Genomic DNA, 115343 nt, shown 5'->3' on the forward strand with positions numbered 1-115343 from the left:
GCGGATCCGTGAACGTGGGCACGACCAGCTCGACGGTCGTGGACACCTGGGCGCTGCCGAGCAGCAGGTCGAGGAAGGCGTCCGCCCGGGCCTGGTCGATCGAACGGGCAGGATCAGCGCGCACGTACTCGTGAGCCAGCTCGTCGACGGCACCCCACGCCTGCATCGAGTCCCGCGCCGGCAGCGAGGCCTTCCACCACGTGGTACCCGGGTCGAGGCCCGGCTCCACCCGGACGAAGCGGTCACACAGACCGTGCTCCGATCGGCGATGAACGGCGGCCGGGTCGACCGCCGTGGCGGCACGCTCGCACTCGCGTCGGAGCCGAGCGGGTGTCAGGGACTCCACCCCGCCTCTCTCCATGACGACGGCTTCGAAGGCCGGGCGAGCATCGACCGCGACGAGTCCGGCCTGGTTCACCATGACGCTGGTCTGCCGCTGGGTGAGGCGCCCGTCGAGTGCGGACGCCAGCGTGCGCGGGAGGTCCTCGACCAAGCAGAGAGCATCGGAGACCCGCGACTCGGCGCCACGTGGGGTCGAGCGCAGGATGGGCGCGACGCTGGAGGCGACGATCTTCACCGACGACGGGCGGTACTCGGACCCGTCGGACCAGTCCCCGTCGAGGTCAGCGAGATCGAGCTCCTCACGGCGGACGCAGGCGGCCAGAGCCAGGTCCTGGACGGCGCTGAGGACGTTCATCGCGCGCTGTGCGACCGCAAGGACCGCCTCGGCGCTTGCCGTGTCGAGGGTGCGCAGCCGCTCTGGCACCACGCGACCCACGACGGCCGCCTGCGCGACCGGCGCCAGTGCATCGAAGACATCCGCCGGGATCTGGGTGACGAACGCCAGCACGCCACCGGCAGCGACCTCGCTGCTCTTGGTGGCGCTCCCCGACTCCATGTTCGAACGCTAGTACGAGCCACCGACACTCCCCTGCGAGGTGGATCCGTCGAGGAGACGCGCTTCCCGTCGCGAGCTCAGGCGCTCGTGGACTCGCCTCGTGGCTCCAGCACGGCGATGCACTCGACGTGGTGGGTCATCGGGAAGGCGTCCCAGGCCTCGAGCGAGACGAGGTCGTAGCCGTGCGTCCCGGCGGCCCTGACGTCGCGGGCCAGGGCTGCGGGGTCGCACGCGACGTAGACGATCCGTCGGGGTCCCATCCGGGCCAGCAGTGCCATGACGTCCTTGCCGGCGCCCGTGCGTGGCGGGTCGAGCACGGCCAGGTCGGCCGTCACGTCCTGGCCGACGAGCGATCGCAGCTCGCGGTCGACGCGGTTGGCGCGCCACTCGACGTTCTCGAGGTGCTCGGTGTTGGCCGACCCGTTCTCGACGGCTCGGCGGTCGCCCTCGACGCCGAGGACGAAACCGTCCGGCGCGACGAGCTCGCCGAGTCGCATCGTGAAGAGACCCGAGCCCGCGAAGAGGTCGAGGACGCGGTCCCCCACCTCCGCCCCGAGCAGGGCCGACACACGTGACAGGAAGGTCGTGGCCGCGCCCGGATGTACCTGCCAGAAGCCCCGAGCCGAGACGACGTACTCGCCCTCCCAGTCCCCGTCGCGGGCCAGCTCACCGACGAGGCCACCGCCGCCACCACTCCCACCCTCGGGCGCGGGCACCGGCACGAGCACCGGCTCCTCGGGGTGCACGGCGTCGATGACGTCGACCGACTCGAGGTCGGGCCACTCGGTGTCGAGCACGCCGGAGTCGATGACGGCCCGCGTGGCGATGAGGCAGTCCTCGACGGGCACGATCTCGCTCGACCGATGCCCGCGCAGTCCGGCGCGCCCGGCTCCGTCGACGGCGAACTCGACCCGGCTGCGCCAGCGCAGTCCTTCCTCGTCGCCCGGCACCGGCCGGACGACGACATCGACGTCGAGCCCGGCGACGCGGGCGAACTGCTCCCGCACGACGGCACCCTTGAGCGCCCGCTGTGTCTCCAGGGACGCGTGCTGGAAGTCGCAGCCACCACACAGGCCCGGGGCGGCATACGGGCAGGGCGCGGCCACACGGCCCGGCGCGGCCTCGAGCACCTCCACGGCGTCGGCGCGCACGAAGCTGTCACCGACGCGGCCCTCCGTGACGCGGGCGACGACGCGCTCACCGGGCAGCGTGTGGCGCACGAAGACGACCTGACCCTCGTGGCGGGCCACGCAGTGGCCGCCGTGGGCGACGGGTCCGACCTCGACGCTCCACTCCCTCCCGACGAGGGACTCGCCGCCGGCGGCCCGCTCGCGGTTCTGGCGACCGCTCACAGCGCTCCACCGCGCACCGAGCCGCTGATGGGCGGCTCGTCGATCCAGTCGCGCTCGGCGCCCTCGGACGACTGGAGCTGCCACGGGACGCTGACGACCATGACACCGGGGGTGAAGAGCAGCCGGGCCTTGAGGCGCAACGCGCTCTGGTTGTGCAGCACCTGCTCCCACCACTTCCCGAGGACGTACTCCGGCAGGTAGACCGTGACGATGTCACGGGGGTTGCCGCTGCGGATCGACCGGACGTAGTCGAGGATCGGCTTGGTGATCTGGCGGTAGGGCGAGGACAGCACCTTGAGCGGCACCGGGATCTCGCGCTTGTCCCACTCGTCGAGGAGCGCCTGCGTCTCGTCGGGGTCGACGTCGACCGTCACGGCCTCGAGGTACGACGGTCGGCTCGCCCGGGCGTACGCCAGCGCGCGCATCGTCGGCTTGTGCACCTTGGAGATGCAGACGATGGCGTGCACGTGGCTCGGCAGCATCGGCCGCTCGACGGCCCAGTCGATGGCCAGCTCGTCGCGCACCCGGTCGTAGTGCTTCTTGATCCCGAGCATGACGACGAAGAGGACGATCATCGCGAGGATCGCGTACTTCGCGCCCGCCTGGAACTTCGTGATGAGCACGACGACGAGCACGGTCGCCGACATGGCGGCACCGACGGCGTTGATGACGCGCGAGCGCTGCATCCGGGCCCGTTCCTTGGGGTTGCGCTCGAGCCTGAGGTGGCGCGTCCAGTGCCGCACCATGCCGACCTGGGAGGTGGTGAACGAGACGAACACCCCGACGATGTAGAGCTGGATCAGCGCGGTGACCTCGGCCTTGAAGACGATCACGAGGACGATGGCTGCCCCGGCCAGGATGAGGATGCCGTTGCTGAACGCGAGGCGGTCGCCGCGCGTGTGCATCTGCCGCGGCAGGTAGCCGTCACGGGCGAGGATCGAGCCGAGCACCGGGAAGCCGTTGAACGCCGTGTTGGCGGCGAGGACGAGGATCAGGCCGGTGACGATCGAGACGAAGACGACGCCGATCGGGACGTTCGCGAAGACCGACTCGGCGAGCTGGCCGATGGCCGTGTGCTGCACGTAGGAGTCGCCGACCGGCTGCCCGTCGCGCAGCAGCTGGGCGCCTGGGTCGTCGGCGATCTTGACGCCGGTCCACTGGCTGAGCGCGATGATCGAGCCGAGCATGACGACCGACAGCGTGCCCATGAGGAGCAGGGTCGTGGCGGCGTTGGTGCTCTTCGGCTTCTTGAAGGCCGGCACGCCGTTGCTGATGGCCTCGACGCCGGTGAGGGCCGCGCAGCCGGACGAGAAGGCCCGGAGCAGCAGGAAGGCTGCGGCGAGCCCGGTGAGGCCCTGGCCCTCCTCGGGCTTGAGCGTCAGGCCCGCGCTCTCGGCCGGGGTGAGGGTCCCCGTGAAGTGCTGGATGAAGCCGTAGATGCCCATGCCGATGATGGCGAGCATGAAGGCGTAGACCGGCACGGCGAAGGCCTTGCCCGACTCGCGCACCCCACGCAGGTTCATCGCCGTGAGGAAGGCGATGAGGGCCACCGCGACGATGACCTCGTGCCCGCGCACGAACCCGAGCACCGTGGCGGCGTTCTGCACACCGGACGAGATCGACACGGCGACGGTCAGGACGTAGTCGACGAGGAGGGCGCTGGCGACGGTGAGTCCCGCCCGCGGTCCGAGGTTGACGGTCGCGACCTCGTAGTCGCCGCCGCCCGAGGGGTAGGCGTGGACGTTCTGCCGGTACGAGGCCACGACGACGACCATGACGAGGACCACCGCGATCGTGACCTGCCAGCTGTGCGTCGCGACGAAGGTGCCACCGGCGAGGCCCAGCATGAGCAGGATCTCGTCGGGCGCGTAGGCCACCGAGGAGAGCGCGTCGCTCGCGAAGATCGGCAGCGCGAGCCGCTTGGGCAGGAGGGTCTCCCCGAGCTTGTCGCTGCGCATCGCGCGACCGAGGAGGAGGCGCTTGAACAGCGAACCGGTACCGGGCACGACGCAACTGTATGACGGATCGTCCCCCCGCACTGACCCACTCCGGACGTCGCCGACACGGCCCCGAGAACGTATGCCGTCCCGGCCGTTTCGCTCCCCCGTCCGGCCCGCGCGGCCGGCAGGGTGAGCGACGGCGTCACGGTGTAGCGTCGCGTCCGTGCACTTCGTCATCATGGGATGCGGCCGCGTCGGGTCGACCCTCGCCCGCACCCTGGGCCGCAACGGCCACGACGTCGCCATCATCGACGCGGACGCCTCCGCGTTCCGCCGGCTGGGCACCTCCTTCGAGGGCCAGACCGTCACGGGCATCGGTTTCGACCGTGACACCCTCGTCGCCGCCGGCATCCGTGACGCGTATGCCTTCGCGGCCGTGAGCAGCGGCGACAACTCCAACATCCTCGCCGCCCGTGTGGCCCGCGAGACGTTCGGGGTCGAGCACGTCGCGGCCCGCATCTACGACCCCCAGCGCGCCATGGTCTACCAGCGCCTCGGCATCCCGACCGTCGCGACGGTGCGCTGGACGGCCGACCAGATGATCCAGCGGCTGCTGCCGCAGGGCGCCGTGCCCGAGCTGACCGACCCGAGCGGCAAGATCGTCATCGCCGAGGTCCCCCTCGCAGAGGGCTGGGTCGGCCGACACCTCACCGACCTCGAGGAGCAGACCGGCGCCCGCGTCGCCTACGTCACCCGGCTCGGCGAGGGCACGCTCCCCCGGCCCGACATGGTCGTCCAGCAGGGCGACCTCGTGCACCTCACCGTCCCGCGCGACGACCTCGCTCGCGTCGAGCGACTCTGCGACCAGGCCCCGGCCGCCCACTGACCGGCACAGGAGAAAACAACCCCATGCGCGTCGTCATCGCCGGAGCCGGGAGCGTCGGCCGCTCCATCGCCCGTGAGCTGCTCGGCAACGGGCACCAGGTGCTGCTCATCGACAAGGACGCCGACGACGTCCAGGCCTCGCGCGTGCCCGAGGCCTCCTGGCTGCTCGCCGACGCGTGCGAGCTCGCCGCCCTCGAGGAGGCCCGGCTCGAGGAGTCCGACGTCTGCGTCGCCGCCACCGGCGACGACAAGGCCAACCTCGTGCTCTCGCTCCTCGCCAAGACCGAGTTCGGCGTCCCGCGCACCGTTGCGCGCGTCAACAACCCCAAGAACGAGTGGATGTTCGACGAGTCGTGGGGCGTCGACGTCGCGGTCTCGACCCCACGCCTGATGACGGCGCTCATCGAGGAGGCGGTCAGCATCGGCGACCTCGTGCGCATCTTCGAGTTCCAGCAGGGGCGGGCCTCGATGGTCGAGATCACCCTTCCCGAGGGCAGCCCCTTCGCGGGGCGCCGCGTCGGTGACGTCGACTGGCCGACCGACACCGTGCTCGTCGCCATCATCCGCGAGGAGCGTCCGCTCGCTCCGACGCCCGACGACGCGATCGAGGCCGGCGACGAGCTGCTCTTCATCACGACGACGGAGCAGGAGGACCGGCTCCAGGACCTCGTCGCGCCGGGTGACCGCCACCACACGACCCTCGAGGACTGACCCCGGGTCGCCGAGGCGTGGCGTCAGGCGAGCCGCGCGGGGTCGATCGGGGTGCGCCCACGGAGCAGGATGGCGCCCATCGCCGTGATGGCGAGCAGGTAGGCAGGCCAGCCGAGGACCACCTTGGCCACCCCCAGCGCGGCCACCTGCTCGGCGAGGTAGAGCGGCACCATGATCGAGAGCCGCACGACGTTGAGCGCGATGAGCACCCAGGCGAGCCGTGCCGCGACGGTGACGATGCCGGAGTGGCGACGCCACCACGTCGGGTCCTCGGCGAACGCCTCGGGCTCGGCGACGCCGACGACGAAGCCGAAGAGCGGCCACCGCGTCAGGTTCGTCACGAGCAGCAGGACGAGCAGACCGGCGTTCTGGAGCATGCCCGGCAGGAAGGCGTCCTCCGCGCGACCCGACCGCAGCGCGAAGAAGGCCGAGATCCCGACGCCGGCGGCGGCATACGCGATGAAGCGGGGGTCCTGCCGCTGGACGAGACGGACGAGCAGGAGGAGGCCCACGAGGACACCGGCGACCACGAGCGAGGTGCGGAGGTTCTCGGTGCGCGCCCACACGAGGGCGAACGCCAGGGTCGGGACGGCCGACTCGACGGCGCCGCGCCAACCGCCGATGGCATCGGACAGCTTGTCGCGGAGCAGCTCCTCGACCGTGTCGTAGCGGCGCAGGTCGGCCTCCGACCGGACGACCCCGTCGCCCTCCTTCGTGCGTTCCCCGCCCGGGCCCACGGCCCTGCCGTCGGCGTCAGCCATGCGCCTGCCCCGCCCGGCCGATGAGCTCGTACGCCGGGTTGAACATCGTCTTGACCTTCCGACGGGTGGTGATGCGGCCCGTGGCCTGGATCTTGACGCCGGGGATGATGCCGGCGATGCGTCGCCGGCCGAGCCACACGAGGTGCAGAGACTCGGTGCCGTCCCAGACCTCGACGTCGAGGGCGGGGGTCTCCTCGCGCGGGCGCAGCGTCACGGAACGCACCTCGCCGCAGACGGTGACGGTGATGCGCTGGGGCGCGTCGCCGATGTGCACGACGCCGTCGAGGTCCGAGGACTCACGGCGCAGCTCGGCCGCCTCGATCTCGTGCGACGAGCGCGTGAGGCGGTCGGTGAGCCGGCGCAGGGCGCCGGGCTGGCCCGTGGTCACGGGTGCGTCCGGCTGGGACGCGGTTCGAGACACGGGCGGGCCATCAACGGACCTCGGTGATCTCGGGTCCGCGCTCGAACGGGCTGAGGTCGGGGCCGCCCTCGGCTGCGCCCTCCTCGGCCTGGACGGCGCCGTCTGCGTCGGGCAGGCGCAGCGGGAGCAGCTCGCGAGGAGGCATGGCCTCGTCGCCGCGGTCGATGACCGTCGTCCGGATGACGTCGTGCACCGCCTCGGCCGCGGCCGGCTCGATCGCGGCGCGGCCGGACACGACGGCGCGGAGGAACCAGCGGGGGCCGTCGACGCCGACGAAGCGGGCCGGCATGAAGACGGTGCGGCCGTCCGGTCCGGCCTGCGGCATCCGGGTCAGGAGCTCCTCGCCGAACTCGCCGGTGAGCACCTCGGCGGTGCCGCCGGCATCGACGATGCTCGCGGCGATCTCGTTGCGGATGTCGATCCAGACGCCCTCGGTGCGCGGGGCCGCGAAGGCCTGCAGCTGCACCGCCGACTCACCGATGACGGCGGTCACGCCCGTGATCTGCTGCTCCTGCTCGTTGACCTCGAGGCGCAGCTCCATACCCTGCTGTCCACGCAGCCAGATGGCGCCGAGGTTGAGGTAGTCGGAGTCGTCCTCGACCTCGCTGCGGTCGAGCGGGCGGGACGTTGCCGGAGCGGTCGTGTCACCGTCTGCCTCGCCGTCGAACGCGCCGTCCTCGGCGAGCTCGTCCTGCTCGAGGTCGTCGTCACGGTCCACCGCATCGGTGTCCGGGCGGTCCTTCGACTTGCCCCGGCTGAAGAGTCCCACGTCATTCCGTCCTTTGAGTCCTGCTGCACGGTGGGCACGATGCCCGGCCGCGGTCGTCGGCGCTGACGCAGCGCCCGGCGAACCGTATCCGATGATCACGCCCCGGTGGGCGTCTCCCCCGGTGTCGGCGAGGCGACGCCGCCGGTGGCGAACCCACCGGTGGATCCGTGTCCAGTGTCCCCCCGACTGGTCTCGTCGAGCGAATCCACCTCGACGAAGTGCACGCGCTCGACCCGCTGGACGATCAGCTGGGCGATGCGGTCGCCGCGCCGGACCGTGAACGGCTCGCGCGGGTCGAGGTTGACGAGGTTGACGAGGATCTCGCCCCGGTACCCCTCGTCGACCGTCCCGGGGGCGTTGACGATGGAGATGCCGTGGCGTGCCGCGAGGCCGGAGCGCGGGTGCACGAAGCCCGCGTGGCCGGCGGGAAGCGCCAGCGCCACCCCGGTCGGGACGAGGACGCGCTCCCCCGGCTGGATCGTCACGTCGACACGGGAGCAGAGGTCGGCGCCGGCGTCACCGGGGTGCGCGTAGCCGGGCAGGGCCAGGTCGGGGTCGAGCCTCCGGACCGGGACAGCACAAGGGTCGGTCACGAGGACCGACCCTACTTGCTCCTGACCGTGCTGCTGCCCGGTGTGGAATGCGCTCAGGCGGCGCACTCCGTGCAGATCATCATGCCGTTGCTCTCCTTGGCGAGCTGGCTGCGGTGGTGGACGAGGAAACAACGCCCACAGGTGAACTCGTCGGCCTGCTTGGGCAGGACGCGCACCGACAGCTCCTCACCGGAGAGGTCGGCACCCGGAAGCTCGAAGCCCTCGGCCTGCTCGGTCTCGTCGACGTCCACGCTGGACGACGTCTTGTCGACCCGACGGGACTTCAGCTCCTCGATGGAGTCTTCGCTCAGATCGTCGTCAGTCTTGCGTGGCGCGTCGTAATCGGTTGCCATCTCGTTGTCTCACTTCTACTCGTCTGCGCCTTGCGGTCTGTGACGCGGAGAACGCTCGTGGGCCCGTGCTTGTTCCCGAGAACCCGCGCGGTCAACGACGTTGTCAACAGCGACGAAACATGTCCGCGTGCGCGTATGGTGCCCGATCCCCACTGCGTTGTCACGTTGTCCGAGCCAAGGCCTGAGACGCGGGCCCGCCTGCACCACTCACGCCTGCCCTTTTCGGACGAACAGTTCACCTGGGCTTTGCCATTCGTCGACCATCGCGGGTGCACATTGGTGGTCCTACGGCGCGGTAGGGTCTCCGGACTCGACCGATCGACAACCCAGGCCCGGAGGTGGCACCCATGACCGAGTTCGTCGACCAGATCAGGCAACGTGTCCACGACGCGCTGGGCGACCTCGCCGACGCGCGACAGGCGGGTGACGACTACCGCGTGCAGGTGTACACCGGCGAACTGGAGTCGTTCGCCCGTCTCGCCACGGAGAACGGCATCCGCGTCCCCGGGCTCGAGCCGTTCCAGGCTGCCTGAACGGCGTCCCAGCGACACACCACGACACGAGCGGGCGTATGCCGTCCGCCGCCCAGGACGACAGACGCCCCTCCCGGCACGGCCGGGTGGGGCGTCGTCGTGCGTGCTCGCGCGCACGTGCGGTGCGGTGCGGTGCGGTGCGGTGATCAGCCTGCTGCGCCCTCCGGCGCCACGAAGACGGCGCGGACCTGATCTACGAGGGCGGGCCCCGCGGCGACGGTGAGGGCGGTGCCGGGCGCAGAGCCGGGGTCCTCTCCAGCGCCGACGACGACACCCCCGGCCTCCTCGACGACGAGCCAGCCGGCCGCGAGGTCCCAGGCGTTGAGCCCGGTCTCCGCGTAGGCGTCCACGGACCCCTCGGCCACGCGCACGAGGTCGAGAGCGGCGCTGCCGATGCGTCGGATGTCGCGGACGAGGGGCAGGACCCGTAGGAGCACCTCGGCCTGCCGGGCGCGCACCTCGGGGGCGTAGCCGAAGCCGGTCGCGAGCAGGGTGCGGGCGAGGCGGTCCTCGCCCGAGACGGACAGACGGGCCGGCGCAACGGACTCGGTCGGGTCCTCGGGGCTCGTCCAGGCGCCGGTGCCCCGACCCGCGTGGTGCACGAGGCGCCGGCACGAGTCGGCGACCGCACCCGCGACAGGGGTCCACCCGCCCTGGGAGTGGGCGTCGCCGACGACGACGGCCACGGACACGGCATACGCAGGGATCTCGTAGAGGTAGTTCACGGTGCCGTCGATGGGGTCGACGACCCACGTCAGGCCGGACGTCCCAGTGACGTCGACACCCTCCTCGCCGAGGATGCCGTCGTCGGGGCGGGCGGCCCGGATGAGCCGGTGCAGCAGCTCCTCGGAGCGTCGGTCCATGACGGTCACGATGTCGGTCTCGGTCGACTTCGTCGCGGCGACACCCATCCGGGGCGGCCGCTCGTCACGGATGAAGCGCGAGGCCTCGACGGCGACCTCGACGCAGAGCCGCTCGAGCTCCTCGACCGTGACGCCGTCGGGCAGCGCAGGAACGGGAGGTGTGGTGGTCATCGCGTCGCCCTCAGTCACTGCCGCACAGTGCCGGACGGGCCTGGCGCAGGTTGGGGCAGCAGCCGGGCGCGCACACCGACGGCATCCGCCCCTCGAACTGCGGCACGTCCTCGCCGCGGGCCTCCGCCGCGCGTTCGAGCAGGGCGTCGACGAGGTCGCGCACGAAGACCGCGTCGGTGCCGACCGTCGGGACGCGCACGTGGGTGAGGCCGAGCTCGTCGGCCGTCTCCTGCGCCTCCGTGTCGAGGTCGTAGACGACCTCCATGTGGTCGCTCACGAAGCCGATCGGGGCCGTGACGACCGTGCGGACACCCGCGGCCGCGAGCTCCCGCATCCGGTCGTTGACGTCGGGCTCGAGCCACGGCTGGGTCGGCGGACCCGAGCGCGAGCAGAACACGAGCTCGCCCGTCAGGTCGCGGCCGAGGACGCGGTTGGCCTCCTCGGTCAGCTGCGACGCGAGCGCCAGGTGCTGGCGCTGGTAGAGGTTGCCCTCACCGTCGCCCGGTCCGGACGTGTCATCCATCGCGTCGGGGATCGAGTGCGTGACGAAGAGCAGCGCGATCTCCGCGTCCGGCGTTCCGTCGAGCGCCCGCAGCGAGCGGACGAGCTCGCCCGCGTTGGCGGCCGCGAACCCGGGACGCCGGGCGTACTGCGACACCTTGTCGATCTGCAGCTCGATGCCGTCCTCGGCCACCGCGGCCGCGGCGTCCGCGAGGTTCTCCCGGTACTGGCGACAGGAGGAGTAGCACGAGTAGGCGCTCGTCGTCAGGGCGACGACACGACGATGTCCGGCCGCGTGGCTCGCGCGCAGGGCGTCGTCGATGAAGGGCTCGCTGTTGCGGTTGCCCCAGACGATGGGCGTGCTGATGTCGCGCGCGTCGAGCTCGGCGCGCAGGGCTGCGATGAGCGCGCGGTTCTGGTCGTTGATCGGGCTGCGGCCACCGAAGTGGTGGTAGTGCTCGCCGACGGCCTCGAGACGCTCGTCGGGGATGCCGCGTCCGGCCGTGACCCGCCGCAGGAAGGGCATCACCTCATCGGGGCCCTCGGGACCACCGAAGCCGAGGAGGAGCACGGCGTCGTACGGTTCGAGCGGCGAGGGCTGGGGCTCGTCGGGCGTTGGTGCTGCGTCAGGTGTCATGTCTCCGCCATCGGTGGGTGAAAGGGCACGTGGGACGGTCGGCGGCGGTGCGTCGTCGTCAGGTCGGGTTGGAGCGCAAGGGGGTCGGGGCGTTGAGGTCGAGGCGGACGGCGAGGATCCGGAGGGCGAAGACCAGCCCCGCGGCGGTCCAGAGCACCCAGTCCTGGAGGGAGCCGAGCTGGGCGGCGACGACGACGAGGATCGACCCGAGCATGGCCGGGACGGCATACAGCTCGCGGCGCAGCACCTCGGGGACCTGGCCCGCGAGCAGGTCGCGCACGACCCCGCCCCCGACCGCCGTGATGACGCCGACGAGGACGGCCGCGATCGGCGAGACCCCGACGGTCGTCACGGCCTTGAGGCTGCCCGCGACCGCGAAGGCCGCGAGGCCGGCGGCGTCGAGGACCCGGACGAACCCGGTGATGCGTTCGACGCCAGGGTGGAAGAGGAACGTGACGAGACCGCCGAGCGCCGCAGCGGTCAGCAGCCGCCAGTCGCTGATGCCGACGGGCGGGATGTCGCCGATGAGCAGGTCGCGCACGATGCCGCCGCCGAGGGCCGCGGCACAGGCCAGCACGAGCACCCCGAAGAGGTCGAAGCGCTTCTTGACGGCCACGAGGCCGCCGGACAGCGCGAAGACGAACACGCCGACGAGGTCGAGGGCGAGCTGCGCGGACGCGAAAGAGGTAGGCATGCCAGAGCAAACGGTACCCGTGCGGCGTGGTCGCTTTGGTGGGCACCCGGGCCGGTGGCATGCTCGACAGCACGGCGCACGGCCGGCCCCCGCGACGCGGCATCACCTCACGACGCGAGCCACCGGGCACCATCACGGCAGGACCACGCAGACTCGGTACCGGGAGACCCACCCATGCAGCACCTCAGGCTCGTCGGCGTCCACGAGGACGGATTGCACCTGCTGCTGGCCGACGACGAGGGCCACCACTTCTCCGTCCCCCTCGACGACTCGCTCCGTGCCGCGGTGCGGCGGGACCGACCGCGGCTCGGCCAGCTCCAGATCGAGATCTCGGGCGGCCTGCGGCCCAAGGACGTCCAGGCGATGATCCGGGCCGGCCACTCCGCCGAGGAGGTCGCCGAGCGGGCCGGCTGGCCCGTCGAGAAGGTGCACCGCTACGAAGGGCCGATCCTGGCCGAGCGCGAGCACGTGGCCGGCCTCGCCCGTCAGGTCCGGCTGCGCCCGCGCGGCGGCTCGCACGGTGCTGCACCCACCCTCGAGGCGCGCGTCAGCGAGCGGCTGCGCACCCGCGAGATCGACACCGTCACGGCGCGTTGGGACTCCCGTCGCACCGACAAGGGCGCCTGGACCGTCCTGCTTCTCTTCACCGCCGGCGGGCGCGAACGCGAGGCCGCTTGGCAGTTCGACCCGCTCGCCCGGACCGTGTCGGCCGTCGACGACGAGGCCCGCTGGCTCAGCGAGGACGAGGACCAGCAGGCTCCCGGTCCGATCCCGGCGCCACACCTCAGCGCCTCGAGCCGTCCGAGCCGCGTCTACGACGTCGAGGCCGAGGGTGGTGTCGGCGCCTCGACGATGCGTCGCCGCGAGGGCGAGACCGTCGACCTCATGGCGGCCATGCGCGAGCGCAGCGCCCAGCGCGGTCGTCGCCGCCGACCCAAGTCCACCGAGGTTCCCGGACTCGACGAGGCACCCGAGGAGGCCCTGCCGCTGGAGGAGCTCGCCGGCGACCCCCGCGACGAGCTGCCTCCCCCCGCGCACACGCACCCGGAGGACGACCCCGAGGTCGTCAAGACCGGATCCGTCGAGCAGCGCGTCGGGGTCGACGCCGCCCGCCGCAAGGCACGCCGTACCGAGCCCACCCAGCCGGTGCGACAGGCGCCCGAGCCGACGGCGACGGACCAGGACGGGTCCCAGGAGGCGGACCCGGCGCCGGCAGAGCCCGAGTCCGTCGGCACCCGCGAGCCCGAGCGCGCGCCGGCAGCCGAGCCGGAGTCGGGGGCCGAGCGCCACGGCAGCCACGAGGTCGACCTCGACGATGACGGGGCAGACATCGCAGACGACGTCGCGGACGAGGCGCCGGCGGAGCCTCTCCCCGCAGAGCAGCCGCTGCGTCCCGCCACGCGCCGACGCGAGGACTCCCGACGGCTGTCACGCGTCCCTGCGGCGCAGTCCGATCTCTCCTCCGAGGCCGACGACCGCGACGAGTCCGCAGAGCTCGAGGACGAGGGCTACGACGTCGTGGAGCAGCGGGCCGCGGCCCCGGCGGCCAAACCGGCCCCCCGACCCGCCCCTCCGGCACGCAAGTCGGGACGGCCGAGCGTGCCGAGCTGGGACGACATCATGTTCGGCCGCAAGAACGACTGACGGCGCCCCACCTCGCGCGCCCGGCTGCGTCCACCAGTTCAGGGGCCGCAGCGCCCGGGTGAGCGCTCGTCGGAAGCCCGCTGGACGGCATACGCCATCGGTCGGCGTCGGCAGGTTCCGCTCAGTCGGCCTGGGTGATCGGCAGCGGCGGCAGGGGGCACACGTCGAGGTCGAAGGGCAGCACCTCGGGTGAGATCGCGGCGGCCCGCGCGGCGTGCGAGGTCATCCGGCGCATGTAGTGCCGCCTGCACAGCACCTCGTACTCGACGAGGCCGGTCGTGCCCGGCTTCGTGTCGCCGACGACGACCTGCTCGCCCTCGACGACCATGACGCCGTCCATGACGCGGGCGTTGGTCGTGGCCCGACGGCCGCACCAGCACAGCGCCTCCACCTGGAGCACCTGCACCTTGTCGGCGAGCTCGATGAGCCGCTTGCTGCCCGGGAAGAGCTCGGTGCGGAAGTCTGCGGTGATGCCGAAGGCGAAGACGTCGACGTCCATCTCGTCGACGATCCGCGCCAGCTGCTCCACCTGGTCGCTGGTGTAGAACTGGGCCTCGTCGCAGATGAGGTAGTCGATGCGGGTGCCCGCCGTGGCCCGTTCGACGATCGCCTCCCAGAAGTCCAGGTCGTCGCGGACCTCGAGCGCCCCGGTCGAGAGACCCAGCCGCGAGCTGAGGACGTTGGTGCCGGCGCGGTCCATCTTGGTGAAGATGAGACCGACGCGACCCCGTGCACCGTGGTTGTGGTCCATCTGGAGGGCGAGGGTCGACTTGCCGCAGTCCATGGTCCCGGAGAAGAAGACGAGCTCAGCCACGAGGCACCACCCTAGGCGCCGCGGCGGGGTGGCACCACGACCACCGGCACCGCGAGTTCCGCGTCGCTCGTTGAGCCGTGCAGCCCGAGCAGCGCGACCACCTCGCGGCGCATGAGCCCCGAGTGCACGACCGCGAAAGACCCCTCCGTCACGACGAGCAGGTCGCCGATGCGGCCCTCGACCCCCGCTCGGACCGGGCCGAACCACCCCTCGTCGACAGCGCGCTCACGGGTGAGGATCCGGGCGCGGCCAGCGAGACGCGCCGCCCACGCCTGCTCGACATCCGCGGCGGCGCCCGGCTCGGCATACAGCTGGAGGTTGCGCGGCTCACCGCCGAGGTGGCGCACGCCCGCCATCAGACCGGGCTCGTGCACGAGGTCGATGCGGTCGTGGAAGGGCACGTCGACCATGCCGTGGTCCGCCGTGACGACGATCGAGGTGTCGTCCGGCACGCGCGCGGCGAGCTGTCGCAGGGCGGCGTCGACCGACTCGACCTCGTCACCCCACTGCCACGACTGGCAGCCGTGGACGTGGCCGATCTTGTCGACGTCGCCCCAGTAGAGGTAGACGAGGGCTCGTGGGGTGGCCCGCACCGCTGACGCAGCAGCGGACACGCGGTCGTCGAGCGTGCGTCCGGCGCGGAAGCGCCCGCCGCGCAGCGCCGCGATGGTCAGCCCCGACCCGTCGAAGTAGTGCGGACCCACCATCGTCACAGCGACGCCGGCGTTCTCGGCGGCCTCGAAGACGGTCTCGTTCGGCTGCCAGGCCCGCGGGTCGGGACCGTCCTCCCAGGACAGCTCGTTGAGCAGCCGGTCGGTGGCCGGATCGAGCACCTGCATGCCGACGAGCCCGTGCGAACCGGGAGGCAGACCGGTGCCGAAGGTCCCCATCGAGGTCGCGGTCGTCGTCGGGAAGCCGCACGGCACGCGGTGAGCGGTGCCGAGGTGGCTGCGCAGGAAGGGTGCGTGTCCGCTGCGCTGGCGCAGCAGGTCGTGACCGAGCCCGTCGACGAGCACGACGACGGTGCGCGGGACGGTGGGGAGGTCGAAGACGTCGCGGCCGGCATACGCGGGCACCCCGAGTCGGTCGGCGACCGACGGGAGCACGGAGGCGAGGGTGCCAGACGACCAGTCGGTCGGCGTCGGCGCGTGGGCGGTCACGTCGTCGGCCACGGAGCGCTGGTCAGCGAGCCGTGCCGCCGCCGATGCTCGCGGAGAGCACCCGGGCGAAGCTCATGGCCCGGCCCACGGCGTCCTCGCCGTCGGCGGCCGAGCTGATGCGCAGCGAGATGTCGTCGGAGGCGATGGTGCCCTCGAAGCCGTGGTCGGCCGTACAGTCGGGGTCGCCACAGGCGGCGGGGATCATGTCGAGCCGGCTCACTGCGCCCCACCCGAGCGTCAGGGTGAGGTCACGGCCGTGCGTGCCCTTCGCGAACGTGTCGGGCTTCGCCACGACGTGGGTCAGCATGACGCCCCGGACGGCGGCGAGCGGCACCGTCTCGGTCGTGGCCGTCGCCATCAGCGTGTCCTCGGACTCGGCGTGGTCGTCGGCATGGGCGATGACGAGCCGCTGCGGGGTGACGACGAGCACGGTCACGTGACGGCGCACCGTCTCGTGGTCGAAGGTCGTCTCCTGGTGCACGAGGTGCGAGACGACCTCGTCGTCGGCGATCGCCGACTCGACGACGTCGCAGACGAGCGAGGGGTAGTAGCCGGCACGGGTGATCGCCTCGGTGAGGTCTTCGGGAAGGGCTCGGCCGGTGCCCGGGGTGACGCGTCGCATGCCCCCATCCTTGCACCAGCGCGGGCGTGGCCACTCCGAGCGGTCCACACCGTGCTGCGTCAGGTCATCCGGCGACGGCCCGGGTCCTTGCGCACGAGGGCCGGTCGCACGACGACCTCGGCGCCGAGCACGTCGACCCCGCCGGTCCAGGCATTGACCGGGTTGAGCTCGACCGAGGACAGCTCCGGGTGGTCGTCGGCGAGGACCGAGAGCCGGGCGATGAGGTCGGCGAGCGCCGCCCGGTGCACCGGAGCCGCGCCGCGGTGGCCGCTGAGGAGCGGCGCCGCCTTGACGCTGTCGATGAGGTCGGTGACGTCGACGTCGGTGAGCGGGGGGATCCGGTGCGCGACGTCACCGAGCAGCTCTGTGGGCGGCCCGGCGACGGAGAAGCTGACCACCGGACCGAAGAGCGGGTCCTCGCTGGCGCGGATGACGCAGGACACGCCGGGCACGGCCATCCGCTGCACGACGAACCGGTCGGCCCCGAGCGGCCCCAGACGCTGGGTCAGCGACGTGTGCGCGTCGCGGACGGCCTCGGCGTCGACGAGGTCGCCACGCACCCCGACGAGGCCGGGCTGGTGGCGCACGACGGGCGAGGTCGACTTGAGGATGACGGGGTAGGTCAGCTCGTCTGCGGCGGCGACCGCCGCATCGACGCCCGCGACCTCCACGGCGGGCCAGACGCGTATGCCGTAGGCGCCCAGCAGGTCTCGCGCCTCCTCCCGCGTCAGCGCGCGTCCGTCGGGGCTGTCCGCCAGGTAGCCGTCGAGCAGCGACTCCGCACGGAGCCGGTCGATGCCCACCGGGGCGACCTGGGTGCCGCGGTCGCGTTGGCGCCAGAGGGCGTAGCGCGTGACCGCGTTGAGCGCCCGGATGCCGTCCTCAGGCATCGAGTACGCCGGCACCGACCTCCGGATGCCGTTCTGCTCGTAGGCGAGTCCGTCACCGACGCCGCGCATGCCGAGGAACGTCGCGACACAAGGCTTCTCGTGGTCGGCGACGATGGTGCGGACGGCCATGTGCACCTCTTCGTCCTGCGTCACGAGCGGCGGGATGAAGGCGGCGACGACGCTGTCGACCTCGGGGTCGGCGAAGGCCGCGTCGAGCGCGGCGGCGAACTCCTCGGCCGAGGCCTGCGGCGGCAGCGAGACGGGGCCGTGCGTCACGCGCAGCCCCCAGCTGACGCACGCGCTCGCACTCAGCGCCCCCAGGGCGTCGGAGTTGCCGACGATCGCGACACGGTCGCCCTTCGGGAGCGGCTGGTGGAGCGTCAGCTGGGCGACGTCGAAGAGCTGGTGGACGTTCTCGACCCGGATGACGCCGGCCTGTCGCAGCAACGCGTCGAACGCCTGCGGGGGCACGTTGGTGACACGGGTGCGGTGTCCGGGTGGGGCGGCGAAGCTCGACACCCCCGAGCTCACGACGACGACGGGCTTGACCGCCGCGAGCGCGCGGGCGATGCGCGAGAACTTGCGCGGGTTGCCCATCGACTCGAGGTAGAGGCCGACGGTGTCGGTCTCCTGGTCGTCGATCCAGTACTGCATGAGGTCGTTGCCCGAGACGTCGACGCGGTTGCCGGCCGACGCGAACACCGAGATGCCGAGGCCGCGGCGGGCCGCCGAGGCGAGCACCGCGACGCCGAGCGCACCGCTCTGGGCGAAGAGGCCGAGGCGACCCGACTCGGGGATGACCGAGGCGAGCGTCGCGTTGAGGCGCACCGACGGGTCGTTGTTGACGATCCCGAAGCTGTTGGGGCCCACGATGCGCATGCCGGCGCGGCGCACTCGACGACGGAGCTTCTCCTGCAGGCGGACTCCCTCATCGCCCGCCTCGGCGAAGCCCGCCGACATGACGAGGAGCGCCTTGACCCCCGCCTTGCCGCAGTCCTTGACGACCTCGATGGCCTGCGCCGCCGGGACGACGACGATGGCGAGGTCGACGGGCTCGGGCACGTCGTGGATGCTCGGGTAGGCCCTGAGGCCCTGGATCCGGTCGGCCACCCGGTGGATCGGGTAGAGCTGCCCCCGGTAGCCGGCGGCGAGGATGTTGCGCATGACGAGCGCGCCGATCGACTCCTCGCGCCGGCTCGCGCCGATGATCGCGACCCGCTCCGGGAAGAGGATGGTGTGCATGCTGCGGGACTCGGCGCGGTGCTCGCGCGAGAGCTGGACGGCCTTGCTCTGCTCGGTCGGCGAGATGTCGAAGGAGACCTCGACGACGCCGTCCTCGATGTGGTGGGTGACCTCGTAGCCCGCCTCCTTGAAGACGGTGAGCATCTTGCGGTTCTGCGGCAGCACCTCGGCGACGAACCGGTTGATGCCCATCTCCTGCGCGATGGCGGCGAGGTGCTCGAGCATGACCGAGCCGATGCCCTTGCCCTGGTAGTGGTCCGAGATGTTGAAGGCGACCTCGGCAGACGTCTGGTCGATGCGGTCGTAGCGGCCGATGCCGATGATCTCGCCGTCGAGCGTCGCGACGAGGGCGACCCGGTCGTGGTGGTCGACGTGCGTGAAGCGGTGAAGGTCACGGGCGCTCAGCTCGCGCAGGGGCGCGAAGAAGCGCAGGTAGATCGACTCCTCCGACTGGAGGCTGTGGAAGTGGCGGATGCCGTCGGCGTCGTCGGGTGCGATCGGCCGGACGTGCGCCACGGTGCCGTCCCGGAGCACGACGTCCGCCTCCCACTCGACGGGGGCACCCGTGGCCTGCGCCGAGACCCGCTCGATCGCGCCGGTGTCGTCGCTGAGCTCGCCACCCTCCATGCCCTCATCGTGTCACGTCGGGCTGCACGGCCCCGGGAGATGGGAGGGTGGTCGCATGGAGTTCACCGACGTCGTCCGCTCCCGACGCATGGTCCGCCGCTACGACCCCGACCGGGACGTCCCGCGCGAGGTCGTGGAGCGCTGCCTGGCCAACGCGGTGCGCTCCCCGAGCGCCGGGTTCAGCCAGGGCTGGGACTTCGTCGTGCTCACCACGCGGCCCGAGCGGGACGCCTTCTGGGCCGCCACGACGGAGCCCGGCGCCGCGAGCGACCCCTGGCTCGACGGCATACGCGCCGCTCCGGTGCTCGTGCTGTGTCTCTCGCACAAGGACGCCTACCTCGACCGCTACGCGGCGCCCGACAAGGGGTGGACCGACCGGGACGAGGCGCGTTGGCCCGTGCCCTACTGGGACGTCGACACCGGCATGGCTTCGCTCCTCATCCTGCTCACCGCCACCGACGAGGGTCTCGGCAGCCTCTTCTTCGGGGTGCCGCCGGAACGCCACGGCGCCGTCCACGAGGCGTTCGACATCCCCTCGACGCGCAGCATCGTGGGCGTCGTGTCGATCGGGTATGCCGTCCCGGGACCTCGGAGCCCGAGCCTCCGACGCCATCGGCGCACGGGTCCCGACGTGGCCCACTGGGGCCGTTTCGGCGTGGCAGGTGAGAAGCCGTGATCACCCTGCGCGAAGATGGGGCGTTGACCCGCTAGCGGCAAGGAGCACCACCCGGCATGGCCCGTGGAAAGACCCCCCCGCCTCCCCCGGAGGACTTCGAGGAGAAGATCGTCGGCATCGACGTCGAGGAGGAGATGCAGAACGCCTTCCTCGAGTACTCCTACAGCGTCATCTACAGTCGGGCCCTGCCCGACGCCCGGGACGGGCTCAAGCCCGTCCAGCGACGCATCCTCTACGGGGCCAACGAGCTCGGGCTGCGTCCCGACCGGGGCCACGTCAAGAGCCAGCGCGTCGTCGGCGAGGTGATGGGCAAGTACCACCCGCACGGCGACCAGGCGATCTACGACGCGCTCGTGCGCATGGCGCAGCCGTTCACCCTGCGCCTGCCCCTGATCGACGGTCACGGCAACTTCGGCTCGCTCGACGACGGACCGGCCGCGGCCCGCTACACCGAGGCGCGCATGGCCAACGCCGCGCTGCTCATGGTCGCGGGCCTCGACGAGGACACCGTCGACTTCGTCCCGAACTACGACGACACCCAGCTCCAGCCCGGGGTCATGCCCGCGGCGTACCCCAACCTCCTCGTCAACGGCGCCGCCGGCATCGCGGTCGGCATGGCCACGAACATGCCCCCGCACAACCTCGTCGAGGTCATCGGCGCCGCGCGGCACCTCATCGCCAACCCGACCTGCTCGCTCGAGGACCTCATGAAGTTCGTCCCGGGGCCCGACCTGCCCTGTGGCGGCAAGATCGTCGGCCTCGAGGGCATCCGCGACGCCTACCTCACCGGGCGTGGCAGCTTCCGCACCCGCGCGACGGCACGCATCGAGTCGATCACGCCACGGCGCAAGGGTATCGTCGTCACCGAGCTGCCCTACCTCGTCGGACCCGAGAAGGTCATCGACAAGGTCAAGGACCTCGTCCAGGGCAAGAAGCTGCAGGGCATCGCCGACCTCAAGGACCTCTCCGACCGCCAGCACGGCCTGCGGCTCGTCATCGAGATCAAGAACGGCTTCAACCCCGACGCCGTCCTCGAGCAACTCTACAAGCTGACGCCGATGGAGGAGAACTTCGGCATCAACAACGTGGCGCTCGTCGAGGGCCAGCCGCGCACCATGGGCCTCAAGGACCTTCTCAAGGTCTACGTCGAGTTCCGCACCGACGTGGTACGCCGGCGCACCGCCCACCGCCTGGCCAAGCGGGAGGAGAGACTGCACCTCGTCGAGGGCCTGCTCATCGCCATCGTCGACATCGACGAGGTCATCCAGGTCATCCGCAGCTCCGACGACGCCGCCACGGCCCGGGCCCGCCTGATGGACGTCTTCGACCTGTCCGAGGCCCAGGCGACGTACATCCTCGACCTGCAGCTGCGCCGGCTCACGAAGTTCTCGCGCCTCGAGCTCGAGAACGAGAAGACCGAGCTCGAGCGAGCCATCGAGGAGCTGCGCGCCCTGCTCGACAACGAGAAGCTGCTGCTCAAGCTCGTGTCGACCGAGCTCGCCGACGTCGCCAAGGCGCACGGCACCCCGCGTCGCACGGTGCTCCTCGAGAGCTCGGGTGCCAGCGCGACCGCGACCGCGGCGTCGCCGCTCGAGATCGCCGACGACCCGTGCTGGGTCCTCCTGAGCTCGACCGGCCTGCTGGCCCGCACCGGCACGGCCGAGCCGGTCAGCGCCGAGGGCTCACGCTCGAAGCACGACGTCGTCATCGGTGCCGTCCGCACGACCGCACGCGGCGAGTTCGGGCTCGTGACGAGCGCCGGCCGGATGGTGCGCCTCTCGGCGCTCGACCTGCCGACGCTGCCGCCGACGAACGGCTCCCCCACCCTGTCGGGCGGTGCGCCGCTCGCGGCCTACGTCGACCTCGGCAAGGGCGAGGAGCCGGTGACGATCGTGCCGATCGGTGCCGACGCTCCGGTCTTCGCCGTGGGCACTGCGGCCGGTGTCGTCAAGCGGGTCACGTCCGAGGCGCCCAAGAGCAACGACTGGGACGTCATCAGCCTCAAGGACGGCGACCGCGTCGTCGGTGCCGGGGTTGCCGACCGTGAGGACCTCGACCTCGTCTTCGTCACGACCGACGCCCAGCTGCTGCGCTTTGCGGCGAAGTCCGTTCGCCCGCAGGGCCGCTCGGCTGGTGGCATGGCGGGCATCAAGCTCGCCGCCGGCGCCGGAGTCGCCTTCTTCGGCGTCACCGACCCCGCCCGCGAGGGTGTCGTCGTCACGTCGTCCGGCTCGTCGGGGGCGCTGCCCGGCACCGAGGGCGGGTCGCTCAAGGTGACGCCGTATGCCGAGTACCCCCCGAAGGGACGCGCGACCGGCGGCGTCCGCTGCCACCGTTTCCTCAAGGGCGAGGACACGCTCGTGCTCGCCTTCGCCGGCAACACCCCGGCCCGTGCCGCTGCTGCCAACGGTGTCGCCGTCGAGCTGCCGCCCGCCGACGGTCGCCGCGACGGCTCGGGCGTCCCGACGACCGCGGTCATCGCGCACGTCGCGGCTCCACCCGCCACGTCCCAGTCCACCGACGGGGAGTCGGAGGTCGCGGTAGCGACAGATGCCGTCGCCGATGACGACGCGCCGTCCGACGGCGGTGACGCGTGACCCCGCCTCCCGGTGGCAAGGCCGCCCGTCGTGCTGCAGCTGCCGTGGCGGCAGCCACGGCAGCCGCCTCCGCGGCGTCCGCACCGGTGACGTCGGTCGTCGACGCGATCGCCGGAACGCTGTCGTCGGAGGACGCCGAACGCGAGCACGCCGAACCCGAGCACGCCGAGCACCCCGCGACGACCGGCTACGGCACCCCGGCCTCCGACGCCTGCTCGGTCCTCTGGGACCACGACGGCACGAGCGCCTACGGCACGGCGGCCACGGCGCGCTTCTTCGTCATCGTCGAGCAGCCCGGCCCGTGGGGCCGCGACGCGGCACGCGAGTCGCACCTCGACCGGGAGCTCGGCGCCGAGCTGGAGAGCCGCACGAGCCGGGCAGGGGGGCGCTTCATGCTGATCCGGCGCCCTGGAGGGCACCCGGCGCACGACGGGCCCCGCCACGTCTTCGTCGCGCACGCCGGTGCGCGACCCGAGGACGCCTGGCTGCTCGTCGCCGAGGTCGACGAGGTCGGAGACCTGCTCGGACTCGACTGGGGCGCCCTCGCCCGCGGCAGCCGCGCCCCCGTGCAGGCCTCTCTCCTCGGCGCACGCCCCGCTGAGCCGACCCTGCTCGTGTGCACGAACGGCCGCCGCGACGTCTGCTGCGCCGTCCGAGGACGCCCGCTCGCAGCCCACGCCGCGCGCGTCGCCCCTGGCCGGGCGTGGGAGGTGTCCCACACCGGCGGTCACCGCTTCGCGCCGACTGCGGTCCTCCTGCCCTGGGGACAGACCTTCGCGCGCGTCGACGAGCGGGCGTCGGAGTGGCTCCTCGGAGCGAGCGAGTCCGGGCACCTGCCGGTCGAGCTGCTCGGCCCACTCCACGACCGGGGCCGTTCCGGCGTCCCTGGTCCGTCGCAGTGCGCCGAGTCCCACGTGCGCGCCGAGACGGGCGAGACCCGCCTCGCCGCCCTGTGGGCCGACCTCCCCGAGGCGGTCGACGACGGCTGGGACGTCACCGTCACCCACGCCGACGGGCGCCGCTGGCACGTGCGCGTGACGCGCGGGCCGGCCGGTCGCACGCGCCCCGAGTCCTGCGGCAAGAAGGCGGTCGAGGTGCTCGAGCACCGAGCCACGATCGTCGAGGCCTGGTTCTAGCCACGCACCCGGACGGGGTCGCTCACCAGGGCTTGGGGACGGTCTGCGACCCGTCGCCGGGCACGGTGTCGTCGTTGCCCTGCTGCTGTTGCTGGTTGCGCTCGATGGTGTTCTGGCGCTGCTGCTCCTGGAGGTAGTCCTGCTCCTCCTGGCTCGGGGTGTTCCCGGGGTCGGGGGTCGGTGCGGGCTGCTGACCCGGGCCGGGCTGCTGCGGGTCGTCAGGGGGTTGCTGGTCAGGCGGGGTGTCGGAGTTCTTCTGCTCCATCCGCTGCTGCGCCTGCTGGAGCTGCTCGCCGGTCTGGCCGCCTTCGGGCGCGTCGCAGAGCGGCGGGCGCTCCTTGGTGATGGTGATGCCCTTGTCGTAGTACTGCTTCCACTCGTCCGTGCGCTCGCGCGCCTTGGCAGCGTCGCCCAGGGCCTCGTAGGTCAGGCCGAGGTTGACCCGCACCCTGCAGTCGTCGATCCCGCCCTTGGGGACCTGCTCGAAGGCCTGCTCGAACCACGGACGCGCCAGCTCGAAGTGACCCGAGAGGACGTGGGCGTCACCGATCGCGAAGGGCGACCGGAACTGCTCGACGACGTTGACCCAGCCCTGCCGCTCGCCCCAGGTCAGGGTGCGGGGCTTGTCGCCGGCCTCGTACGCGTCGAGCGTCTGTGCGTGCACGAGGTTGAGCGAGATGAGCCTGAGCGCCACGAGGACGAGCAGGACGACGACCGGAGCGGACGCGAGCAGCAGGCGCCGGCGTCGCCGACGCAGGTGCGGCGGGAGGGGGCGACGGTCACGTCGGCGCACGCGGAACCGGCTGCGTACGCCCTCGGCGGGGACACTGCCCGCGCGGGCCGGTCGCTCGTCGAGGATCGTCATGGGCGCGTCCCCCTCCGGCGGCGGGTCTGGACGAGCGCCGTGACGCCGGCGCCGACCTCCCACGCGGCGATCCCGGCCACTGCGAGCAGGAGCGGCCAGTAGAGCTCGCGACGGGCGATGACCTTCTGCTTCTCGATCTGCTCGCTCGTGCCGAAGCGCTCGAGGTCGATGCCGTCCACGACCGGACCGATCGCGTCGCCCGCCTCGCGGTGCAGGTAGCTGAGGCCCAGCTGGTCGCCGATCGTGCGCAACGTGTTCTCGCTGATGACCGAGCGGGCGTCCTCACCGGTCGTGGGGTCCTTGATGTAGTCGCGTGTCGTGTCGAAACGCGACCGCGTGGCCTTCATCCGGCCGCCCTCGGTGGTCCCGTAGCCGAGGACCGCTCCACCGTTGATGAGCCGCTTGTCGATGTCGAAGGGTGCAGGAGGGTCCACTGCCGTCTGCTCGCCGTCGCCGAGGTAGAAGACGACCCGCCCGCGCTCTGGAGTGCGCGCGTCGGCCTGGTGGAGCAGCGTCTTGAGGCGGTCGTTGGCCTCGCTCACCGACGTGCCCCTGGAGACCTCGTAGGACTCGGGGAGCAACGTCTCGACGGCCGCGTCGAGGGCCGTCGTGTCGGTCGTCAGCGGTAGCCGCACCCGAGCCTCCTGGTCGAACGTCACGACGGAGTAGCGGGCGCCCGGAAGCGCCTCCGCGATGGCGGAGATGTCCGCCGCGACGCCGTCGATGCGCGGGCGTCCGTCGCCGTAGTCCTCGGCGATGATGCTGCTCGTCGTGTCGACGACGAAGTAGACGTTGAGGTTGGCGGCGGTGGTGTCGACCTGTTCGCCCGCGACCGCCGGACGCAGCGCGGCGACCCCGAGGAGCACGACCGCACCCGTGAGTCGCCAGTGCGTCGCCCGCGACTCCCCCGGCACCGAGCGCGACGACGGGTTCCACCACACGGCGGCCAGCGCCCCGACCGCGAGGACGAGCAGCACGGGCCACGGGGCGACAGGCAGGAGGGTCACGACGCCCACCTCCGGCTCGCACCGATGACGCCGATGAGCCCGATCCCGGCGAGCGTGATGGGCAACGTCGGGTTGTCGGAGTAGAGGGCGCGGGAGGCGGCGTCGATGAGCGTCGCCTCCTGGGCCTGGACCGCGTCGACGATGCCCTTGATCGCCGCCTGGTCGCTCATCGCGAAGTAGCGTCCGCCGGTGCCGGTGACGATGTCGCGCATCTCCACCGCCTCCTGGTCGGCCCCGTCCTCCTCCGGGTTGAGCCCGTAGACGCGGACCCCCTTGGCCTTGGCCAGTGCTCCGGCCTCGTCGACGTCGATGATCGGCCGCCCGGCGAGGTGGTTGTCGGTGGCGAAGACGACCGAGCGGGCGCGCTGGAGGTCGACCTTGTCGAAGCTGGAGACGCACGTGGCGAGGCCGTCGCCGATCAACGAGGTGCCGCGGCCGTTGAAGGTACCGGCGAAGAAGGAGTCGTACTCCGGGTCGCCCGTCAGCGCGCGACCCGCAGAGTCGAGCTCGCCGTTGATGAAGTCGTAGTCGTCGGTGAGCGGGAAGACCGTGGCGGCCGACGAGTTGAAGATGACGAGCCCGATCCGCTCCCCCTCGAAGCTCGAGACGAGCGTCTTGAACGTCGACACGAGCGTCGCGTCGTAGGCGGCCATCGAGCCGGAGATGTCGAGGCACAGCATGATGTCGCGACTGCGGGTCTGGGGCTTGTCGATGGTGGTGTCGAGCGGGCGGGCCGCGCCCACGAGAGCCGCCCCGCCGAGGAGCACGGCGCTGGACGCGAGCACGGCCATCCGGATCCGGTGCAGTCGCAGCGCCCGGCGGTACTCCGGCAGCTCGGTCAGCGCGCTCGAGTTGGCGACCGCCGCCGACGCACGTGCCTGCCGGCGCGACATCAGGCGGAAGACGGCATACGCGAGCAGGACGGCGAGGAGCGTCCCGAGGCCGACCACGCCCGGCCACTTGAGGTCGAGGCCGTTCAGCTCCATCGCGCCACCACCTGCTTGGCGACGGTTCCCGCCCCCACGAGGGTTGCAGTCTCCCGGGGGCCGAACTCGCCGGGATAGAGCGATCCGACGACCTCCGAGACCGGGGTCAGCCGAGACCCCGTCGCGTTGAGCTCGGTGAGCGTCATCGTCGGGGCGTGGATGCCGGACACCTCCTGGACGAAGTGGCGCACGAGGACGCTGAGCTGCTGGTGTGCTTGGCGCTGGCTGATCTCGCCCGCCGCGGCCCGGTCGAGCACGAGGTCGATCTGCCGGGTGTAGTCGGCGCGCAGCCGCGAGAGCCGGTCCGAGGTGATGCGTGGCGGGACGACGACCTTCTTCTCGCGCGTCGACCACCACACCCAGAGGTACCAGGCGGCGACGAGGACGAGCGCGCCGATGCCGATCCAGAGCCACTTCGCGGCATACGGGTCGGGGGCGTAGAAGCCCGGTGGCGGGGCGTCAGCGGCGCGCACGACGCTGCCTCTCGAGCAGCGCGAACATCGTCGCGACGACCTCGTCGGACGACCCCAGACGGGCGTGGTTGATCCCGCGGCGGTCGAGCAGCTCGGTCGTGCGCTGCACGCGGTCGGCGACCGAGGCGGCGTACGCCGCGCGCACCCGCGGGTCGAGCCGCACCAGCGTCGGCAACGTGTACGTGTCGGCGACGTCGTATGCCGTCCGGTCCCCCTCGATGGCCGTGGGGTCGGCGTCCTCGACGGTGATCCACAGGATCTCGTGCTGGACGTGGAGACGGCGCAGCAGCTCGTCGAGCCCCGGGTCGAGCTCCTTGTCGTCGGCGACGACGAGCAGCACGAGTCGGCGACGGACGTTGCGGACGATCCAGCGCAGCTGCGTCGCGAGGTTGCTCTGGTCGCCGTCGAGGACGGTCGCCGCGTCGACGGCGCGCAGCAACAGCTCGAGGTGCGCCTCGCTACCGCGCAGGTCGTGCGCGACCGTCGAGCCGGCGGTACCGCGGACCAGCCCGACGAGGTCCCCGTGACGCTGCGCGAGATAGCCGACGAGGCCGGCCGCCGCGATGGCCACCGACTTCTTCGGCTCGCCGCTGCGGGTCGTGGCCGCCATCCCGCGACCGGTGTCGATGACGAGCATGAGGTTCTGCTTGCGCGTCGCGACGTAGCGCTTGACGAGCGGAGACTGGCTGCGGGCGGTGGCACGCCAGTCGATGTCGCGGACCTCGTCGCCGGGGACGTAGTCGCGCAGGTCGTCGTAGTCGAGGCTGCGACCGTGGAACACGGAGGCGTACTCCCCCTCGAGCAGGCTGCGGGACTTGCGGCGCGCGTGGACGAAGAGCTTGCTCTTCACCTGCGTCAGCAGCGTCGTCGTCATGTCCGTCGTCCGGCTCCCCGCTCAGGGGGTGCGGATCCCGTTCACCATCGCGTCGATGATGCTCTCGACGGCGACCTCGTCGGCGGCCGCCTCGAAGCCGAGCGTGACGCGGTGCCGCAGCACCCGGTGCGTCAGCGCCTTGACGTCGTCGGGGACGACGTGGTTGCGGCCGTCGACGAGGGCGCGCGCCCGCGCCGCACTCGTGAAGGCGATGCTCGCTCGCGGGCTCGCCCCGAAGTCGACGTAGCCGGCGAGGCGAGGCTCGATGTAGTCACGCGGGTGCCGCGTGACGTAGCCGATGCCGACGACGTAGTTGACGATCGCCGGGTCGATGTAGACGCGGCCGACGAGCGCCTGCAGCCGCTTGACGTCGGCAACGGACACGACCGGCTCGGACGCCCTGAGGAAGATGCCGGAGTCGATGCGCCGCAGCACCTCGGCCTCCTCCGCCGGCGACGGGTAGTCGAGGACGTCTTTGAGCATGAAGCGATCCATCTGCGCCTCGGGCAGCGGGTAGGTGCCCTCCTGCTCGATGGGGTTCTGGGTGGCGAGGACGAGGAACGGGTCGGGCAGCGCGTAGCTACGGTCACCGATGGAGGTCTGGCGCTCCTGCATCGCCTCGAGCATCGCCGACTGCGTCTTGGCGCTGCTGCGGTTGATCTCGTCGAGGAGGACGAAGTTGGCGTGGACGGGACCGAGCTGGGTCTCGAACGTGCCTGAGTGCTGGTTGTAGACCTGCGTGCCGACGATGTCGCTCGGCAGCAGGTCCGGGGTGCACTGGATGCGGTGGAACGACCCGCCGACTGCCTGCGCGATCGTCTGCGCCGCCGTCGTCTTGGCCAGTCCGGGCACGCTCTCGAGGAGGACGTGACCGCCGGTCATCAGGGCGATGAGCAGTGTCTCCTGCAGACGTGTCTGGCCGACGACCTTCGAGGCGAAGGCCGTCGAGATGGATTCGATGGTCTCGGCGGCCCAGTGGAGCTCGTCGGGGGTGAGGTAGCGCGTCGGGGCCGGTGCGGTGCGGTCGGGGGCGACGTCGATGCCGGCCACCGCGACGTCCTCGTCCGGGGCGGCGGGCGAGCCCGAGAGCTGCTCCGGCTCGTCGGGGACCGCCGCGACGTCCGGTACGGCAGGTCTCGGGAGCGCGACGGTGAAGCTCTCTCCGTCGACCTCGTCCGACGGGGTGCCCTGATGCGTGTCGGGCTGCGCGCCCGGCTCGTCGAGCACGCCGGAGCGATCGCCCGCGACCGACTCCTCGGCGTTGACGTTGCCCACCATCGATTCCCCTTCTCGACGCGTACCGGCGGAGGGAGTCGCGCCGGCAGGGACACATCGTAAGCACGGACGGCTGTGCCGCGCCGGTGGTCCCGTCACCCCTCAGACAACCCAGGGGCCTCGAACGCTCCTGTCAGGCGTCGATCCGCTCGCGGTCGACCTCGGCTGCGGACTCGATGATGAAGTCCTTGCGCGGCGCGACCTCGTTGCCCATGAGAAGCTCGAAGACGCGCTCGGCGGCCTCGAGGTCGCGCATCGTCACCTTGCGCAGGGTGCGGTGGCGCGGGTCCATCGTCGTGTCGGCGAGCTGGTCGGCGTCCATCTCACCGAGACCCTTGTAGCGCTGCATCGGCTGCTTGATCTTCTTGCCCGACTTCTCGAGGCGGGCCAGCGTGCGCCGCATCTCCGGCTCGTTGAAGGTGTAGATCAGCTCGTTCTTCTTGGCGCCGGCGTTGATGACCTCGAGCCGGTGCAGCGGCGGCATGGCCGCGTAGACGCGACCGGCGTCGACGAGGGGGCGCATGTAGCGGAAGAAGAGCGTCAGCAGCAGCGTGCGGATGTGGGCGCCGTCGACGTCAGCGTCGGTCATGATGATGACCTTGCCGTAGCGGGCGGCGCCCAGGTCGAAGCTGCGGCCCGAGCCGGCGCCGATCACCTGGATGATCGAGGCGCACTCGGCGTTCTTGAGCATGTCAGAGACGGACGCCTTCTGGACGTTGAGGATCTTGCCCCGGATCGGCAGCAGCGCCTGGAACTCGGAGTTGCGGGCCTCCTTGGCGGTGCCCATGGCCGAGTCACCCTCGACGATGAACAGCTCGGAGCGCTCGACGTCGGTGGTGCGGCAGTCACGCAGCTTCGACGGGAGCGTCGAGCTCTCGAGGGCGTTCTTGCGCCGCTGGGTCTCCTTGTGCAGCCGGGCGCTGATGCGCGACTTCATCTCGGAGACGACCTTCTCGAGCAGCAGGGCCGCCTGCGCCTTGTCGCCGCGCTTGGTCGACGTGAGCCGGTCGGTCAGCTCCGTCTCGACGACCTTGGCCACGATGGCGCGCACGGCGTTGGTGCCGAGGACCTCCTTGGTCTGGCCCTCGAACTGCGGCTCGGCCAGGCGCACGGTGACGACGGCCGTCATCCCGGCGAGGATGTCGTCCTTCTCCGGCTTGTCGTTGCCGACCTTGAGCCGCCGCGCGTTGACCTCGAGCTGCTTGCGGAACACCTTGACGATGGACTGCTCGAAGCCGGCGACGTGGGTGCCGCCCTTGGGCGTCGTGATGATGTTGACGAAGGACTGGACCTTCGTGTCGTAGCCCTGGCCCCACCGCAGGGCGACCTCGACACCACACTCCCGCTCGAGCTCGGTCGGGGTCATGTGGCCGTTGACGTCGAGGACCGGGACGGTCTCGGTGAACGTGCCGGAGCCCTCGAGGCGCCACACGTCGGTGATCGGGGTGTCGGGCGCGAGGTACTCCACGAAGTCGGTGATGCCGCCGTGGTGCTGGAAGACCTCCTCGACGGGGCCCTCCTCGCCCGGGGTGCCCTTGAGACGCCGCTCGTCACGGATGACGAGGCGCAGGCCGGGGACGAGGAAGGAGGTCTGGCGGGCGCGACCGAGGATGGCGTCGTAGTCGAGCTCGGCGTCCTTGAGGAAGATCTGCCGGTCGGGCCAGAAGCGCACGCGCGAGCCGGTGACGCCTCGTCTGGCCTTGCCGACGACGGGCAGCGCGCTCTTCTTCTCGTAGGGGGTGAACTCCGAGTCGGGCGAGTGGATCGCCGTGCGGTCGCCGAAGGTGCCGGGCTCGCCCCGCCGGAAGCTCATGCCGTAGGTCTTGCCGCCGCGGTCGACGGCGACGTCGAGTCGCGCTGACAAGGCGTTGACGACGGACGCGCCGACGCCGTGGAGGCCACCGGTGGCGGCATACGACGCTCCGCCGAACTTGCCGCCCGCGTGCAGCTTGGTGAAGACGACCTCGACACCGGACAGGCCCGTGCGGGGCTCGATGTCGACGGGGATGCCGCGACCGTTGTCGCGCACCTCGATGGACCCGTCGCCGCTGAGGATGACCTCGATATCGGTGCAGACGCCGGCCAGGGCCTCGTCGACCGCGTTGTCGATGATCTCCCACAGGCAGTGCATCAGGCCGCGCTGGTCGGTCGAGCCGATGTACATGCCGGGGCGCTTGCGCACGGCCTCGAGGCCCTCGAGGACCTGGAGGTGGCGGGCGGTGTAGTCGCCGTTGCCGGAGGGAGCGGGTCGTGAGGCGGAGGCCACGGTGTGTCGTTCTCTTTCCGTCGGTGTGCGGCCAGCGGTCGGGCTGTGGAGGGCTGGCAGGGGAAGCCTAGCCACCGCCACCGACCGCCCCCGGGAGGCTCGCGGCTCCCCGGGCGACGGACTCCACGGACGAGCGGGGCACCAGCCCCGGTGGCCCCTCGAGCCCCCGTCCGGAGCCGCCGGCCAATCCGTATCTGGGGGGCGTGGCGAATCACTGACTCGTAACGATGTTGGTCCGGAGGTGTCTCACTGACCGAGCCTCACCATCGGGAAGGTTTCGACGTGATTCACTGTTGGAACGTCCACGAGGCGCGAGAGGTCCACCCGATGGACCGGTCGGGCGTCGTAGGTACATGGCAGGGTTTCCCTCCGGGGGACCCCCGAGGGAGGAAAGAGGCGAAATAGATGACGACAGCACTGGCACCCGAACTGACTGCTGCTGACCGCTGCGACCGATGTGGGGCTCAGGCCTACATCCGCGCCCGCCTCGTTTCCGGCGGAGAGTTGCTCTTCTGCGCGCACCACGGACGGGAGCACCTCCCGGCGCTGAAGGACAAGGCTCTCGACATCCGCGACGAGACGGAACGGCTCACCGAGGTTCCGGGGTCCGGCCCCGTGGACGAACGCTGAGCCCAGAGGCGATCTCCGACCCGGCCCCTCCTGACCCCATCCCGATCCGCACGCCGCCGACGGCTGCCCCGTGATCACTGCGACGAACGTCCTCGTTCTGCTCGCGATGCTCGTGGGTACCGTCGGCATCGTCGTCCCGGTGCTCCCGGGGCTGCTGCTGGTCTGGGGTGCGACGCTCGTCTGGGCGTTGGAGCGTCAGGACGGGCCGGGTTGGCTCGTCTTCGGCATCTCGACCCTGGTGTATGTCATGGGCCTCGTCGCGAAGTACCTCGTCCCGGGGCGACGGATGAAGACCGCGGGCGTGGACGGAGTCTTCGTCGCGGTGGCGCTGGCCGTCGCCGTGGTGGGCTTCTTCGTCGTGCCCGTCGTGGGCGGGCCCCTCGGGTTCGTCCTGACGATCTACGTCCTCGAGCGGATCAAGCACCGTTCCCACGCACCGGCCTGGCACGCGACGACCCAGGCCCTGCGGGCGGTGGCCCTCAACATCGGCATCGAGCTCGTCACGGCGTTCGCGATGATCGCGACGTGGGCCGTCGGCGTCTACGCGACGCGCCCCTGAGCTTCGGCGCTCGACCTCACGGCGGGCTGCCTCACCACCTCGACACGCGCGAAGGACCCCGACGGCTTCCGGCGGGGTCCTGTCTGCGTTCGTGCGCGGGTGCCGTCAGGGGTGCGTCACCACTGGTCGCGGCGGCGCTTCTCCCACCGCTCCTCGAGACGCTCCATGAAGCTGGCCTGCTTGGCGGAGGCGGCCTTGGCCTTGCCGGCCCGGGGCTTGGTGGTGCCGTCGCCGGCGACGGCTGCGAGCTTCGTCTTCGACGGGGTGATCGCGTAGACGATGCCCGCGACCATGATGGCGAAGCCGACCGCACCGAGCCAGATGCTGCTGCTCATCGCCGAGAAGACGACGAGGGCCAGACCGACGACCGCGGCCACCACACCGGCGACGAGGCGTCCACGGCCGAGGCCGCGCGACTTCGTCTTCTCGATGCGCGACGCGAATCGAGGGTCTTCGGCGTAGAGGGCTTCCTCCATCTGCTGGAGGAGGGCTTCCTCGTGTTCCGAGAGCGCCACCGGGCACCTCCCTGGTGCGAGATCGACTGTGCCCGAATCGTATGTCGGAAACGGCCGACGCGGACTTCTTTCCCTCAGGATAGGTCGCGCCGACCGCGTTGGGAACCCGAGGGTCGGTCAGGCATGAGTGAGGCTGGACGCACCGACCCGGCACCGAATCTGGCGCTCGCCCGGTCGACCGCGCGGTCGGCCTCGCGCCACCCGTGCTCGGGCTCGTCGAGGGTGGCCTGGATGGGGGCGACAGCCGACGGGACGAGCCCCTCGAGGCGGACCCCGACGAGCCGGATGCGGGCACGTTGGAGGCCGAGGCGGTCGTAGAGCTCGCGGGCTGTCGCGAAGATGTCGCGGGACACGTCGGTGTGGTGGCGCAGCGTCTTGGCACGGGTGATCGTCGTGAAGTCGGCGAAGCGGACCTTGATCGAGACGGTGCGCCCCGTCATGCCCGCGGACCGGGCCCGGGCCGCGGTGCGGTCGGCGAGGCGCAGCAGCTCGCGGTGGATGCGGACGGGGTCGTCGATGTCGTGGGCGAAGGTCTCGTCGGCGCCGATCGACTTCTCGCGTCGCTCCGGCACGACGGACCGGGGGTCACGCCCCCACGCGAGGTCGTGCAGGCTCCTGCCGGCGACGTCGCCGAGGGCGCGCTGGAGGGTCTCGACGGGCGTGTGCGCGAGGTCGGCCACGGTGCGCAGGCCGAGGCGGTGCAGGTGCTCCTCGGTCTTGTCGCCGACGCCCCAGATCGCGCCGACCGGCAGCTGGTGCAGGAACGAGACGACCTCCTCGCGCGGCACGACGATGAGCCCGTCGGGCTTGGCGAGGTTGGAGGCGAGCTTGGCGACGAACTTCGTCGAGGCGACGCCCACCGAGCACGTGATGCCCTGCTCGTCGGCGATCGTGTCGCGCAGCTGCTCAGCGATCTGGGTCGGACGGCCCAGGCGGCGCACGGCCCCGGAGACGTCGAGGAAGGCCTCGTCGAGCGAGAGTGGCTCGACGCTGTCGGTGATCGTCGCGAACGTCGCCATGACGGCCTCGGAGATGGCGGCGTAGCGGCGGTGGTCGGGCTCGATGATGACCGCCTGCGGGCACAGCCGCTGGGCCCGGGCCATCGGCATCGCCGAGGTGACCCCGAAGGCCCGCGCCTCGTAGGTGGCCGAGAGCACCACGGACCGCCCGCTCGCGCCGCCGATGATGACGGGTCTGCCCCGCAGCTCGGGGCGCGAGATGAGCGAGGCGGACGCGTAGAAGGCGTCCATGTCGACGTGCAGGACGGTGCAACCGGTGTCGTCGGGTGGCTCGGAGCCGGCCCGGGTCGGCGCGGTGAACTGGCGGCGACTCATCGTCGGCCCGCCCGACGGGTCGACGCGCTCACGAGGGCGCGGTCAGTCGCGGCGCGCGACGACGTGGAGGGCATTGCCGAGGGTCCGGAGGAACTCGCGCCCCGGACCGGTGACGAGCAGCTCGTCGAGCTCGGCCAGGGCGACGCGGTCGGCCTCGGAGTCGATGAGCGAGGCCGGGACGAGGTGGCCGAGGATGTTGGTGCCGCGCACCCGCACGTCGGTGAAGCCGGCGTCGGCGAGGAGCGTCTCGAGCTGCTCGACGTCGAAGCGGCGCGGCAGTGGGTCGGTGCTCCCCCAGCGACCGGAGGGGTCGACGAGAGCGGCGCGGGCCTGGCCGAACTCACCGGCGATGGCCTTGGCGAAGACGACGGACAGCCGGCCGGAGACGAGCAGGGACAGGACGCCGCCCTCGCCCAGCGCCTGCGCGACGGCGTGGAGCGTCGCCGCGGGGTCGTCGACGAACTCGAGCGTGCCGTGGCAGCAGGCGAGGTCGACGTGGCGCCCGGCCAGGACGGAGCCGAGGGAGTCGCCGTCGCCCTGGACCGCCGTGATGCGGTCGACGATGCCGGCCTCGCGGGCCCGGCGACCGAGCGAGGCGAGGGCGTCGGGGCTCGGGTCGACGACGGTGACGTGGTGACCGGCCTCGGCGAGCGGGACGGCGACGCCACCGGTGCCCCCACCGAGGTCGAGCACCTCGAGCGGCCGGCCGAGGCGCTGCGAGCACTCGTCTGCGAGGTGGCCCACGGCCGAGACGACGGCCGACGGCCGGACCCCTCCACGTCGCTGGGGGCGCTGCTCGTCGGGCACGGGATCCTCCGTCTGGGAACGTGGTACGCGTGGTGCCGCGTGTGGTTCGTGTGCGTCATCACCCTAGTGCCCCGAGCTTCCCGGACTCGCGTGCCACAGCTTGCGTGGCGGGCCGCCCACCGTCTCGGTGGGCACGAGCCCGCTCGTGCCACGCGGGCCCCGGACGTCGTCGCCCGCCGGCTTGATGTCGGCGTAGGGCGACTGCTTGAACCCGGAGGCGTGGACGAGCACCCGCCGACCGTCCGGACCCTCACCGACGCCGGACCGGGCCCCGTCGGGTCCGGCGAGCGCGGTGGCGCGCTCCCACGCCGACCGGTCGGCTGCCTCGAGCGCGTCGCGGACGGCGGTGATGCCCCCGGAGGTCCACGCGTCCTGCAGGGCGGAGAGCTCCCACGCACCGGTGGCCCGGATGGAGACGCCGCGGGGACCGGTGCGCCGCACGACCCCCCGGCAGAGCAGCAGCCACGAGTGGAAGACGGTGGCGGCATACGGGCCCTGGACGTCCTCGAAGAAGGTGAGGTCGGCCGGACCGGTGGCGTCGTCGAGCGTGAGGAAGACGACGCGGCGTCCGGTGCGGATCGGCGGGGTCTGGGTCGCGACCTTGACCCCCGCGACGAGGACCTCGCGGCCGCTGCGACCGGAGAGCAGGTCGCGCGCCCGGGTCACGCCGAGCGCGTCGAGCAGCGGGCCGTAGAAGTCGACGACGTGACCGCTCGCGTCGAGGCCGAGCACCTCGAGCTCGGCCCGGACCTGCTCGGGCCCGGTCATCTCCGGCAGTCCGCTCGTCGCGGAGAGCCGGGGCGTGTCACCGAGGTCGAGCGTCAGCTGGGTCGCGATCTGCTCGGGCGCCCCGGCAGAGCCCTGCGACTGGGCGGCGGCGAGGGCCCGGATGTCCCCCGTGGCGGAGACGGACGTGACGCGACCCCGCGAGGAGCCCGGTCCCCACGACCGGCTCGCGGCCGAGACCCGATGGGAGCGGCGCGACGACCGCTGCGAGGAGGACCAGCGGTCGAGCTCGGCGACGTGGAGCAGCAGGTCGCGTCGGGTGACCCGACCACGACGGCCGAGACCGCCCCGAGCCCGGCCCACGAGCCCGGACCCGCTCTCGTCGAGACGGGACGGGCCACCGAGGTCGATGTCGTGCAACGCGTCGAATCCCCCTGCGAGCACGAGCTTCTCGGCGATGGGGCGTGACACGTGGGCGCGCTGCCAGAAGTCGGAGAGGCTGGAGTAGGGCTGTCCGGCGACGATCTGCGCGACCTCGGCCTCGCTGATGCCGTGGACGTCGGCGAGCGAGAGCCGGATGGCCTCGCCCCCGTCGTCGGTGCGTTCGAAGCGGTAGGCGCCGGTCGAGACGTTGACGTCGAGCCCGAGGATCGCGATGCCGAAGGTGCGGGCGTCGTCGAGGATGAGGCGCTTGGGGTACATCCCGGGGTCGTGGGTGAGCACCCCGGCGAGGAAGGCTGCCGGGTGGTGCGTCTTGAGCCACGCCGACTGGTAGGTGGGCAGCGCGAAGGCCGCGGCGTGCGCCTTGCAGAAACCGAACGAGGCGAACGCCTTGAGGACCTCCCAGATCTTGTCGGCGACCTCCGGCGCGTAGCCGCGGTCGCGGGCCGCGGGTCGCCACCACGCCTCGATCCGTTTCTGCCCGTCGGGTGTGCCGAGCGTGCGGCGCACCTCGTCGGCCTGGGCGAGGGTCACCCCGGTGGTCTCGGCGACGATCATGAGCACCTGCTCGTGGAAGACGACGACGCCCTCGGTCTCCTCGAGCGCCGGGACGAGCGACGGGTGGAGGTAGGACGGGTCCTTCCATCCCTGCCTCGCGTTGAGGAACGGGATGATCATGTCGCTCTTGACCGGGCCGGGCCGGAAGAGCGAGATGTCGATGATGAGGTCGTCGAAGGTGCGCGGCCCGAACTTGCCGATGAGCTCGCGTTGTCCGGGGCTCTCGATCTGGAAGCAGCCGAGGGTCTTCGTCGAGCGGACGAGCTCGAAGGTCGGCTCGTCGTCGAAGGGCACCTGCGACTCGTCGTCGAGGTCGACGTGGTCGCCGTCGACGCGCTCGACCTCCTCGATCGCGTGCGCCATCGCAGACTGCATCCGGATGCCGAGGACGTCGAGCTTGAGCAGTCCCATCTCCTCGACGTCGTCCTTGTCGAACTGGCTCATCGGGAAGCCGAGCCAGCTCGCCTCGACGGGAGTGCGGTCGAGCAGGACGGAGTCGGACAGCACGACCCCGCACGGGTGCAGCGCGATGTGTCGGGGCAGGCCGTCGAGGCGTTCGACGATGTCGAACATCAGCTGCAGGCGCGGCACGTCGAGGCCGCTCGCGCGGAGCTCGGGCAGCTCGGCCAGGGCGTTGCGGACGTTGCGGGCGGCGATGTGCGGGAAGGCCTTGGCCATGGCGTCGACCTCGGGCGGCGGCAGTCCGAGCGCAGCCCCGGCGTCGCGGATCGCATGGCGCACCCGGTAGGTGTCCATCATCGAGACGCACGTGACCCGGTCGCCCCCGAAGTGGTCGAGGATGCGCTCGTAGATCTCGGTGCGTCGGGCCGACTCGACGTCGATGTCGATGTCGGGCAGCTCGGCCCGCAACGGCGAGCAGAAGCGCTCCATGAGCAGCCCGTGCCGCATCGGGTCGACGCCGGAGATGCCGAGGAGGTAGTTGACGAGCGACCCGGCCCCGGAACCGCGGGCGGCGACCCGCACGCCCATCTCGCGGATGAGGTCGCAGACCTGGGCGACGGTGAGGAAGTACGTCGCATAGCCGAGCGTCTCGATGACACCGAGCTCGTCCTCGAGCCGGTCGCTGACGGCGACGAGCTCGCTCTCGGTGCGGCCGGGGTAGCGGGTCGGGATGGACTCGCGGCACCGGCGCGCGAGGACGCGGTGCGGGTTGGTGCCGGGCCGGATGCCGAGGACGCCCGGCTCGGGCAGGTGGACCGAGCCGATGCCGAGGTCGGCCCGTGGGTCCTGGACGCATTCGGCGGCGAGCGCCGTCGTGCGGGCGAGCAGCTCGCGGGCCTGCTCGCGGGCCAGCGACCCGCCGCCGACGAGCCCCGGGCCGGAGACCTGGACGACGTCGAGGGCGAGCGCGTGCATGAGGGGCGTCGGCGAGAGGTGCCCGGCCGTCGTGACGCGGTCGAGGTGGCGCGCGTCGAGCGCGACGAGCCGCCGGGCGGCGTCGAGGACGTCGACGATGGCGGCGTCCTGCGGGTCGGCGTGACGCACCGCGGCCGTGATGACGCTCGGCACGCCGACCTCGCGGGCGAGCGCGAGCATGCGTCCGGCCTGGCCGAGGCTGCCGGGCAGGTGCTCGGGCCCGCCGTGGCACACGACCTCGACGACGACGGCGCCCCGCGGCAGCAGCGCGACCCAGCGCTCGAGCGCCGCCCGGGCGTGGTCGCGCCGCTTGGCGAGCACCGCGCGACCGACGTCGGAGTCGGGCCCGAGGAGCACGACGAGCGGGGACGTCCTACCGTCCACCACCGACGGGGTATGCCGTCCGCCTCGTCGATCGGGTCCTCCCCGGCCCTCGGGCCCGCCCGGCCGGTCGTCCTCCGCTGCGGACGGGACGGGCGGGGTGGGCAACAGGCGCGCGTGCTCTGCGACGAGGGCCGCGGTCGTGACCGGGTTGCCGCGCTCGCCGCGCAGGTGGGTCGCGGTGACGAGACGACAGAGCGCCGCCCACCCAGCACCCGGGGCGAGGCCGGTGCTGCTGCCCCGGGCCAGCACCGTGACACGCGGGAGCCGCGGATCGACGAGGGCGCCGCCACGGACCGGGGTGCGCACGGGACGGCTGCGCTGGCGCTCGGGGTGCTCGGGGCCGAGGGCGAGGTCGACGCCGAGGACCGGCGCGACGTCGTGCTCCATGCAGGAACGGACGAACTTCACGGCGCCGTAGAGCCCATCGCGGTCGGTCAGGGCGAGCGCCGGCTGCCCGAACGCCGCGGCGCGCTCGACGAGCTGGTGCGGCTTGGCCGTCCCGTAGCGCATGGAGTAGCCGGACGCGACGTGCAGGTGCACGAAGCTCTCGGTGTTGCCGGCCGCGCTGCTCGTGCGGCCGCTGGTGATGATGGTGGTGGTGGTGGTGGTCATGCCCGTCGTCACGCCCCGCTCGCCCGGCTCCTCGAGACCGGGGTGATCGACTGCGGCAGCGGGATCGTCGCGGGGACGCCGAGGAGGTCCTGGACGATCTCGAGGAACATCTCGGCCTGGCGCAGCAGGTCGTCGGACTCGCGGGCGCTGATGTGACCGCCGCGGTCGATGACCGACCGGTGCGCCGAGCAGGCAGCGAAGAAGGCGGCCCACTCCCCCAGCTCCGGGGCGACCCCGGGCAGCACCTGCCACACGCTGCGCGGTCGCGAACGTGGCGACGGCACGGTGCGGGCGGCGACGAGGGCCGCAGCGGCGCGCAGCGCCCCGAGGTGGGCGTCGCGGTAGCGCTCGGACGCGTCGCTCGTGCGGCACGCGGTCTCGAGGGTGGCCCGGCCCCGCTCGAGCAGGTCGAGCACGGCGACCGAGATGGGTGGGCGACGCAGGTCGTGTGCGGTGGTCATGGTGGTTCCTCTCCTCTCTCGTCTCATGGGCTCAGTCGGCCACCCGGACGAGCGACCAGTGGTCGCCGCGCGGGGACTCGTCGTGGGCGAGGTCGTAGACCCCGGGCGTGAACGACCATCCCGGGCTCGCCTCGACGCGCCAGACGTGCTGCTCGCTCGCCGCGGCGACGAGCGTCTCGCCGGGACGGACCTGCGCCTCGTCGGCCTCGAGCGCGTCGTGCCACCAGGCCCGCCGCTCGCGCCACTGGGCGAGGACGCCACGCACGACGTAGAGGCGCCCGCGCCAGATGAACGCCTCGGGTGGCGCCTCGACGGATCCGGCCTCGGAACCCGAGGGTCCCGAGGGTCCCGACGACCCGAAGTCCACTGAGGATCCCGAGTCTCGTGAGGATCCCGTGGAACCCGTGGACCCGGGCGGACGGATCGACCTTCCGGCCGGACCGCCGGACCGGCCCACGACGGACTGCTCCTGCTGCTCCTGCTGCTCCCGCTCGCGCACTCTCACCTGCACGGCGTCACTGAACCTGCGCACCACGACACGTCTCCCTCGGACACGTCGAGGCCGGACATCACGACCCAGACCACCCGCGCCCCACACGAGCGGTCCGACACCAACCGACGACTGAACTGACAACTGACTGACAACTGACTGGCTCGGACACGGGCTCGGACCCCACCTACCGGGCACCTCACCCGGAAAGACGACGTTCGAACACCTGTTCGATACTCGAAGCCTAACCCCTGGCGCCGACAGCCTGTCAAGACGGTCCGCGGGTCACGTCCACGCGATCAGGAGCCGACACGGCTGACTCTCCCCATGCGTCCGTTCCGTCCCGCTCCGGACCGATCTGAGTACCGGTGCTCAGGCCCCTGCGGCGCGCCTGGCGACAGAGTGATGGCGCGGGTTCGGTCCGCGAACGGAGGGGCACAGGGGTCCCGTCCGCTCACGGATCGGACCCGTTCCGCTACCCCCTCTCACCACGTGCAGCGCGCCCCGTTGCGCCACCCCCGGGAATACGGGAGCGTCAGGAACGTTGGACCTGGGCTCGGCCGACCGGTCGGGCCACAGCCGCACCGGCGCACCGCGACCGGCGCACGACCGAAGGGGTGTCGTGGGCGCCGAGCTCATCCCCATGGCCTTCACCACCGGGTGGGGCAGCGGCATCAACGCGTACGCCGTCGTGCTCGTCCTCGGGCTGGCCGACAAGATCTTCAACCTGAGCCAGATCCCGAACGCCCTGGCTCGCACCGACGTGCTCATCGGGGCAGGCGTCCTCTTCGTCGTCGAGATGCTCGCCGACAAGATCCCCTACGTCGACTCCGCCTGGGACTCCGTGCACACCGTCGTCAGACCGGCGGTCGGGGCGACGATCGGCTACCTCATCGGCCACGACACGGCGACCCTCGACGCCGCCGTCGGCGCGGCGACCGGTGGTGTCACGGCCCTCATCTCGCACGGGATCAAGGCCGGCCTGCGCGCCGCCGTCAACACCTCCCCCGAACCAGCGAGCAACGTCCTCGTCAGCACCACCGAGGACGTGACCGTCACCGGCGTCACCGCCCTCGCCATCGCGCACCCGTGGTGGGCCGCGGCCATCGCCCTGCTCTTCCTCGTGCTCGGCGCGTTTTTCGTCTACAAGCTGGCCGGACGCATCCGCCGCTACAAGCGCCGCTACGACGCATGGGGCGAACGCGTCGGCATCGCCGTGCCCTCCGAGCGCCGGGAGCACCGGGAGCACCGGGAGCACCGGGGGCGTCGCGGGACCGCTGCTCCACCGCCGACGTCGGCCCGGACCGACGAGCGTCTCGAGCGACCCTTCGACCAGGAGACCTGACCGGCCGTCCCGGTGGCGCCCGACCCCGGACCTGGGCCACACAGGTTCGCAGACCGCTCACAGCACCTCCCCGCCCTGACGAGGGCGTGGAGGCAGGTCATCCTCGTGCCGCCGCAGTGGCTCCGCACCCCAGTCGGCTCGCCCCCTCGGACTCCGAGGCTCCCCGCCGGTCAGAGGTTGCCGAAGACCTCGAGCGTCGCCGACGACCGGTTCATCGTGATGAAGTGGATGCCGGGGGCACCCTCGTCGAGCAGGCGGCGCGACGACTCCGTGGCGATCGCCATGCCCTCGGCGCGGACCCCTGCGGCGTCGTCGCCGTGCCGCTCGAGCCGGTCCGTGACCGCCGTTGGCATCGGCTGCCCCGCGAGCTGAGCCATGCGCACCACCTGACGAGCGTTGGTGATCGGCATGATGGCCGGGACGACGGGCAGCCGCGACCCGCGCCGGGCGAGCTCGTCGCGCAGCCGGAGGTAGTGGTCGACGTCGAAGACCATCTGGGTGATCGCGAACTCGGCGCCGGCGCGCTCCTTGCGGATCAGCGTCTCAGCGTCCTCGCTGATGTCGCCCGACTCGGGGTGGCCGTCGGGGAAGGCCGCGACCCCGACGGTGAAGTCGCCGAGCCCGCGGACCAGCGCGACGAGCTCGTCGGCGTGGTCGAGGCCCTCGGGGTGCGCGACCCACGTCTGGCCGAGGCCGCCCTGGGGGTCACCGCGCAGGGCCAGGATGTTGCGGACCCCCGCGGCGGCATACGACCCCACGATGCCGCGCAGCTCGGCGACGGAGTGCCCGACGCACGTCAGGTGCGCCATCGGCGTCAGCGAGGTCGCCTCGAGGACGCGCTGGGTGAGTCGGACGGTGCGGTCGCGGGTGCCGCCGCCGGCGCCGTAGGTGATGGAGACGAAGCTCGGTGACACCTTCTCGAGGCGTCGGATGGCGTCCCAGAGCTGCGCCTCGGACGCGTCGTCCTTGGGCGGGAAGAACTCGAAGCTGTACGTCGGGGTCTCGGCCTCGATCATCGCCGGGATGGACCGCGTGAACCGCTCCGCCCGCGCCATCGAGGATGCCGTGCCGTGTGCCATGCCGCACACCATAAGCCGCGCGCGGGCGCGGTGTCCGGGCTGTTCACGGGCGCACCCGCGCGCCGCGTAGGCTGACCTCGATTCCCGCGACTCGATGGAGGACCCCGTGCAGACCCCCACCGACCTCGATGTGCTGCGCCGTCGGGTGCAGCAGGCGATCGACGGGCAGATCGCCGGGGCCACGCAGTCGCTGGCCGCGATCGGAGAGGAGACTGCCCCGCTCGTCTCGGCCGTGTCCGGCCTGCTGACCGGCGGCAAGGGTCTGCGCGCCGGCTTCCTCTACTGGGGCTACCGCGCCGCGGGCGGCGCCGACTCCGACGCGCTCGTGCGCCTGGCCGCGAGCATGGAGTTCTTCCAGGGCGCCGCCCTGCTCCACGACGACGTCATGGACCGCAGCGACACGAGACGGGGTATGCCGTCCGCGCACCGGGCCCTCGCCTCGCTGCACCAGGCGCGTGGCTGGGCGGGTGACGCCGACCGCTTCGGCGAGGGCACCGCGATCCTCGCCGGCGACCTGTGCCTGACCTGGTGCGACGAGCTCTACGCGACGTGCGGCCTGCCCGCCGAGGAGCTGGCCCGCGGCCGGCAGCTCTTCGACTCCATGCGCACGCAGCTCATGGGCGGCCAGTTCCTCGACCTGCTCGAGTCAGCCCGCGGCTGGGACGGCCTCGACCTCGACGCCCGGATCGCCTCGGCGCGCAAGGTGATCCGCTTCAAGAGCGCCAAGTACACCATCGAGCACCCGCTGCTCATCGGGGCGCTCGTCGGCGGCGCGCCGGACGGGTCGCTGGCTCCCCTGTCGGACTACGGCCTCGCCCTCGGGGAGGCGTTCCAGCTGCGTGACGACCTGCTCGGCGTCTTCGGAGACCCCGAGGCCACCGGCAAGCCCGCAGGGGACGACCTGCGCGAGGGCAAGCGCACCGTCCTCGTGGCCCACGCCCTCGACGCGGCGTCCGACGCCGACCGCGACACGGTCGAGAGCCTCCTGGGGCGCGACGACCTCGAGCTCGCGGGCGTCGAGGCGATCCGCAGGGTGCTGCTCGACACCGGGGCGGTCGACCGGGTCGAGAGCCTCATCGCCGCCCTGGCCGACGAGGCCTGCCGAGCCGTCGACCGGGCCCGGGCGACGGGCTCCTACGACACGTCGGCGCTCGACGTCCTCGAGGCGCTCGTCGCGGTCTCGACGGCCCGCAGGTCCTGACGGCCTGCAGATCCTGACGACCCCGCGGTCCTGACGACCCGGCCGGACGGCATACGCCCTCGGCCGTCAGGCCGCGGCAGGACGCGTCAGAAGGCGAGCTCCTGCGCTCGACGCCGGATCTCGGTCTTGTGACCGGCCAGCATGGCGTCGATGGGAGCACCCTCGACGGGCAGCGTCTCGTCGGGGGTGTGCAGCCACTCGATGATCTCGTCGTCGTTCATGCCACCGTCGGCCAGCACGGTGAAGGTGCCGCGCAGCTCGGGCCGCGGGCCGGTCTCGTCGAAGAACTTCGCTGGGATCGCGACGACGCGCCGCGCACCGATGCGGGCCGCGAGGACCTCACGGTCGGCGATCAGCTGCCGCACCTGCGACAGCTGCAGACCGAGCCGCTCGGCGGCGTCGGGAACGGTCAGCCACTCCCCGACGAGCGACTCGAGGTCATGGGTGGTGGGCACGTCGGGCTGCGGTTCAGGGGTCTCGCTCACAGGACGAGAGTCTGCCACCGTCCCGACCCGTCCGCGCACACCCGCCGACCGCGATGGGCTGGAGCAGATCGGACGAATTACACGGGTGTATTTATACTTTAGTGCTCAATTATGCGCTATCGTCACAGGCGCCACTCCGCTCACAAGCGTCACAAAGCACCTGCGCAGCACCAGAGCACCCTCCAGCACCTCACCGACCCCTTCCGAACGCCCCTCCACGCTTCTCGAACTCAGCCCGGGCTCCAGGAAAGGACTCCACCCCATGCCCTTCGCCGACGTCGCCGCGCTCGCGCTGCCCGCACACGCCGCCGTGGCCCCCGTGGCCGCCACCCCGTGGCAGACCGTCACGGTTCGCCCGGGTGACACGATCTGGCACCTCGCCCTCGCCAACCACACGACCGTCCAGGCGATCGTCGAGAAGAACCGGCTCACCGCACGCGGATCGGTGATCCGCCCGGGGCAGAAGCTGCTCGTGCCCGGTCGTCCCTCGGCGACCCCGGCCCGGTCCGCTGCGGCGACGGCGGCACCCGTCCGCCCCGCGAGCACGACCGCGACCGTCATCCACGTGGTGCGCTCGGGCGAGACGATGAGCGGGATCGCCCAGCGTTACGGGGTCTCACTGACCAAGCTCCTCGCCGCGAACCGGCTCCCCAACGCAGGCCTCATCTTCGTCGGGCAGCGGATCAGCGTGCCAGGTGCGAAGGCACCGGCCACGCCGTCGGCGCCCACGCCCGCCACGCCGACGCCCGCGAAGCCGACGACGGGACCGACCACCCCGAGCGGTGCCGGCACGATCTACGTCGTCAAGGCCGGCGACAGCATGAGCGTCATCGCCCAGCGCTTCGGCGTCTCGCTGACCAAGCTGCTCGCCGCCAACAAGCTGGCCGACGCGAGTCGGATCTACGTGGGCCAGAAGATCGTCATCCCCGGCACCGTCTCAGCCCCCACGCCGACGACGCCGGCCCCCGCCCCGGCGCCTGCGCCGGGCTACCAGTACCCCAGCAAGACCGCGCAGGCCGTCGCCGAGAGCAAGGCGAAGCTCGCGGCCATGGACGTGCCCAGCCGCACCGACACTGCTGCGATGATCCGCGCGACCGCGACCCGCCAGGGCGTCGACCCGAAGCTCGCGCTCGCCATCGGCTACCTCGAGTCCGGGTGGTACCAGCGCGCTGTCTCCTACACCGACGCCGTGGGCGTCATGCAGCTCATGCCGGTGGCCCAGACGTGGGCCTCGCAGCTCGCGGGCCGGACGCTCGACCGCTACGACACGCAGGACAACATCACCGGCGGCGTCCTCATCATCCGCGCCCTGCAGGCCAGCGCCGACTCGCGCGAGCAGGCCATCGCCGGCTACTACCAGGGCCTCTACTCGGTCCGCACCAAGGGCATGTACGAGGACACGAAGCGCTACGTGGCCAACGTCATGGCCGTCTACGACCGCCTCTGACGGGGTGCCGCTCCGCGTCCCGGGAGCCCGACGGGGAGGTCGTCGGACGGCCCCCGGCGGGGAGCGCAGGCGGAGGTCTCGCGGTGCGCCTGACCCGCGCGCCCGTCAGGGCGGGGAGCGCGCCTGCACCGCGAGAGACCACGACGCGGCTGGCCTGCACCGGATGCGCGGACCCAGCCCGTAAACTGCGGGGCGTGACGTCCAGCGTGGCGGACGCCCTCGTCGGTCGGGTGATCGACGGCCGGTACCGCATCCTCTCCCACCTCGCAGACGGAGGCATGGCCTCTGTCTACGTGGCGCTGGACGGGCGGCTCGACCGGGAGGTGGCGCTCAAGATCATGCGCCCCGGACTCGCCACCGACGACGTCTTCGTCGAGCGCTTCCGCGCCGAGGCCCGGTCCGCGGCCCGGCTCAGCCACCCCAACGTCGTGGCCGTCTTCGACCAGGGCGAGGACGCCGGGGAGGTCTTCCTCGCGATGGAGCTCGTCGAGGGCAAGACGTTGCGCGACGTCATCCACGAGGAGGCACCCCTCACGGCCCGCGAGGCGCTCGCCATCCTCGAGCCCATCCTCTTGGCGCTGAGAGCGGCCCACGTGGCCGGCATGATCCACCGCGACGTCAAGCCCGAGAACGTCATCGTGCGGCGGGACGGCGAGGTCAAGGTCGCCGACTTCGGCCTCGCGCGCGCGATCACCAACCAGGCCGCGACGAGCCAGACGGGCGTCCTGCTCGGCACGGTCTCCTACCTCTCCCCCGAGCAGGTCGAGCGCGGAGTCGCCGACACCCGCAGCGACGTGTATGCCGCGGGCCTGCTCCTCTTCGAGATGCTCACCGGGCGCAAGGCCGTCACCGGCGGCACCCCGATCCAGATCGCGTACAACCACGTCCACGGATCGATCGTCACGCCGAGCTCCGTCGTCCCCGGCGTCCCCGGCGCGCTCGACGAGCTCGTCGCCCGTGCGACAGCCGTCGAGCCCGAGGACCGCTTCGAGTCGGCCGCCGCGTTCGTCGCCGCCCTGCGGGCGGTGCGTCGCGGTCTCTCGTCCGACGAGCTCGAACGGCGCGGGATCGCGCTCGCGACCGACCCTGCGGCCACCTCGGCGCTGTCGCCCGTGTCGTCGACGACGCACCTGCCCGCACCGGCTCGACCGGAGCGGTCCGACCTGCCCAGCTCCCCCGAGCGACACCGCACCCGACCCAACGAGGTCGGACGTGCGGCCCTGGCCGGGATGCCCGTCCACGACGACGGCCCCGCCCTCGAGCACACCGCAGCCATGCCGATCGACCGGCGGGCCGGCCGCCGACGGCGGTGGCCCCTGTGGGTCGCGGCCCTCCTCGTCGTCGGCGGTGTGGGGTTCGGCGGCTGGTGGTTCACGGCCGGCCCGGCAGGCTCGACCGTCGTGCCGGCCGTCGTCGGTCAGCCGGTCGCGCAGGCCGAGGGCGCGATCGAACAGGCCGCCCTGACGGCCGAGACCGTCGAGGAGTTCTCCGAGGCGAAGGCCAAGGGCGTCGTGCTCCGTGTCGAGCCCGGCGCGGGCAGCGAGCTCGGCAAGGAGTCGACCGTCCGTCTCGTCGTCTCCAAGGGCAAGGAGCGGTATGCCGTGCCGAAGCTCGTCGGGGTCAGGCTCGGCGACGTCGGGGCGACCCTGTCACCCCTGACGCTCCGTCTCGGCGACCGCTCCGAGAAGTGGAGCGAGACGGTGGCCAAGGGCCTCGTCATCTCCCAGGACCCCGCTGCCGGCGCGTCGGTCAGGCGCAGCACCTCCGTGTCCGTCGTCGTCTCCAGGGGCCGCGAGCCGATCGAGGTGCCCACGGTCACCGGCGCACCGTTCGACGCGGCTTCGGCAGCCATCACGAAGGCCGGGCTCACGGTGTCTCGGGGCGAGGACGTCAACAGCGACGCCGTGCCCGCCGGTCAGGTCGTCTCCCAGTCACCCGACAAGGGCACGCTGCACCGGGGCGACCCCGTCACGGTCGTCGTGTCGAAGGGCCCGGTGCTGGTGCCGGTGCCCAACGTCGTCGACCAGCAGGACACCGCCGCCGAGAAGACGCTGACCGACCTCGGCTTCACGGTCGACAAGCAGTACCCCTTCGGCGCGCTCTTCGAGAAGAAGGTCCGGGCTCAGGACCCTGCGGCGGGCACGCCTGTGCCCAAGGGCACGACGATCCACCTGACGATCGTCTGAGGCGTCTGTGACTCCTGCGGCGCGTACGCGCCTGGCAACGCTGCTCCTCGTCGCGCTCACAGCCGTGTGGGGCTCGACGTTCTTCCTCATCCGCGATCTCGTCGAGACCGTCCCGCCCGTCGACTTCCTCGCGGTGCGTTTCAGCCTGTCGGCCGTCATCATGCTCCTGGTGTTCTGGCGGCCGGTGCGGGCCCTGAGCCGCCGTCAGGTCCTCGTCGGTGTCGGTCTCGGCGCGCTCTACGGACTGGCCCAGATCTTCCAGACGCAGGGTCTCGCGACAACACCGGCCTCCGTGTCGGGCTTCATCACCGGCACCTACGTCGTGCTCACCCCGGTCTTCACCGCCGTCCTGCTGCGCGAGCGCGTGGCCGGATCCACCTGGGCTGCAGTCGGGCTCGCGACCGTGGGCCTCGCCCTGCTGTCGCTCAACGGCTTCTCCGTCGGGGTCGGCGAGGCCCTCACCCTGCTCGCCGCCGCCCTCTACGCCCTGCACATCGTCGGCCTCGGCCGCTACAGCGCCTCCGAGATCGCGACCGGTCTGTCCGTCGTGCAGATGGTCGTCATCGCCGTGCTCTGCGTCGGCGGCGCGCTGCCCGGTGGCGTCATCCTGCCGAGCGGACCGGGCCAGTGGGCGTCCGTGCTCTACATGGTCGTCTTCGCCAGCATCCTGGCCCTGTGGGTCCAGACGTGGGCGCAGGCTCACATGCCCGCCACGCGGGCGGCCATCGTCATGACGCTCGAGCCGGTCTTCGCGGCGTTCTTCGCCGTGACCCTGGGTGACGAGTCAGCCACCCTGCGGATGGTCGTCGGCGGCGCGCTCGTGCTCACCGCGATGTTTGCCGTCGAGCTCCTCGCGCGGCGACGCCCGGGTGAGCTGCCCGCCGAGGCCCTCCACCACGAGGTCTGACCCCGGGCACGGTCCCAACGAGCCGCCACGTGCGCCAAGGCGGAGTTGGCGCACCGGAACACGGTCCCAACGAGCCGCCACGTGCGCCAAGGCGGAGTTGGCGGGTCGTTGGCGCGGGGTGGTCGGGGTCAGGCTGCCGCGGGCGCCGAGCGCAGCAGGCCGGTGAGGACGTCGATCGCGACGTCCGTGCCGGCGTCGTCGACATCGAGGTGCCACACGAGGCGCACGGCGCCGGGCCCGACGGCATACGTCCTCACGCCGGCGGCGAGGGCTGCGTCGACGAAGGCGGCGGAGGTCCACCCGACCGCGGCCACGTCGACGATGACGATGTTGGTCTCGACCGTGGCCAGGTCGACGGCGCTGGGTGCCGCCTCCGCCATCGCCTCGGCGGCGCGTCGCGCCCGGGCGTGGTCGTCAGCGAGGCGCTCGACGTTGTGGTCGAGGGCGAAAAGCCCTGCGGCGGCGAGGATGCCGGCCTGTCTCATGCCGCCCCCGAAGCGCTTGCGCCAGATGCGCGACTCGGCCATGGCGTCAGCCGAGCCCGCGAGCACGCTGCCGACCGGGGCGCCGAGACCCTTGCTCAGACAGATCGAGACGGTGTCGAACTCACGGCCGTAGTCACCGACCGGTACGGCGGAGGCGACGTGCGCGTTGAAGAGCCTCGCCCCGTCGAGGTGCATGGCGACCCCGCGCCCGCGCGTCACCTCGCGCGCGCGGCGGATCTCGTCGAGCGACTGCACGGTGCCGCCCCCGAAGTTGTGGGTGTTCTCGACGATCACGAGCGACGTGCAGACCTGGTACGGCCCGACGCCGGTGATCATGAGGGACGCGGCGTCGTCGGCGCGGAAGCGGCCGCGCTCGGAGACCCAGGTCCGCGACGAGATGCCGGAGAGCACCGCGGCGGCACCGAGCTCGGCCCGCACGACGTGGGCGAGCGAGTCGCCGATGAGCTCCTCGCCCGGCTTGACGTGCAGCCGCACGCCGAGCTGGTTGGCCATCGAGCCAGAGGGCGTGAAGAGCGCGCCCTCGTGTCCGAGCATCCCCGCCACGCGCTCCTCGAGGGCGCGCAGCGTCGGGTCCTCACCGAAGACGTCGTCGCCGACCTCCGCGCGCGCCATGGCATCGCGCATGCCCTCGGAGGGCTGGGTCAGGGTGTCGCTGAGCAGGTCTGCCCGGAAGGGACTCGTCGCTGCCACCGCTCAGGCCTGGCCGAGCATCTCGGCGACGAGGAACGCGAGCTCCAGCGACTGCTGGTGGTTCAGGCGCGGGTCGCACACGGACTCGTAGCGCTTCTCGAGATCGGAGTCGATGATCTTCTCCGCGCCGCCGAGGCACTCGGTGACGTCGTTGCCGGTGAGCTCGACGTGGATGCCGCCGGGGATCGTGCCGAGGGACCGGTGCACCTCGAAGAAGCCGCGCACCTCCTCGACGATGTCCTCGAAGTCACGCGTCTTGTAGCCGGACGGGCTCTCGAACGTGTTGCCGTGCATCGGGTCGCAGATCCACGTCACGGTCGCGCCGGACGCCGTCACCTTGTCGACGAGTGCCGGCAGGGCGTCGCGGATCGTGCCCGCGCCCATGCGGGTGATGAAGGTCAGTCGGCCCGGGGTGCGGTTCGGGTCGACCGTGTCGATGAGGCGCAGCACCTCGTCGATGTCGGCCTTGGGCCCGAGCTTGACGCCGATGGGGTTGCTGATGCGCGCGACGAAGTCGACGTGGGCGCCGTCGAGCTGCCGGGTGCGCTCGCCGACCCAGACGAAGTGGCCGGACGTGTCGTAGAGGCGCCCGGAGCGGGAGTCGATGCGCGTCAGCGGGCGCTCGTAGTCGAGCAGGAGCGCCTCGTGGGCGGCGTAGAACTCGACGGTGCGCATGGCGTCGAAGTCGGCACCACAGGCCCACATGAAGCGCATCGCCTTGTCGATGTCCTTGGCGATCTTCTCGTAGCGCTGGTTGGCCGAGTTGGCGACGAAGCCACGGTTCCAGTCGTGGACGTGCCGCAGGTCGGCGAATCCTCCGGTCGTGAAGGCGCGCACGAGGTTGAGGGTCGCCGAGCTCGCGTGGTACGCCCGGACGAGGCGCTGCGGGTCGGGGATGCGGGCGGTCTCGTGGAACGCGAAGTCGTTGACCATGTCGCCGCGGAAGGCGGGCAGGGTCACGCCCTCGCGGGTCTCGACGGTCGAGCTGCGCGGCTTGGCGTACTGCCCTGCCATGCGCCCGATCTTGATGACGGGCACCGACGCGCCGTAGGTCAGGACCGCGGCCATCTGGAGGATCGTCTTGATGCGGTCGCGGATGTTGTCGGCGGTCGCCGAGGCGAAGGTCTCGGCGCAGTCGCCGCCCTGGAGCACGAAGGCCTCGCCGACGGCGGCCTTGGCCATCCGGTCGGTGAGGATGTCGCACTCGCCCGCGAAGACGAGCGGAGGATACGACGCGAGGGTCTCGATGACCTCGGCCAGGGCGGCCGTGTCAGGCCAGGCAGGCTGCTGCTGGGCCTCGAGCTCGGTGGCCGCGGCCGTGAGGGCGGCGAGGGCCTCGGACCCGTCAACGGGGTCGAGACCGGCATCGGCGGTGGCGGTCCTCGTGTTCACTCCGCCAGCGTAGACGTCGCACAGGGGTGCCCCCGCGCGGGTCCGCATCCCGAAACCTGCGAGTGCCCCTGCTCGCGCCGCCGCTGACGTGTGCCGGGCAGCCGGCGGAGCCGGGTCAGCCCGGGTCCACACCGGTCACGTCTGGTCGCCGAGGTCGAGACCGCGCTCCATCGCGAAGCGGACGAGCTCGACGCGGTTGTGCATCTGGAGCTTGCCGAAGATGTTCTGCACGTGGTTCTGCACGGTGCGGTGCGAGAGGAACAGCGTCGCTGCGATCTCCTTGTAGCCCATGCCCGTCGCGACGTACTTGAGGATCTCGGTCTCGCGGTCGGTCAGCTCCGGGACGGGCCGCTCCGAGGTGCCTCCACCCGCGGCCTTGACGCGCCGGAACTCGCCGAGGACGAGACCCGCGAGGCCGGCGGTGAAGACCGGCTCCCCTGCGGCCGTGGCCCGCACCGCGGCGAGGAACTCCTCACGTCCGGCCGACTTGACGAGGTAGCCGAGCGCGCCGGCCTTGACCGCGTCGAGGACGTCCTGGTGGTCCCCGCTCGCCGAGAGGATGAGGATGCGGGTCGGCACCTGCGCCGCGGCGAGGGCGGCGCAGACCTCGGCGCCGGACAGGCCCGGGAGGTTGAGGTCGAGGACGAGGACGTCGGGGACCGTGGCCCGGGTGCGTGCCACGGCGGACCGGCCGTCGTCGGCGGTCGCGAGGACCTCGAATCCGGCGTCGGCGAGGTCACGGGCGACGGCGTCGCGCCACATCGGGTGGTCGTCGGCGACGACGACCCGGACGTGCTCGGGCGGCGTGCTGCTCCCCTGCTGCGGCATGGCGTCCTCCTGATCCCTCACGATGCTCCTCGTCCCTGGGTGCGGGCCTGCGGCCCGCGTTCGGTCGTCGCGGGCGTCCGGCGTCCATGGTGCCGGTTGGTGAGACGTGTCGTCCGGCGATTGGGGATCCGCAGCTCGACGGTCGTCCCACCGGAAGCCCCGGACGTGACGGTCGCGGTGCCCCCCAGGTCGGCGAGGCGTCCGAGGATGCTCGACGAGACACCGAGACGGCCCTGCCCGACGGCCTCCTCGAGGCGACCGTGCGCAACACCTCGACCGGAGTCGCGGATCGTCACGGCGACCACGTCACCGTCGTCGTCGAGCAGCACCCACGCCCGGGCGTCGTCACCGGCGTGCTGCCGGACGTTGTCGAGGGCTGCCTCGACGGCGGCGACGACCTCGTCGGCGACCCTTCGTGGCAGGAGGACGGCGTCGGCGGGTGAGACGAGCTGGACGCCGTCGCCCTCGACGTGGCGCAGCAGGGCGCGCAGGTCGGCGTCACCGCTGACGGCGCGGTCCACCTCGGCGAGGTCCGTCTGGCTCACGAGAGTGCGCAGGATCCGCTCCTGCTCGCCGGCCATCGCACCGAGCCGCGCCGCCTCCCCGCCGAGGTCGGTCGCCCGGCGGTTGATGAAGGCGAGGGTCTGGAGCACCCCGTCGTGCACGGTCCGCGCGAGCCGGTCCCGCTCGGCGCGGGCGGCGTCGAGCCGCATGGCCTCGGCGAGCGCCGCGTGGCTCGAGCGGGCCAGGTCGACGCAGTAGCCGATGCAGCCGCCGAGCAGGAGCCCGAAGATCGAGTTGCTGATCGTGTTGGGAGTCGGCTCGACCACCTCGACGAAGGAGCACGCGGCGACGAGGGAGGCGGCGGCAAGACCGCCCCGCCAGCCCCGCAGCACCGCGAACCCGATGACGGCCGCGGTCGGCCAGATCGAGGGGATGGTCTTGGCGCCGGCGGTGATGACGTCGGGGTCGTCGACGAGCCGGGTCGCGAGGATCGCGGAGCAGCCGATGGCGAGCTCGACGGTGTAGGCGCGGACGGTGCGCACCGGCCTCAGCGTGACGGCAAGCGTCCAGCCGGCGAGGACCCCGAGGACGGCGACCGCCCCGTCGAGGTGCGCGATCTCCTCGTGACGCTCCCAGACCGACCACACGGCATACGCCAGGGCGAGGCACCGGAAGACGTCGATACCGCGCCACAGCCCGCGCACGATGGCGTGCTCGTCGTCGAGCACGGCCACCGTCGGCGCCGAGACGACGGCCGGGAGCTCGTTGTCGGACAGCGGCGCCGGAGCCGGGATCAGGTCGGTGTCCGGGCCTCCGGGCATCCCGCCCTGCCTACGGTCTGGCACGCCGCTCGGCACACCGTGAGGGTCACCGTCAGCGTCACCGTCGGGGTCACCGTCGGGGTCACCGTCATGCTCCGGGCCGGCGCCGTGGCGCGTGCGCGCCATGACGTCAGGACGCCGCCACGACGGGAGCGTCGCCGTCGTCGTCGGCGCCGTCGTCGTCGGAGGCCGAGGCGGCTCCGCCCGATTCGGTGGCCCGGGCCGACCGAGCCTTGCCCTCGGCGGCGTCGAGCGCCTCTTCCAGCTCAGGTGCGGCGCTACCGGGCTTGGCGGCCTCCTGCAGCTCCCGGGCCTTGGCTCGGGCCGCGGAGACGAGCCGGTCCTTCATCGACGTGGCGTACATGTCGACGTACTCCTGGCCCGACAGGAGCATCAGCTCGTACATGATCTCGTCGGTGATCGAGCGCAGGACGAAGCGGTCGTCCTCCATGCCCTCGTAGCGCGAGAAGTCGAGCGGCTTGCCGACGCGCACGCCGACCCGCATGATCCGCGGGATGACCTTGCCGGTGGGCTGCGCCTTGTCGGTGCCGATCATCGCGACGGGGATGACCGTGACCTTGCCCTCGAGCGCCATCCGGGCCACGCCGGTGCGGCCGCGGTAGAGGCGGCCGTCGGGCGAGCGGGTGCCTTCGGGGTAGATGCCGAGCAGGTCACCGCGGCGCAGGACCTTCAGGCCCGACGTCAGCGCCGCGTTGCTCGCCTTGCCGCCCGACCGGTCGACGGGCAGCTGCCCCACGCCCTTGAAGAACGCCGCGGTGAGGCGGCCCTTGATGCCGCGCCCGGTGAAGTAGTCGCTCTTGGCGAGGAACGTGACACGGCGGGACACGACGAGCGGGAGGAAGATCGAGTCGGAGAAGGACAGATGGTTGCTCGCGAAGATCGCGGCACCCTCCTCGGGGATGTTCTCCTCCCCCTCCACCCACGGACGGAAGAGGAGCTTGATGATCGGCCCGATGACGATCGTCTTGAGGAACCAGTAGAACAACCGTGTCCGCCTTCCGTCTGTGACGGCTCGAACTCTACGACACTCGCGCACTGACAGCGGCGCATGCGAGGATCAAGCAGGTCCAGCCGCTTCGCCCGAGGAGCCCCACCGTGACGGTCCGTCCCGACGCCCCAGCGGGCTTCGGCATGTCCTCCCGGCACCGCAGCACGACGGTCGCCCGGAGCCGACGATGAGTGACCGCGACCTGGACGCGGAGTTCGCGCGGATCATCGCGGGGTGGGACGACGAGGCCCCCGAGCCGCAGCGTCGTGACCCCGCCGCGTCGTCCGACCACGGGGCAGACCACGGGGCAGACCAGGGGGCAGACCAGTCGGCAGACCAGGCGGCAGACCAGGCGGCAGACCAGGCAGCCGAGCAGGTCGCCGACCCCGCGCCACCGTCGGTCTCGCTGACGGAGGCCGACACGGCCGACGAGCCCGGTCCGCCGTCGGCACCGGACGCCCCACCCTCGTCCGTGGAGCCCTCGTCCGTGGAGCGCCCGCAGGCCGGCCGGGGCACCGACCCGGCGGCGCCGCCGCAACAGCCCGGGGCCGGCGCGTCGAACCCATCGGGGTCGTCCGGTCTGCTCGAGCTGCCGATCGCCCCGACGACGTCCCACGAGTGGCGCGGGCCCACGTCCCGCCGCGCCGACGACGCGTCCGACGGCGACGACCACTTCGTCCCACCCTCCGAGATCGACCTCCCGTCGGCCGAGACCGACCCGATGTTCTGGGCGATCGTCGGCGGTCTCGTCGGTGGCCCGCTGCTGCTGCTCTACGTCCTCTTCTTCGACCGTGACGGCAGCGGCTGGTGGGTCGTGACGGCCCTGACCATGGTCGTCGTCGGCTTCGTGCTGCTCGTCCTGCGGGGCGGCACCGAGCGCGACCCGTTCGACGACGGCACCCGCGTCTGACCGCTCGCGAGGCGGTCCGACGCGTCAGTCGGACCCGAGGTCCAGGTCGACCCAGACCGGTCGGTGGTCCGACCCCACTTCGAGGTCAGCCTCGTCCACGACGGTCTCGGCCGATTCGACGACCCGGAGTCCCGGCCCGGCGAAGACGACGTCGAGGGAGGTCGTCGGGCCGAGCGCGGGAAACGTCGGCACGGCGCCGGACACCGGTGGGTGGTGCTCGGCGAACATCGCGTATGCCGTCCCGCCGGGTCCCTCGTTGAGGTCCCCTGCGATGACGGCCCGGTCGTCGAGCCCACCGAGTCGGGTGAGACCGGCGAGCACGGCGGCCGCATGCCGCTCCCGCTCGGAGGCGCGCAGCCCGAGGTGCACGCTGACGACGGTGACGGCACGACGCGACGGACCGCCTGCCGGGATCGAGACGGTCGCGGCGGCATACCCTCGCGTGCGGTCGGGGAACCGGACCGACAGACGGCCACGCGCCGTGCCGTGGACGACCACCCGTTCGGCCGTCAGGACCGCGGTCCCACCCGTGCCGAGGCGCCCCCGGTGCCAGTGCAGCCGGCAGTCACGCGCGAACGGCGGGAGGCGGAGCTCCGTCGTGAGCCGGCGCGGGACCTCCTGGAGGCACAGCACGTCAGGGGCGACCGCACGCACCACCCGTGCCGCGGCTGCCCGGTCGTCGAGCAGGTCGTGGACGTTGTAGCTCATGACCCGCAGCACGTGCTCCGGTCGGCCCCCGGGCCGCGCGGCCATGGCTCAGCGGCCGGCGCGCGCGAGCTCGGCGGCGCCGATGAGACCCGCGTCGCTGCCGAGCACGGCGCGCACGATCCGCGCCTCCGGCCGGTAGCCGCGACCCGGGAGCTGCCGACGGAAGGCCTCGCGGGCCGGACCGATGAGCATCTCGTCGGCCGCGCTCACGCCGCCGCCGATGACGAAGAGGCCCGGATCGAAGGCCGAGGCCAGGTTGGCCATTCCGATGCCGAGCCATTCGCCGATGTCGGCGAGCAGCTCGCGCGCGGTGGGGTCGCCCTCGCGGGCGGCCTCGGTGATGAAGGGACCGGTCAGCGCGTTGGCGTCGCCGCCGAGGCGGGCGAGCAGGTCGGCGACGACGGGCGACCCAGCCTCGATCATGGCGCGAGCCTCGCGCACGAGCGCGTTGCCGCTGGCGTACTGCTCCCAACAGCCCCGGTTGCCGCACTCGCAGCGTGCGCCGCCCGGCACGATCTGCATGTGGCCGAACTCGCCGGCGATGCCGTGCCGCCCGCGTTGGACGTTGCCGTCGATGATGAGGGCGCCGCCGATGCCCGTGCCGAGCGTGATGACGACGACGTGCGACTCACCGCGGGCGGCACCGAAGGTCGCCTCGGCCCACGCCGCCGCATTGGCGTCGTTGTCGACGGTGATCGGCAGGGCGATGCGCTGTGACAGCGCGTCACGCAGGGGCTCGTTGCGCCAGGACAGGTGCGGCGCGAAGACGACGGTCGCGCGGTCCTCGGCGACGAAGCCCGCGGCGCCGATGCCGACGGCCACGACGTCGTCGGCGTCCACGTGGCCGAGCAGCTCCTCGACCGACTCGACGATGGTGTTCTCGACGACGGCCGGAGACGTGGAGCGGTGGGGGGTGTCACGACGCGTGCGATGGGTGATGACGCCCGACTCGTCGACGACGCCACCTGCGACCTTCGTGCCGCCGATGTCGATGCCGATCGCGAGACGCCTGCTCACGCGCTGCCTCCGGGGCCGTTGTCGTCGGCGCCGTTGTCGTCGGCGTCGATGTCGTCGGCGTCGATGTCGGTGTCGGTGCTCGGGCGTGCGTCGTCGCTGTCGCTGTCACCCTCGGGCGCAGGCTCGGCGTGCCGCTCCCGCTGCGCCGTCGCGAGGTCGCGCAGGGCCGTGGCCGCGAAGCCGACGAAGTCGGCGACCTTCTCGATGGTGTCGGGATTGACCTGTTGGACGAAGGCGATGAGCTGGCAGACGGGGCACGCGCGGCACGCGGCGGGCGTCGTGCCCCCGCACGTGCACTCCCCCACCGGCCCGTCGGCTCGACGCGCTGCCTCCGGGCCCGTCTGGTCACGCGTCGCCGACGCCGGGCCTGGGGCGTGCCCGTGGCCGTGCGCTGCACCGCCCGCACGCTCAGCGCGGGAGTCACCGGACGGCATACGCGAGCCTCCCGACCAGGTGCGGCGGGAGAGCAGGTCGACGAGCAGCGCAGCCTCTGCCGCGACGCTGCCGGGAGGCGCGTCGGCAGGGCGCGACGTCCCGTCGGCGTCGGGCCGGTGGGGCTGGTCGGGGGCGGCAGGGGCCGCGTCGGGACCGTCGTTCGGGGTCACGGTCCGTCAGGCCTCGACGCGCTTCTTCAGCTCCTTGAGCGCGGTGTCGACGATGACCTTCTCCGCCTTGCGCTTGAGCAGCCCGATCATGGGGATCTTGACGTCGACGGAAAGACGGTACGTGACCTTCGTGCCGTCGCCGTCGCCGGCGAGGGTGTAGGAGCCGTTCATCGCCTTGAGCACCTGCGCGGAGACGAGCGACCACGAGACGACGCCGGTGCCGTCCTCGACGACGTCCCACTCGTAGTCCAGGACGTAGGTGTCCTTGATGGCCCCCGCGTCGAGCGTGAACTGGACCTGGTCGGCCCAGCCGTCGCCCTCCTCGGCGAGCACGGTGACGTCCTTCACCTCGCCCGCCCACTCGGGGTAGGCCTCGAAGTCCGCGATGACGTCGAGCACCTCGCCGGGCGGGGCGTCGATGACGATGGAGGACTCGGTGCGATCGGCCATGCGCCGAAGGCTATCGCGTCGCCAGCAGGCCGACCGCGGTTGTCAACGCCGGTGTCACCCCGTGTCGGCCGCGTGCCAAGATGGGGACGACGGCAGCCCTGCGCCGAGGGGCGGCACGCCCGACCGCGGAGCCCGCCCTGTGATCATGCTGACGTGGTCCGCGCGGTTACCGATCGGTAAGGTGCAGCACAGTTCCCGCCCCGCCATCAGGAGTGACAGTGAAGGACAACGTCGTCGCACCACTCGCCCCCGTCACGACGGAGGGAAGCCTCGCCGACCTCCCCGTGCGCAACGCCGCGGAGAACGCGAGCGAGACCGCGTTCTCCCGGAAGACTCCCTCCGGGGGCTGGACGCACGTGACGTGGTCCCAGTTCGCCGACGACGTCGCGGCCGTCGCCAAGGGGCTCATCGCCGACGGCCTCCAGCCCGGCGACCGGGTGGCCCTCATGTCGCGCACGCGCTACGAGTGGACCCTCGTCGACTTCGCCACGTGGAGCGCCGGTGCCGTGGTCGTGCCGATCTACGAGACCTCCTCCGCCGAGCAGGTCCAGTGGATCCTCTCGGACTCCGACGCGCACGTCGTCGTCGTCGAGACCGACGCGCACCGCTCGGTCGTCGACCAGGTCCGGGGCGAGCTACCGTCGCTCCGCGACGTGGTCACCATCGACGCCGGAGGTCTCGACGCCCTCCGCGAGAAGGGCCGCGAGGTCTCGGACGCCGATCTGGCGGCCCGCCGCGCCGGACTCGACCGCGCGGCCGTCGCCACGATCATCTACACCTCCGGCACGACGGGCCGGCCCAAGGGTTGCGAGCTGACCCACGGCAACTTCCTCGACCTCGCCGAGAACGCCATCGAGAAGCTCGGCCCGGTCGTCCTCACCGAGAACGCCTCCACCCTGCTCTTCCTGCCTCTCGCGCACGTCTTCGCGCGCTTCATCGAGGTGCTCTGCGTCGAGGGTCGCGCACGGATGGGCCACTCGGCCGACATCAAGACGCTGCTCGACGACTTCGCCGGCTTCCAGCCGACCTTCGTGCTCGCCGTCCCCCGCGTCTTCGAGAAGATCTTCAACTCGGCCGAGGCCAAGGCGTCCTCCGAGGGCAAGGGCAAGATCTTCCTGCGCGCGGCCACCGTCGCGATCGCCTACAGCGAGGCCCTCGACGCCGGCCGACCCGGCCTCGGGCTGCGGGTCCAGCACGCGGTCTTCGACCGTCTCGTCTACGGCAAGCTGCGCGCAGCCATGGGCGGGCACGTGCGCTACGCCGTGTCCGGCGGGGCGCCCCTCGGCACGCGCCTCGGCCACTTCTACCGGGGCATCGGGGTCGTCATCCTCGAGGGCTACGGCCTCACCGAGACGACTGCGCCCGTCGCGGTCAACACGCCCGACAAGATCAAGATCGGCACCGTAGGACCGCCGTTGCCGGGCACGGGCGTCCGGATCGCCGAGGACGGCGAGATCCTCCTCAAGGGTGTCGGCGTCTTCTCCGCCTACCACGACAACCCGACCGCGACCGCAGACGCCATCGTCGACGGATGGTTCCACACCGGCGACCTCGGCGAGATGGACGACGACGGCTACCTGCGGATCACCGGCCGCAAGAAGGAGATCCTCGTGACGGCGGGCGGCAAGAACGTCGCCCCCGCTGTGCTCGAGGACCGCCTCCGCGCGCACCCGCTCGTCTCGCAGTGCATCGTCGTCGGCGACCAGAAGCCCTTCGTCGCCGTCCTCGTGACGCTCGACGACGAGATGTGGCCGCTCTGGGCCAAGACGCACGGCGTCGAGGGAGTGTCGCTCGACCAGGCCCGCACCGACCCGAAGGTGCTCGAGGCGCTGCAGGAGGCCGTCGACCGGGCCAACGAGGCGGTCTCCAAGGCCGAGTCGATCCGCAAGTTCGCGGTGCTCCCCGGCGACTTCACCGAGGCCAACGGCTACCTGACGCCGTCGCTCAAGCTCAAGCGCAACGTCGTCATGAAGGACTACGCCGACGAGGTCGAGAAGCTCTACGCCTGAGGGCTCAGCGGAGCAGGTCGCGGATGCGCGCCTGCCAGTCCTCCACGAGGGCTGCTCGGGTCGTCCCGGTCATGCTGTGCAGGGCGGCGTCGACGGCTGCCTCCCGGTCCTCGAGCCGGGAGGTCGGGACGTCGAGCCCGCCGGCCGCGGCCCGGTAGAGACGGACGACGGCCTGGGTGCCGTGCGCGTCCGCGAGGGTGCGCAGGGCCAGCAGCGAGAGGCCGTATGCCGCCGCGAGCGCGTGGGTGCCCGGGTCGAAGTCCGCGTCTGCCGGCAGTGCCTGAGGCAGGCCGGATGCTCGCACACGATCGAGCGCGGGAGCGACGATGGTCGCCTCCGGCAGGTCGACGGGCTCGTACGCGACGAGCTCGGCGAACCCCTCGGACAGCCAGAGGGGTACGGCCCGTGTCGTGGAGGCCCGCACGGCGACATGGGTCAGCTCGTGCGTCATGACGACGTCGCGGCCTTCCGGACGAAGGGAGGCCCACGCTCCCGGGACGAGGACGATGCGGTCTGCGCCGGCTCTCTCCCCCGGCGTCAGCGGACCGTCCGTGGCGGCGGCGACGCCGTCGAGGTCGCCGGCCGTGCGTCCGAGCAACCGGGCGGCGTCGGCATCGGTGGCCGGGGCGATCCAGACCGCCGGCCGCACCTCTCCCCACACGCTCGCGACCCGCGAGGCCGCCGTGCGCGCCCGACGGACGACCTCCTGCACCCGGTCGGCGTCGCCGACGGCCAGCACCAGCGCGGTGTCCGACCTCCGGACGACGAGGCCCGCGAGATCCCAGGGCTGCGGGCGCCCGGAGGGGCTTGACGCCGTGATGGCCAGACCTCCGGGGCGGCCGGGGTCAGCCTTGAAGGTGAGGTCGAGGTCGAAGGACCGCGGACGCGCGTCGAAGCCGCGAAGCCGGTAGGTGAGGCTCGCCCTGACGTCCCACTCGACCGTGGTCCCCCGCGATGCCGGAACCGGCGCAGTGGTCTCGCGGACGCCGACGAGCCGGATGCTCTCCACCGCCATGCGCGTCATGCGGTCGAGAACGGCGGCCTGTGTCAGGCGCAACGCCCCGGACGACGCCTCCTGCAGGGGTGCCAGCCAGCCGCTCTCGTCGGACCGCGCCGCCGCGGCGAAGCGGGCGCGCAGCAGCTGCGTCACCGCCCGCTGACGGGTGGCCGCCCACGCCTCCGGACTGACCTCGGTGTCGGCACCGACGTCGCCGCTCGGGGACGTCGCGCCCGGTGCTGCGGTGGGTGGGTGTCCCGAGTCCGGAGCGGCCGTCGTGCACGCCGTGAGGGTCAGGGCCAGCAGCGCGGCCAACGCCGCCGAGGCGGCCTCCTGCGCAGGTCCACGACGACGGGTGCTCGACACCGCGACATCGTGTCACGCGGACCTGCTGCGCCGGCCCGTCCGGTGACCCGGGTGGGTCAGACGGCGTGGCGCGCTCGGTGGTGCGTCACCACCTCAGCGGGCTCGATCTCGGCCCGGGCCGTGTTGGCCGTGGACACGGAGACGAGTCCCGCAGCGACGAATGCCGACACGGCTCGTCGCTCCGCGCGGTCGAGGGGTGCGGTCATGACCCCGTCGACCTCACGGCGGTCGTCGAGCGGGCGCGGTCGGTCGGGCCGCGTGTCGGCGCCGGGCGCGGTGACGCCCTGACGCAGCGGGATCGCCGTCAGCGCGGTCACCATGCAGTCTGCGCAGTGGACGTCCCGCACCGGGCAGGTCTGGCAGTCGACGAGCATCATCGTGGTCCAACCCCTTCATCTCTCGTTGCGATCTGTCGTGAAAGACGCTAGGTGGCCCCACTGACACTGCCCCGGGACGCTCGGTCGTCGACTCGCCTCCGGGCGTCCTCCGGATGATCGCGGGACCGCGTCGAGCCCTGCCGGACGAGAACGCAGCGGGGCACCGCGATGCGCGGATGCCGTCCGACCCCCTTGTCCCAGAAGGGCTTGCGGCCGACGCGCCTCCGAGGCATTGTCGGCGCCCCGGCATACGGTCGGGGTCATGCAGGCGATCCAGGCGACGTTCGACGACCTCGGCACCCCCCTTGCCGGCGTCACGTTCGTCGTCGTGGACCTCGAGACCACCGGTGGCTCACCCGCCCAGTGCGGCATCACCGAGATCGGCGCCGTCAAGGTGCGCGGCGGCGAGGTGCTCGGCGAGTTCCAGACCCTCGTCAACCCGGCCGAGCCCATCCCGGCGTTCATCTCCGTGCTGACGGGCATCACCGACTCCATGGTGCGCGACGCACCGCGCATCGAGAGCGCCCTGCCCGCGTTCCTCGAGTTCGCCGCCGGCAGCGTCCTCGTCGCCCACAACGCGGGGTTCGACATCGGCTTCCTCAAGGCCGCAGCAGCCCGGGTCGGCGCTCCCTGGCCCGGCTTCCCGGTCCTCGACACGCTCCAGCTGGCCCGGCAGCTCGTCGTGCGCGACGAGTCGCCCAACCACCGCCTCTCGTCGCTCGCCCAGGTCTTCGGCGCCACGACGGCACCCGACCACCGGGCTCTGCACGACGCCCGAGCCACGGTCGACGTCCTCCACGGACTCATCGAACGCGTCGGCAACCTCGGCGTGCACACGCTCGAGGAGCTGTCGAGCTACAGCTCTCGGGTCACCCCGTCGCAGCGACGCAAGCGCTTCCTCGCCGATCCTCTGCCCAGCGCCCCCGGCGTCTACCTCTTCAAGGACGGCAACGACCGCGTCCTCTACGTCGGCACGAGTCGCGACATCCGCACCCGCGTGCGCACCTACTTCACGGCCTCGGAGCAACGCAGCCGGATGGCCGAGATGGTGCGTCTCGCCCATGTCGTCCACCCGGTCGTCTGCCAGACCTCGCTCGAGGCCCAGGTGCGCGAGCTGCGGCTCATCGACGAGCACAAGCCGCGGTTCAACCGGCGGTCCAAGGACGGCCGCAAGGTCATCTGGGTCAAGCTCACCCAGGAGCGCTTCCCCCGCCTGTCGATCGTCAAGCAGGTCCGCGACGACGACGCCCACTACATCGGGCCGTTCCGGTCCCGGGCCACGGCCCAGGCGGCCATCGACGCCGTCCACGAGGTCGTCCCGTTGCGCCAGTGCACCGGCAGGCTCACGGGCCGGGGCACCGCCTGCGCCCTCGCCGACATGGGCAGGTGCGGCGCCCCATGCACCGGCGCGCAGTCAGAGGGGGACTACGCCGTCGTCGTCGCCGAGTGCCGCGCCATCTTCACCGGCAACGCCCGACCCAGCGCCGAGCTGCTCCGGGTCCGCCTCGAGGAGCTGGCCTCGCAGGAACGGTTCGAGGATGCGGCGCGGGTGCGCGACCGCTTCCTTCAGCTCGTCCGCGGAGCCGCTCGCGCCCAGCGGCTGGCCCCGCTGGTCCGCTCTCCCGAGATCATCGCCGCGCGCCGCAGCGACGTCGGCGGGTGGGAGCTCGTGTCCGTCCGCCATGGCCGTCTCGCCGGCGTCGTGGTGAGCCCTCGCGGCGCCGACCCGATGCCCTACGTCAGATCGATGCAGGCCACGGCCGAGGTCGTGCCTGCACCGACACCCGACCGCCCGTCCGCGCTCACCGAGGAGACGGAGATCCTGCTCCGCTGGCTCGAGGCGCCGGGCGTGCGCATCGTCGAGCTCGAGGGGACCTGGACGTGCCCCGTCGGGGGCGCAGGTTCCGTACGCAGCGAGCTCGAGCCCGCCGTCGCATCGGCGCACGACGTCGTCGGGTTCGACCACGACGTGCCCGGACCGCGTGCCGGCGCCCCGCGCGGCGACCGGCCCGGCGGTGCCGGTCGCCCGGGCCGGGGCGGCGGCCTGCGTCGCGCGGGGTAGGCCCGGCTAGGGTGGTCCCGTGATCACCGCCATCGTCATGATCAGCTGCGAGGTCGACCGCATCCCGGAGGTGGCCGAGGCCATCGCCGACATCCCGGCCGTGTCGGAGGTCTACTCGGTGACGGGCGACGCCGACCTCATCGCCATGGTGCGGGTCAAGGCGCACGAGGAGTTCGCCGACGTCATCGCCGACCGGCTCAACAAGGTGCAGGGCATCGTCGGCACGTCGACCCACATCGCCTTCCGCACCTACTCCTCGCACGACCTCGAGGCCGCCTTCAGTCTCGGGCTCGAGGGCGAGTAGCAGACCGACGCGGGCCTGGTCTCGGGGCCCCGTCTCGTCGAGGGTCCCGGCCGAGACGGCCCAGTGGACGCCTGACCCGGCCGACCGACTCAGCGTCGGGTGGCCGCCACCCAGCGTTCGACGAGGCCGGTCGCGGCACCGCTGTCGATGGCCTCGGCCGCACGGTCCATCCCGGCATGCACGTCGCCGTCGAAGTCAGCCTCCGACGCTCCCGAGTCCGGGCGCGTCAGCGCGAGGGCGATCCCGGCGTTGAGGAGTACGGCGTCCCGGACGGCTCCCGTCGCGCCGGCGAAGACGTCACGGACCACAGCGGCGTTGTGCGCCGCATCGCCGCCCCGCAGCTCCTCGATCGGGTGCAGCTCGAGGCCGAGGCGCGTGGGATCGAGGGAGTGTTCGGTGACCGAGCCTCCGCGGACCCACCAGACGTGCGTCGTCGTCGAGACGGTGACCTCGTCGAGACCGTCGTCGCCGCGGAACACCGCAGCGTCCTTGCCGCGGTGCGCGAAGACGCCGGCCAGCAACGGGGCCATGCGGGCGTCCGCGCAGCCCACGGCGGCATACGTCGGCTGGGCCGGGTTGGTCAGCGGACCGAGGAAGTTGAACGCCGTCCCGATGCCGAGGTCCCGGCGCGGCACCGCCGTGTGACGGAACGAGGGGTGGAAGGTCTGGGCGAAGCAGAAGGTGATGCCGGCCTCGGACGCCACCTCCACCACACGCTCAGGAGGCAGGGACAGGTCCACACCGAGGGCCTCGAGCACGTCCGCCGAGCCGGACGACGACGACGCGGCCCGGTTGCCGTGCTTGACGAGACGCACGCCGGCAGCCGCCGCCACCATCGCGGACATCGTCGAGATGTTGACCGTGTGGGCCCGGTCGCCGCCGGTGCCGACGATGTCGAGGCTCGGCCCCGGCACCTCGATCCGCCGCGCATGAGCCAGCATCTGCTCGGACAGGCCCCGCATCTCCTCGATGCTCTCGCCCTTGGCCCGCAGGCCGATGAGGAAGCCCGCGACCTGAGAGGGCGTGGCCTCCCCGCTCATGATCTGGCCCATGGCCCACTCGGCCGTCGGCCGGTCGAGGTCACGACCGGCGATGAGGTCGGTCAGCAGGGCAGGCCAGGTCGTCGCGTCGGACGCCATGCGTCAGGCCGTGGGCACGCCCGAACGCGCGAGCGTGGCGATGGCCGACGTCAGCGCGATCGGGTCGAGCGGGTGCGGGACGGCCAGGTCGGCCTGGGACCAGGCGGCGAGCCAGCTGTCCTGCGGGCGGCCCGTGAGCACGACGATCGGGGGGCAGTCGAAGATCTCGTTCTTGAGCTGCTTGGCCAGTCCGAGGCCGCCGACCTTGGCGGCCTCGCCGTCCAGGACCAGGATGTCGAAGTGCTCGGACTCGACCGAGCTGATGACGGCGTCGGCCGTCGCGCACTCGTGCCAGCGGACGACCTCGACGTCCCTGGCGGGGCGACGGCCGACCGCCGCGCGCACCGCGTCACGGGTCGTGATGTCGTCGCTGTAGAGCAGCACGCTGACCCGCGCCACCGGCCGCTGCGCACCGGTCGTCGTCGCGATGTCGGTGGACGTGGCCTGCGCTGCGCTGTCGTTCGAGGCGGTCATGCGACCGATGCTACCGGGCGGGTCGCGACCGACCGCACGGACCTCCCCACCCGCGAGACGACGCGTCAGACGGACGTGGGAGGGTGGTCCCGGACGGCCCCCGACACGGCTGTTCAGGGTTCATGTCGGAATGGTCACGAATCCTCTACACCCGCGCGAGAAAAGCCCCCGAAGCGGGGGGTCCCTCGCACAGCCGGACAGGAATGTGGGAATAATGTCCAACGTGGCGACAGCATCGGCAGTTCCTCCAAGCGCAGTAGCGAATCCGGCCCACCACGGGCCGGCGACCCGCCCCAACATGGTTGCCGTCGGCACCATCGTGTGGCTCTCCAGCGAGCTCATGTTCTTCGCGGGTCTCTTCGCGGTCTACTTCCAGCTCAGGTCGGTCCGCGGCGACCTCTGGGCCGTGCAGACCGAGAAGCTCAACCTGCCCTTCGCGAGCGTCAACTGCCTCGTGCTCGTCATCTCCTCCGTGTGGTGCCAGCTCGGCGTCTGGAAGGCCGAGCGCGGCCAGAAGGCCCGCACCGGCAAGCTGCTCGACATCAAGGGCTGGGGCATGCGCGAGTGGTACGTCCTGACGTACCTCTTCGGCGCCTTCTTCATCGCCGGCCAGGTCATGGAGTACTCCGAGCTCGTCCACGAGAACGTCACGCTGAGCTCTGACGCCTACGGCTCGGTCTTCTACATGGCGACCGGCTTCCACGGCCTGCACGTGACCGGCGGTCTGATCGCCTTCCTGCTCATCATCGCCCGCACCTTCACGACGCGGCGCTACACGCACGCCAACGCCACGGGCGCCGTCGTGACGTCGTACTACTGGCACTTCGTCGACGTCGTGTGGATCGCGCTCTTCGCGACCATCTACATCCTGCGCTGAACCCCGGCATGAGCGCGCAGCTGCACCCGACCCCCACCTCCATGGACGACAGGAACCCACAGTGAACGCCTTGGCCGCCCGACGCCGACACCCCGCCGCGATCGCGGTGCTGCTGCTGCTCGGCCTCCTCGTGACCGGTGGCGCCTACTCCTTCCTCGCCCCCAAGGACGCCAACGCGTCGGCGCCCACGGCGGCCGCCGACGACGTCGCCCACGGCAAGGACCTCTTCATCGCCAACTGCGCCACCTGCCACGGCGTCGGCGCCCAGGGCACGAAGTCCGGCCCGTCGCTCGTCGGCGTGGGGGCCGCGTCGGTCGACTTCCAGGTCGGCACCGGACGTATGCCGCTCGCCGGCCCGAACGTCCAGGCGCCCCAGAACAAGGTGAAGTTCGACGACGCCCAGATCTCCGCCCTCGCGGCCTACGTCGCCTCGCTCGCCCCCGGCCCGGCGATCCCGGAGGAGAAGTACACGACGGTCATCGAGCCGGGCACGCCGGAGAACAACAAGGCCATCGCCGAGGGTGGCCAGATCTTCCGCGTCAACTGCGCGATGTGCCACAACTTCGCCGGCGCGGGCGGCGCCCTGACCCGGGGCAAGTACGCTCCGGCGCTCGATGGCACCACACCGAAGCACATCTACGAGGCCATGGTGACCGGGCCGCAGTCGATGCCGGTCTTCAACGACATGAACCTGACGCCCGAGGCGAAGCAGAAGGTCATCTCCTACCTCAAGGCGCAGGAGAACGAGACGAACGTCGGCGGCCTCACGCTGGGCAACCTCGGCCCGGTGTCCGAGGGGCTCTTCGCGTGGGTGTTCGCGCTCGGCATCCTCATCGGCTGCGCCGTCTGGCTCGGCAAGAAGGCAGCATGAGCCCGCGCCGCACCGCCTCGATCACGAACGACGACAGGACCACGACCCGATGAACGAGAACGACACCACGGACCGCGGGACCAGCACGTCCCTCGTCCCGGCGTCCAACGCCGGAACCGAGCGGCTGCCGGCCTCGCTGATCAGGGGGGTGGACCAGTTCGAGAACCCCGGTCTGCCGCCACACGTGCACCGCGCCGCTGACGACGACCCCGCGGCGGCCAAGCGCGCCGAGCGCCAGGTCGCGACGATGTTCGGTCTGTCGATGCTGGCCACGCTCGTCTTCCTGGTCAGCTACTTCGCCATCCCCGACGAGGCGACCTTCTTCTTCCCGGGTATCGGCATCGCCAAGACCCAGAACATCGTGCTCGGCCTGTCTCTCGGCTTCGCCATCTTCCTCATCGGCATCGGCGCCGTGCACTGGGCCAAGACGCTGATGTCCGACGAGGAGATCGTCGAGGAGCGCCACGAGCAGGCCTCGACGCCCGAACAGCGCGCCAAGTCCGTCGCCGTCGTCAACGAGGGTGTCGCGTCGACGCAGCTCAACCGCCGCCCGCTCCTGAAGTACTCCCTCGGCGGGGCGCTCGGCCTCTTCGCACTCCCCCTCGGCCTGCAGGTCGCCGGCTCGCTCGGCCCGACCAACATCGAGGAGCTCAAGCACACCATCTGGGACCCGAAGGACAACGGCGGCAAGCCGATCCGGCTCATGCGTGACCCCGAGATGACGCCCATCCGCTTCGACGAGGTCACGTCCGGCTCGGTCTTCCACGTGATGCCCGAGACGCTCCAGAAGTACATCGACGAGGGCAAGCACGTCCTCGAGGCCAAGGCCAAGGCCGCGGTCATCCTGATCCGCCTCGACCCCGACCTGATCAAGGTGCAGAAGGCCAAGGACTGGGGCGTCGACGGCGTCGTCGCCTACTCCAAGATCTGCACCCACGTGGGCTGCGCGGTCGGCCTGTACGAGCAGCAGACGCACCACCTGCTGTGCCCGTGCCACCAGTCGACCTTCGACCTCACCGAGGACTGCGCCGTCATCTTCGGCCCGGCCAAGCGGCCGCTGCCGCAACTCAAGATCACCGTCGACGACGCGGGCTACCTCGTCGCCCCCGCAGGCTTCGCAGAGCCCGTGGGACCGAGCTTCTGGGAGCGTGCGCGATGAGCACCATCAACGAGACTCGTCCTGCGGACGCACTCCGCGCCGGCGACCGCCAGGCCGACGAGCACGCGTCCGCCACCAAGCCGCTCGGCGGCATCGCGGGGTGGATGGATGACCGCCTCGGCGGTGCGAAGGGTGTCTCCTTCCTCGCCAAGAAGGTCTTCCCCGACCACTGGTCGTTCATGCTCGGCGAGATCGCGATGTACTCGATGATCGTCTGCCTGCTGACCGGCGCGTTCCTCACCTTCTGGTTCGTGCCTAGCGCCAGCCAGGTCGTCTACGACGGCTCCTACGTCCCGCTCCAGGGCGTGACGATGTCGGACGCCTACCGTTCGACGCTCGGGATCTCCTTCGACATCCGCGGTGGTCTGCTCATCCGTCAGATCCACCACTGGGCCGCCTTGATCTTCGTCGTGTCGGTCTTCGTCCACATGGCTCGCGTCTTCTTCACGGGCGCCTTCCGCAAGCCGCGTGAGATCAACTGGGTCTTCGGCACCATCCTGTCGCTGCTCGCCTGCATCGAGGGCTTCGCGGGCTACTCGCTCCCCGACGACCTGCTCTCGGGCACCGGTATCCGCGCCATGAACGGCTTCATCCAGTCGGCGCCGGTCATCGGCTCCTACATGTCGTACTTCATCTTCGGCGGCGCCTTCCCGGGCGAGGCGATCATCCCGCGCCTCTACTCCGCGCACGTGCTCCTCATCCCGGCCATCCTCGTGGGCCTGTTCACGGCGCACATCCTGCTCGTCTTCCTGCACAAGCACACGCAGTTCCCCGGACCGGGCCGCACCAACAAGAACGTCGTCGGCTACCCGCTCCTGCCGGTGTACATCGCCAAGGCCGGTGGCTTCTTCTTCATCGTGTTCGGCGTCATCGCCCTCATCTCGGCCGTCGTGACGATCAACCCGATCTGGGCCTACGGTCCCTACGACCCCTCCCCCATCACCGCGGGCTCCCAGCCCGACTGGTACATGGGCTTCGCCGACGGTGCGCTGCGACTGCTGCCCGGCTTCCTCGAGTTCGAGACGTTCGGCTTCACGTGGAGCATGAACATCTTCCCGGGCTCGCTCGTCCTGCTGCCGCTCATGTGGACGATCATCGGCGTCTACCCCTTCGTCGAGGCGTGGGTGACCGGTGACAAGCGCGAGCACCACCTGCTCGACCGCCCGCGCAACGCGCCGACGCGCACTGCCATCGGCATCGCCGGGATCTCGATGTACGTCGTGCTCTTCCTCGCTGCCGGCAACGACCTCATGGCGATCAAGCTGCACCTGTCGATCAACGACATCACGCAGACGCTGCGTGTGCTCTTCTTCGTCGCACCGCCGGTCGCCTTCTGGATCACCAAGCGCATCTGCCTCAGCCTGCAGCGCGCCGACCGCCAGAAGGTCCTCCACGGCCGCGAGACGGGCACCATCTGGCGGCACGCTGACGGTCGCTTCGAGGAGATCCACGCTCCGCTCACCCCCGACGAGCGCTGGGCCCTGGTCCAGCACGAGTCCCACCAGCCGCTCGAGCTCACGGCGGGCAAGGACGTCAACGGCGTCGACAGCCCTGTCGCCCGCAAGGAGCGCCTCCGGGCGAAGTTCTCGAACTTCTACTTCCGCGACCGCGTCCCCCCGGCCACCCCGTCCGAGCTCGAGGCGGCCCACCACGAGCACGACGCCCACGCGGCCGCGCCCGAGGGTGGTCACGAGGCCATCGAGCCCGCAGGGGCCAGCCAGGAGCGAGAGACGATCAAGGCCGACAAGCAGCCCGGCTGACGTCTCATCGCCTCCGGCGACACCGACACGAGAGGGACCTCCCGCCGCGGGAGGTCCCTCTCGGCGTCCGGTGACGCACCACGACCCGAGAGGTCGGCCTGAGAACGGCCTGAGACGCCGTCGAGGGCAGCTGGGCGCACCACCCGTGCCCCCGTGTGCCCGAACGACAATGCCGCCCTGTCCGTCCCCACGATGGTCATCACTCCCCTGTCGACCGCGTCGGAGTGAGTCCTCGAGCGTCGCATCGAGCGGGCCACGCCTACCCTTCGGGTCCGGCATGACCCGCGTGACAGACTCGGGTCATGCACCTGTCGGAGGCGGAGTTCGAGGAGGCGGTCGGGGACGCCCTCGACTCGATCCCCGAGGACCTCGCCCGCGCGATGGACAACGTCGTCGTCCTCGTCGAGCAGGAGCCCCCGCCCGATGATCCCGACCTGCTCGGGGTCTATGACGGGATCCCGTTGACGGAGCGGGACGGCTGGTGGGACGCGGGCTCGCTCCCTGACCGCATCACGATCTTCCAGGGCCCGCTCGAGCGCATGTGTGACACTGCGGCCGCGCTGCGCGAGGAGATCGCCATCACCGTCGTCCACGAGGTGGCCCACCACTTCGGCATCGACGACGACCATCTCCACGAGCTGGGCTGGGGCTGAGGTCCCTCAGCGCACCTCGCGGCGCCCTGCGGCGTCCGACAGCGCGACGTCTCGCACCCGGGACAGTTTGTCCGCTCCACCCGGGAGCGCCCCTTGTCGTCGCCGCCGGCCGGGGATACCGTCGAGGAACCGTTCAACCGATCGGATGGAGGTGCTCAGATGTTCTCTCCCACACGATCGCACTGCGAGCCGCTCGGACCGTGAAGGTCAGGGTCGGATCGAAGGGGAAGGCCACGGCCTTCCCCTTCGCGCTGTCCGGGGCCCGGAAGCCCGCGTCGTCACGTGCGCGATGACGTCTCCTCACCGCTGCACGTCGCACGGCTGGCAGGGGGTCTTGCCGGCCCGATGCGCTCCGGCCGGGCACGACGAAGGGCCCCGGTGGACGACCGGGGCCCGTGCGACGTCAGGCTGGTCGATCAGATGGAGTACTCGCCCGAGAAGGACTCGAAGACCCACAGGCACACGGCGACGACCGCGAAGACCGCGCCGATGATGAAGAGCCACCAGCCGATCGCCAGGCCGGCGAACATGATGGCACCCGAGCCGGCCAGCCACAGCGGCGTCCAGGAGCTGGCGACGAAGTAGCCGTAGTTGCCCTCGGCGTCCTCGATCTCACCGGAGACGTTGTCCTCGGGACGCAGCGGCAGCTTCTTGCCGGTCATCCAGAGGTAGAAGCCGGTGAGCGCGAACAGCAGGGCGGTCAGGATCAGCGCCGTGACGCCGATCGGCTCCTCCCACTTGGACCAGAAGCCGTACATGAGCACGACGGGGACGAAGAAGACGAAGAGGTAGAGGAAGAGCTTGGTCTCGACGCGCATCGGGGTCAGTCCTCACGCTTCTGGGTGCTGGCGGTGGCCTTCTCGGAACCGGCCACGTCGGCCGGCCCCATGACCTGGACGAGGGTGCCCTGGTCGGCGACGGGAGCGACACCCGTTGCGGACTCGGGGTGGTGCAGGTCGAACGCGGGGCGCTCGGACCGGATGCGTGGCAGCGACGTGAAGTTGTGCCGGGGCGGCGGGCACGAGGTGGCCCACTCGAGCGACGCGCCGTAGCCCCACGGGTCGTCGGACTCGACGAGCGGCGCCGTGCGCCACGTCTTCCAGACGTTGTAGACGAACGGGATCATCGAGGCACCGAGCAGGAACGCGCCCACGCTCGAGACGATGTTCGCGAGCTGGAAGCCCTCCTCGGGCAGGTAGTCGGCGTAGCGACGGGCCATGCCCTCGACTCCGAGCCAGTGCTGGATGAGGAACGTCATGTGGAAGCCGATGAAGAGCATCCAGAAGTGGATCTTGCCGAGCGTCTCGTCGAGCATCCGGCCGGTCAGCTTGGGCCACCAGAAGTAGTAGCCGGAGAACATCGCGAAGACGACGGTGCCGAAGACGGTGTAGTGGAAGTGCGCGACGACGAAGTAGCTGTCGGACAGGTGGAAGTCGAGCGCCGGGCTGGACAGGATGATGCCCGTCAGACCACCGAAGAGGAACGTGACGAGGAAGCCCATCGCCCACAGCATCGGCGTGGCCATGACGACCTTGCCGCCCCACATGGTGCCGATCCAGTTGAAGAACTTCACGCCCGTCGGCACGGCGATGAGCATCGTCATGACCGCGAAGAACGGGAGCAGCACCTGCCCGGTGACGTACATGTGGTGGGCCCAGACGCTCGCCGACAGTGCCGCGATGGCGATCGTCGCGAAGACGAGGGTCTTGTAGCCGAAGATCGGCTTGCGCGAGAAGACCGGCAGCACCTCGCTGATGATGCCGAAGAACGGCAGCGCGATGATGTAGACCTCCGGGTGCCCGAAGAACCAGAACAGGTGCTGCCAGAGCATGGCCCCACCGTTCTCGGCATCGAAGATGTGCATCCCGAAGCGCCGGTCACCACCGAGGGCGAAGAGCGCAGCAGCGAGGATCGGGAACACGAGGATCGCGAGCAGCGAGGTGATGAGCACGGTCCACGTGAAGATCGGCATGCGGAACATCGTCATGCCGGGCGCGCGCAGGCAGATGATCGTCGTGATGAAGTTGACGGCACCGAGGATCGTGCCGAAACCGGCGAGCGCGAGACCGAAGACCCACAGGTCACCGCCGACGCCGGGCGAGTAGCTGACGTCGGACAGCGGCGCATAGGCGAACCAGCCGAACGCGGCAGCGCCCTGGGGCGTCAGGAAGCCGATGGACGCGATGAGGCCACCGAAGAGGTAGAGCCAGTACGCGAACATGTTGAGGCGCGGGAACGCGACGTCGGGCGCACCGATCTGCAGCGGCATGACGGCGTTGGCGAAGCCGGCGAAGAGCGGCGTCGCGAAGAGCAGCAGCATGATCGTGCCGTGCATCGTGAAGAGCTGGTTGTACTGCTCGGGGTTGTCGACGATCTGCAGGCCCGGGGCCATCAGCTCGGCGCGGATGAGCAGCGCCATGAGGCCGCCGAGCAGGAAGAAGACGAACGAGGTGATGAAGTAGAGGTTGCCGATGACCTTGTGGTCGGTCGTCGTGACCCACTTGACGAAGGTCTGGCCCTTGGCCAGCCGCGGCCGGGCCGCGGCCGTCATGCTCGGGGCCTGCGCCTCACGGTTGTACGTTGCGGAGGTCATCAGTTGCTCCCAGTGCGAGCCGGTGCGGGGATCTTGTCGATGTCGGCCTGGACCATCTTCTCGCGGCTCACGTCGACCGGGATGAGGCCCTCCTGGCCGATGGCCTTGAGGTGGGCCATCTCCTGGTCGAACTCGGCCTGCGGGACGACCTTGACCATGAAGAGCATCTGCGAGTGGTAGGCCCCGCAGAGCTCGGCGCACTTGCCCTGGAACGTGCCGACCTGGGTGGGCGTCAGCTGGAACTTGTTCGTCTTGCCGGGGAGCATGTCCATCTTCATCATGAAGGCCGGCACCCAGAAGCTGTGGATCACGTCGCGGGCGTTGAGGACGAACTCGACGCGCTTGTTGACCGGCAGGTAGAGCACGGGCATCTGCGCGCGCTTGCCCTCGGTGCCGTCGAGCTCGGTGTGGACGCCGGTCTCGTGGACGTTGGAGTCGACGTAGTTGAAGTCCCAGCTCCACTGCTTGGCGACGACGCTGACCGTGAGGTCCTTCTTCGTGCTCGTGTCGACGAGCCTGGCCTCGTCACGCGCGGTGTAGTAGAAGAAGACGGCCACCATGAACACGGGGATGATCGTGTAGAGCATCTCCATCGGGACGTTGTAGCGCAGCTGGACGGGGAGCGTCTCGTCGCCCTTGCGCTTGCGGAAGCGGACGGCGGCGTAGAGCATCAGGCCCCACGTGACGGCGCCCACGGCGAGCACGGCGATCCAGCTGCCGATCCACAGGTCGGTCACCCGCTGGCCGGTGTCGGAAACCACAGGGGGCAGGTATCCGTTGGACACGTGTCCCTGGCAGCCGCTGAGGGCCAGCGCCGCGACGCCGGCGATCCCGGCGATGCGCAGACCCGTGCGTCGCCGCCCGGTCGGACCTACCACCGTCGTCGCCACCGGCGACGCCGCTGGGGTGTCTTCGAGCTCAGGCACCAGGTGCACCTTTCGTTCCGTACGTGGGCGCGCAGGGCGCGCGTCGAACCTGTTCACGTCAAACCGTCTGGGCGTCAAAGGCCCACGGCGCAACCCTACCGTCCCTCTCGTCACGCTGTCCGCAGGGGGCGGCTAACGTTGCGGAGTGGTCAGTCACGATCCGGGCACGAACGTTGGACCCCCTCAGTCAGCCCCTTCGGCGGGCTCCCAGCGGGTGTCCGGCGGGCTCCCCGACGATGGTCAGCACGACCTCGAGACGGCATCCGTGTCGACGGTCGTGCCGACCCGGTCACCGGGTGTGCGGCGGCTGCTCGACGCCTCGTCCGGCCCGATGCACCCCGTCGCACGCGACACCCTGCGGGCCGCGGTCGAGGTCGGCTGGGCCGATCCCGCCCGCCTGCACGCCGAGGGCCGCCGGGCCCGGGCCCTGCTCGACCGCTCCCGCGAGGTCGTCGCCGCCGGTCTGGGGGTGCGCCCCTCCGAGGTGAGCTTCCTGCCCAGCGGGCCGACCGCGCTGGCCCGGGCCGTCGACGGGGTGGCGTATGCCGCCCGCCGACGCGGGGCGCGCACCGTGGCCTCCGCGGTGGAGCACTCCGCAGTACTCGTGCCGGGACGGGCCCGGGCGTCCGCGGGCGACGACGCGTCCCTGTTCGCGGAGGTCACCGTCGACCCGCTGGGGCGGGTCGACCTCGACGCGTGGCGGAGCGCCCTCGCGGTGCCCGGCACCGTCGTCGCGGCGTTGCAGAGCGCGAACGGCGAGGTGGGTACGCGTCAGCCTCTCGCGGCGGCCCGTGACGCCGCCGCGGCGCACGGCACACCGCTCGTGGTCGACGCCACGGCGTCCCTCGGACGCGACGACGTGCCTACGGACTGGGACGTCCTCGTCGGTGACGCACGATCGTGGGGCGGACCGCCGCTCGGTGTCCTCGTCGTCCGCGACGGCGTGCGCTGGCACTGGTCCGAGGCCCGCGCCGACGTCGAGCACGGCCGCACGGACGTCACGCCGTGGGTGCCACTGGCCCTGGCCGCGGCCGAGGCGTGGCAGCAGACGACTACCACGCTGGCCGCGGACACCCAGCTGACGCGCGCGCTCGTCGACGACATCCGGCGCGCCGCCTCGGCGGTGCCCGACACCGTCGTCGTCGGCGACCCGGACGACCGGCTCCCGCACGTCGTCACCTTCTCCAGCCTCTACGTCGACGGCGAGTCCGTCGTCGGCGCCTTCGACACGGCCGGCTTCGCCGTCGCGAGCGGGTCGGCCTGCACGTCGAGCACGCTGGAGCCGAGCCACGTACTCGCGGCGATGGGAGTCCTGACCCACGGCAACGTGCGGGTCACCCTGCCGCTGCCCGCGGTCTCCCCCGCCCTCGCCGACGACGTGAGCGCCTTCACGGCCGCCCTCGCCCCGACCGTCCGCGCCGTGCGCGACCAGCTCGGGGTCGGTGACCTGTGACCGACGACCCGTCGGTCGTCGACGCGCGCGGCGAACGCTGCCCCCTGCCGGTCATCAGGCTCGCCCGCCTCGTCCGCGACCGGCCGGACCTCGCGACCGTCACGGTCCTGGCGACCGACCCCGCCGCCGCCCACGACGTTCCGGCCTGGTGCCGGATGCGCGGCCACCGCTTCGTCGAGGCGCGCGCGGAGGGCGACCACACGGCATACGTCGTCGAGGTGGTCAGCCCCAGCGCGCCGGAAGGGGGGCGCTGAGCACGGTCGGCAGGATCGCGAGGTACTCGTCGCGCGGGACCTCCCGCACGCCGAGCGTGGCCAGGTGCGGCGTCTGCCACTGCACGTCGACGAGTCGCCGAGGGTCCCCGTCGGTGATGAGCAGGTCGCGCAGGCCGACGAGCGCGACCTTCGAGGCGTCGCGCTCGTGGTGGAACATCGACTCACCCGCGAAGAGGCCGCCGATCGCGACGCCGTAGAGGCCGCCGACGAGCACGCCGTCGAGCCACGTCTCGACCGAGTGGGCCCAACCCGCCTCGTGGAGGTCGACGTAGGCGTCGACGATCTCGGGGGTGATCCAGCGACCGTCCCGGTCCGGCGCCGCGCAGGCCTCGACGACCCCGCGGAAGTCGGAGTCGACGCGCACCTCGAACCGGGCCACGGCCTTGCGCAGCGACCGGCTGACGCGCAGCTCGCGCGGCCGGAGGATGCCGCGCGGGTCCGGCGACCACCATCCGATGGGCTCCGCGCCGTGGTCGCCGATCCCCATGGGGAACACGCCGACGGAGTAGGCCTCGAAGAGCGTCGCGACGTCGAGGTCCGCGCCGATGCCGATGAGGTCCTCGCCCGGGGGCACGCGGTCGAGCGCGAAGTCCCAGGGGGTGGACGGGGGCGGCGTGGGCACTGACGGCTCCGCTCTCGTGGGTTGGCTGCTCAGCGGCTCGTGAGGACCGTCAGCGCCGGGCCGGCGACGGCCTCATGGCCGTGGGCAGGTGATGTGGGGCCCGATCTCCTCGGCGCACTCGGCACCGTAGGCCTCGGCCAGCCGCTCGAGGAAGCGCTCCTTGCCCAGGGCGTACTCCTGCGTGCCGACCGTCTCGATGACGTAGGTGGCGAGCATCGAGCCGAGCTCGGCGCAGCGCCGGACCGGAAGACCGGCGGCGAGACCGGTGAGGTAGCCGGCCCGGAAGGCGTCACCGACGCCGGTCGGGTCCGCCTTGCGCACCTCGCGCGCGATCCCGACCTCGACGGGCTCCTCACCGCGCACGCGCACCGTCACGCCGTCCTTGCCGCGCGTCTTGACCTGCACGCGGACGCGGTCGGCGAGCTCGTCCTCGCTCCAGCCCGTCTTCTGGCAGGCGAGGTGGCTCTCGTACTCGTTGGTGAAGAGGTACTCGGCCCCGTCGATGAGCCGTGCGATGGTCGGCCCGTCGCAGAACGCGAGCTGCTGCGAGGGGTCGGCCGCGAACGGGATGCCGCGCGAGCGGCACTCGTCGGAGTGGCGCAGCATCGCCTCGGGGTCGTTGGCGCCGACGACGACGAGGTCGAGCCCGCCGACCCGCTGGGCGACCGGCGCGAGCTCGATGTCGCGAGCTTCGGTCATGGCGCCCGCGTAGAACGTCGCGATCTGGGCCATGTCGCGGTCGGTCGTGCAGATGAAGCGCGCTGTGTGCTGGGACTCGGAGTAGTGCACCGCGCCGCAGTCGACACCGTGGCGCTCGAGCCAGCTGCGGTAGTCGGTGAAGTCCTCACCGACCGCACCGACGAGCAGCGGACGCTGACCGAGGTTGGCCATGCCGAACGCGATGTTGGCGGCGACCCCGCCCCGGCGGACCTGCAGGTCCGAGGTGAGGAACGACAGCGAGATCTTGTCGAGCTGCTCGACGACGAGCGAGTCGGCGAAGAGTCCGTCGAAGGTCATGAGGTGGTCGGTCGCGATGGACCCGGTGATGGCGATCTGCACAGCACGAACCTACCCGGGATCGCGGCCGAGCCGACGCCGGCCGACGCCGGTCGATGACGGCGAAGGGCCCGACCGTGACGGTCGGGCCCTTCGGACGTGCGGTGCGTTGTGCGCCGAGGCGTGGGCGGCTCAGCTGAAGGAGTCGCCGCAGGCGCAGCTGCTGCCCGCGTTGGGGTTGTCGATGGTGAAGCCCTGCTTCTCGATCGTGTCGGCGAAGTCGATCGTGGCGCCCTCGAGGTAGGGGGAGCTCATGCGGTCGACGACGACCTCGACACCGTCGAAGTCGCGGACGAGGTCACCGTCGAGGCTGCGCTCGTCGAAGTAGAGCTGGTAGATCAGGCCCGAGCATCCGCCGGGCTGGACACCGACGCGCAGGCGGAGGTCGTCACGACCCTCCTGCTCGAGCAGGCTCTTGACCTTCGTGGCCGCGACGTCCGTCAGGACGACACCGTGGGCGGGAGCCTCGGTCTGAACCTCGGCGGGAGATGCGTTCGTCTCGACACTCATGTGTTGGTCCTTCACGTCGTGGAGCATGGGTCGGAAGAGAGAACCCATGCCGCGCCGGATGTGTTCCCGACGTGTCCAAGGATACGTCGCCACGTCGTCGAATCGTGCATCCTCCCCCCGTCCGGCGGCTCAGGATGTGGACGGCGACCAGGTCCGTGCGACGCGCGCCGTGCGGTCGGCAAGGCGTGCGGCGGGCTCGGCGAGGGCGGCGGCGACCTGGTCGGGACGCTCCGCGACGGCATACACCCCGGAGAGGCCGGCCGTCATGGCCTCACGGCGTCCCACGAGCGACTGACCGGGGACGGCGATGACCGGCACGCCGACGCGGGCGGCGGCCTCGGCGACACCGACGACGACCTTGCCGCGCAGCGACTGCCAGTCGAAGCTGCCCTCGCCCGTGACGACGAGGTCGGCGGAGGCCACGAGATCGGCGAACCCGACGGCGTCGAGCACCGCCTCGACCCCGGACACGCGGCGTGCGCCCAGCAGGTGCAGGGCGTACCCGAGCCCACCAGCAGCTCCGGCTCCGGGTTCGCGCTCCGGCTTCAGGAGGTTGCCGGTGAGCAGGTCCCTGGCGGGCGGCCGAACCCGAGCCACGACGCTCGCGAAGTGGCCCAGCGCGTTCTCGAGCCGTTGGGCGTCCTCCTCGGACGCCCCCTTCTGGGGGCCGAAGACCGCACTCGCACCCTTGAGCCCCAGCAGCGGCGAGTCGACGTCGCTGGCGATGACGAGGTCGACGCCGCGCAGCCGGTCGCGCACGGCGTCCAGGCCCGCGACGTCGTGAGGCGTCGCGGCGGCGAGCGCCAGCCCGCCGTGCCCGAGGCGGGAGGCCGGCCCGACCCCCAGGGCGCCGAGCAGGCCGGCACCCGCGTCGTTGGTGCCCGACCCACCGAGCCCGATGACGATGCGTCGGGCGCCGGCGTCGAGGGCCGCGAGCACGAGCGTGCCGACCCCCGAGGTCGATGTCACCGTTGGGTCGCGCTCGTCCGGGGCGAGCAGGTGCAGGCCGGCCGCCTGCGCCGACTCCACGTAAGCCGTCCGGCCGCCGGCGCCCGTCGTCAGCAGGATGGTGCCGGGCACCTCACGGCCGAGCGGGTCGGTGGTCACGACGGCGTGGACCTCCCCCGCGAGGGTCTCTGCGAGGACGTCGACGAAGCCGGGTCCGCCGTCGGAGAGCGGCACGAGCGTGACACGGTCGCCCGGCGCCGTCCGCCCCCAGCCCTCGGCCATCGCGGCCGCGGCCTGGGACGCGGTGAGCGTGCCGGTGTAGCAGTCGGGAGCGAAGATGACGTGCACGTCCGGCATCCTCCCATCCGGCCGACTGTCGACGCGTCCCACCCGCGGCCGAGGTGATCGCGGCACGACCGTGGGTGGCGCGATCACCTCGACCGAGTGGGTCCGGGCGCGAGAAGCCGGGTCAGCGGTGGGGCAGGAAGAGTCCCGCGTCGCCGAACTCGTGCCAGGCATAGCGGTGCGCCACCGCCTCGTCGTACGCCTGCTGGGCCAGGTCGGCCCCCGCGACCGACTCGACGAGGAGCAGGTGCGAGGCGTCCGGGTCGTGCCAGCCGGTCACGAGCCCGTCGACGACGCGGGCCGGACGGTCCGGCGAGATGACGACGTCGGTCCACCCTGCCGCGGCGCGTACCCTGCCGTCCCGGCCGGTCGCCGACTCGATGGCCCGCGTCGCCGTCGTGCCGACGGCGACGACCCGGCGGCCGCGGTCGCGCACGAGGTTGACGAGGGCTGCCGTCTCCCCCGACACGGCGAACCGTTCGGGTTGCGGCGCCTCACCGGCCTCCTGCGACGACAACCCGGTGTGCAGCGTCACGGGAGCGATGATCACACCGGACGACACGAGGCCCGTCACGAGGTCGGGGGTGAACGGCCGGGCGGCGCTCGCCATCTCGGCGCTGCCCGGAAGCCGGGCGAAGACCGTCTGGTACGCCTCGAGCGGGAACCTCGACCGGAGGTAGCCGTACGCGATCGGCCGACCGTGCGTCGCAAGGTGCTCGGCGAGGGTGCAGGCGTCGAGCTGCGTCGCCCGCCACAGCCGGTTGCCGTGTCCCGTCGGGGACGAGCCGGGCCGCGGGTAGGGCGCCTCGAGACGCAGCCGGGGACCGCCGGCCGCGAGGTCGACGACGTCGCCCTCGAGCGCGTCGAGCACCGGGTGCGCAGCGTCGGGGGCGGTGCGCAGCTCCACGACCCAGGTGCAGTCGTCGAGCTCGGAGGCGACGTGGACGACGACGGCGCCGCGTCCGACCACCCGACCGTCGATCTCGCCCGCCACGGTCGCCGAGTTGTTGACGAGGAGGAGGTCGCCGGGCGACAGGTGGTCGCCGATGGCGGCGAAGGTCGTGTGCTCGACTCGGACGGTGCCGCAGGAGGGCTCCGAGGCGACGAGCAGGCGGACGCCGTCCCGGTCGAGACCTCTCCTCTCGGGCGGGGCGTCGGCCGTCAGGTCGTCGGTGGCACGGAAGACGGTGTGCGGGACGTGGGCGAGGGCTGCGGTCACGAAGCCACCTCCGACGTCGTGGCGAGCAGGTCAGCAGCCCGGTACCGACCGTTCGCGGGTCGCGACGCGAGCAGCGCCAGGATCCCGGGCACGGCGACCTCCTCCGGCAACGGCCGGTCGCCGATGTCCTCACCCGGGAACGCCGCCTGGTGCAGGGCGGTACGCATGTCGCCGGGGTCGAGCGCGTACGCGCGGATCGAGGGCACCTCCGCCCCGAGGGTCAGCGTCAGGTGGTCGAGGGCTGCCTTGCTGGCGCCGTAGGCACCCCAGGACTCGTAGTGCTCGACGCCCGCGTCGGACGAGATCGCGACGACCGTCCCTCCGACCGCCTCGAGCGACGGCAGGAGCGAGCAGGTCAGGGCGTGCGGCGCGACGACGTTCACGGCGAGCACGGCCGCGAGGTCGTCCGTCGACAGGTCGCCCAGGGGACGCAGCGGGAGCGGTCCGAGGGTGCTCGCGTTGTGGACGAGGAGGTCGAGGCCGTCCGGACCGTCCGGACCGTCCGCACCGGCCGGTCCGGTCGGTCCGGTCGGTCCGGTCACGACGCCGGCGACGGCGTCGCGGTGGACGGCGTCGCTGACGTCGCCGGCGACCCCGACGACGTCGTGACCGTGGTCGCGCAGGGCGGACACGGTCTGGGCGAGACGGTCGGCGTCGCGCGCCGTGACGACGAGGTCCCAGCCACGGACGGCGAGGGCCTCGGCAAGGGCCCGGCCGAGCCCTTGGGTGGCACCGGTGACGAGTGCGGTGGGCATCGTGACTCCTGTGGTGGTCGTGGTTCGATGACCACAGCGTCAGACATCAAGTCCACTTGAGGTCAAGTGCCCGAACGCTGGGAGCCCACCCGGCGGCATACGATCTGCACATGACGACCGACACGGCATCGGCCCCGGCTCCCCTCCCCCTCCTCGTGCTCGGGCAGGGCACCGACCTGCACACCGAGCGCGGCGTCGAGTGCCCGGGTGACCTGCCGGCCGCGTCCGACCCCGACCTCGTCGAGCGGGCGCGCGCCGCCAAGGCCGCCCTCGGGGACCGCGTGTTCGTCCTGGGGCACCACTACCAGCGCGACGAGGTCATCGAGTACGCCGACGTCACCGGTGACTCGTTCAAGCTCGCCCGCGACGCGGCCGCCCGGCCCGACGCGCCCTACATCGTCTTCTGCGGCGTGCACTTCATGGCCGAGTCCGCCGACATCCTCACGAGCGACCAGCAGACCGTGATCCTGCCCGACCTCGCCGCCGGCTGCTCGATGGCCGACATGGCCGCGATCGCCCAGGTCGAGGACTGCTGGGAGCAGCTGACCGCTGCCGGCGTCGCCGAGCAGACGATCCCGGTCACCTACATGAACTCCGCCGCCGCGATCAAGGCCTTCACCGGCCGGCACGGCGGCACCATCTGCACGAGCTCCAACGCCCGCACCGCCCTCGACTGGGCCTTCGAGCAGGTCGGCGGCGTCGGCTCGGACGGAACCGGCACGGGCAAGGTGCTCTTCCTGCCCGACCAGCACCTCGGCCGCAACACCGCGGTCCGCGAGCTCGGCCTGTCGCTCGACGACTGCGTCGTCTGGGACCCGCACCGCCCGAACGGCGGCCTGACCCGTGAGCAGCTCGAGAACGCCCGGATGATCCTCTGGCGCGGGCACTGCTCCGTGCACGGCCGCTTCTCGGTCGACGCCGTCGACGCCGCCCGTCGCGAGATCCCTGGCGTCAAGGTCATCGTCCACCCCGAGTGCCAGTACGAGGTCGTCGAGCGGGCCGACGAGGTCGGCTCGACCGAGAAGATCATCCAGACGATCGCCGCCGCCCCGGCCGGCACGTCGTGGGTCGTCGGCACCGAGCTCAACCTCGTACGCCGCCTCGCCCAGCAGTTCCCCGAGCAGCGGATCGCCTTCCTGGAGAAGAACGTCTGCTACTGCTCGACGATGAACCGCATCGACCTCCCGCACCTCGTGTGGGCCCTCGAGTCCCTCGTGGAGGGTCGGGTCGTCAACCCCATCCACGTCGACCCGACCGTCGCCGCCGAGGCCCGCGCGGCCCTCGACCGCATGCTCGCCCTGCCCGGCACGACCCACAAGGACTGAAGGCTGGTGGCCGTCACCGCAGGCGACCTCCACCGGGTCGCCGTCGTCTCCGACGTCCACGGGAACGTCACGGCGTACGAGGCCGTGCTTGCCGACGTCGCCCGCCGCGGCATCGAGCACGTCGTCAACCTCGGCGACCTCATCGGCAAGGGCCCGCGCGGGTCGGAGTGCATCCGGATGACGCGGGAGCGCGCCATCCCGACCGTCCGGGGCAACTGGGACACCTTCATCGCGCGCGACACCGTGCAGCCGTGGGAACACGGACAGTGGGTGCGCGACACCCTCTCAGAGGACGAGCGGCATTGGCTCGCAACGCTGCCCAACGTCCACGAGATCGTGCTGAGCGGCCAGCCGATCCGCTTCTTCCACGCCTCGCCGGTCAGCGAGTTCCACCGCGTCTTCGCGCCGACGACCGAGGAGGAGCACCGTGCCTTCGTCGCGCAGACCGCATTCACGGGCCCCGGTCCGGTGCCGACCATCGTCGGGTACGGCGACATCCACGGCGCCTACCTCGCCGTCGACTACGGCATCAGCGTCTTCAACGCCGGGTCGGTCGGCAACGCCCTCGACGGTCCGGGCGCCCCCTACGTCATCCTCGAGGGCACCCTGGCCCGCGCGGACCTCGACGAGCCCGCGGGCCACGTCGGCATCACCTTCGTCCGGGTGCCGTACGACGTCGAGGCCGAGGTCGCGGTGGCCGAGGAGCTCGGGATGCCCGGTGTGGAGGCGTACGCCCTCGAGCTGCGCGAGCAGCGCTACCGCGGCTCGGCGGTCCCCGCCTCCTGACGAGCGATGGACGGCGGGTCCCGGCTCGTGCCGGGATCCGCCGTCCATCGCGTATGCCGTCCGCCTCAGCGGGTGGACCGAAGCGCTCCCAGCCGGGCGAGGAAGACCGCCTCCGCCACGCAGACCTTCTCGAACTCGCCGAGGTGCAGCGACTCGTTGGCGCCGTGGGCACGGGTGTCGGGGTCCTCGACTCCGGTCACGATGATCGAAGCACCCGGGAAGCGCGCCGAGAAGTCGGAGATGAACGGGATCGAGCCGCCGACGCCCATGTCGACGGGCTCGGTGCCCCAGGCGTCGGCGAACGACGCGCGCGCCTCGTCGTAGACCGGGCCGTTCGCGTCGGCCGCGAAGCCCGAGCCGTGCTCCTCGAGCTCGACCGTGAGCCGGGCGCCCCACGGAGCGTTGGCCTCGAGGTGCTCACGGACCCGGTCGAAGGCCACCAGGGGATCCTGGGTCGGGGCGAGGCGGACGGAGATCTTGGCAGCGGCCTTGGCGGACAGGGTGTTCGACGCCTTGTCGATGGACGTCGCGTCGATGCCGATCGTCGTGATCGAGGGCTTGTTCCAGAGCCGGCTGAGGATCGAGCCGGACCCGATGAGCGACACGTCGTCGAGCAGGCCCGACTCCGCGCGGAAGCGCTGCTCGTCGTAGTCGATGTCGGCGGCCTCACCCGCGTCTAGACCGGCCACGGCCACGTTGCCGTCGGCGTCGTGGAGTGAGGCGAGCAGGCGCACGAGGGCGGTGGTGGCGTCGGGCGCCGCGCCGCCGAACATACCGGAGTGCACGGAGTGGTCGAGCGTCTGCACGCGGACGACGACGCGGAGGCCACCGCGCAGGGTCGTGGTGAGGGCGGGCGTGCCGATGTCCCAGTTGCCGGAGTCGGCGATGACGATGGCGTCGGCGGCGAGGCGGGCGCCGTGCTTCTCGAGGATCGTGCCGAGCGACGGCGAGCCGGACTCCTCCTCCCCCTCGACGAAGACGGTGACGCCGACGGGCAGGTTGCCGGCGTGGGCGCGGAGTGCGGCGACGTGGGCCATGACGCCGGCCTTGTCGTCGGCCGCGCCGCGGCCGTAGAGGCGGCCGTCGCGCTCCACGGGCTCGAACGGCGAGCTGTCCCAGTCAGCGTCGTCACCGGGGGGCTGGACGTCGTGGTGTGCGTAGAGCGTCACGGTCGGGGCGCCTGCGGGACCGTCGATGTGTCCGATGACCGCCGGGCGGCCGCCCTCGACGACGACCTCGACGTCGAGGCCCTCGCGGCGGAGCAGCTCGGCGACGGCCTCGGCGCTCCGGGCCACCTGGCTCTGGTCGAAGGAGGAGGCCGAGACGCTCGGGATGCGCACGAGCTCCTCGAGGTCGGCCCGCACCTGCGGCATGAGCTCGGCCACGCGGTCGCGGATCTGCTGGATCTGGTCAGGGGTGAGAGCGTCGTCAGTCACGAGCCGACCCTACCCACGCCCAGGGCGGGCTCACGAGGCAGGCGAGGACCATCCTCGGCGCCCCCCGGCAGTGCCGGCCTCGGCCGGTGTCATCCTCTGTGGGTAGGTTCGGCCGATGGCAGACAACACCTTCGTCGCCGGGCAGGACCCCTGGCTCGAGCGGCTGGGCAACCTCCGCAACGTCGTGCGCCAGGAGATGGTCACCAGACAGCTCGCTGCGCACCTGCCCCGTGGACCGCTCCGGGTCCTCGACGTCGGTGCCGGGCAGGGCACGCAGGCTCTGCGCCTGGCCCGCCTCGGCCACTCGGTCACCGCAGTAGAGCCGGACGGGCGCATGCGCGCCGCCTTCGAGCAGGCCGCCGCCGGGCTCACCCCGGAGCAGCGCGGCCACGTGACCCTCGTGGCCACCGACCTCGCCAGGCTCGCGAGCGTGACGCGGCCGACGGCATACGACGTCGTCATGTGCCACGGCGTGCTCATGTACCTCCCCGAGAGCCGCGCCGCGGTCGCCGGGCTGGCCCGCCGGGTCGCTCCGGGCGGCATCGTGTCGATCGCGGCCCGCAACGGCGACGCCATGGCCTGGCGCCCGGCCCTCCGGCATGACTGGTCCGCTGCCCTGGCGATGCTCGACGAGACGAGCCGCGCAGCCGATCAGGGGCGGGATGCCCGCTACCGCAACGAGATCGGCGTCGACGCGCGTGCCGACACGCTCTCCTCGCTGACGGCCGACTGCGAGGCTGCGGGCCTCGAGCTCGTCGCGTGGTACGGCATCCGCGTCGCGAGCGACGACGTCAGGGTGGACGAGCCCGCACCCACGGGCGACGAGCTGGCGACGCTGCTCGACGTCGAGGAACGGCTCGGCTCGACCGACCCCTACCGCGCCCTGGGCACCCTCGTGCACGTCATCGGCCGCCGCCCGGCCTGACTCCAGCCGTCCGCGCCGGTGACGACGGGCTCCGGGGCTGACGTCCGGACCGGGGCGTGCTTGGCTCGACCCATGGACGCCGTCGACCGGGTGCAGCAGGCCTTCGCCGCCGTGCCCCGGGTCGGCTTCCTGCCCCGCGGCGCCCGGTCCCGCGCGGGTCACGACGGCCCCATCCTCATCGGGCACGGGCAGACGAACTCCCAGCCGCGGACGGTCGCCGACATGTTGCGCCTGCTCGACGTGCGGCCCGGGCAGCGCGTCCTCGACGTCGGCTCGGGCTCCGGATGGACGACCGCCCTGCTCGCCCACCTCACCGGGCCCACCGGCGAGGTCGTCGGCGTCGAGCTCGAGCCCGCCCTGGCGCGATGGGGTGCCGCGAACCTCACCACCGCCCGGATGCCGTGGGCGGAGATCCGCGAGGCCGCCCCCGGGGTGCTCGGCGCCCCGGACCGCGGCCCCTGGGACCGGATCCTCGTGTCCGCCGAGGCGCAGACCCTGCCCCAGCCGCTCGTCGACCAGCTCGGCGACCCCGGGCGGCTCGTCCTTCCTGTCGCCGGCGCCATGACGCTCGTCGTGCGCGACCAGGGCACGCTGGTGACGAGCCGGCACGGGCGCTACCGCTTCGTCCCGCTCCGGACGACGCCCGGGGCCTGACCGCCGGGGGTCGGGCGCCGGGTGGCCCGCGGCGCGATGCGGGCCCAGGACGCCCTTCGGCTTAGAGTGTCCTCGTGTTCGGACGCAAGAAGACCCTCAACGACGACCTCGCACCCACGGCCTCGACCGACGCGTCGGCACGCCCCGGGGCGAAGAACCGGCCCACGCCGAAGCGGCGCGAGCAGGAGGCCCTCAACAAGCGTCCCCTCATCGTCACCGACCGCAAGGCCGCGACGAAGCAGGACAAGACGGCCCGCCGCGAGGCGATGGCCAAGCAGCGCGCCGGAATGATGACGGGTGACGAGAAGTACCTCCCCGCCCGCGACAAGGGCCCCCGTCGCCGGTTCATCCGCGACACGGTCGACGCCCGCTGGAACATCGGCGAGTTCATGCTGCCGATCATGCTCATCGTGCTGCTGCTCAGCTTCGTCCGCACGAACTGGGCACTGCTGCTCGTCTTCGTCCTCGTCTACGGCCTCATCCTCGTGGCCATCGGCGACGCCCTCCTCATGTGGCGCCGCACGCGCCGCAGGATGGACGACAGGTTCGGCGGCGCCGAGAAGGGCGACGCGTGGTACGCCATCATGCGCGCCTTCCAGATGCGCCGTACGCGGATGCCCAAGCCGCGGGTCGCCCGCGGCGAGCACCCCGCCTGACCAGCGCTTGCGGGGTCGGACGGGGTGAGGCCGACCGCCTCGGTCAGCCCTGCAGGTCGGCGAACGCCAGCGGCGCCCGCGTCACGGCATACGTCGCGAAGTAGAGCTTGTCGACGGACCCGTCGTCGGCACGTACGACCTCGAGCACCTCGCCGCGCTCCCGGCCCGACACGGCGCGGAAGCGGTCGGTGCCCTCAGCGGCATACCGCGTCTCGGACAGCGGTTCGTCGTCGGCGAGCCGGGACCACAGCTCGCCACCGCGCACGAAGAACGTGATCGGCGACCCCTCCGACCACCACAGTCCGAGGAGCTCGGTCAGGGTGGGCTGTTCCGTCTCAGGCACCCACGCTGAGGTCAGTGTCGGCTCGGCGTCGACGACGGCCTCGACGAGGTCGGTCGCGAGTCCGAGCGTCAGAGCGCCGGAGGTGGCGTTGGCGAAGACGATCGCGCCGACACCGTCCGTGCGACGGACCCGCAGGCCGGTGAGGAAGCCCGGCATCGCGCCGCCGTGGCCGACGTAGACCCGGTCGCCGCGGCGGCCCATGCCGAAGCCGAGGCCGTAGGCCCCGCTCCAGCCGTCGACGTCGGTCATGATGATCGGCCGGCACATCTCGTCCACGGTCTCGGGCCGCACGACCCGGTCGTCGGGGCTCGCGACGTAGGCGGCATAGCGCGCCATGTCGGCGACGGTCGACCACAGGCCGCCCAGCGGTGCCGTCGCGTTGAGCGTGAAGAGCGGCTCCTCGCTCGCGGTGCCGGCGTAGGGGTCGACCTGGTAGCCGAGTGCCCGGTCGTCGGCGGGCGTCAGGCCGGTGCGGTCCATCCCGAGCGGATCGAGCACCCGCTCCCGGACGACGTGCTCCCAGTCCCGGCCCGTGACGCGTTCGACCACCTGGCCGAGGAGGCCGTACGCGAGGTTCGAGTAGTGGAAGGCGTGGTGGGCGGGCAGCACCTGCTCCGCCTCCTCGACCCCGGCGAGGAACTCGTCGCGCTCGGGGGCCACGAGACTCTCCCAGATGTTGCCGACCGGCTCGCGCTGCAGGCCAGAGGCGTGGGCGAGCATCTGCCGCAGCGGGACCCGTGCGTGCTTCGTCCCCGGCACGTACGTCTCGAGCGCGTCGTCGAGGGCGAGCAGGCCCTCGTCGCGCAGCGACATGACGGTCAGGGCCGTGAACGTCTTCGTCACCGAGCCGATCATGAACTGCGTGTCGTCCGTGGCAAGCACGGGCTGCGACCCCAGCCGGGCGGACCCCACGTGCGCCGACCAGACGAGCGCGCCGTCGCGCACGACGCCGACGCTGACGCCGGGCGAGCGCCAGGCGCGCTGAGCCGTGACGACCCGGGCGAGCAGGTCGCGCTCGAGCCCCGCCGACAACGCCCTGTCCGACGGGCTGCCGGCGCCGTGCGACGCGCTCACTCCGCGGCCCGCAGGCTCATCGGGCCGTAGACGACGGTCTCGTTCTCGCGCAGGGTGACCGCCTCGACGCCCGCGTCGAGCAGCTCGCGCCACGACTCCCCCAGGTAGCTCTCGGCGTCGCTCTGGGTGGGGAACCCCGAGGTCGACACCCCCTCGCCCTCCACCGGGTTGCCGTGCGCATCGAGGAACAGCCAGGACCAGTCAGCACTCATGCGGCCACCCTAGTTGGCACGCCGTTTGACGGGCGGAGGCCCCGCGTGCGACGGTTCGCCTAACCGAAGGACGATGGGGCAAGCCGGTGTGACTCCGGCGCTGACCCGCAACCGTGATGCCATCTCCAGCCGCAGTGCGGCCCGGGGTGACCAGCCGGAAAACCCGCGTCCCACCGGCTCCTTTGTCAGTCTGTCGTGGAATGCGGACCGGAGTCACCCCGCCGGGCCGGCAGCAGCCAGCAGACCCGACATGGTGTCCCACCGCGAGGAGGAAACCGTGTCCCCTGTCCGTCGTGCCCCGCTCCGAGTCGTGCTCGCCGCGCTCGTCGCCGCCTGCCTCTCGGCCCTCACCATCGCCCCGGCCCACGCCGCCGCGTACCGCTACTGGGGCTTCTACCAGCTCTCGGACGGCGCCTGGACCTTCGCGCAGAAGGGCCCGGACCAGACGACCCCCAAGGACGGCAGCGTCGACGGCTGGCGCTTCGCGGTCGCCGACGAGGCCTCGACGCGCTACCCGCGCGCCGTCCTCACGTTCGAGCAGGTCTGTGGCACCACTGCGGCCGTGTCGGGCAAGAAGCGCGTCGGCCTCGTCGTCGACTTCGGCCGCCCGGCCGATGCCGCCGACGGCGCCACGCCGCCCGAGCCCAAGGCCCTGTGCGCGGTCGTCGCGACGGACGCCACGAGCGCCACGGTGCTCGCCGTCGCGGGTGACGTGCGCACGGAGAAAGGCCTCGTCTGCGGCGTCGACGGCTACCCCACGAGCGACTGCGGCGGTGCCGTCAAGGAGGTCAGCCCCGAGGCGAAGGCAGCCGACCAGCCGGTGACCATCGCGGCTCCGGCGGCCACACCGTCCGCGTCGGCCTCGACCCCGGCTGCCTCTGGCACCGACGTCGCCGCTGTGCCCACGTCCGGTACGTCGGGTGGGACCGTTGCGGCATACGTCATCGCGGGCCTCGTCCTCCTCGCGCTCATCGGCTACCTGCTCGCGCGCTCGCGGTCGCGCGCCCGCCAGGACGGCTGAGGAGCCACGACGAGCGTGGCGCGACTCCAGCGCAAGGCCCGGCTCCAGCACCCCGCAGCCTGGTGGCTGTGGGGGCTGGGCCTGGCCACCGCTGCGTCGCGCACGACCGACCCGGTGCTGCTGCTGCTCGTCATCGGGGTCTGCCTGCTCGTCGTCGACGAGCGCCACGACCCGGCAACGGTCAACCCGCTGCCCGCCTTCCTCGCCATCGGCGCCGCTGTCGTCGCGTTCCGCATCGTCATGACGGCCCTGCTCGGCAACGGCATCGTCGGTGAGACCGTCGTCCTGACCCTGCCGAGCGTGCCGTTGCCGGACTGGGCGGCGGGCGTGCGCGTCGGCGGGACGGTGACGCTCGAGTCCCTGCTGTATGCCGCCTACGACGCCCTGCGCCTCGCCGCGGTCCTCGCGTGCCTCGGTGCCGCCAACGCGTTGGCGAGCCCGCGTCGCCTGCTGAGATATCTGCCCGCCACGCTCTACGACGTCGGCACGGCCGTCGTCGTAGGGCTGACATTCGCACCGCAGCTGCTGACCGACGCCCGCGAGGTGCGCGCGGCGCGTACGCTGCGCGGTCGCGACGGCCGCGGCCTGCGCGAGATGGCGCGGCTCACCGTACCCGTGCTCGAGACGGCCTTCGAGCGGTCGCTCGGGCTGGCGGCGTCGATGGAGTCCCGGGGCTACGGTCGCGCCGTCCGCTCCACGACGACGAGCCGTCGGACCGCGACGGGGCTCGCCCTCGCCGGCCTCGTCGGCGTCCTCGCCGGTCTCTACGGTCTCCTCGACTCCTCCGCCGGCGGGGTGCTCGGGCTGCCCGTCCTCGTGCTCGGCACGCTCCTCGCCGGCTCGAGCCTGCTCGTCGGTGCGTCGCGCGATCCCCGGTCGGGTCACCGGCGCGACCGCTGGACGTGGACCGAGACCGTGACGGTCGTCGCGGGCGCCGTGCCCGGCGCGGTTCTCGTCGTCGGTTCGGTGCAGGGATGGGAGGGCATCGTGCCGAGCCAGCGGGCCGAGCTGCCTGCCGTGCCGCTCATCGCGGTCCTCGCGCTGCTCGTGGCCGCCACCCCCGCCTGGCTGTCGCCCCGTCCCCGGGAGGTCGCACCGTGATCACCTTCGAGCACGTGTCGGTGCAGTATGCCGACGCTCCTGCGCCCAGCCTCCGCGACGTCACGCTCGAGATCCCCGAGGGCGAGCTCGTCCTCGTCGTCGGCCCCACGGGCAGCGGCAAGTCCACCCTGCTGCGCACCATCAACGGGCTCGTCCCGCACTTCAGCGGCGGCACGCTCACCGGGCGCGTCACCGTCGACGGGCTCGACACGGCCGGGCACCGTCCTCGCGACCTTGCGACGGTCGTCGGCCTCGTCGAGCAGAACCCGTCCTCGACCTTCGTCACCGACGTCGTCGAGGACGAGGTCGCCTACGGCATGGAGACGATGGGTCTGGACTCCACGACGATCCGCCGCCGCGTCGAGGAGACGCTCGACCTCTTCGGGCTCACGCCGCTGCGCGGGCGGGCGTTGCGCACCCTCTCGGGTGGCCAGCAACAGCGGGTCGCGATCGCCGCACTCTTCGCCGCCGGCCCTCGAGTGCTCGTGCTCGACGAGCCGACGTCGGCGCTGGATCCCGTTGCGGCAGAAGAGGTCCTGGCCTCGCTCCACCGCATCGTGCATGACCTCGGGGTCACCGTCGTGCTGGCCGAGCACCGGCTCGAACGCGTCGTGCACCACGCCGACCGCGTCGTCCTCGTCGACGAAGGACACGTTTCCGAGCTGCTCGACCCCGCCGAGGCGATGCTCCGCTCCCAGATCTACCCGCCCGTCGTCGGCCTCTCCCGCCTCGTCGGGTGGTCGCCGACGCCGCTCTCCATCCGCGACGCGCGCCGCAAGGCGGCGGCCCTGCGCGATGCCCTCGGCACGAGCACACCGCGCCCCGTGGCAGACCTCAGGGTGATCGGTCCCGCCGATGCGGTCATCGTCGACCGCCTTCGTGTCTCGCGCGGCGGCCGGATCGTCCTCGACGGCGTCGACCTCGCAGTGGCCCGCGGCTCGGTGACGACCCTCATGGGCCGCAACGGCGCGGGCAAGTCGACGCTCCTCGGCGCCATCGCGGCCCAGCACCGGCTGGTCGGCGGGACGGTGCGCGTCGGGGCCGAAGGCGTCGATCCGCACGCGAGGTCCGCCCGCGAGCGCGTGCGCACCGTCGGGCTCGTCCCGCAGCAGCCCGAGCTGCTCCTCTACGCCGACACCGTGGCGGCCGAGTGCACCGCGGCCGACGCGGACTTCGGCGCCGCCCCGGGCACGGCCCGCGGCCTGCTCGACCGCATCTCCGGAGGCATCGACCCCGCGGTCCACCCGCGCGACCTCTCCGAGGGCCAGCGGCTCGAGCTCGCCCTGGCCGTCATCCTCTCGGGGTCGCCCGAGGTGCTCCTGCTCGACGAGCCGACGCGCGGCCTCGACTACGGCGCGAAGAAGCGGCTCGGCGAGATGCTCACCGGACTGGCGGCCCAGGGCACGACCGTGCTGCTCGCCACCCACGACGTCGAGCTCGCGGCCGAGGTCGCCGACCGTGTCGTCATCCTCGCCGATGGTGAGGTCGTCACCGACGGCCCGGCACGCGAGGTCCTCGCGTCCTCGCCGGCGTTCGCCCCTCAGGTGACGAAGGTGCTCCTCCCCCAGACCTGGCTCACCGTGGCCGAGGTCGCCGGCGCCCTTGCGAGGATCGCATGACCGCGCGCCGGGTCATTCCGCTGCGCTGGCCGGCGGTCGTCGCCGTCGCGGTGGTCGGCCTCGTCGGGCTGGTCGCGTTCACGTGGCCCTTCTTCGTCACCGGGGACTTCGCGCGCGACCACGGCAACGACGCGCCCTGGCTCTTCGCCGTGCTCCTCGGGCTGCTCGCGGTCGTCTGCCTCGCGGAGGTCACCGCCGGGCGCCTCGACGCCAAGACGATCGCCGTCCTTGGTGTGGCCGCAGCGGCCGGCGGTGGGCTGCGCCTGCTCAGCGCCGGCACCGCGGGACTCGAGCCGATGTTCTTCGTCGTCATCGTGGCCGGGCGCGTGCTCGGGCCGGGGGTCGGCTTCGTCTCAGGCGCCCTCGCCGTCACGACGGGTGCCCTGCTGACGGGCGGGGTCGGCCCGTGGCTGCCCTTCCAGATGATCTGCGCCGGCGGCATCGGGCTCGGTGCGGGTCTGCTGCCGGCCCGCGCGGGAGGGCGCACCGAGCGGTGGGTCCTCGCCGCATACGCCCTCGTGACGGGACTTGCCTTCGGGCTCTTCATGAACCTCTGGTTCTGGCCCTTCCTCGGGAGCAACGCGCCCATCGGGATGGGCTTCGTCCCCGGAGCGCCGCTCTCGGAGAACCTCGCCCACTACGGCCTCTTCTACCTCGCGACGTCCCTGGCGTGGGACCTGCCGCGGGGCGTGCTCAACGCGGTCCTCGTCCTGCTGGCCGGTCCGGCACTGCTCCGCGTCTTCCGCCGCGGCGCCCGACGGGCGGCCTTCGGGGTGCCGGTCGTCTTCGAGCCGACACGGGCAGCGGGCGCCGACGCCGAGTCACCGCTGCAGGGCGCCGGGGGCACCCGGTGAGCCACCCGCACGCAGCCCGCACGACGACCCTCGTCACGGGGCCCGTGCGCAGTGGTAAGAGCCGCCACGCCGAGGACCTCGTCGCGGACCACGAGGACGTCACCTACGTCGCGACCGGGCGCCGGGCCGATGCGTCCGACCCGGAGTGGAGCCGGCGCGTCGAGGGCCACCGGACCCGCCGACCCGAGACGTGGCGGACCCTCGAGACGACGGACGTCGCCGGTGTGATCGACGCCGCCACCGGGCCGGTCCTCGTCGACTGCCTCGGCACCTGGCTCACGGCCCTCGTCGACGACGCCGGGTGGGACGACCTCGTGGCCGCGGCCGACGCCGTGCGCCGCGAGGGCGATCGGCTCGTCGAGTCGCTCTGCGCCACAAGGGTGCCCGTCGTCATCGTGACGAACGAGGTCGGGTGGTCGCTCGTGGCGACGACAGCCTCCGGACGTCTCTTCCAGGACGAGCTGGGCCGCCTCAACGCCCTCGTCGCGACGGTGGCGTCGCGCGTGCATCTCGTCGTCGCCGGACGCGTCGTCGACCTCAGCGACGCCCCTGTCGTGCCCCGCGAACCCCGGCCGAGGACGCTCGATGCGTGACGCCTGGCGTCTGGCGTTCGGCACCTTCACCGCGCTTCCCGTCGGGCGCCCGGAGCACGTCACCGCCGTCGTGCTCGGCCGCGCCATGCTGCTCGCACCGACGACGACGGCGCCCGCGCTCCTCGCCTGGGTCGTCTTGGGCACGGTGGCGTCGACGGGGTGGGCTCCCGCCGGCGTCGTGGCCGTGCTGGCCATCGTCGTCACGGCGCTGCTGTCGCGGGCGCTGCACCTCGACGGGCTCGCGGACCTCGCCGACGGCCTCACCTCCGGGCACGACCCCGCGCGGTCGCTCGAGGTCATGCGACGCGGCGACACCGGCCCGGCCGGTGCTGCGGCGGTCGTCCTGGCCCTCCTGCTCGACGCCGCCTGCCTTGCCGTCCTGCTCGCGGGGGCGCTCGGCACGGCGTTGGCCGTCGTGGCCCTCGTGGCGAGCCGGCTCGCGTGCGCGGTGTGCGCGCGGGACGGCATACCTCCGGCCCGTGCTGACGGGCTCGGTCAGGGCGTCGCCGGCACCGTGTCCCGGGCGCAGCTGCTGGGGCTCGTCGGCGCGGTCGCCCTTCTGGCCGGCCTCGGGGTCGCGGGTCTGTCGGGCGTGCTCGGCGCGGCGTCGTGGAGCGCCGGCCTCGGCGCCGTCGCCGTCGTGCTCGTCACGGTGGCCGGTGCGGTCGTGACCCGACGGCACGCGGTGCGACGCCTGGGTGGGGTGACGGGAGACGTCATCGGCGCTGCGATCGAGGTCGCCCTCGCCGCCGGCCTCGTCGCGGCCACTGTGGTCGTCACGGTCCTCCCCCACCGGTAACCGTCGAGAGGCCACGTTCGGCCGGGTCCCTCCCGTCGAAAGGCCACGTTCGGCCGGGTCCCTCCCGTCGAAAGGCCACGTTCGGCCGCATCCTTGATGTCGAGGGGCCACGTTTGGACGAGCCAGACTGGCGCTAAAGGCGGCCGGTCGTGGCTTCTCGACGGTTGCCGGGCGGCGGGTCGTGCCCTCTCGACGGTTGAGGGGCGGCCGGTCGTGGCCTCTCGACGGTTGAGGGGCGGCCAGTCGTGGCCTCTCGACGGTTGCCGGGCGGCCGGTCGTGGCCTCTCGACGGTTGAGGGGCGGCCGGTCGTGGCTTCTCGACGGTTGAGGGCGGCGGGTCGGTCAGCCGCGGAGGCGTGCCGCTACGGGTACCGGCAGACGACTGCGCCAGTCTGTCTTCGGCGACTCGCGTCGCACTTCGGCGATGCGCTCACGGCGGGCGCGTTCGACCGCCGGGGACTCGAGCTCGGGCCACGGCTCGGACCGGTGGGTCGCCCGGGCGAGCACGAGATCGGCCAGCTCCGGGTTGAGGGCCAGCAGCGGGCCGTGCAGGCGAGTGCCGAGGACCGACCCGGCGAGGACGCCCTCGGTCGTGCCACCGACGGCGTCGTCGGTGCGGTTGCCCGACCCGACCTCGAGCGTGAAGAGGGCGCGCGCGCCGTCCTCGCGGACCGTGCGCAGGTCGTTGGCCTCCCAGCCGATGAGGGCGGGCAGGTCGAGGGAGGCATCCGGCCGGGTCACGACGGTGCCGGTGACCTCGGGAGCGGAGTGGATCGTGACCGGCGCGAGACCGAGCCCCTGGTGCCGAGCGCCGGCGGGGTCGACCCACGAGCGCGCGATCGCGTCGAGACCGGCGTCGACGGCGAGCAGCACCGCGCCGTCCGAGACCCGTACCGCGAGGTCGGTCGAGGTCAGCGCCTCGACGAGCGCCGCCACGCCGCCCCGTCCGGTGCCGCCGACGAGGTAGACGTCGGCCTCGACGAAGGAGTCGGGTCGGTCGACCGTGACCGTCTCGACTGACAGCTCACGCGCGGCCCCGCGGCGCACGAGCGCACTCGCGTTGGCCTCGTCGGCCGCGGCGACCGTGGCGAGCGGGAAGAGCGTGGCAACGGTGAGTGCCTTGCTCAATGGGTGCCTCCTCGGAACTGCTTGGAGATGCGTCGGAAGGCCGGGTAGTTGCAGGCCACCATCACCTCGCCCGGTGCGTGCGCGCGGACGGCCGACTCGATGTCAGGGGCTTCGACGACGTCGACACCGGCCGCGTCGAGGATCGCCACGGCGTCCGCCGTGCGTCCACCCGTGACGGCGACGCGCTCGCCCGCGAGACGCTGGAACGGTGCCTCCCACATCGTGGCCGTGTCCTTGGGGCCGAAGGGGTCGACGGCCACGACGAGCGGCCGGTCGGTCGAGACGGCGACGTCGATCGCCTCGGCCCACCCGGCAGGGTTCTTGAGCATGAGCAGGCGGGCCGCGTGGTCGCCGAGGCGGTAGGGCGCGTAGCGGCCGTCGACGTCGGCGACGGCGCTGACGCGCTCGGCGGCCTCGGTCACGTCGACGCCGAGCGCGTCGGCGGCCGCGAGGGCGAAGGCTCCACCCACCGGGCCGGTGCGACCGGGCACCGTGACCTCGATCCGGGTGCGCTGGCCGGCGTGCTCGACGGCCCAGCCGTCCCCGTCGGGCACGACCTTCCAGTCGGGCTCGGGCCGCGAACGCCGGCAGCCGGGGCAGCTCCACGAGTCGTCGGTGAAGTCCTGGACCGAACCGCAGGCAGGGCAGATGAGGGCGTCGCCGCGCCAGTACAGACCACCGCTGACACCGATGCGGTGCGGCGCGGTCTCGAAGGCCCAGCTGACGAGGGGGTCGTCGACGTTGACGATGGCGACGCAGTCGTCGGGCAGGGCCGCAGCAGTGCGGCGCCAGTGCTCGAGCGTGCTCTTGAGCGACACGCCGCGGGTGTACTCGCGCGAGCTGTTGAGCACGACGACAGCCTTGGGCCGGGTGCCGCGTGCGACGGGCTCGAGGTAGACCTCGTCGACCTCGAGTGCTGCGAGCCCGGACGTGCGGTCGGCGGAGAGCGCGGTGACGATGCCATCGGTCATGTTGGCGCCGGTGGTGTTGCTCACGACCGCGCCGCCGGGCGTGATCGCCGCAGCGACGAGGGCCGTCACGGTGCTCTTGCCGTTCGTCCCGGTGACGAGGATGCTGCGCCGCTCACCGGCCACGGCGCGGAGCACCTGCGGGTCGACGCGGAGGGCGAGGCGGCCACCGATCATGGAGCCGGAGCCCTTGCCGAGGGCCTGCGAGAGCCGCCCCGCCGACCGTCCCGTGGCCAGCGCCAGGCGGGCGCGGAGCGGATCGCGTGCGTCAGACAAAAGCGGTTACCCTTCTCGACATCGTGGGTCGTGCCGCTCGGCAGCGAGGGGCGACCGCTCGGTGACAGGCCAGATCGACAAGCCAGATCGTAGCCGCAGCACCGGTTCTCCCGGTTCGCGGGTGGACCAGGAGGAGACCGCGTGCGAGCCACCGATGTCGGGATCGAGATCGGGACGGGGCGCTCGGGTCCACTCAACGCGATCACCGACGTCGAGGGTGTCCGGGTCGGCTACAGCACGATCGTCCACGGTGAGGGCGAGATGACCGTCGGGCAGGGCCCCGTGCGCACCGGCGTCACCGTCGTGCTCCCCCACGGGGGCCGCGCCTCCACCGAGCCGGTCTTCGCCGGCTACCACCGGCTCAACGGGTTCGGAGAGCTGACCGGCCTCGAGTGGCTGCACGAGTCGGGCATGCTCTCGAGCCCCATCGCCCTGACCAACACCGACAGCGTCGGCGTCGTGCGCGACTCACTCATCGCCCGCGAGACCCGCGTGCCCGGGCGCATGCCGATCATGCTGCCGGTCGTCGGCGAGACGTGGGACGGCATCCTCAACGACATCAGCGGACAGCACGTCACTCGCGAGCACGTCCATGCCGCCTTCGACGACGCCGGCACCGGCGTCATCGCAGAGGGCAACGTCGGCGGTGGCACGGGCACGCAGTGCTACGGCTTCAAGGGGGGCACCGGCACGGCATCGCGGGTCGTCGACCTCGGCGACCGCCACTTCACGGTCGGCGTCCTCGTCCAGGCCAACCACGGCGACCGCAAGCACTTCGAGGTCAACGGCGTGCCGATCGGGCACGTGCTGACGAAGAAGGTCGTGCCCTTCCCGCGCATGTCCGAGATCACCCGGGTGCCGCCACCGGGCACCGGGTCGGTGCTCGCCGTCGTCGCGACGGACGCGCCCCTGCTGCCCCACCAGCTCAACCGACTCGCCCAGCGCGCCGGCCTCGGCATCGCGAAGTTCGGCGCCCGCGGTGACAACTACTCCGGCGACCTCATGATCGCCTTCTCGACCGCCGCTCACGGGATGCCCGACCAGGGTCCCGGCGCCCGCACCGAGATCGGCATGCAGGTCGAGATGCTCGCCCTCGAGTACTTCGACGCGATGTTCGGAGCCGTCATCGAGGCCACGGCCGAGGCCATCCTCAACGCGATGCTCCAGGCCGAGACGATGGAGGGTCGCGACGGCCTGACGATCCACGCCCTCGACGGCGAACGACTCGCGAGCATCCTCGACCGCCACGGCCGACGACGCTTCTCCCTGCGCGAGTAGCCACACCCGCACCCCGCGCACCACGTATGCCGGGTGGCTCAGTCAGGCGCGCCACCCGGCACACGTGGTCGGTGACGGGACTCAGCTCTCGCGGACCTGCACCTGGACGAACGGCGGCTTGACCACGGTGGCCTCGAGGGCACGACCGCGCACGTCGATCGACACCGTCTCGCCGTCGGCGATCTCAGGGTTCAGCAGCGCGAGGGCGATGCCCTGCTTGAGGGTGGGCGAGAAGGTGCCGGAGGTGACCTCGCCCGCCGCCGCGCCCTTCCGCGACACGGTGCAGTGGGCACGGGGGATGCCGCGGCCGGTCACGAGCAGGCCCCTCATGAGTCGCGTCGGGTTGGCACGCTCGGCCTCGAGGGCCTGCTTGCCCCAGAAGGCCTCCTTCTTCCAGCCCACGGCCCAGCCGGCTCGTGCCTGGACGGGTGAGATCTGCAGCGACAGGTCCTGTCCGTGCAGCGGGTAGCCCATCTCGGTGCGGAGCGTGTCGCGCGCGCCGAGGCCGCACGGCTTGCCGTCGAACGGCTCGAGCGCCGACACGAGGGCGTCCCAGAGCGCCGGGGCGTCGTCCCAGAGCGGGACGAGCTCGTAGCCGCGCTCACCGGTGTAGCCGGTGCGGCAGACGATGACCGGACGGCCCTGCCAGTCCGCCTCGACGAAGGACATGTAGTCGTGCCCGGTCGGCAGCCCCAGGGACTCGAGCACCTCGTCGCTCTTCGTGCCCTGGACGGCGATGACGCCGTAGTCGCGGTGCAGGTTCGTGACGGTGATGCCCTCCGGTGCGGCGGCCTGCAGGCGCCGCACGACCTCGGCGGTGTTCGCCGCGTTGGGGATGAGGAAGACGTCGTCGTCGGACTTGAGGTAGACGATGAGGTCGTCGACGACGCCGCCCGCCTCGTCGCAGCACAGGGTGTACTGCGCCGAGCCCGGCTGGATCCGGCGCACGTCGTTGGTCAGGCACGCGTTGACGAAGTCGGCCGCGCCGGGACCCGTCACCGAGGCCTTGCCGAGGTGGCTCACGTCGAAGACGCCGACACGCTCGCGCACCGCGGTGTGCTCGGCGACGACGCCGCCGCCGGGGTACTCGATCGGCATGTCCCAGCCACCGAAGTCGGCCATCTTCGCTCCGAGGGCGACGTGGCGGTCGTGCAGGGGTGAGGTCAGCGGGGAGGTCGTCCCCGACGTCGCTGTCGTCATGGGCGCCAACCTACCGCCCGCCGGGCGTACCCCTTCCGCTCGATATCATCGAACGCCGCCACCCGCGGCGGTGTCGTGAGGCCGACCGGCGCACGAGACCGTGCACCAGCGACGCACCACCGACGCACCCCTCTGGACGTGCTCCGACCATGCGCCCGTCAGCACCTCGACAAAGGAGTCCTTCGTGGCCAACCTGACCATTTCGAACCGCTCGGCCGCCGACACGGCCGGCGACGCGCTCGTCGTCGCGCTCGTCCCCGGTGACGGCGGCGCCGCCCTGGCCCCCGGCCACGGACTCCCCCGCAAGACCGTCGCCCACCTCAAGTCCGTCGTCACCGACCTCGAGCTCGCCGGCAAGGTCGGCGAGGTCACGACCCTCGCGGGCGTGCCGGACGTCGCCGCCAAGCTCGTCGTGCTCGCCGGTGTCGGGCAGCTGTCCGGCGACCCGTCCGCCCTCGAGGACGTCCGCAAGGGCTTCGGTGGCGCGATCCGCAGCCTGAGCCGCAAGAAGAAGGTCGCGGTCGTCGTGCCCGGTACGTCGGTCGAGATCGTCTCCGCCGTCGCCGAGGGAGTGGCCCTCGGGGCGTATGCCGTGTCCAAGGCGGGCACGCGGAGCACCGACGCCGTCGGGGCGGTCGCCCTCGTCGGCCCGGCCGACGCCGCCTCTCGTCGCGCGGTGAAGCGCGCCGCCGCGCTCGGCGAGGCCGTGGCCTACACGCGCGACCTCGTCAACCTCCCGCCGAACCTGCTCTACCCGGAGACCTTCGTCGACTCGCTCGCCGACCGCGTCAAGGGCACCAAGGTCAAGCTCAAGTCCTACGACATGAAGGCGCTGCGGGCCGGCAGCTTCGGGGGCACCGTGGGCGTCGGCCAGGGCTCGGCCAACGAGCCGCGGATCGCCGTCCTCAGCTACACCCCGACGCGTCCCAAGGCGTCGATCGCCTTCGTCGGCAAGGGCATCACCTTCGACTCGGGCGGTCTCTGCATCAAGCCGGCCAACGGGATGCTGACGATGAAGTGCGACATGGCCGGTGCGGCCGCCGTCGCCGGTGCCGTCCTCGCCATCGCCGAGCTCGGTCTGCCGATCGCCGTCACCGGCTACCTCGGCCTGGCCGAGAACATGCCGAGCTCCACGGCGCAGCGCCCGAGCGACGTCGTGACGATGCGGGGTGGGACGACCGTCGAGGTGCTCAACACCGACGCCGAGGGCCGCATGGTCCTCGGTGACTGCATCGCGCTGGCCTCGGAGACCAAGCCCGACGCCATCGTCGACATCGCCACCCTCACCGGTGCGCAGGTCGTCGCGCTCGCCAACACGGCAGCTGTCATGGGCAACGACGACGACTTCCGCACCCGAGTGCTCGACGCGGCGTCGGCGGTCGGTGAGGCCATGTGGCCGATGCCGTTGCCGACCGAGCTGCGTCCGGGCCTCGACTCGATCAACGCCGACCTCGCGCACAAGGGCGGCGCCGAGGGCGGCATGCTGACCGCCGGTCTCTTCCTCAGCGAGTTCGTCGGCGAGGGCATCCCGTGGAGCCACCTCGACATCGCGGGCCCGGCCTACAACGACAAGGCACCGACGGGCTACTGGCCCAAGGGCGGCACCGGCTTCGGTGTGCGCACCCTCGTGGGGCTGGCCGAGTCCTACGTCTGACGCCGACGTGCGAGAGGCCCCGTTCCGTGACGGAGCGGGGCCTCTCGGCGTGTGCGGCTGAGGTCAGCCGCCGGACTTGCGACGGAACATCTGCTGGGCCTTGGCGGGGCCGTGTGCACCGTGCACCTTGGTGCGGTCGTGGTCGTCGGAGACGTCCTTGCCACCATGGGCGTGCTTCTTGTCGAGCGCCGCACGGAACTTGGCCTTCATCTCCTCGCTCGGACCGCTGGATTCGCCATCCTGCTTCGACATTCGAGAACCTCCTGTGTGCTGTGGCGCCGAATCCGGCACGGACTGAACGCTTTTCACCCTGTCAGCGAACCGGGGCCCGGTCCACCTCTTTTGCCCGGCAACCGACCACGAGGTCGTATGCCGTGTCGCCGGGTCAGGCGTCACCCTGACGTCGGCGCTTGCTCCACTCGCGCATGCGGTTGGGATAGCCCGTCTTGTTGACGTCGTAGACGGGGACGCCGAGCTTCTGGCTCACCTCGAAGCCGTCCTTGGGGGACGGCACGGCGCGACGCGTCCACTCGCCGTCCCACGCGATGAGCACGATGGTCGTCGGGGTGACACTCGTGGCGGGCTCGACGTAGGCCTCGACACCGAGCCGGGACTCGACGAACGCGCGCAGGTGCTGCTCGACCGCCTTCCGGTCGATCTCCATCTGCGGCCCGTCGGACCGGCCGGGAAAGGGATTGCCCTTGCGGCGGCCGCGTCGTGAGAACCAGCCCATGGCGGCACTGTACGGGGTCGACCCGTACCCACCGCCACAGCGCGCCGGGAGGCGTGACCTGCCTGTGACGTCTCATCCGATCAATGACAAGATGCTGTTGCACGCCCACCCGTACGCCCACCCACGCGTACGCCAGAACGTCCGCGGACTCCTGCTGCACGACGGCGGGAACAGGGGATTCACCCGAAGGAGCACATGCACATGCCGGCTGGTGCCGCAGGCGACTACGACGTCGTCATTCTCGGTGGAGGGTCCGGCGGCTACGCCTGTGCCCTGCGGTCGGCAGAGCTGGGGCTCTCCGTGGCGCTCGTGGAGAAGGGGCGTCTGGGCGGCACGTGCCTGCACCAGGGCTGCATCCCGACCAAGGCGCTGCTCCACGCCGCCGAGGTCGCCGACGTCGCCCGCGAGGGCGCGTCCTTCGGCGTCAAGACGACTTTCGAGTCCGTCGACATGTCGGGCGTCAACGCCTACAAGGACGGCGTCGTCAGCCGCCTCCACAAGGGGCTGCAAGGTCTCGTCAAGGCCGCGAAGATCGACTACGTCGAAGGAGCGGGCGTCCTCGACGGGCCCCGCACCGTCGTCGTCGGCGACCGTCGCATCATCGGTCGAAACGTCGTGCTCGCCACGGGCAGCTACGCGAAGTCGCTCCCCGGGCTCGAGATCGGCGGCCGCATCATGACGAGCGAGCAGGCCCTCGCCATCGACCACGTGCCGGCCCGGGTCGTCGTGCTCGGTGGCGGTGTCATCGGCGTCGAGTTCGCCTCCGTCTTCAAGAGCTTCGGCGCCGAGGTGACGATCGTCGAGGCGCTCCCGCGTCTCGTCGCGGCCGAGGACGAAGCCATCAGCAAGCAGCTCGAGCGCTCCTTCCGCAAGCGCAAGATCGGTTTCAAGACCGGGGTCCGCTTCGCCGGCGCGACCCAGCAGGGCGACGTCGTCACGGTGTCGCTCGAGTCCGGTGAGACCATCGAGGCCGACCTGCTCCTCGTCGCGGTCGGGCGCGGCCCGGTCACCGAGGGCCTGGGCTACGAAGCTGCCGGCGTCACCGTCGACCGCGGCTTCGTGCCCACGGACGAGCGGCTGCGCACCAGCGCCCCGGGCGTCTACGCCGTCGGTGACATCGTGCCCGGCCTCCAGCTCGCGCACCGCGGCTTCGCCCAGGGCATCTTCGTCGCCGAGGAGATCGCAGGACTCGCACCCGCCGCCATCGACGAGTCGGGCATCCCCCGCGTCACGTACTGCGACCCCGAGATCGCCAGCGTCGGCCTCACCGAGGCCCAGGCGCGTGAGAAGCACGGCGACGTCGCGACGTACGAGTACAACCTCGGCGGCAACGGCAAGTCCCAGATCCTCGGCACCCAGGGCTTCGTCAAGCTCGTTCGCCAGGTCGACGGACCCGTCGTCGGCGTCCACATGATCGGCGCCCGGATGGGCGAGCAGATCGGCGAGGCACAGCTCATCGTCAACTGGGAGGCGCACCCGGAGGACGTCGCCGGTCTCATCCACGCGCACCCCACACAGAACGAGGCGCTCGGCGAGGCACACTTGGCCTTGGCGGGTAAGCCCCTGCACGCACACGCTTGAGCCAGAAACTGGGAAGAGGAGAAAACACGTCATGTCAGAACGCGTGACCATGCCGGCCCTGGGTGAGTCAGTCACCGAGGGGACCGTCACCCGCTGGCTGAAGAACGTCGGTGACCGCGTCGAGGTCGACGAGCCGCTGCTCGAGGTCTCGACCGACAAGGTCGACACCGAGATCCCCTCCCCCGTGGCGGGCACCCTCCAGGAGATCCTCGCCCAGGAGGACGACACCGTTCCCGTCGGCGCCGACCTCGCCGTCATCGGTGACGGTGAGGCCCCCGCGTCCGGTGGCGACGCCCCGGCCGCCGAGTCTGCCCCCGAGCCCGAGCAGGCCGCTCCGGCGCCTGAGGCACCGAGCACCGAGCAGGAGCCGCAGCCCGCGACGAGCGAGCCCGAGGCCGAGCAGGCCGAGGCACCCCAGGCGGCTGTGTCGTCGTCCGGCGGTGGCGAGGGCCAGACCGTGACGATGCCGGCCCTCGGCGAGTCCGTCACCGAGGGCACTGTCACCCGCTGGCTCAAGTCGGAGGGCGACGAGGTCGCCGTCGACGAGCCGCTCCTCGAGGTCTCGACCGACAAGGTCGACACCGAGATCCCCTCGCCCGTCGCCGGCACCCTGACCACGATCCTCGTCCAGGAGGACGACACCGTGCCCGTCGGCGCCGACCTCGCCGTCATCGGCGGTGGCCCGTCCGCCGCGGCCGCCGAGCCCGAGCAGGCACCCGAGCCCGAGCCGGAGAAGGCGCCCGAGTCCGCGCAGGCGCCCGAGCCCGAGCCGGAGAAGGCACCGGAGCCCGCCGCCGAGGCACCGAAGGCTCCGGCCCAGGAGCAGCCGGAGGAGGCGACGCAGGAGGCTGCCGGCAAGCCGGCCGACGCCGAGCGCGCCCCCGCCCAGCAGTCCCCCGAGGCCGCCGCACCGGCAGCATCGGCTGACACGCCGTCGCGCGACGACGCCGCGGCCTACGTCACGCCGCTCGTACGCAAGCTCGCGAACCAGCACGGTGTCGACCTCGGGTCGATCACCGGCACGGGCGTCGGCGGTCGGATCCGCAAGCAGGACGTGCTCGATGCCGCCGAGGCCGCCAAGGCCCCGGCTCCTGCTCCTGCAGCCCAGGCCGCTGCGCCCGCCGCCCCCGCGGCATCCGCCCCGTCGGGTGCTTCGACCGCTGCAGCGTCGGTCTCGCCGAAGCGCGGCACCCGCGAGAAGATGACGCGCCTGCGCAAGGTCATTGCGACCCGCATGGTCGAGTCGCTCCAGGTCTCGGCCCAGCTGACGACCGTCGTGGAGGTCGACCTCACGAAGGTGGCGCGCCTGCGCGCCAAGGTCAAGAGCGACTTCGAGGCACGGGAGGGCACGAAGCTCAGCTTCCTGCCGTTCCTCGCCCTGGCCGCCACCGAGGCGCTCAAGGCGCACCCGATGGTCAACGCCAGCATCGAGGGCGACGAGGTCGTCTACCACGGCAGCGAGAACCTCTCGATCGCCGTCGACACCGAGAAGGGCCTCATCGTCCCGGTCGTCAAGAACGCCGGTGACCTCAACATCGCCGGGCTCGCCCGGGCGATCGCCGACGTCGCCGCGCGCACGCGCAACAACAAGATCACGCCTGACGACCTGGCCGGTGGCACCTTCACCATCACCAACACCGGCAGCCGCGGCGCGCTCTTCGACACGCCGATCATCAACCAGCCGCAGGTCGCCATCCTCGGCACCGGGGCGATCGTCAAGCGGCCCGTCGTCGTCACGGACGCCGACGGCGGCGAGACCATCGCGATCCGTTCGATGATGTACCTCGCGCTGTCCTACGACCACCGCATCGTCGACGGGGCAGACGCCGCTCGGTTCCTCGGCACGATGAAGGCCAGGCTCGAAGAGGGCCAGTTCGAGGCCTGAGGTCCCTGCATGAGGAGCACCCCATGACGAAGCGCGTCGCCGTCACCGGCTCGTCCGGCCTGATCGGCGGCGCGCTTCGTCGTGCGCTCGACGAACGCGGCGACGAGGTCGTGCGCCTCGTGCGCCACGCCCCCTCCGCCCCGGACGAGATCCAGTGGGACCCCACCCGCGGCCGTCTCGCCGTGGGGGCGCTCGACGGGCTCGACGCGGTCGTCAACCTCGCCGGCGTCGGCATCGGCGACCGTCGGTGGAACGCCGAGCACAAGCGTGAGGTCGAACGCTCACGCACGGACGCGACGGGCACGGTGGCGCAGGCCCTGGTCGCCCATCGCGACCGCACCGGCGAGTCCGTCCGCCTCGTCAACGCGTCGGCGGTCGGCTACTACGGTGACCGGGGCGAGGAGCACCTGCCCGAGACGAGCGAGCCGGGTCGGGACTTCCTGTCCGGCGTCGTCGTGCGGTGGGAGGGCGCGGCCGAGCCCGCCATCCGGGCCGGCCTGCCCGTCGCCTTCGCCCGAACCGGGCTCGTCATGGCTCCTGAGGGCGGCGCGTTCGAGCAGGTCGTCCGGCTCGGCCGGCTCGGCCTCGGCGGCCCGATGGGATCGGGGCGCGAGTGGTGGCCGTGGATCACCCTCGTCGACGAGGTCCGCGCGATCCTGCACCTCGTCGACGGTCCGGAGCTCGTCGGTCCGTTCAACCTCGTCGCGCCGGGAGTCGTCCGACAGGGTGAGATTGCGTCGGCCATCGGTTCAGCGCTGTCACGCCCGGCCTTCGTCCCCGCACCCCGCTTCGCCCTCCGCGCCGTCATCGGAGAGTTCGCCGACTACGTCGTCGCGAGCCAGCGGGTCGAGCCCGAAGCCCTGCTCGCGGCCGGCTTCACCTTCGAGCACCCCGATCTCGACGTGGCGGTCAGGTGGCTGGTGAAGCGCTGATCGCGCTGATCCGCCACCCCTCGGAGCCGCGCGTGAGCCGGAAGTCGAGCTGACGACCGACGTCCGCCGGTCGCGCGAGTCGTGCACCACCCCCGGTGACGACGACGTATGCCGTCCAGTCGACCCGGGCGCGCACGACCGCCTCCGTCGGCGTCCCCGTCACGAAGGCCGCTTCGGCGACCTCGAGCCGCAGCCCCTCCCAGCGCGTCCGGGCGCCGACGAGCCCGGAGACCAGGGCCCGGTCGCTCGAGAGGCTCGGTGATCCGGGCGCGTGGATGCGTGCCAGTGCCGTCGCGTCTCGCCCGACGAGCGCGGCCGACCGCCGGTCGCTCAGGGTCTGCAGCAGCTCCTCCGGCCTGGCCGCGGGGCTCTCGGCGTCGCGCAGCACCCGCTCCCCCGCGCTGACGCCGGAAGCCGGCGATGACGTCGGAACGGCCGGTGTCGTCGGCGTCGACGAGGTCGACGAGGTCGGCGAGGTCGACGAGGTCGACGAGGTCGAGGGTGGCGTCGGCGACGCGGGATCCCGGGCCGCCCATGCCCATCCTGCGGCGGCCATCAGCGGCACCGCGACGAGCGCGGCGGTGACGGCCCGTCGGGGCCACCTCCGGGGATCCTGCGGTCCGGGTGCCGGCTCGCGCCCGGCCTCGGCCCGGAGCCGGTGGGTCAGCGCCGAAGCCTGGTCGGCCCCGACGACGACCTCGACGGGCTCGGCCGGGACGGCGTCGAAGAAGAGGCCGGCGAGCTCGGCCGCACCCGGACGGCGGCCCGGGTCGGGGTCGATGGCTGCCGCGACGACCGCCGCGAGCTCGGGTCCGACGTGGCTGACGATGATCTCCTCGTCGAGCCGCACCATCGTGTCCGGCGCACCGTTGCCCGTGAGGCAGAACCACGCGACGGCACCAAGGGCGTAGACGTCGGAGAACTCGTCCGGCGCCGCTCCGAGGAGCACCTCAGGAGCGATGTAGCCGGTGGTGCCGTGCACCGCTCCGGGGTCGCGACCGGGCACCCGCACGGCGCCGAGGTCGAGCAGGACGGGGCGTCCGTCGCCGGTCAGGGTGACGTTGGACGGTGAGATGTCGGCGTGCACGCCGCCCGCCGCATGGAGGTGGGCGACGGCCTCGCAGACCGGCGTCAGGACGGTGACGACCTCGCCTGCGCGCAGGTGGCCGCGACTGCGCACCATCGCGGACAGCGGAGCCCCCGTGACGAGGTCGAAGACGAGCGCCTCGCGACCGTCGGCGAGGGGCACGACCGACCGGAGCGGGACGAGGTGGTCGTGCTGCACGGCCAGCAGCACCTGCTGCTCGGCGAGGGACTGCTGCCGGTCGAGCTCGTCGCGGACGAGGTGTGGCACCTTGATCGCCACCCGGCGTCCCGTCGCGTCGGCCCCCGACCACACGACCGCCGACGCACCCGTCCCGATGACGGCGTCGACGCGGTGCCCCGGGACGTGGGGCCGCTCCGCCGGCAGCTCCGCCGGCTGGTCCGATCGCGTCTCTCGCTCGTGCTCGGTCACCGCACCATGCAAGCAGCGCCGCGCCCGGCCGCGGGCGCGTCGTCCACAGGGTCCCGACGAGGACCGCACCGACGACGGACCGGGCCACCCGGCATACGCCCCCGGCCGGTGCCGGGCTCGCCGTCAGGGGGTCTGGCCGGGTGTCACGACGTCGACGACCCGGCGGTCCCGGGCGCTGATCCGGGCGGCGTCGACGACGGCGAGCACGTGCACGGCGTCGCGCGGGTCGACCGGCATCGTCGCCTGCGGGTCCGACGAGACGAGGGCGGCCGCGACGGCCCGGTAGAAGTTCGCCTGGTCCGCGTCCGTCACGACGGGTCCCGGCTCACGCTCGTCACCCCGCACGATCCACCCGATGGCCTCGCCGTCGTTCTCGAACTCGGTGAACGCGCTGACGTCGTCGACCTGGCGGCCGATGACGAAGGAGCCCGCCGAGCCGTTGACGCGGGCGCGAGGCCCGGGAGCCCCGTTGACAGAGCTCGACATGATGTGGCTCACGACGCCCGAGGTGTGCCGGCACGCGAGGAACGTGTCGTCGTCGGCGACGGTCGTGCGGGAGTCGACCTCGGCATAGACCGACTCGACCTCACCGTGGAGGAGCACTGCCTGGTCGACGAGGTGGGTCTGCAGGTCGAGAAGCAGACCGCCGCCCTCCTCGGCGGGGACCTGCTCGCGCCACCGCTGCTTGGGCACGGGACGCCAACGATCCCAACGGTATTCGGCCCGCCAGATGTCGCCGATGAGGTCGTCGTCGCGCACGATGCGCAGCGCGGCCAGCTCGGGGTCGAAGCGCCGGTTGTTGAAGACCGTGAGGGGCACGCCGTGGTGGGCGGCGAGGTCGACGACGTCGAGGGCACGGCTCGCGTCCACGGCGAGCGGCTTGTCGACGACGAGCGGGATGCCCGCCTCGATGACGCGCTCGGCCTGCTCGGCGTGCACGCCGCTCGGGGACGCGAGGACGACGAGGTCGAGGCCGTCGATCCCGAGGAGGGTCTCGAGGTCGGGGACGACCTCGGCGCCCGGGAGGTCGGCCCGCACCCCGTCGGCACGGGTCACGTTCGACGTCGAGACGGCTGCCACCGCGAGCCCGGCGCGCCCGATGAGCGGTGCGTGGATGCCCCGGCCGGCCGAGCCGTAGCCGACGAGTCCGACACGCAGCGGGGTGGACGGGGACGGTTCGGTGGCAGGCATTCCGGCATCGTATGCCGCCCGGCGTAGGGTGGCCGCATGCGCTTCGTCCACCTCGGTCTCGACCCCGACTTCGTCGACTACGAGCAGGCGTGGCAGGTCCAGCGCGACACCCACGCGAAGGTCGTCGCGGGTGAGGAGCCCGACACCGTCTACCTCCTCGAGCACCGCGCCGTCTACACCGCGGGCAAGCGCACCGAGCCGCAGGAGCGGCCCAACGACGGCACGCCCGTCATCGACGTCGACCGCGGCGGCAAGATCACCTGGCACGGTCCGGGCCAGATCACCGGCTACCCGATCGTCCGGCTCCCCGCGCCCATCGACGTCGTCGGCTACGTCCGGCACATCGAGGAGATGATGATCCGCGTCTGCGCCGACTTCGGCGTCGAGGCCGGCCGCGTCGAGGGCGAGAGCGGCACGTGGATCGCCGCCGACGACCGCGGCCCGCGCCGCAAGATCGGTGCCATCGGCATCCGGGTCAGCCGCCAGGTTGCCATGCACGGCTTCGCCCTCAACTGCAACCCCGACCTGTCGTGGGGCGAGGTCATCATCCCGTGCGGCATCGTCGGTGCCGGGGTCACGTCCCTGTCGTTCGAGCTCGGGCGGGACGTGCCGGTCACCGAGGTGCTCCCCCACGTCGAGAAGCACCTCGCCGACATCCTCCCGACGCTCCGGCCGAACCGCCGCGTGCTCGCCTGACCCAGACCGACCCGACCACCCGAGGCCGTGGGCCGTATGCGGTATGCCGTGCGCGGCGGGTCCGCGCGCCGTCCGTCGCGCCCACCCCTAGGGTGTCGACCACCAACCGGTCGAACCAGGGGGATCGATGGACGTCGCCGTCCGCACCGTCAACCTACGCAAGACGTACCTGAGCCGAGGGTCGAGACGCGTGGCCGTCACCGGCCTGTCGATGGCCGTTCCCCTCGGGGGCGTGCACGGCTTCCTCGGGCCGAACGGCTCCGGCAAGACGACGACGATCCGGATGCTGCTCGGCCTCGCGCGCGCCGACTCCGGCACCGCCGAGGTCTTCGGCGAGGCGGTGCCCAAGCGGCTGCCGCACGTCATCGACCGGGTCGGGGCGATCGTCGAGTCGCCGAAGTTCTTCCCGGCGTTCACCGCCCGCCAGAACCTCACCCTGCTCGCGAGCGCGATCGGCAGCCCACGCCACCGCGTCGACGAGGTCCTCGAGGCGACGCACCTCGGCGACCGCGGTCGCGACCGGTACTCCGGCTTCTCGCTCGGCATGAAGCAGCGTCTCGCCATCGCGGCGACGCTGCTCAAGGACCCCGACCTGCTCATCTTCGACGAGCCCACCAACGGACTCGACCCCGCCGGGATCCGCGAGGTGCGCGACACGATGCGGACACTCGGAGAACAGGGCAAGACGGTGCTCGTCAGCTCGCACATCCTCGCCGAGGTCGAGCAGGTCGCCGACACGGTGTCGATCATCGGGCACGGGTCGCTGCTCGCCGAGGGGCGCGTCAGCGACATCCTCGGCGGCGCGGGCGCCGGCACCGCTCAGGTGCGGGTCGGTGTCGCCTCCCCGGAGCGCGCCGCCGAGCTGCTGACCGCGGACGGCTTCACCCTGACCCGCGACGACGCCTACCTCGTCGTCGCCACCGACGACCCGTCGGCCGTCACCCGGTCCCTTGCCGGACACGGTCTCTACGTCGCCGAGCTCGTTCCGGTGCGCCCGGACCTCGAGTCGGCCTTCCTCGCCCTCACTGCCGACGAGGGCCTCGGCAGCGATGCCGACCGGGCCGCGGGTGGGCGGCCGAGCGGTGGTGCCGCGTGAGCAGCACGCTCGTCTCGCCCGACTCCCGCCCCCGCGCCGACCGGCAGCCGAAGGGCACGTCGTTCGCCGGACTCGTCGGCGTCGAGCTGCGCCGCCTGTGGTGGCGCCGCCTGACGAAGGTCGTCGTGGCCGCCGTCGTCGTCTTCATCGGGGCGACCGTCTACAACGCCTACAACGAGAGCTCGCCCGAGCGCATCGCCCAGCAGCTCGACAGCTACCGGATCATGCAGCAGGAGGCACCGCGCATGGTCGAGGAGTGCCACAAGCAGGAGGCCATCGAGCGCGGCCGCAGCGGTGACCCGACGCTCGACTTCGGGTGCGACCAGCAGGGCCAGGCCCCGACGCTCGAGCAGATGGGCCTCGCGCTCCCCCTGGCCGACACGATCACCGAGGGCATCGCCAAGACCATCGCCCTGCTGCTCGCCTTCGTGGCACTGCTCCTCGGAGCGAGCTTCGTCGGGGCCGAGTTCTCCACCGGCTCGATGGGCCTGTGGCTCACCTTCCAGCCCCGCCGACTGCGCGTCGCCGCCAGCAAGCTCATGGCGGCGGCTGCGGGCGGCGTCGCCATCGCCGTGCTGGGCCTGGTCCTGACCAACCTCGGCGCCCGCATGGTCGCCGTCGTCAACCGTCCCGGATCGGACCTCCAGCTGCCCCCTGCGCCGGCTCTCGAGGAGCCCCTCGCGGTGCTGGGCCTGCGCATCGTCGCGCTGGCACTGGGCGCCGGAGTCGTCGGGGCGGCGCTCGGACTGCTCCTGCGGCACACGGCCGCGATCATCGGGGCCGTGCTCGGCTTCGCCGTGGTCGTCGAGGGCATCGTCATGCAGGCGTTCCTGCAGGGTCGGCTCCAGCCGTGGTCGGTCCTGAAGAACATCGAGGCGTTCATCGACCGGGGCACCACGTACCTCGCGGAGTCCTGCGGGCCCTCGTCGTGCGACTACACCGAGCGGACCCTCAGCTACACGCACGGCTGGGTCTTCCTGCTCGTCGTCGCCCTTGCGGTCGTGCTCGCGGGGGTCGCCGCCTTCCGGCGCCGCGACGTCACCTGACGGCCCGTCGCCGCTCGGTCGGACCGACGCCACCCGGCATACGCCCTCGTCGAGGGTGGTCCGGAACCGTCCGTGGGGAGGCGTAACCTGTGCGGAGCAGCAAATCCCGACCAAGGAGCCCGTGTGTCTGTCGTTCCCGACGGCCGTCGTCTGCTGCGCGTCGAGGCGCGCAACGCCGAGACCCCCATCGAGCGCAAGCCGTCCTGGATCAGGACCACCGCGAAGATGGGACCTGAGTACACCGCCCTGCACTCGATGGTGAAGTCCGAGGGCCTGCACACGGTGTGCCAGGAAGCCGCCTGTCCCAACATCTTCGAGTGCTGGGAGGACAAGGAGGCCACCTTCCTCATCGGAGGTGACGTCTGCACCCGGCGCTGCGACTTCTGCGACATCGCGACGGGTCGCCCGACGACCCTCGACCTCGACGAGCCGCGCCGTGTGGCCGAGTCGGTCGCGCAGATGGGCCTGCGCTACTCGACGGTGACCGGTGTCGCCCGCGACGACCAGCCCGACGGGGCCGCCGGCCTCTACGCCGAGACGATCCGCCAGATCCACCTGCTCAACCCCAACACGGGCGTCGAGATCCTCCCGCCCGACTTCGGCGCCAAGCCGGAGCTCGTGGGCCAGGTCTTCGAGGCCCGGCCCGAGGTCTTCGCGCACAACCTCGAGACGGTGCCGCGCATCTTCAAGCGGATCCGTCCCGCCTTCACCTACGAGAAGTCGCTGGCCGTGCTGAGCATGGCGCGTGAGGCCGAGCTCGTCACGAAGAGCAACCTCATCCTCGGCATGGGCGAGACCGACACCGAGATCGAGGAGGCCATCCGCGACCTCCACGACGCCGGCTGCGACATCCTCACGATCACGCAGTACCTCCGGCCCTCGAAGCTGCACCACCCGATCGACCGGTGGGTCAAGCCCGAGGAGTTCGTGCACTGGTCCGAGGTCGCCGAGGAGATGGGCTTCAAGGGCGTCATGGCCGGGCCGCTCGTCCGGTCGTCCTACCGCGCCGGCCGTCTCTGGGCCACCGCGATGCGCAAGTGGGGGCGCGAGATCCCCGCGCACCTCTCGCACCTGGCCGAGGCCACCGGGTCCCCTGCCCGCCAGGAGGCGGCGTCGTTGGTGGCCCGCGCCCAGAGCGCCGTATCCTGAGCACCATGGCACGCAACAAGGACGGCGACGCGAGCAGCGCGCCCCAGGAGAAGAAGCAGGGACGACTGTCCCAGATCCGTGACGTCTACCGGGTCTCCAAGCAGGCTGACCCGCTCATCGGCTGGTTCATGCTGCTGTCGTTCCTCGTCGTCTTCGGGGTGCTGCTCGTCATCGGCTTCCTCGTCAAGCTGCCGTGGATCTTCGGCATCTTCGGGGTGCTCTTCGGCGTCCTCGCCGCGACGATCATCATGAGCCGCCGCGCCGAGCGGGCCGCCTACAGCCAGATCGAGGGCCAGGCCGGTGCCGCCGGCGCCGCGCTCACCTCGATCCGCCGCGGCTGGTACACCGACCGTGAGCCCGTCGCGGCCGACGTCGCGCGTCCCGGCGACATCAACTCGGCGGCCATGGTCTACCGCGCGCTGGGCCGCCCCGGCGTCGTCCTCGTGGGCGAGGGGCCCACGGCACGCGTCCAGAAGCTGCTCGCCACCGAGAAGAAGCGCGTCGAGCGGGTCGCCCCCGGCGTCCCCGTCACGACGATGCGCGTCGGCTCGGGCGAGAACGAGGTTCCCCTGCCCAAGCTCGCGAGCAAGGTCCAGCGCCTCAAGCCGCAGATCACCAAGGACGAGATGGCGCTCGTCAACAAGCGCCTCAAGGCCCTCGGTGGACTGCGCGCCCCGCTCCCGCCCGGCGTCGACCCGATGCGCGCCCGCATGGACCGGAAGGCGCTGCGCGGCAAGTGATCCCGGCCGCCACGGCGGCACGAGAATGAGGTATGCGGAAGGGCCGGTTCCCGGGGAACCGGCCCTTCGGCATACGCCGTCGGAGTGGACCAACCGCCTCAGCGGGTGCGGACGATGACGGTGTTGGGCACCTTGTCGTGCAGGCCGCGGCCGTCGCGGTCCCACACGACAGCGGGCAGGAAGAGGCAGAGCAGGACGGTACGGACGATCGCCTGGAGCGGCAGGACACGGTCGCCGACCAGCGAGCGCACCTGCAGGCCCATGATCCGGTGGCCGATCGTGAAGCCGACCGTGCCGACGAGCACGAGGTGCATGACGCCGAACACGGCGAGCACGACGAACCCCTGGGCGCCCGACGCCGGGGGCTGCGAGAACGGCAGCGGCACGCCGAAGAGGCCCCGGGCGATGAACGAGGCAATGGTCCAGTCGACGAGCACGCCCACGAACCGGATCCCGAAGCCGGCCACGGAGCCGGGTCCGTGCGGTGGCAGCCCGAGGTCGCGGCCTCGGTACTGCCCCTCGGCGTTCGTACGCGCGCGCGGGCCCTCGAGCCACGAGCCGAAATCCTTGCGGTCCACCACGGGTCCAGCGTAACGAGACACGGTTCGGGCCCTTTGCCCGGGCCTGTCCATCCGTAACACCCGTGAAACATGAGGGTCATGGCCGAGAAATCGGCAGTCGATAGTGTCGACACCGACAGCACGAGGCCGTCCCTCGATCCCTGACGCTCCGCGGAGCCAGGACCTGGCGACGACCTCGCCCCACATCAGGAGGTTGGATGTTCAGCTCAGCTGACGAGGTCCTCACGTTCATCAAGGACGAGGACGTCAAGTTCGTCGACATTCGGTTCTGCGATCTGCCCGGTGTCATGCAGCACTTCAACGTGCCGGCTGAGTCGGTCGACGA

At 71.9% G+C, this 115343-nt stretch carries 110 protein-coding genes and 1 riboswitch (2 of these 111 running past the window's edge); of the genes, 47 read left to right on the plus strand and 63 right to left on the minus strand.

Translation table 11 applies throughout. The annotated features are described in order from the left end of the window. The 3 genes from NR112_RS00510 to NR112_RS00520 all read right to left on the minus strand — a co-directional run. Positions 1-898 carry the 5' portion of an HNH endonuclease signature motif containing protein gene (locus tag NR112_RS00510; protein ID WP_256792036.1) on the minus strand. The gene continues 737 nt to the left of window position 1, outside the view, so the window shows 898 of its 1635 coding nt (coding positions 1-898); it begins with the start codon at positions 896-898; its stop codon lies off the left edge, out of view. A 77-nt stretch (positions 899-975) separates the two neighbouring features. Beyond that, complete coding sequence (locus NR112_RS00515; protein ID WP_256792037.1) at positions 976-2250, minus strand: TRAM domain-containing protein; 1275 nt, start codon at positions 2248-2250, stop codon at positions 976-978. Continuing rightward, complete coding sequence (locus tag NR112_RS00520) at positions 2247-4208, minus strand: APC family permease (RefSeq protein WP_256792830.1); 1962 nt, start codon at positions 4206-4208, stop codon at positions 2247-2249. Before NR112_RS00520 ends, NR112_RS00515 begins: the two co-directional genes overlap by 4 nt. 205 nt (positions 4209-4413) lie before the next feature. On the opposite strand from NR112_RS00520, the gene NR112_RS00525 reads away from it, so the two are divergent. After that, positions 4414-5076 carry a TrkA family potassium uptake protein gene (locus NR112_RS00525; protein ID WP_020145522.1) on the plus strand — a complete coding sequence of 221 codons (663 nt, stop codon included), beginning with the start codon at positions 4414-4416 and terminating at the stop codon, positions 5074-5076. 23 nt (positions 5077-5099) lie between these two features. Then, positions 5100-5786 (plus strand): TrkA family potassium uptake protein, encoded by a 687-nt coding sequence (locus NR112_RS00530; protein ID WP_256792038.1) that lies wholly within the window; start codon positions 5100-5102, stop codon positions 5784-5786. 23 nt (positions 5787-5809) lie between these two features. On the opposite strand, the gene NR112_RS00535 is transcribed toward NR112_RS00530, so the two are convergent. The 5 genes from NR112_RS00535 to NR112_RS00555 form a co-directional block, all read right to left on the minus strand. After that, a complete protein-coding gene (locus tag NR112_RS00535; protein ID WP_256792039.1) occupies positions 5810-6547 on the minus strand; it encodes a DUF3159 domain-containing protein in 738 nt (245 codons plus the stop codon). Then, the gene (locus NR112_RS00540; RefSeq protein ID WP_056781255.1) at positions 6540-6935 is read right to left on the minus strand and encodes an OB-fold nucleic acid binding domain-containing protein; all 396 of its coding nucleotides are present in this window, start codon (positions 6933-6935) and stop codon (positions 6540-6542) included. Before NR112_RS00540 ends, NR112_RS00535 begins: the two co-directional genes overlap by 8 nt. 43 nt (positions 6936-6978) lie before the next feature. Continuing rightward, positions 6979-7737 carry a DUF3710 domain-containing protein gene (locus tag NR112_RS00545; protein ID WP_256792040.1) on the minus strand — a complete coding sequence of 253 codons (759 nt, stop codon included), beginning with the start codon at positions 7735-7737 and terminating at the stop codon, positions 6979-6981. 95 nt (positions 7738-7832) lie between these two features. Then, a complete protein-coding gene (gene dut, locus NR112_RS00550; protein WP_256792041.1) occupies positions 7833-8330 on the minus strand; it encodes a dUTP diphosphatase in 498 nt (165 codons plus the stop codon). A gap of 53 nt (positions 8331-8383) precedes the next feature. Continuing rightward, entirely contained in the window at positions 8384-8683 is a 300-nt protein-coding gene (locus tag NR112_RS00555; RefSeq protein WP_020145516.1) for a DUF4193 domain-containing protein, read from the minus strand. Between the two features lie 347 nt (positions 8684-9030). Here NR112_RS00555 and NR112_RS00560 point away from each other — a divergent pair, with 347 nt between their 5' ends. Next, complete coding sequence (locus tag NR112_RS00560; RefSeq protein ID WP_256792042.1) at positions 9031-9216, plus strand: hypothetical protein; 186 nt, start codon at positions 9031-9033, stop codon at positions 9214-9216. Positions 9217-9362: 146 nt separating this feature from the next. On the opposite strand, the gene NR112_RS00565 is transcribed toward NR112_RS00560, so the two are convergent. From NR112_RS00565 to NR112_RS00575, 3 genes are read right to left on the minus strand one after another with little or no spacing between them, the layout of a single operon-like run. Next, positions 9363-10250 (minus strand): inositol monophosphatase family protein, encoded by an 888-nt coding sequence (locus NR112_RS00565; RefSeq protein ID WP_256792043.1) that lies wholly within the window; start codon positions 10248-10250, stop codon positions 9363-9365. 10 nt (positions 10251-10260) lie between these two features. After that, the gene (locus NR112_RS00570) at positions 10261-11388 is read right to left on the minus strand and encodes a ferrochelatase (protein ID WP_256792044.1); all 1128 of its coding nucleotides are present in this window, start codon (positions 11386-11388) and stop codon (positions 10261-10263) included. A 58-nt stretch (positions 11389-11446) separates the two neighbouring features. Continuing rightward, positions 11447-12082 carry a trimeric intracellular cation channel family protein gene (locus NR112_RS00575; protein WP_256792045.1) on the minus strand — a complete coding sequence of 212 codons (636 nt, stop codon included), beginning with the start codon at positions 12080-12082 and terminating at the stop codon, positions 11447-11449. A 174-nt stretch (positions 12083-12256) separates the two neighbouring features. On the opposite strand from NR112_RS00575, the gene sepH reads away from it, so the two are divergent. Continuing rightward, positions 12257-13726: a septation protein SepH gene (gene sepH, locus NR112_RS00580; RefSeq protein WP_256792046.1), complete on the plus strand. Its 1470-nt coding sequence runs from the start codon at positions 12257-12259 to the stop codon at positions 13724-13726. A 121-nt stretch (positions 13727-13847) separates the two neighbouring features. Here the strand turns inward: sepH and NR112_RS00585 are convergent, their stop codons facing one another. From NR112_RS00585 to NR112_RS00600, 4 genes are read right to left on the minus strand one after another with little or no spacing between them, the layout of a single operon-like run. Beyond that, the gene (locus NR112_RS00585) at positions 13848-14540 is read right to left on the minus strand and encodes a thymidine kinase (protein ID WP_256792047.1); all 693 of its coding nucleotides are present in this window, start codon (positions 14538-14540) and stop codon (positions 13848-13850) included. Between the two features lie 11 nt (positions 14541-14551). Beyond that, on the minus strand, positions 14552-15712 hold the full coding sequence (locus NR112_RS00590; RefSeq protein ID WP_256792048.1) for an alkaline phosphatase family protein: 1161 nt from the start codon (positions 15710-15712) through the stop codon (positions 14552-14554). 10 nt (positions 15713-15722) lie between these two features. Then, a complete protein-coding gene (locus NR112_RS00595; RefSeq protein WP_256792049.1) occupies positions 15723-16322 on the minus strand; it encodes a DUF5998 family protein in 600 nt (199 codons plus the stop codon). 59 nt (positions 16323-16381) lie between these two features. After that, positions 16382-19081, minus strand: a complete 2700-nt coding sequence (locus NR112_RS00600; protein WP_256792050.1) for a bifunctional GNAT family N-acetyltransferase/acetate--CoA ligase family protein — start codon at positions 19079-19081, stop codon at positions 16382-16384. Between the two features lie 55 nt (positions 19082-19136). Here NR112_RS00600 and NR112_RS00605 point away from each other — a divergent pair, with 55 nt between their 5' ends. From NR112_RS00605 to NR112_RS00615, 3 genes are read left to right on the plus strand one after another with little or no spacing between them, the layout of a single operon-like run. Next, a complete protein-coding gene (locus tag NR112_RS00605) occupies positions 19137-19757 on the plus strand; it encodes a nitroreductase family protein (protein ID WP_256792051.1) in 621 nt (206 codons plus the stop codon). Positions 19758-19813: 56 nt separating this feature from the next. Then, positions 19814-22354, plus strand: a complete 2541-nt coding sequence (locus NR112_RS00610) for a DNA topoisomerase (ATP-hydrolyzing) subunit A (RefSeq protein WP_256792052.1) — start codon at positions 19814-19816, stop codon at positions 22352-22354. Beyond that, complete coding sequence (locus NR112_RS00615) at positions 22351-23490, plus strand: sucrase ferredoxin (RefSeq protein WP_256792053.1); 1140 nt, start codon at positions 22351-22353, stop codon at positions 23488-23490. Before NR112_RS00610 ends, NR112_RS00615 begins: the two co-directional genes overlap by 4 nt. 22 nt (positions 23491-23512) lie before the next feature. Here the strand turns inward: NR112_RS00615 and NR112_RS00620 are convergent, their stop codons facing one another. From NR112_RS00620 to NR112_RS00650, 7 genes are all read right to left on the minus strand, one after another. After that, a complete protein-coding gene (locus NR112_RS00620; RefSeq protein ID WP_256792054.1) occupies positions 23513-24355 on the minus strand; it encodes a tetratricopeptide repeat protein in 843 nt (280 codons plus the stop codon). Beyond that, positions 24352-25362, minus strand: a complete 1011-nt coding sequence (locus tag NR112_RS00625; RefSeq protein WP_256792055.1) for a VWA domain-containing protein — start codon at positions 25360-25362, stop codon at positions 24352-24354. The genes NR112_RS00620 and NR112_RS00625 overlap by 4 nt, the downstream gene beginning before the upstream one ends. Then, the gene (locus NR112_RS00630) at positions 25359-26348 is read right to left on the minus strand and encodes a VWA domain-containing protein (RefSeq protein WP_256792056.1); all 990 of its coding nucleotides are present in this window, start codon (positions 26346-26348) and stop codon (positions 25359-25361) included. Before NR112_RS00630 ends, NR112_RS00625 begins: the two co-directional genes overlap by 4 nt. Beyond that, positions 26339-26821, minus strand: a complete 483-nt coding sequence (locus tag NR112_RS00635) for a hypothetical protein (RefSeq protein WP_256792057.1) — start codon at positions 26819-26821, stop codon at positions 26339-26341. The genes NR112_RS00630 and NR112_RS00635 overlap by 10 nt, the downstream gene beginning before the upstream one ends. Further along, positions 26808-27695, minus strand: a complete 888-nt coding sequence (locus NR112_RS00640; protein WP_256792058.1) for a DUF58 domain-containing protein — start codon at positions 27693-27695, stop codon at positions 26808-26810. The genes NR112_RS00635 and NR112_RS00640 overlap by 14 nt, the downstream gene beginning before the upstream one ends. 21 nt (positions 27696-27716) lie before the next feature. After that, entirely contained in the window at positions 27717-28973 is a 1257-nt protein-coding gene (locus NR112_RS00645; protein ID WP_256792059.1) for a MoxR family ATPase, read from the minus strand. Positions 28974-29103: 130 nt separating this feature from the next. Beyond that, positions 29104-31236 (minus strand): DNA topoisomerase IV subunit B, encoded by a 2133-nt coding sequence (locus NR112_RS00650; protein WP_256792060.1) that lies wholly within the window; start codon positions 31234-31236, stop codon positions 29104-29106. A gap of 405 nt (positions 31237-31641) precedes the next feature. Between NR112_RS00650 and NR112_RS00655 the strand changes: the two genes are divergently transcribed. Next, the gene (locus tag NR112_RS00655; RefSeq protein WP_256792061.1) at positions 31642-31866 is read left to right on the plus strand and encodes a hypothetical protein; all 225 of its coding nucleotides are present in this window, start codon (positions 31642-31644) and stop codon (positions 31864-31866) included. A 70-nt stretch (positions 31867-31936) separates the two neighbouring features. Beyond that, a complete protein-coding gene (locus NR112_RS00660) occupies positions 31937-32425 on the plus strand; it encodes a DUF456 domain-containing protein (RefSeq protein ID WP_256792062.1) in 489 nt (162 codons plus the stop codon). A gap of 116 nt (positions 32426-32541) precedes the next feature. Here NR112_RS00660 and NR112_RS00665 read toward each other — a convergent pair whose 3' ends face one another. The 6 genes from NR112_RS00665 to NR112_RS22820 form a co-directional block, all read right to left on the minus strand. Next, positions 32542-32940 (minus strand): DUF3040 domain-containing protein, encoded by a 399-nt coding sequence (locus tag NR112_RS00665; protein ID WP_256792063.1) that lies wholly within the window; start codon positions 32938-32940, stop codon positions 32542-32544. A 74-nt stretch (positions 32941-33014) separates the two neighbouring features. After that, positions 33015-34274: a DNA polymerase IV gene (gene dinB / locus NR112_RS00670; RefSeq protein ID WP_256792064.1), complete on the minus strand. Its 1260-nt coding sequence runs from the start codon at positions 34272-34274 to the stop codon at positions 33015-33017. A 42-nt stretch (positions 34275-34316) separates the two neighbouring features. Further along, positions 34317-35081: a methyltransferase domain-containing protein gene (locus NR112_RS00675; protein ID WP_256792065.1), complete on the minus strand. Its 765-nt coding sequence runs from the start codon at positions 35079-35081 to the stop codon at positions 34317-34319. Between the two features lie 63 nt (positions 35082-35144). Further along, the gene (locus NR112_RS00680) at positions 35145-39179 is read right to left on the minus strand and encodes a DNA polymerase III subunit alpha (RefSeq protein WP_256792066.1); all 4035 of its coding nucleotides are present in this window, start codon (positions 39177-39179) and stop codon (positions 35145-35147) included. Positions 39180-39187: 8 nt separating this feature from the next. Continuing rightward, complete coding sequence (locus tag NR112_RS00685; RefSeq protein ID WP_020145490.1) at positions 39188-39640, minus strand: SAV_6107 family HEPN domain-containing protein; 453 nt, start codon at positions 39638-39640, stop codon at positions 39188-39190. A 31-nt stretch (positions 39641-39671) separates the two neighbouring features. After that, on the minus strand, positions 39672-40007 hold the full coding sequence (locus tag NR112_RS22820; protein ID WP_256792067.1) for a DUF6504 family protein: 336 nt from the start codon (positions 40005-40007) through the stop codon (positions 39672-39674). Positions 40008-40752: 745 nt separating this feature from the next. Here NR112_RS22820 and NR112_RS00695 point away from each other — a divergent pair. Beyond that, positions 40753-41475, plus strand: coding sequence for a DUF4126 domain-containing protein (locus NR112_RS00695; protein ID WP_256792068.1), 723 nt, complete (start codon positions 40753-40755; stop codon positions 41473-41475). A 170-nt stretch (positions 41476-41645) separates the two neighbouring features. On the opposite strand, the gene NR112_RS00700 is transcribed toward NR112_RS00695, so the two are convergent. After that, positions 41646-42554, minus strand: a complete 909-nt coding sequence (locus NR112_RS00700) for a methylenetetrahydrofolate reductase (protein ID WP_256792069.1) — start codon at positions 42552-42554, stop codon at positions 41646-41648. A 94-nt stretch (positions 42555-42648) separates the two neighbouring features. Here NR112_RS00700 and NR112_RS00705 point away from each other — a divergent pair, with 94 nt between their 5' ends. After that, a complete protein-coding gene (locus tag NR112_RS00705; RefSeq protein WP_256792070.1) occupies positions 42649-43755 on the plus strand; it encodes a polyprenyl synthetase family protein in 1107 nt (368 codons plus the stop codon). Positions 43756-43841: 86 nt separating this feature from the next. Here NR112_RS00705 and NR112_RS00710 read toward each other — a convergent pair whose 3' ends face one another. Further along, positions 43842-44240, minus strand: a complete 399-nt coding sequence (locus tag NR112_RS00710; protein WP_256792071.1) for an Rv2175c family DNA-binding protein — start codon at positions 44238-44240, stop codon at positions 43842-43844. 262 nt (positions 44241-44502) lie between these two features. Here NR112_RS00710 and NR112_RS00715 point away from each other — a divergent pair, with 262 nt between their 5' ends. The 3 genes from NR112_RS00715 (at position 44503) to NR112_RS00725 (ending at position 48780) form a co-directional block, all read left to right on the plus strand. Further along, a complete protein-coding gene (locus NR112_RS00715) occupies positions 44503-45687 on the plus strand; it encodes a LysM peptidoglycan-binding domain-containing protein (RefSeq protein ID WP_256792072.1) in 1185 nt (394 codons plus the stop codon). A gap of 194 nt (positions 45688-45881) precedes the next feature. Continuing rightward, positions 45882-47873, plus strand: a complete 1992-nt coding sequence (gene pknB, locus NR112_RS00720) for a Stk1 family PASTA domain-containing Ser/Thr kinase (RefSeq protein WP_256792073.1) — start codon at positions 45882-45884, stop codon at positions 47871-47873. A 7-nt stretch (positions 47874-47880) separates the two neighbouring features. Beyond that, on the plus strand, positions 47881-48780 hold the full coding sequence (locus NR112_RS00725) for a DMT family transporter (protein WP_256792074.1): 900 nt from the start codon (positions 47881-47883) through the stop codon (positions 48778-48780). Positions 48781-48908: 128 nt separating this feature from the next. Here the strand turns inward: NR112_RS00725 and NR112_RS00730 are convergent, their stop codons facing one another. The 5 genes from NR112_RS00730 to NR112_RS00750 form a co-directional block, all read right to left on the minus strand. Then, positions 48909-49976 (minus strand): GntG family PLP-dependent aldolase, encoded by a 1068-nt coding sequence (locus tag NR112_RS00730; protein ID WP_256792075.1) that lies wholly within the window; start codon positions 49974-49976, stop codon positions 48909-48911. Positions 49977-49979: 3 nt separating this feature from the next. Further along, the gene (locus tag NR112_RS00735) at positions 49980-51416 is read right to left on the minus strand and encodes a class II 3-deoxy-7-phosphoheptulonate synthase (protein ID WP_256792076.1); all 1437 of its coding nucleotides are present in this window, start codon (positions 51414-51416) and stop codon (positions 49980-49982) included. Positions 51417-51503: 87 nt separating this feature from the next. Beyond that, the gene (locus NR112_RS00740; protein WP_256792077.1) at positions 51504-52196 is read right to left on the minus strand and encodes a response regulator transcription factor; all 693 of its coding nucleotides are present in this window, start codon (positions 52194-52196) and stop codon (positions 51504-51506) included. A 17-nt stretch (positions 52197-52213) separates the two neighbouring features. Then, entirely contained in the window at positions 52214-53521 is a 1308-nt protein-coding gene (gene macS / locus NR112_RS00745; protein WP_256792078.1) for a MacS family sensor histidine kinase, read from the minus strand. Positions 53522-53651: 130 nt separating this feature from the next. Continuing rightward, entirely contained in the window at positions 53652-54527 is an 876-nt protein-coding gene (locus NR112_RS00750) for a 1-acyl-sn-glycerol-3-phosphate acyltransferase (RefSeq protein WP_256792079.1), read from the minus strand. A 190-nt stretch (positions 54528-54717) separates the two neighbouring features. On the opposite strand from NR112_RS00750, the gene NR112_RS00755 reads away from it, so the two are divergent. Next, positions 54718-55440, plus strand: coding sequence for a hypothetical protein (locus NR112_RS00755; RefSeq protein WP_256792080.1), 723 nt, complete (start codon positions 54718-54720; stop codon positions 55438-55440). Positions 55441-55464: 24 nt separating this feature from the next. Here the strand turns inward: NR112_RS00755 and NR112_RS00760 are convergent, their stop codons facing one another. The 4 genes from NR112_RS00760 to NR112_RS00775 are packed head-to-tail and all read right to left on the minus strand — an operon-like array spanning position 55465 to position 58220. Then, a complete protein-coding gene (locus tag NR112_RS00760; RefSeq protein ID WP_256792081.1) occupies positions 55465-56148 on the minus strand; it encodes an endonuclease/exonuclease/phosphatase family protein in 684 nt (227 codons plus the stop codon). A 48-nt stretch (positions 56149-56196) separates the two neighbouring features. Further along, positions 56197-57165, minus strand: coding sequence for an ROK family glucokinase (locus NR112_RS00765; RefSeq protein ID WP_256792082.1), 969 nt, complete (start codon positions 57163-57165; stop codon positions 56197-56199). Beyond that, positions 57162-57770: a hypothetical protein gene (locus tag NR112_RS00770; protein ID WP_256792083.1), complete on the minus strand. Its 609-nt coding sequence runs from the start codon at positions 57768-57770 to the stop codon at positions 57162-57164. The genes NR112_RS00765 and NR112_RS00770 overlap by 4 nt, the downstream gene beginning before the upstream one ends. A 6-nt stretch (positions 57771-57776) precedes the next feature. Next, a complete protein-coding gene (locus NR112_RS00775; protein WP_056781101.1) occupies positions 57777-58220 on the minus strand; it encodes an SRPBCC family protein in 444 nt (147 codons plus the stop codon). A gap of 218 nt (positions 58221-58438) precedes the next feature. Here NR112_RS00775 and NR112_RS00780 point away from each other — a divergent pair, with 218 nt between their 5' ends. Beyond that, entirely contained in the window at positions 58439-60229 is a 1791-nt protein-coding gene (locus NR112_RS00780; protein ID WP_256792084.1) for an AMP-dependent synthetase/ligase, read from the plus strand. Positions 60230-60233: 4 nt separating this feature from the next. Here NR112_RS00780 and NR112_RS00785 read toward each other — a convergent pair whose 3' ends face one another. Then, on the minus strand, positions 60234-61592 hold the full coding sequence (locus NR112_RS00785; RefSeq protein WP_256792085.1) for a hypothetical protein: 1359 nt from the start codon (positions 61590-61592) through the stop codon (positions 60234-60236). A gap of 56 nt (positions 61593-61648) precedes the next feature. Then, positions 61649-61912, minus strand: coding sequence for a hypothetical protein (locus tag NR112_RS00790; protein ID WP_256792831.1), 264 nt, complete (start codon positions 61910-61912; stop codon positions 61649-61651). A gap of 319 nt (positions 61913-62231) precedes the next feature. Between NR112_RS00790 and NR112_RS00795 the strand changes: the two genes are divergently transcribed. Together NR112_RS00795 and NR112_RS00800 are read left to right on the plus strand one after the other, a co-directional pair. After that, entirely contained in the window at positions 62232-64031 is a 1800-nt protein-coding gene (locus NR112_RS00795; RefSeq protein ID WP_256792086.1) for a DEDD exonuclease domain-containing protein, read from the plus strand. 19 nt (positions 64032-64050) lie between these two features. Next, positions 64051-64335: an Lrp/AsnC family transcriptional regulator gene (locus NR112_RS00800; protein WP_020145466.1), complete on the plus strand. Its 285-nt coding sequence runs from the start codon at positions 64051-64053 to the stop codon at positions 64333-64335. A gap of 89 nt (positions 64336-64424) precedes the next feature. Here the strand turns inward: NR112_RS00800 and trpD are convergent, their stop codons facing one another. Both trpD and NR112_RS00810 read right to left on the minus strand, forming a co-directional pair. After that, on the minus strand, positions 64425-65474 hold the full coding sequence (gene trpD / locus NR112_RS00805) for an anthranilate phosphoribosyltransferase (protein ID WP_256792087.1): 1050 nt from the start codon (positions 65472-65474) through the stop codon (positions 64425-64427). A gap of 3 nt (positions 65475-65477) precedes the next feature. Further along, positions 65478-65948 carry a response regulator gene (locus NR112_RS00810; protein ID WP_256792088.1) on the minus strand — a complete coding sequence of 157 codons (471 nt, stop codon included), beginning with the start codon at positions 65946-65948 and terminating at the stop codon, positions 65478-65480. 214 nt (positions 65949-66162) lie between these two features. Between NR112_RS00810 and NR112_RS00815 the strand changes: the two genes are divergently transcribed. The 5 genes from NR112_RS00815 (at position 66163) to NR112_RS00835 (ending at position 71268) form a co-directional block, all read left to right on the plus strand. Further along, complete coding sequence (locus NR112_RS00815) at positions 66163-66825, plus strand: heme-copper oxidase subunit III (protein WP_374510896.1); 663 nt, start codon at positions 66163-66165, stop codon at positions 66823-66825. Between the two features lie 61 nt (positions 66826-66886). Next, positions 66887-67696 carry a c-type cytochrome gene (locus NR112_RS00820; protein ID WP_256792089.1) on the plus strand — a complete coding sequence of 270 codons (810 nt, stop codon included), beginning with the start codon at positions 66887-66889 and terminating at the stop codon, positions 67694-67696. Positions 67697-67745: 49 nt separating this feature from the next. Beyond that, positions 67746-68855 (plus strand): ubiquinol-cytochrome c reductase iron-sulfur subunit, encoded by a 1110-nt coding sequence (locus NR112_RS00825; protein ID WP_256792090.1) that lies wholly within the window; start codon positions 67746-67748, stop codon positions 68853-68855. After that, a complete protein-coding gene (locus NR112_RS00830) occupies positions 68852-70615 on the plus strand; it encodes a ubiquinol-cytochrome c reductase cytochrome b subunit (protein WP_256792091.1) in 1764 nt (587 codons plus the stop codon). Before NR112_RS00825 ends, NR112_RS00830 begins: the two co-directional genes overlap by 4 nt. A gap of 302 nt (positions 70616-70917) precedes the next feature. Next, positions 70918-71268: a metallopeptidase family protein gene (locus tag NR112_RS00835; RefSeq protein WP_256792092.1), complete on the plus strand. Its 351-nt coding sequence runs from the start codon at positions 70918-70920 to the stop codon at positions 71266-71268. Between the two features lie 416 nt (positions 71269-71684). On the opposite strand, the gene NR112_RS00840 is transcribed toward NR112_RS00835, so the two are convergent. Genes NR112_RS00840 through coxB form a run of 3 tightly spaced genes read right to left on the minus strand, consistent with a single transcriptional unit; the run spans position 71685 to position 74787 of the window. Further along, positions 71685-72086, minus strand: coding sequence for a cytochrome c oxidase subunit 4 (locus NR112_RS00840; protein ID WP_256792093.1), 402 nt, complete (start codon positions 72084-72086; stop codon positions 71685-71687). Between the two features lie 5 nt (positions 72087-72091). Beyond that, positions 72092-73861, minus strand: a complete 1770-nt coding sequence (gene ctaD, locus NR112_RS00845; protein ID WP_374510903.1) for a cytochrome c oxidase subunit I — start codon at positions 73859-73861, stop codon at positions 72092-72094. After that, complete coding sequence (coxB, locus tag NR112_RS00850; protein WP_256792094.1) at positions 73861-74787, minus strand: cytochrome c oxidase subunit II; 927 nt, start codon at positions 74785-74787, stop codon at positions 73861-73863. The genes ctaD and coxB overlap by 1 nt, the downstream gene beginning before the upstream one ends. A gap of 214 nt (positions 74788-75001) precedes the next feature. Here coxB and NR112_RS00855 point away from each other — a divergent pair, with 214 nt between their 5' ends. Both NR112_RS00855 and NR112_RS00860 read left to right on the plus strand, forming a co-directional pair. After that, positions 75002-76240, plus strand: coding sequence for a cysteine desulfurase family protein (locus tag NR112_RS00855; protein ID WP_374510907.1), 1239 nt, complete (start codon positions 75002-75004; stop codon positions 76238-76240). Further along, positions 76237-76494 carry a sulfurtransferase TusA family protein gene (locus tag NR112_RS00860; RefSeq protein ID WP_256792096.1) on the plus strand — a complete coding sequence of 86 codons (258 nt, stop codon included), beginning with the start codon at positions 76237-76239 and terminating at the stop codon, positions 76492-76494. The genes NR112_RS00855 and NR112_RS00860 overlap by 4 nt, the downstream gene beginning before the upstream one ends. Here the strand turns inward: NR112_RS00860 and aat are convergent. The 6 genes from aat to NR112_RS00890 all read right to left on the minus strand — a co-directional run bounded on the left by aat (position 76463) and on the right by NR112_RS00890 (position 81970). Next, on the minus strand, positions 76463-77137 hold the full coding sequence (gene aat / locus NR112_RS00865) for a leucyl/phenylalanyl-tRNA--protein transferase (RefSeq protein WP_256792097.1): 675 nt from the start codon (positions 77135-77137) through the stop codon (positions 76463-76465). The two genes, NR112_RS00860 and aat, sit on opposite strands and share 32 nt — an antisense overlap. Positions 77138-77209: 72 nt before the next feature. Beyond that, the gene (locus NR112_RS00870; protein WP_256792098.1) at positions 77210-78196 is read right to left on the minus strand and encodes a carbohydrate kinase family protein; all 987 of its coding nucleotides are present in this window, start codon (positions 78194-78196) and stop codon (positions 77210-77212) included. Between the two features lie 129 nt (positions 78197-78325). Beyond that, positions 78326-78703 carry an iron-sulfur cluster insertion protein ErpA gene (gene erpA / locus NR112_RS00875; RefSeq protein WP_020145450.1) on the minus strand — a complete coding sequence of 126 codons (378 nt, stop codon included), beginning with the start codon at positions 78701-78703 and terminating at the stop codon, positions 78326-78328. Between the two features lie 129 nt (positions 78704-78832). Then, positions 78833-79999, minus strand: a complete 1167-nt coding sequence (locus NR112_RS00880) for a glycerate kinase (protein ID WP_256792099.1) — start codon at positions 79997-79999, stop codon at positions 78833-78835. A gap of 121 nt (positions 80000-80120) precedes the next feature. Next, on the minus strand, positions 80121-81215 hold the full coding sequence (locus tag NR112_RS00885) for an S-adenosylmethionine:tRNA ribosyltransferase-isomerase (protein WP_256792100.1): 1095 nt from the start codon (positions 81213-81215) through the stop codon (positions 80121-80123). Then, positions 81212-81970 (minus strand): SDR family oxidoreductase, encoded by a 759-nt coding sequence (locus NR112_RS00890; protein WP_256792101.1) that lies wholly within the window; start codon positions 81968-81970, stop codon positions 81212-81214. Before NR112_RS00890 ends, NR112_RS00885 begins: the two co-directional genes overlap by 4 nt. Before the next feature lie 110 nt (positions 81971-82080). Here NR112_RS00890 and nadA point away from each other — a divergent pair, with 110 nt between their 5' ends. Together nadA and NR112_RS00900 are read left to right on the plus strand one after the other, a co-directional pair. Further along, a complete protein-coding gene (nadA, locus tag NR112_RS00895; protein WP_256792102.1) occupies positions 82081-83295 on the plus strand; it encodes a quinolinate synthase NadA in 1215 nt (404 codons plus the stop codon). A gap of 6 nt (positions 83296-83301) precedes the next feature. After that, entirely contained in the window at positions 83302-84081 is a 780-nt protein-coding gene (locus NR112_RS00900) for a metallophosphoesterase family protein (RefSeq protein WP_256792103.1), read from the plus strand. 65 nt (positions 84082-84146) lie between these two features. On the opposite strand, the gene NR112_RS00905 is transcribed toward NR112_RS00900, so the two are convergent. Further along, positions 84147-85517, minus strand: a complete 1371-nt coding sequence (locus tag NR112_RS00905; protein WP_256792104.1) for a dipeptidase — start codon at positions 85515-85517, stop codon at positions 84147-84149. A gap of 115 nt (positions 85518-85632) precedes the next feature. On the opposite strand from NR112_RS00905, the gene NR112_RS00910 reads away from it, so the two are divergent. The 3 genes from NR112_RS00910 to NR112_RS00920 all read left to right on the plus strand — a co-directional run bounded on the left by NR112_RS00910 (position 85633) and on the right by NR112_RS00920 (position 87752). After that, on the plus strand, positions 85633-86442 hold the full coding sequence (locus NR112_RS00910; RefSeq protein ID WP_256792105.1) for a methyltransferase domain-containing protein: 810 nt from the start codon (positions 85633-85635) through the stop codon (positions 86440-86442). A 72-nt stretch (positions 86443-86514) separates the two neighbouring features. Continuing rightward, positions 86515-87096 (plus strand): protein-L-isoaspartate O-methyltransferase, encoded by a 582-nt coding sequence (locus NR112_RS00915; protein ID WP_256792106.1) that lies wholly within the window; start codon positions 86515-86517, stop codon positions 87094-87096. A 74-nt stretch (positions 87097-87170) separates the two neighbouring features. Beyond that, entirely contained in the window at positions 87171-87752 is a 582-nt protein-coding gene (locus NR112_RS00920) for a DUF3043 domain-containing protein (protein ID WP_256792107.1), read from the plus strand. Between the two features lie 43 nt (positions 87753-87795). Here the strand turns inward: NR112_RS00920 and NR112_RS00925 are convergent, their stop codons facing one another. Continuing rightward, the gene (locus NR112_RS00925) at positions 87796-89169 is read right to left on the minus strand and encodes a serine hydrolase domain-containing protein (RefSeq protein WP_256792108.1); all 1374 of its coding nucleotides are present in this window, start codon (positions 89167-89169) and stop codon (positions 87796-87798) included. Further along, positions 89166-89381 carry a hypothetical protein gene (locus NR112_RS00930; RefSeq protein ID WP_256792109.1) on the minus strand — a complete coding sequence of 72 codons (216 nt, stop codon included), beginning with the start codon at positions 89379-89381 and terminating at the stop codon, positions 89166-89168. Before NR112_RS00930 ends, NR112_RS00925 begins: the two co-directional genes overlap by 4 nt. 53 nt (positions 89382-89434) lie before the next feature. Then, positions 89435-89548: riboswitch (cobalamin riboswitch) on the plus strand. Positions 89549-89658: 110 nt separating this feature from the next. Between NR112_RS00930 and NR112_RS00935 the strand changes: the two genes are divergently transcribed. From NR112_RS00935 to NR112_RS00960, 6 genes are read left to right on the plus strand one after another with little or no spacing between them, the layout of a single operon-like run. Beyond that, positions 89659-90402 (plus strand): SCO2322 family protein, encoded by a 744-nt coding sequence (locus tag NR112_RS00935; RefSeq protein ID WP_256792110.1) that lies wholly within the window; start codon positions 89659-89661, stop codon positions 90400-90402. A 15-nt stretch (positions 90403-90417) separates the two neighbouring features. After that, positions 90418-91503, plus strand: coding sequence for an energy-coupling factor transporter transmembrane component T (locus NR112_RS00940; RefSeq protein WP_256792111.1), 1086 nt, complete (start codon positions 90418-90420; stop codon positions 91501-91503). Then, positions 91500-93122 (plus strand): ABC transporter ATP-binding protein, encoded by a 1623-nt coding sequence (locus NR112_RS00945; RefSeq protein ID WP_256792112.1) that lies wholly within the window; start codon positions 91500-91502, stop codon positions 93120-93122. The genes NR112_RS00940 and NR112_RS00945 overlap by 4 nt, the downstream gene beginning before the upstream one ends. Further along, positions 93119-93976, plus strand: coding sequence for an ECF transporter S component (locus tag NR112_RS00950; RefSeq protein WP_256792113.1), 858 nt, complete (start codon positions 93119-93121; stop codon positions 93974-93976). The genes NR112_RS00945 and NR112_RS00950 overlap by 4 nt, the downstream gene beginning before the upstream one ends. Further along, complete coding sequence (locus tag NR112_RS00955; RefSeq protein WP_256792114.1) at positions 93973-94569, plus strand: bifunctional adenosylcobinamide kinase/adenosylcobinamide-phosphate guanylyltransferase; 597 nt, start codon at positions 93973-93975, stop codon at positions 94567-94569. The genes NR112_RS00950 and NR112_RS00955 overlap by 4 nt, the downstream gene beginning before the upstream one ends. Beyond that, positions 94562-95368, plus strand: coding sequence for an adenosylcobinamide-GDP ribazoletransferase (locus NR112_RS00960; RefSeq protein WP_256792115.1), 807 nt, complete (start codon positions 94562-94564; stop codon positions 95366-95368). Before NR112_RS00955 ends, NR112_RS00960 begins: the two co-directional genes overlap by 8 nt. Before the next feature lie 342 nt (positions 95369-95710). On the opposite strand, the gene NR112_RS00965 is transcribed toward NR112_RS00960, so the two are convergent. Together NR112_RS00965 and NR112_RS00970 are read right to left on the minus strand one after the other, a co-directional pair. Next, the gene (locus NR112_RS00965) at positions 95711-96496 is read right to left on the minus strand and encodes a hypothetical protein (protein ID WP_256792116.1); all 786 of its coding nucleotides are present in this window, start codon (positions 96494-96496) and stop codon (positions 95711-95713) included. Then, positions 96493-97740, minus strand: coding sequence for a MurT ligase domain-containing protein (locus tag NR112_RS00970; RefSeq protein WP_256792117.1), 1248 nt, complete (start codon positions 97738-97740; stop codon positions 96493-96495). The genes NR112_RS00965 and NR112_RS00970 overlap by 4 nt, the downstream gene beginning before the upstream one ends. 141 nt (positions 97741-97881) lie before the next feature. Between NR112_RS00970 and NR112_RS00975 the strand changes: the two genes are divergently transcribed. Then, entirely contained in the window at positions 97882-99018 is a 1137-nt protein-coding gene (locus NR112_RS00975) for a P1 family peptidase (protein WP_256792118.1), read from the plus strand. A gap of 81 nt (positions 99019-99099) precedes the next feature. On the opposite strand, the gene gcvT is transcribed toward NR112_RS00975, so the two are convergent. After that, positions 99100-100218, minus strand: a complete 1119-nt coding sequence (gene gcvT, locus NR112_RS00980) for a glycine cleavage system aminomethyltransferase GcvT (protein WP_256792119.1) — start codon at positions 100216-100218, stop codon at positions 99100-99102. Between the two features lie 184 nt (positions 100219-100402). Between gcvT and NR112_RS00985 the strand changes: the two genes are divergently transcribed. Then, a complete protein-coding gene (locus NR112_RS00985; protein ID WP_256792120.1) occupies positions 100403-101872 on the plus strand; it encodes a leucyl aminopeptidase in 1470 nt (489 codons plus the stop codon). Positions 101873-101935: 63 nt separating this feature from the next. Here NR112_RS00985 and NR112_RS00990 read toward each other — a convergent pair whose 3' ends face one another. Beyond that, positions 101936-102124 carry a DUF5302 domain-containing protein gene (locus NR112_RS00990; protein ID WP_020145427.1) on the minus strand — a complete coding sequence of 63 codons (189 nt, stop codon included), beginning with the start codon at positions 102122-102124 and terminating at the stop codon, positions 101936-101938. A gap of 133 nt (positions 102125-102257) precedes the next feature. After that, a complete protein-coding gene (locus NR112_RS00995) occupies positions 102258-102605 on the minus strand; it encodes a hypothetical protein (protein ID WP_256792121.1) in 348 nt (115 codons plus the stop codon). 201 nt (positions 102606-102806) lie between these two features. On the opposite strand from NR112_RS00995, the gene lpdA reads away from it, so the two are divergent. From lpdA to NR112_RS01010, 3 genes are read left to right on the plus strand one after another with little or no spacing between them, the layout of a single operon-like run. Continuing rightward, a complete protein-coding gene (gene lpdA, locus NR112_RS01000) occupies positions 102807-104186 on the plus strand; it encodes a dihydrolipoyl dehydrogenase (protein WP_256792122.1) in 1380 nt (459 codons plus the stop codon). A gap of 31 nt (positions 104187-104217) precedes the next feature. Next, on the plus strand, positions 104218-106071 hold the full coding sequence (gene sucB, locus NR112_RS01005; protein ID WP_256792123.1) for a 2-oxoglutarate dehydrogenase, E2 component, dihydrolipoamide succinyltransferase: 1854 nt from the start codon (positions 104218-104220) through the stop codon (positions 106069-106071). A 23-nt stretch (positions 106072-106094) separates the two neighbouring features. Beyond that, entirely contained in the window at positions 106095-107003 is a 909-nt protein-coding gene (locus tag NR112_RS01010; protein WP_256792124.1) for a TIGR01777 family oxidoreductase, read from the plus strand. Here the strand turns inward: NR112_RS01010 and NR112_RS01015 are convergent. Together NR112_RS01015 and NR112_RS01020 are read right to left on the minus strand one after the other, a co-directional pair. Next, the gene (locus NR112_RS01015) at positions 106981-108519 is read right to left on the minus strand and encodes a serine/threonine-protein kinase (protein ID WP_256792125.1); all 1539 of its coding nucleotides are present in this window, start codon (positions 108517-108519) and stop codon (positions 106981-106983) included. The two genes, NR112_RS01010 and NR112_RS01015, sit on opposite strands and share 23 nt — an antisense overlap. Positions 108520-108642: 123 nt before the next feature. Beyond that, positions 108643-109710 (minus strand): Gfo/Idh/MocA family protein, encoded by a 1068-nt coding sequence (locus NR112_RS01020; protein ID WP_256792126.1) that lies wholly within the window; start codon positions 109708-109710, stop codon positions 108643-108645. 36 nt (positions 109711-109746) lie between these two features. Between NR112_RS01020 and lipB the strand changes: the two genes are divergently transcribed. The 5 genes from lipB (at position 109747) to NR112_RS01045 (ending at position 114437) form a co-directional block, all read left to right on the plus strand. Further along, positions 109747-110406 carry a lipoyl(octanoyl) transferase LipB gene (lipB, locus tag NR112_RS01025; protein WP_256792127.1) on the plus strand — a complete coding sequence of 220 codons (660 nt, stop codon included), beginning with the start codon at positions 109747-109749 and terminating at the stop codon, positions 110404-110406. Between the two features lie 127 nt (positions 110407-110533). Beyond that, positions 110534-111502, plus strand: coding sequence for an ABC transporter ATP-binding protein (locus NR112_RS01030; RefSeq protein ID WP_256792128.1), 969 nt, complete (start codon positions 110534-110536; stop codon positions 111500-111502). Then, complete coding sequence (locus tag NR112_RS01035; protein ID WP_256792129.1) at positions 111499-112548, plus strand: ABC transporter permease subunit; 1050 nt, start codon at positions 111499-111501, stop codon at positions 112546-112548. The genes NR112_RS01030 and NR112_RS01035 overlap by 4 nt, the downstream gene beginning before the upstream one ends. 123 nt (positions 112549-112671) lie before the next feature. Beyond that, on the plus strand, positions 112672-113697 hold the full coding sequence (lipA, locus tag NR112_RS01040; RefSeq protein WP_256792130.1) for a lipoyl synthase: 1026 nt from the start codon (positions 112672-112674) through the stop codon (positions 113695-113697). A 5-nt stretch (positions 113698-113702) separates the two neighbouring features. Beyond that, positions 113703-114437 (plus strand): DUF4191 domain-containing protein, encoded by a 735-nt coding sequence (locus NR112_RS01045; protein WP_256792131.1) that lies wholly within the window; start codon positions 113703-113705, stop codon positions 114435-114437. A 98-nt stretch (positions 114438-114535) separates the two neighbouring features. Here the strand turns inward: NR112_RS01045 and NR112_RS01050 are convergent, their stop codons facing one another. Further along, positions 114536-115018, minus strand: a complete 483-nt coding sequence (locus NR112_RS01050) for an RDD family protein (protein WP_256792132.1) — start codon at positions 115016-115018, stop codon at positions 114536-114538. A 197-nt stretch (positions 115019-115215) separates the two neighbouring features. Between NR112_RS01050 and glnA the strand changes: the two genes are divergently transcribed. Beyond that, on the plus strand, positions 115216-115343 hold the beginning of the coding sequence (gene glnA, locus NR112_RS01055) for a type I glutamate--ammonia ligase (protein WP_256792133.1). 1297 nt of this gene lie beyond the right edge of the window; 128 of the gene's 1425 nt are visible here — the first part of the coding sequence; its start codon is at positions 115216-115218; its stop codon lies beyond the right edge, outside the window.

Source organism: Terrabacter sp. Ter38 (assembly GCF_024519435.1).
Lineage (GTDB): Bacteria > Actinomycetota > Actinomycetes > Actinomycetales > Dermatophilaceae > Terrabacter.

Coding starts and splice junctions, on each gene's coding strand:
- ctaD (WP_374510903.1), bottom strand. CDS start 73,861: ATGACCTCCGCAACGTACAACCGTGAGGCGCAGGCCCCGAGCATGACG.
- NR112_RS00600 (WP_256792050.1), bottom strand. CDS start 19,081: ATGGAGGGTGGCGAGCTCAGCGACGACACCGGCGCGATCGAGCGGGTC.
- NR112_RS00645 (WP_256792059.1), bottom strand. CDS start 28,973: ATGGTGGGCAACGTCAACGCCGAGGAGTCGGTCGCGGGCGATCGCTCC.
- NR112_RS00520 (WP_256792830.1), bottom strand. CDS start 4,208: ATGCGCAGCGACAAGCTCGGGGAGACCCTCCTGCCCAAGCGGCTCGCG.
- sucB (WP_256792123.1), top strand. CDS start 104,218: ATGTCAGAACGCGTGACCATGCCGGCCCTGGGTGAGTCAGTCACCGAG.
- NR112_RS00535 (WP_256792039.1), bottom strand. CDS start 6,547: ATGGCTGACGCCGACGGCAGGGCCGTGGGCCCGGGCGGGGAACGCACG.
- NR112_RS00910 (WP_256792105.1), top strand. CDS start 85,633: ATGGCAGACAACACCTTCGTCGCCGGGCAGGACCCCTGGCTCGAGCGG.
- NR112_RS00715 (WP_256792072.1), top strand. CDS start 44,503: ATGCCCTTCGCCGACGTCGCCGCGCTCGCGCTGCCCGCACACGCCGCC.
- NR112_RS00630 (WP_256792056.1), bottom strand. CDS start 26,348: ATGGAGCTGAACGGCCTCGACCTCAAGTGGCCGGGCGTGGTCGGCCTC.
- NR112_RS00735 (WP_256792076.1), bottom strand. CDS start 51,416: ATGCGGACCCGCGCGGGGGCACCCCTGTGCGACGTCTACGCTGGCGGA.
- NR112_RS00740 (WP_256792077.1), bottom strand. CDS start 52,196: ATGCCGCAGCAGGGGAGCAGCACGCCGCCCGAGCACGTCCGGGTCGTC.
- NR112_RS01045 (WP_256792131.1), top strand. CDS start 113,703: ATGGCACGCAACAAGGACGGCGACGCGAGCAGCGCGCCCCAGGAGAAG.
- NR112_RS00835 (WP_256792092.1), top strand. CDS start 70,918: ATGCACCTGTCGGAGGCGGAGTTCGAGGAGGCGGTCGGGGACGCCCTC.
- NR112_RS01030 (WP_256792128.1), top strand. CDS start 110,534: ATGGACGTCGCCGTCCGCACCGTCAACCTACGCAAGACGTACCTGAGC.
- NR112_RS00565 (WP_256792043.1), bottom strand. CDS start 10,250: ATGACCACCACACCTCCCGTTCCTGCGCTGCCCGACGGCGTCACGGTC.
- erpA (WP_020145450.1), bottom strand. CDS start 78,703: ATGAGTGTCGAGACGAACGCATCTCCCGCCGAGGTTCAGACCGAGGCT.
- NR112_RS00830 (WP_256792091.1), top strand. CDS start 68,852: ATGAGCACCATCAACGAGACTCGTCCTGCGGACGCACTCCGCGCCGGC.
- NR112_RS00915 (WP_256792106.1), top strand. CDS start 86,515: ATGGACGCCGTCGACCGGGTGCAGCAGGCCTTCGCCGCCGTGCCCCGG.
- NR112_RS00810 (WP_256792088.1), bottom strand. CDS start 65,948: ATGACCGCCTCGAACGACAGCGCAGCGCAGGCCACGTCCACCGACATC.
- NR112_RS01020 (WP_256792126.1), bottom strand. CDS start 109,710: ATGCCTGCCACCGAACCGTCCCCGTCCACCCCGCTGCGTGTCGGACTC.
- NR112_RS00575 (WP_256792045.1), bottom strand. CDS start 12,082: ATGCCTACCTCTTTCGCGTCCGCGCAGCTCGCCCTCGACCTCGTCGGC.
- NR112_RS00685 (WP_020145490.1), bottom strand. CDS start 39,640: ATGACCACCGCACACGACCTGCGTCGCCCACCCATCTCGGTCGCCGTG.
- NR112_RS00930 (WP_256792109.1), bottom strand. CDS start 89,381: ATGAGTGCTGACTGGTCCTGGCTGTTCCTCGATGCGCACGGCAACCCG.
- trpD (WP_256792087.1), bottom strand. CDS start 65,474: ATGGCGTCCGACGCGACGACCTGGCCTGCCCTGCTGACCGACCTCATC.
- NR112_RS00950 (WP_256792113.1), top strand. CDS start 93,119: ATGACCGCGCGCCGGGTCATTCCGCTGCGCTGGCCGGCGGTCGTCGCC.
- NR112_RS00595 (WP_256792049.1), bottom strand. CDS start 16,322: ATGCGACGCGTCACCCCGGGCACCGGCCGAGCCCTTCCCGAAGACCTC.
- NR112_RS00610 (WP_256792052.1), top strand. CDS start 19,814: ATGGCCCGTGGAAAGACCCCCCCGCCTCCCCCGGAGGACTTCGAGGAG.
- NR112_RS00760 (WP_256792081.1), bottom strand. CDS start 56,148: ATGAGCTACAACGTCCACGACCTGCTCGACGACCGGGCAGCCGCGGCA.
- NR112_RS00840 (WP_256792093.1), bottom strand. CDS start 72,086: ATGCGCGTCGAGACCAAGCTCTTCCTCTACCTCTTCGTCTTCTTCGTC.
- macS (WP_256792078.1), bottom strand. CDS start 53,521: ATGCCCGGAGGCCCGGACACCGACCTGATCCCGGCTCCGGCGCCGCTG.
- gcvT (WP_256792119.1), bottom strand. CDS start 100,218: ATGACGACAGCGACGTCGGGGACGACCTCCCCGCTGACCTCACCCCTG.
- sepH (WP_256792046.1), top strand. CDS start 12,257: ATGCAGCACCTCAGGCTCGTCGGCGTCCACGAGGACGGATTGCACCTG.
- NR112_RS00570 (WP_256792044.1), bottom strand. CDS start 11,388: ATGACACCTGACGCAGCACCAACGCCCGACGAGCCCCAGCCCTCGCCG.
- NR112_RS00705 (WP_256792070.1), top strand. CDS start 42,649: ATGGAGGACCCCGTGCAGACCCCCACCGACCTCGATGTGCTGCGCCGT.
- NR112_RS00555 (WP_020145516.1), bottom strand. CDS start 8,683: ATGGCAACCGATTACGACGCGCCACGCAAGACTGACGACGATCTGAGC.
- NR112_RS00795 (WP_256792086.1), top strand. CDS start 62,232: ATGCAGGCGATCCAGGCGACGTTCGACGACCTCGGCACCCCCCTTGCC.
- lpdA (WP_256792122.1), top strand. CDS start 102,807: ATGCCGGCTGGTGCCGCAGGCGACTACGACGTCGTCATTCTCGGTGGA.
- NR112_RS00825 (WP_256792090.1), top strand. CDS start 67,746: ATGAACGAGAACGACACCACGGACCGCGGGACCAGCACGTCCCTCGTC.
- NR112_RS00530 (WP_256792038.1), top strand. CDS start 5,100: ATGCGCGTCGTCATCGCCGGAGCCGGGAGCGTCGGCCGCTCCATCGCC.
- nadA (WP_256792102.1), top strand. CDS start 82,081: ATGACGACCGACACGGCATCGGCCCCGGCTCCCCTCCCCCTCCTCGTG.
- NR112_RS00640 (WP_256792058.1), bottom strand. CDS start 27,695: ATGACGACGACGCTGCTGACGCAGGTGAAGAGCAAGCTCTTCGTCCAC.
- NR112_RS00890 (WP_256792101.1), bottom strand. CDS start 81,970: ATGCCCACCGCACTCGTCACCGGTGCCACCCAAGGGCTCGGCCGGGCC.
- NR112_RS00560 (WP_256792042.1), top strand. CDS start 9,031: ATGACCGAGTTCGTCGACCAGATCAGGCAACGTGTCCACGACGCGCTG.
- NR112_RS00680 (WP_256792066.1), bottom strand. CDS start 39,179: ATGACCACCACCACCACCACCATCATCACCAGCGGCCGCACGAGCAGC.
- NR112_RS00700 (WP_256792069.1), bottom strand. CDS start 42,554: ATGGCACACGGCACGGCATCCTCGATGGCGCGGGCGGAGCGGTTCACG.
- NR112_RS00790 (WP_256792831.1), bottom strand. CDS start 61,912: ATGGTGACCGCGCTGACGGCGATCCCGCTGCGTCAGGGCGTCACCGCG.
- NR112_RS00655 (WP_256792061.1), top strand. CDS start 31,642: ATGACGACAGCACTGGCACCCGAACTGACTGCTGCTGACCGCTGCGAC.
- NR112_RS00995 (WP_256792121.1), bottom strand. CDS start 102,605: ATGGGCTGGTTCTCACGACGCGGCCGCCGCAAGGGCAATCCCTTTCCC.
- NR112_RS00775 (WP_056781101.1), bottom strand. CDS start 58,220: ATGGCCGATCGCACCGAGTCCTCCATCGTCATCGACGCCCCGCCCGGC.
- NR112_RS00755 (WP_256792080.1), top strand. CDS start 54,718: ATGAGTGACCGCGACCTGGACGCGGAGTTCGCGCGGATCATCGCGGGG.
- NR112_RS00960 (WP_256792115.1), top strand. CDS start 94,562: ATGCGTGACGCCTGGCGTCTGGCGTTCGGCACCTTCACCGCGCTTCCC.
- NR112_RS00815 (WP_374510896.1), top strand. CDS start 66,163: ATGTCCAACGTGGCGACAGCATCGGCAGTTCCTCCAAGCGCAGTAGCG.
- NR112_RS00990 (WP_020145427.1), bottom strand. CDS start 102,124: ATGTCGAAGCAGGATGGCGAATCCAGCGGTCCGAGCGAGGAGATGAAG.
- lipB (WP_256792127.1), top strand. CDS start 109,747: ATGCGCTTCGTCCACCTCGGTCTCGACCCCGACTTCGTCGACTACGAG.
- NR112_RS01010 (WP_256792124.1), top strand. CDS start 106,095: ATGACGAAGCGCGTCGCCGTCACCGGCTCGTCCGGCCTGATCGGCGGC.
- NR112_RS00620 (WP_256792054.1), bottom strand. CDS start 24,355: ATGACGATCCTCGACGAGCGACCGGCCCGCGCGGGCAGTGTCCCCGCC.
- NR112_RS00605 (WP_256792051.1), top strand. CDS start 19,137: ATGGAGTTCACCGACGTCGTCCGCTCCCGACGCATGGTCCGCCGCTAC.
- dinB (WP_256792064.1), bottom strand. CDS start 34,274: ATGAGTCGCCGCCAGTTCACCGCGCCGACCCGGGCCGGCTCCGAGCCA.